Origin of the sequence: Streptomyces lothianensis, assembly GCF_047779955.1 — a bacterium.
GTDB lineage: Bacteria > Actinomycetota > Actinomycetes > Streptomycetales > Streptomycetaceae > Streptomyces.
Genome location: NZ_JBLMKT010000021.1, coordinates 1 through 111385, shown reverse-complemented (window position 1 = coordinate 111385; position 111385 = coordinate 1). Strand labels below are relative to the sequence as shown.

At 70.9% G+C, this 111385-nt stretch carries 105 protein-coding genes, 1 tRNA gene and 1 pseudogene (1 of these 107 cut by a window edge); 61 read left to right on the top strand and 46 right to left on the bottom strand.

The features are described from left to right. From ACLF6P_RS05130 to ACLF6P_RS05115, 4 genes are all read right to left on the bottom strand, one after another. A protein-coding gene (locus tag ACLF6P_RS05130) for an MDR family MFS transporter (RefSeq protein WP_415948401.1) crosses the window boundary here: on the bottom strand, positions 1 to 297 show its start. Its footprint begins 957 nt before the window's first position; the window shows 297 of its 1254 coding nt (coding positions 1-297); its start codon is at positions 295 to 297; its stop codon lies off the left edge, out of view. Further along, positions 294 to 1439: a PLP-dependent cysteine synthase family protein gene (locus ACLF6P_RS05125; RefSeq protein ID WP_415948399.1), complete on the bottom strand. Its 1146-nt coding sequence runs from the start codon at positions 1437 to 1439 to the stop codon at positions 294 to 296. The genes ACLF6P_RS05130 and ACLF6P_RS05125 overlap by 4 nt, the downstream gene beginning before the upstream one ends. Positions 1440 to 1640: 201 nt before the next feature. Further along, the gene (locus ACLF6P_RS05120; protein WP_415948397.1) at positions 1641 to 2189 is read right to left on the bottom strand and encodes a hypothetical protein; all 549 of its coding nucleotides are present in this window, start codon (positions 2187 to 2189) and stop codon (positions 1641 to 1643) included. An 86-nt stretch (positions 2190 to 2275) separates the two neighbouring features. Then, the gene (locus tag ACLF6P_RS05115) at positions 2276 to 3208 is read right to left on the bottom strand and encodes a LysR family transcriptional regulator (protein WP_415948396.1); all 933 of its coding nucleotides are present in this window, start codon (positions 3206 to 3208) and stop codon (positions 2276 to 2278) included. Positions 3209 to 3288: 80 nt separating this feature from the next. Between ACLF6P_RS05115 and ACLF6P_RS05110 the strand changes: the two genes are divergently transcribed. Continuing rightward, positions 3289 to 4329, top strand: coding sequence for a zinc-binding dehydrogenase (locus tag ACLF6P_RS05110; RefSeq protein WP_415948394.1), 1041 nt, complete (start codon positions 3289 to 3291; stop codon positions 4327 to 4329). A 23-nt stretch (positions 4330 to 4352) separates the two neighbouring features. On the opposite strand, the gene ACLF6P_RS05105 is transcribed toward ACLF6P_RS05110, so the two are convergent. Further along, complete coding sequence (locus tag ACLF6P_RS05105) at positions 4353 to 6356, bottom strand: protein kinase domain-containing protein (protein ID WP_415948393.1); 2004 nt, start codon at positions 6354 to 6356, stop codon at positions 4353 to 4355. Positions 6357 to 6505: 149 nt separating this feature from the next. Between ACLF6P_RS05105 and ACLF6P_RS05100 the strand changes: the two genes are divergently transcribed. The 4 genes from ACLF6P_RS05100 (at position 6506) to ACLF6P_RS05085 (ending at position 11055) form a co-directional block, all read left to right on the top strand. Further along, complete coding sequence (locus ACLF6P_RS05100) at positions 6506 to 6946, top strand: VOC family protein (protein ID WP_415948391.1); 441 nt, start codon at positions 6506 to 6508, stop codon at positions 6944 to 6946. A gap of 373 nt (positions 6947 to 7319) precedes the next feature. Further along, complete coding sequence (locus ACLF6P_RS05095) at positions 7320 to 8735, top strand: family 2B encapsulin nanocompartment shell protein (RefSeq protein ID WP_415948389.1); 1416 nt, start codon at positions 7320 to 7322, stop codon at positions 8733 to 8735. A gap of 115 nt (positions 8736 to 8850) precedes the next feature. Further along, positions 8851 to 10134, top strand: coding sequence for a family 2 encapsulin nanocompartment cargo protein terpene cyclase (locus ACLF6P_RS05090; protein ID WP_415948387.1), 1284 nt, complete (start codon positions 8851 to 8853; stop codon positions 10132 to 10134). Between the two features lie 15 nt (positions 10135 to 10149). Beyond that, a complete protein-coding gene (locus ACLF6P_RS05085) occupies positions 10150 to 11055 on the top strand; it encodes a geranyl diphosphate 2-C-methyltransferase (RefSeq protein WP_415948386.1) in 906 nt (301 codons plus the stop codon). 87 nt (positions 11056 to 11142) lie between these two features. Here the strand turns inward: ACLF6P_RS05085 and ACLF6P_RS05080 are convergent, their stop codons facing one another. Continuing rightward, positions 11143 to 11556, bottom strand: coding sequence for an arsenate reductase ArsC (locus ACLF6P_RS05080; protein WP_415948384.1), 414 nt, complete (start codon positions 11554 to 11556; stop codon positions 11143 to 11145). A 157-nt stretch (positions 11557 to 11713) separates the two neighbouring features. Here ACLF6P_RS05080 and ACLF6P_RS05075 point away from each other — a divergent pair, with 157 nt between their 5' ends. Genes ACLF6P_RS05075 through ACLF6P_RS05065 form a run of 3 tightly spaced genes read left to right on the top strand, consistent with a single transcriptional unit; the run spans position 11714 to position 14177 of the window. Beyond that, a complete protein-coding gene (locus tag ACLF6P_RS05075) occupies positions 11714 to 12022 on the top strand; it encodes an ArsR/SmtB family transcription factor (RefSeq protein WP_415948383.1) in 309 nt (102 codons plus the stop codon). Then, positions 12019 to 13122, top strand: a complete 1104-nt coding sequence (gene arsB / locus ACLF6P_RS05070) for an ACR3 family arsenite efflux transporter (protein WP_415948382.1) — start codon at positions 12019 to 12021, stop codon at positions 13120 to 13122. Before ACLF6P_RS05075 ends, arsB begins: the two co-directional genes overlap by 4 nt. Beyond that, positions 13119 to 14177, top strand: a complete 1059-nt coding sequence (locus ACLF6P_RS05065) for an ArsO family NAD(P)H-dependent flavin-containing monooxygenase (RefSeq protein WP_415948380.1) — start codon at positions 13119 to 13121, stop codon at positions 14175 to 14177. Before arsB ends, ACLF6P_RS05065 begins: the two co-directional genes overlap by 4 nt. On the opposite strand, the gene ACLF6P_RS05060 is transcribed toward ACLF6P_RS05065, so the two are convergent. After that, a complete protein-coding gene (locus tag ACLF6P_RS05060; RefSeq protein ID WP_415948378.1) occupies positions 14167 to 14544 on the bottom strand; it encodes an ArsR/SmtB family transcription factor in 378 nt (125 codons plus the stop codon). The two genes, ACLF6P_RS05065 and ACLF6P_RS05060, sit on opposite strands and share 11 nt — an antisense overlap. 108 nt (positions 14545 to 14652) lie before the next feature. On the opposite strand from ACLF6P_RS05060, the gene ACLF6P_RS05055 reads away from it, so the two are divergent. Further along, entirely contained in the window at positions 14653 to 14829 is a 177-nt protein-coding gene (locus tag ACLF6P_RS05055) for a hypothetical protein (protein ID WP_415948377.1), read from the top strand. Between the two features lie 95 nt (positions 14830 to 14924). Beyond that, positions 14925 to 16304, top strand: a complete 1380-nt coding sequence (locus ACLF6P_RS05050) for an NAD(P)-binding domain-containing protein (RefSeq protein WP_415948376.1) — start codon at positions 14925 to 14927, stop codon at positions 16302 to 16304. A 276-nt stretch (positions 16305 to 16580) separates the two neighbouring features. Here ACLF6P_RS05050 and ACLF6P_RS05045 read toward each other — a convergent pair whose 3' ends face one another. After that, positions 16581 to 17225 carry a LysE family translocator gene (locus ACLF6P_RS05045; protein WP_415948375.1) on the bottom strand — a complete coding sequence of 215 codons (645 nt, stop codon included), beginning with the start codon at positions 17223 to 17225 and terminating at the stop codon, positions 16581 to 16583. A gap of 117 nt (positions 17226 to 17342) precedes the next feature. Between ACLF6P_RS05045 and ACLF6P_RS05040 the strand changes: the two genes are divergently transcribed. Beyond that, on the top strand, positions 17343 to 17795 hold the full coding sequence (locus ACLF6P_RS05040) for an Lrp/AsnC family transcriptional regulator (RefSeq protein WP_415948373.1): 453 nt from the start codon (positions 17343 to 17345) through the stop codon (positions 17793 to 17795). Between the two features lie 192 nt (positions 17796 to 17987). Then, entirely contained in the window at positions 17988 to 18464 is a 477-nt protein-coding gene (locus tag ACLF6P_RS05035; RefSeq protein WP_415948372.1) for a YybH family protein, read from the top strand. Here ACLF6P_RS05035 and ACLF6P_RS05030 read toward each other — a convergent pair. After that, entirely contained in the window at positions 18446 to 21121 is a 2676-nt protein-coding gene (locus ACLF6P_RS05030) for an AfsR/SARP family transcriptional regulator (protein ID WP_415948370.1), read from the bottom strand. The two genes, ACLF6P_RS05035 and ACLF6P_RS05030, sit on opposite strands and share 19 nt — an antisense overlap. A 315-nt stretch (positions 21122 to 21436) precedes the next feature. Between ACLF6P_RS05030 and ACLF6P_RS05025 the strand changes: the two genes are divergently transcribed. The 3 genes from ACLF6P_RS05025 (at position 21437) to ACLF6P_RS05015 (ending at position 24431) form a co-directional block, all read left to right on the top strand. Beyond that, positions 21437 to 22810, top strand: a complete 1374-nt coding sequence (locus ACLF6P_RS05025) for a ferredoxin reductase family protein (RefSeq protein WP_415948369.1) — start codon at positions 21437 to 21439, stop codon at positions 22808 to 22810. A 120-nt stretch (positions 22811 to 22930) separates the two neighbouring features. Continuing rightward, a complete protein-coding gene (locus ACLF6P_RS05020; RefSeq protein ID WP_415948367.1) occupies positions 22931 to 23566 on the top strand; it encodes an FMN-binding protein in 636 nt (211 codons plus the stop codon). An 85-nt stretch (positions 23567 to 23651) separates the two neighbouring features. Beyond that, a complete protein-coding gene (locus ACLF6P_RS05015; protein WP_415948423.1) occupies positions 23652 to 24431 on the top strand; it encodes an FAD:protein FMN transferase in 780 nt (259 codons plus the stop codon). 310 nt (positions 24432 to 24741) lie between these two features. Here ACLF6P_RS05015 and ACLF6P_RS05010 read toward each other — a convergent pair whose 3' ends face one another. The 5 genes from ACLF6P_RS05010 to rpmG form a co-directional block, all read right to left on the bottom strand. Beyond that, positions 24742 to 27594 carry a type 2 lanthipeptide synthetase LanM family protein gene (locus tag ACLF6P_RS05010; protein WP_415948366.1) on the bottom strand — a complete coding sequence of 951 codons (2853 nt, stop codon included), beginning with the start codon at positions 27592 to 27594 and terminating at the stop codon, positions 24742 to 24744. A 91-nt stretch (positions 27595 to 27685) separates the two neighbouring features. Next, on the bottom strand, positions 27686 to 27889 hold the full coding sequence (locus ACLF6P_RS05005; RefSeq protein ID WP_415948364.1) for a DUF6229 family protein: 204 nt from the start codon (positions 27887 to 27889) through the stop codon (positions 27686 to 27688). 121 nt (positions 27890 to 28010) lie between these two features. Then, on the bottom strand, positions 28011 to 28247 hold the full coding sequence (gene rpsR / locus ACLF6P_RS05000; protein ID WP_415948421.1) for a 30S ribosomal protein S18: 237 nt from the start codon (positions 28245 to 28247) through the stop codon (positions 28011 to 28013). Positions 28248 to 28304: 57 nt separating this feature from the next. Further along, on the bottom strand, positions 28305 to 29426 hold the full coding sequence (locus ACLF6P_RS04995; RefSeq protein WP_415948362.1) for a CobW family GTP-binding protein: 1122 nt from the start codon (positions 29424 to 29426) through the stop codon (positions 28305 to 28307). Positions 29427 to 29429: 3 nt separating this feature from the next. Further along, the gene (rpmG, locus tag ACLF6P_RS04990; protein ID WP_415948361.1) at positions 29430 to 29594 is read right to left on the bottom strand and encodes a 50S ribosomal protein L33; all 165 of its coding nucleotides are present in this window, start codon (positions 29592 to 29594) and stop codon (positions 29430 to 29432) included. 75 nt (positions 29595 to 29669) lie between these two features. Between rpmG and rpmB the strand changes: the two genes are divergently transcribed. From rpmB to ACLF6P_RS04965, 5 genes are all read left to right on the top strand, one after another. Then, positions 29670 to 29906, top strand: coding sequence for a 50S ribosomal protein L28 (rpmB, locus tag ACLF6P_RS04985; protein ID WP_415948360.1), 237 nt, complete (start codon positions 29670 to 29672; stop codon positions 29904 to 29906). Then, a complete protein-coding gene (gene rpsN / locus ACLF6P_RS04980) occupies positions 29906 to 30211 on the top strand; it encodes a 30S ribosomal protein S14 (protein ID WP_415948358.1) in 306 nt (101 codons plus the stop codon). Before rpmB ends, rpsN begins: the two co-directional genes overlap by 1 nt. Before the next feature lie 36 nt (positions 30212 to 30247). Further along, the gene (rpmF, locus tag ACLF6P_RS04975; protein WP_415948356.1) at positions 30248 to 30415 is read left to right on the top strand and encodes a 50S ribosomal protein L32; all 168 of its coding nucleotides are present in this window, start codon (positions 30248 to 30250) and stop codon (positions 30413 to 30415) included. 213 nt (positions 30416 to 30628) lie between these two features. Beyond that, entirely contained in the window at positions 30629 to 31108 is a 480-nt protein-coding gene (locus tag ACLF6P_RS04970) for a cation:proton antiporter regulatory subunit (protein ID WP_415948355.1), read from the top strand. 5 nt (positions 31109 to 31113) lie between these two features. Beyond that, a complete protein-coding gene (locus ACLF6P_RS04965) occupies positions 31114 to 32298 on the top strand; it encodes a cation:proton antiporter (protein ID WP_415948354.1) in 1185 nt (394 codons plus the stop codon). 115 nt (positions 32299 to 32413) lie between these two features. Here ACLF6P_RS04965 and ACLF6P_RS04960 read toward each other — a convergent pair whose 3' ends face one another. From ACLF6P_RS04960 to ACLF6P_RS04945, 4 genes are all read right to left on the bottom strand, one after another. After that, on the bottom strand, positions 32414 to 33667 hold the full coding sequence (locus ACLF6P_RS04960; RefSeq protein WP_415948352.1) for a cation:proton antiporter: 1254 nt from the start codon (positions 33665 to 33667) through the stop codon (positions 32414 to 32416). 4 nt (positions 33668 to 33671) lie between these two features. Then, a complete protein-coding gene (locus ACLF6P_RS04955; protein WP_415948350.1) occupies positions 33672 to 34142 on the bottom strand; it encodes a cation:proton antiporter regulatory subunit in 471 nt (156 codons plus the stop codon). Positions 34143 to 34329: 187 nt separating this feature from the next. Beyond that, complete coding sequence (locus tag ACLF6P_RS04950) at positions 34330 to 35415, bottom strand: DNA alkylation repair protein (protein ID WP_415948349.1); 1086 nt, start codon at positions 35413 to 35415, stop codon at positions 34330 to 34332. Positions 35416 to 35441: 26 nt separating this feature from the next. Continuing rightward, positions 35442 to 35735, bottom strand: a complete 294-nt coding sequence (locus ACLF6P_RS04945) for a hypothetical protein (protein ID WP_415948347.1) — start codon at positions 35733 to 35735, stop codon at positions 35442 to 35444. Between the two features lie 104 nt (positions 35736 to 35839). Here ACLF6P_RS04945 and ACLF6P_RS04940 point away from each other — a divergent pair, with 104 nt between their 5' ends. Both ACLF6P_RS04940 and ACLF6P_RS04935 read left to right on the top strand, forming a co-directional pair. Then, the gene (locus ACLF6P_RS04940) at positions 35840 to 36394 is read left to right on the top strand and encodes an ABATE domain-containing protein (protein WP_415948346.1); all 555 of its coding nucleotides are present in this window, start codon (positions 35840 to 35842) and stop codon (positions 36392 to 36394) included. A 128-nt stretch (positions 36395 to 36522) separates the two neighbouring features. Beyond that, complete coding sequence (locus ACLF6P_RS04935) at positions 36523 to 37056, top strand: hypothetical protein (protein WP_415948344.1); 534 nt, start codon at positions 36523 to 36525, stop codon at positions 37054 to 37056. A 143-nt stretch (positions 37057 to 37199) separates the two neighbouring features. Here the strand turns inward: ACLF6P_RS04935 and ACLF6P_RS04930 are convergent, their stop codons facing one another. Beyond that, positions 37200 to 38063: an alpha/beta fold hydrolase gene (locus tag ACLF6P_RS04930; protein WP_415948343.1), complete on the bottom strand. Its 864-nt coding sequence runs from the start codon at positions 38061 to 38063 to the stop codon at positions 37200 to 37202. 71 nt (positions 38064 to 38134) lie between these two features. On the opposite strand from ACLF6P_RS04930, the gene ACLF6P_RS04925 reads away from it, so the two are divergent. After that, positions 38135 to 39100, top strand: a complete 966-nt coding sequence (locus ACLF6P_RS04925; protein WP_415948342.1) for a GlxA family transcriptional regulator — start codon at positions 38135 to 38137, stop codon at positions 39098 to 39100. A 1063-nt stretch (positions 39101 to 40163) separates the two neighbouring features. On the opposite strand, the gene ACLF6P_RS04920 is transcribed toward ACLF6P_RS04925, so the two are convergent. Next, positions 40164 to 40772, bottom strand: coding sequence for a DUF7683 domain-containing protein (locus tag ACLF6P_RS04920; RefSeq protein ID WP_415948341.1), 609 nt, complete (start codon positions 40770 to 40772; stop codon positions 40164 to 40166). A 407-nt stretch (positions 40773 to 41179) separates the two neighbouring features. On the opposite strand from ACLF6P_RS04920, the gene ACLF6P_RS04915 reads away from it, so the two are divergent. Next, on the top strand, positions 41180 to 41986 hold the full coding sequence (locus ACLF6P_RS04915; RefSeq protein WP_415948339.1) for an IS5 family transposase: 807 nt from the start codon (positions 41180 to 41182) through the stop codon (positions 41984 to 41986). Here the strand turns inward: ACLF6P_RS04915 and ACLF6P_RS04910 are convergent. Beyond that, complete coding sequence (locus tag ACLF6P_RS04910) at positions 41928 to 42434, bottom strand: hypothetical protein (RefSeq protein WP_415948420.1); 507 nt, start codon at positions 42432 to 42434, stop codon at positions 41928 to 41930. The genes ACLF6P_RS04915 and ACLF6P_RS04910 overlap by 59 nt on opposite strands. Positions 42435 to 42829: 395 nt before the next feature. Here ACLF6P_RS04910 and ACLF6P_RS04905 point away from each other — a divergent pair, with 395 nt between their 5' ends. Beyond that, entirely contained in the window at positions 42830 to 43390 is a 561-nt protein-coding gene (locus tag ACLF6P_RS04905) for an HD domain-containing protein (RefSeq protein WP_415948338.1), read from the top strand. On the opposite strand, the gene ACLF6P_RS04900 is transcribed toward ACLF6P_RS04905, so the two are convergent. Continuing rightward, entirely contained in the window at positions 43378 to 43848 is a 471-nt protein-coding gene (locus ACLF6P_RS04900; protein WP_415948336.1) for an NUDIX hydrolase, read from the bottom strand. The genes ACLF6P_RS04905 and ACLF6P_RS04900 overlap by 13 nt on opposite strands. Positions 43849 to 44096: 248 nt before the next feature. On the opposite strand from ACLF6P_RS04900, the pseudogene ACLF6P_RS04895 reads away from it, so the two are divergent. Continuing rightward, positions 44097 to 44912, top strand: a pseudogene (locus ACLF6P_RS04895) (site-specific integrase); the annotation flags it as partial. A 408-nt stretch (positions 44913 to 45320) separates the two neighbouring features. Here ACLF6P_RS04895 and ACLF6P_RS04890 read toward each other — a convergent pair. Beyond that, a complete protein-coding gene (locus ACLF6P_RS04890; RefSeq protein ID WP_415948335.1) occupies positions 45321 to 46484 on the bottom strand; it encodes an ATP-binding protein in 1164 nt (387 codons plus the stop codon). Between the two features lie 311 nt (positions 46485 to 46795). Here ACLF6P_RS04890 and ACLF6P_RS04885 point away from each other — a divergent pair, with 311 nt between their 5' ends. Beyond that, complete coding sequence (locus tag ACLF6P_RS04885) at positions 46796 to 47524, top strand: DUF6193 family natural product biosynthesis protein (protein WP_415948334.1); 729 nt, start codon at positions 46796 to 46798, stop codon at positions 47522 to 47524. A gap of 76 nt (positions 47525 to 47600) precedes the next feature. Here ACLF6P_RS04885 and ACLF6P_RS04880 read toward each other — a convergent pair whose 3' ends face one another. The 4 genes from ACLF6P_RS04880 to ACLF6P_RS04865 form a co-directional block, all read right to left on the bottom strand. Then, positions 47601 to 47879, bottom strand: coding sequence for a hypothetical protein (locus ACLF6P_RS04880; RefSeq protein WP_415948333.1), 279 nt, complete (start codon positions 47877 to 47879; stop codon positions 47601 to 47603). Further along, positions 47876 to 48154 carry a hypothetical protein gene (locus ACLF6P_RS04875; protein WP_415948332.1) on the bottom strand — a complete coding sequence of 93 codons (279 nt, stop codon included), beginning with the start codon at positions 48152 to 48154 and terminating at the stop codon, positions 47876 to 47878. Before ACLF6P_RS04875 ends, ACLF6P_RS04880 begins: the two co-directional genes overlap by 4 nt. Positions 48155 to 48265: 111 nt before the next feature. Then, entirely contained in the window at positions 48266 to 48577 is a 312-nt protein-coding gene (locus ACLF6P_RS04870) for a hypothetical protein (protein ID WP_415948331.1), read from the bottom strand. Between the two features lie 105 nt (positions 48578 to 48682). After that, positions 48683 to 49168: a DUF4265 domain-containing protein gene (locus ACLF6P_RS04865; RefSeq protein WP_415948418.1), complete on the bottom strand. Its 486-nt coding sequence runs from the start codon at positions 49166 to 49168 to the stop codon at positions 48683 to 48685. A gap of 201 nt (positions 49169 to 49369) precedes the next feature. On the opposite strand from ACLF6P_RS04865, the gene ACLF6P_RS04860 reads away from it, so the two are divergent. The 4 genes from ACLF6P_RS04860 to ACLF6P_RS04845 all read left to right on the top strand — a co-directional run bounded on the left by ACLF6P_RS04860 (position 49370) and on the right by ACLF6P_RS04845 (position 53433). Next, a complete protein-coding gene (locus ACLF6P_RS04860; RefSeq protein ID WP_415948330.1) occupies positions 49370 to 50503 on the top strand; it encodes a barstar family protein in 1134 nt (377 codons plus the stop codon). A 294-nt stretch (positions 50504 to 50797) separates the two neighbouring features. Continuing rightward, positions 50798 to 51301, top strand: coding sequence for a DUF4238 domain-containing protein (locus ACLF6P_RS04855; RefSeq protein ID WP_415948417.1), 504 nt, complete (start codon positions 50798 to 50800; stop codon positions 51299 to 51301). Between the two features lie 289 nt (positions 51302 to 51590). Then, entirely contained in the window at positions 51591 to 52244 is a 654-nt protein-coding gene (locus ACLF6P_RS04850) for a hypothetical protein (protein WP_415948329.1), read from the top strand. Positions 52245 to 52278: 34 nt separating this feature from the next. After that, positions 52279 to 53433, top strand: coding sequence for a helix-turn-helix domain-containing protein (locus tag ACLF6P_RS04845; RefSeq protein WP_387596784.1), 1155 nt, complete (start codon positions 52279 to 52281; stop codon positions 53431 to 53433). A gap of 55 nt (positions 53434 to 53488) precedes the next feature. Here the strand turns inward: ACLF6P_RS04845 and ACLF6P_RS04840 are convergent, their stop codons facing one another. The 4 genes from ACLF6P_RS04840 to ACLF6P_RS04825 form a co-directional block, all read right to left on the bottom strand. Beyond that, a complete protein-coding gene (locus tag ACLF6P_RS04840) occupies positions 53489 to 54781 on the bottom strand; it encodes an HNH endonuclease (protein ID WP_415948328.1) in 1293 nt (430 codons plus the stop codon). A gap of 210 nt (positions 54782 to 54991) precedes the next feature. Beyond that, a tRNA-Pro gene (locus ACLF6P_RS04835) sits at positions 54992 to 55065 on the bottom strand. Positions 55066 to 55112: 47 nt separating this feature from the next. After that, positions 55113 to 55913: a Pr6Pr family membrane protein gene (locus ACLF6P_RS04830; protein ID WP_415948327.1), complete on the bottom strand. Its 801-nt coding sequence runs from the start codon at positions 55911 to 55913 to the stop codon at positions 55113 to 55115. 40 nt (positions 55914 to 55953) lie between these two features. Continuing rightward, positions 55954 to 56883 (bottom strand): metallophosphoesterase, encoded by a 930-nt coding sequence (locus ACLF6P_RS04825; protein WP_415948326.1) that lies wholly within the window; start codon positions 56881 to 56883, stop codon positions 55954 to 55956. A 190-nt stretch (positions 56884 to 57073) separates the two neighbouring features. Between ACLF6P_RS04825 and ACLF6P_RS04820 the strand changes: the two genes are divergently transcribed. Further along, the gene (locus tag ACLF6P_RS04820) at positions 57074 to 57538 is read left to right on the top strand and encodes a GatB/YqeY domain-containing protein (RefSeq protein WP_415948325.1); all 465 of its coding nucleotides are present in this window, start codon (positions 57074 to 57076) and stop codon (positions 57536 to 57538) included. Between the two features lie 152 nt (positions 57539 to 57690). Here the strand turns inward: ACLF6P_RS04820 and ACLF6P_RS04815 are convergent, their stop codons facing one another. Next, positions 57691 to 59958, bottom strand: coding sequence for a transglycosylase domain-containing protein (locus tag ACLF6P_RS04815; RefSeq protein ID WP_415948324.1), 2268 nt, complete (start codon positions 59956 to 59958; stop codon positions 57691 to 57693). Positions 59959 to 60445: 487 nt separating this feature from the next. Here ACLF6P_RS04815 and ACLF6P_RS04810 point away from each other — a divergent pair, with 487 nt between their 5' ends. Then, positions 60446 to 60796, top strand: coding sequence for a WhiB family transcriptional regulator (locus ACLF6P_RS04810; protein WP_415948323.1), 351 nt, complete (start codon positions 60446 to 60448; stop codon positions 60794 to 60796). 23 nt (positions 60797 to 60819) lie between these two features. Here the strand turns inward: ACLF6P_RS04810 and ACLF6P_RS04805 are convergent, their stop codons facing one another. Both ACLF6P_RS04805 and ACLF6P_RS04800 read right to left on the bottom strand, forming a co-directional pair. Next, positions 60820 to 62271 carry an ArsA family ATPase gene (locus ACLF6P_RS04805; protein WP_415948321.1) on the bottom strand — a complete coding sequence of 484 codons (1452 nt, stop codon included), beginning with the start codon at positions 62269 to 62271 and terminating at the stop codon, positions 60820 to 60822. A 121-nt stretch (positions 62272 to 62392) separates the two neighbouring features. Then, positions 62393 to 63367, bottom strand: coding sequence for an ArsA family ATPase (locus tag ACLF6P_RS04800; RefSeq protein WP_415948320.1), 975 nt, complete (start codon positions 63365 to 63367; stop codon positions 62393 to 62395). Between the two features lie 150 nt (positions 63368 to 63517). Between ACLF6P_RS04800 and ACLF6P_RS04795 the strand changes: the two genes are divergently transcribed. The 4 genes from ACLF6P_RS04795 to ACLF6P_RS04780 all read left to right on the top strand — a co-directional run bounded on the left by ACLF6P_RS04795 (position 63518) and on the right by ACLF6P_RS04780 (position 66280). Beyond that, complete coding sequence (locus tag ACLF6P_RS04795) at positions 63518 to 63682, top strand: DUF4177 domain-containing protein (RefSeq protein ID WP_415948319.1); 165 nt, start codon at positions 63518 to 63520, stop codon at positions 63680 to 63682. Next, positions 63679 to 64149: a RidA family protein gene (locus ACLF6P_RS04790; protein ID WP_415948317.1), complete on the top strand. Its 471-nt coding sequence runs from the start codon at positions 63679 to 63681 to the stop codon at positions 64147 to 64149. Before ACLF6P_RS04795 ends, ACLF6P_RS04790 begins: the two co-directional genes overlap by 4 nt. Before the next feature lie 308 nt (positions 64150 to 64457). Then, on the top strand, positions 64458 to 65453 hold the full coding sequence (locus ACLF6P_RS04785) for an NUDIX hydrolase (RefSeq protein ID WP_415948316.1): 996 nt from the start codon (positions 64458 to 64460) through the stop codon (positions 65451 to 65453). Further along, complete coding sequence (locus tag ACLF6P_RS04780) at positions 65450 to 66280, top strand: MBL fold metallo-hydrolase (protein WP_415948314.1); 831 nt, start codon at positions 65450 to 65452, stop codon at positions 66278 to 66280. The genes ACLF6P_RS04785 and ACLF6P_RS04780 overlap by 4 nt, the downstream gene beginning before the upstream one ends. Before the next feature lie 150 nt (positions 66281 to 66430). Here the strand turns inward: ACLF6P_RS04780 and ACLF6P_RS04775 are convergent, their stop codons facing one another. After that, positions 66431 to 67105, bottom strand: coding sequence for a Crp/Fnr family transcriptional regulator (locus ACLF6P_RS04775; RefSeq protein WP_415948313.1), 675 nt, complete (start codon positions 67103 to 67105; stop codon positions 66431 to 66433). A gap of 412 nt (positions 67106 to 67517) precedes the next feature. On the opposite strand from ACLF6P_RS04775, the gene nth reads away from it, so the two are divergent. The 3 genes from nth (at position 67518) to ACLF6P_RS04760 (ending at position 70465) form a co-directional block, all read left to right on the top strand. Next, positions 67518 to 68345, top strand: coding sequence for an endonuclease III (gene nth, locus ACLF6P_RS04770; protein WP_415948312.1), 828 nt, complete (start codon positions 67518 to 67520; stop codon positions 68343 to 68345). A 115-nt stretch (positions 68346 to 68460) separates the two neighbouring features. Then, positions 68461 to 69138 (top strand): NUDIX hydrolase, encoded by a 678-nt coding sequence (locus tag ACLF6P_RS04765; RefSeq protein WP_415948415.1) that lies wholly within the window; start codon positions 68461 to 68463, stop codon positions 69136 to 69138. Positions 69139 to 69268: 130 nt separating this feature from the next. Next, on the top strand, positions 69269 to 70465 hold the full coding sequence (locus tag ACLF6P_RS04760) for a MarP family serine protease (protein ID WP_415948311.1): 1197 nt from the start codon (positions 69269 to 69271) through the stop codon (positions 70463 to 70465). A gap of 119 nt (positions 70466 to 70584) precedes the next feature. On the opposite strand, the gene ACLF6P_RS04755 is transcribed toward ACLF6P_RS04760, so the two are convergent. The 6 genes from ACLF6P_RS04755 to ACLF6P_RS04730 all read right to left on the bottom strand — a co-directional run bounded on the left by ACLF6P_RS04755 (position 70585) and on the right by ACLF6P_RS04730 (position 78668). After that, a complete protein-coding gene (locus ACLF6P_RS04755; protein ID WP_415948310.1) occupies positions 70585 to 70776 on the bottom strand; it encodes a hypothetical protein in 192 nt (63 codons plus the stop codon). 111 nt (positions 70777 to 70887) lie between these two features. Beyond that, positions 70888 to 71877, bottom strand: coding sequence for an alpha/beta fold hydrolase (locus ACLF6P_RS04750; RefSeq protein WP_415948309.1), 990 nt, complete (start codon positions 71875 to 71877; stop codon positions 70888 to 70890). After that, the gene (locus ACLF6P_RS04745; RefSeq protein ID WP_415948307.1) at positions 71874 to 72386 is read right to left on the bottom strand and encodes a phage holin family protein; all 513 of its coding nucleotides are present in this window, start codon (positions 72384 to 72386) and stop codon (positions 71874 to 71876) included. Before ACLF6P_RS04745 ends, ACLF6P_RS04750 begins: the two co-directional genes overlap by 4 nt. A gap of 109 nt (positions 72387 to 72495) precedes the next feature. Then, on the bottom strand, positions 72496 to 73917 hold the full coding sequence (gene nhaA / locus ACLF6P_RS04740; RefSeq protein ID WP_415948306.1) for a Na+/H+ antiporter NhaA: 1422 nt from the start codon (positions 73915 to 73917) through the stop codon (positions 72496 to 72498). A gap of 252 nt (positions 73918 to 74169) precedes the next feature. Next, the gene (gene acs, locus ACLF6P_RS04735) at positions 74170 to 76137 is read right to left on the bottom strand and encodes an acetate--CoA ligase (RefSeq protein WP_415948304.1); all 1968 of its coding nucleotides are present in this window, start codon (positions 76135 to 76137) and stop codon (positions 74170 to 74172) included. A gap of 161 nt (positions 76138 to 76298) precedes the next feature. After that, on the bottom strand, positions 76299 to 78668 hold the full coding sequence (locus ACLF6P_RS04730; RefSeq protein ID WP_415948303.1) for a SulP family inorganic anion transporter: 2370 nt from the start codon (positions 78666 to 78668) through the stop codon (positions 76299 to 76301). Between the two features lie 302 nt (positions 78669 to 78970). Between ACLF6P_RS04730 and ACLF6P_RS04725 the strand changes: the two genes are divergently transcribed. Further along, entirely contained in the window at positions 78971 to 80248 is a 1278-nt protein-coding gene (locus ACLF6P_RS04725) for a polysaccharide deacetylase family protein (RefSeq protein WP_415948302.1), read from the top strand. Between the two features lie 41 nt (positions 80249 to 80289). Here the strand turns inward: ACLF6P_RS04725 and ACLF6P_RS04720 are convergent, their stop codons facing one another. After that, the gene (locus ACLF6P_RS04720) at positions 80290 to 81273 is read right to left on the bottom strand and encodes an ATP-binding protein (protein WP_415948301.1); all 984 of its coding nucleotides are present in this window, start codon (positions 81271 to 81273) and stop codon (positions 80290 to 80292) included. 101 nt (positions 81274 to 81374) lie between these two features. Between ACLF6P_RS04720 and ACLF6P_RS04715 the strand changes: the two genes are divergently transcribed. Continuing rightward, positions 81375 to 82187 carry a Fic family protein gene (locus ACLF6P_RS04715; protein ID WP_415948300.1) on the top strand — a complete coding sequence of 271 codons (813 nt, stop codon included), beginning with the start codon at positions 81375 to 81377 and terminating at the stop codon, positions 82185 to 82187. Positions 82188 to 82764: 577 nt separating this feature from the next. Here ACLF6P_RS04715 and ACLF6P_RS04710 read toward each other — a convergent pair. Next, a complete protein-coding gene (locus ACLF6P_RS04710; protein ID WP_415948299.1) occupies positions 82765 to 83598 on the bottom strand; it encodes an HAD family hydrolase in 834 nt (277 codons plus the stop codon). Between the two features lie 565 nt (positions 83599 to 84163). Here ACLF6P_RS04710 and ssd point away from each other — a divergent pair. The 7 genes from ssd (at position 84164) to ACLF6P_RS04675 (ending at position 89568) form a co-directional block, all read left to right on the top strand. Then, the gene (ssd, locus tag ACLF6P_RS04705; protein WP_415948298.1) at positions 84164 to 85246 is read left to right on the top strand and encodes a septum site-determining protein Ssd; all 1083 of its coding nucleotides are present in this window, start codon (positions 84164 to 84166) and stop codon (positions 85244 to 85246) included. Further along, positions 85243 to 86388, top strand: a complete 1146-nt coding sequence (locus ACLF6P_RS04700; protein ID WP_415948297.1) for a TadA family conjugal transfer-associated ATPase — start codon at positions 85243 to 85245, stop codon at positions 86386 to 86388. The genes ssd and ACLF6P_RS04700 overlap by 4 nt, the downstream gene beginning before the upstream one ends. 11 nt (positions 86389 to 86399) lie before the next feature. After that, positions 86400 to 87293, top strand: a complete 894-nt coding sequence (locus ACLF6P_RS04695) for a type II secretion system F family protein (RefSeq protein WP_415948414.1) — start codon at positions 86400 to 86402, stop codon at positions 87291 to 87293. Further along, a complete protein-coding gene (locus ACLF6P_RS04690) occupies positions 87290 to 88075 on the top strand; it encodes a type II secretion system F family protein (protein WP_415948296.1) in 786 nt (261 codons plus the stop codon). Before ACLF6P_RS04695 ends, ACLF6P_RS04690 begins: the two co-directional genes overlap by 4 nt. Positions 88076 to 88356: 281 nt before the next feature. After that, positions 88357 to 88650: a DUF4244 domain-containing protein gene (locus ACLF6P_RS04685; protein ID WP_415948295.1), complete on the top strand. Its 294-nt coding sequence runs from the start codon at positions 88357 to 88359 to the stop codon at positions 88648 to 88650. After that, the gene (locus tag ACLF6P_RS04680; RefSeq protein WP_415948293.1) at positions 88637 to 89083 is read left to right on the top strand and encodes a TadE family type IV pilus minor pilin; all 447 of its coding nucleotides are present in this window, start codon (positions 88637 to 88639) and stop codon (positions 89081 to 89083) included. Before ACLF6P_RS04685 ends, ACLF6P_RS04680 begins: the two co-directional genes overlap by 14 nt. Positions 89084 to 89121: 38 nt before the next feature. Beyond that, entirely contained in the window at positions 89122 to 89568 is a 447-nt protein-coding gene (locus ACLF6P_RS04675) for an Rv3654c family TadE-like protein (RefSeq protein ID WP_415948292.1), read from the top strand. On the opposite strand, the gene ACLF6P_RS04670 is transcribed toward ACLF6P_RS04675, so the two are convergent. After that, positions 89534 to 92011 carry a DEAD/DEAH box helicase gene (locus ACLF6P_RS04670; RefSeq protein ID WP_415948291.1) on the bottom strand — a complete coding sequence of 826 codons (2478 nt, stop codon included), beginning with the start codon at positions 92009 to 92011 and terminating at the stop codon, positions 89534 to 89536. The two genes, ACLF6P_RS04675 and ACLF6P_RS04670, sit on opposite strands and share 35 nt — an antisense overlap. A 78-nt stretch (positions 92012 to 92089) precedes the next feature. On the opposite strand from ACLF6P_RS04670, the gene bldG reads away from it, so the two are divergent. The 5 genes from bldG to ACLF6P_RS04645 all read left to right on the top strand — a co-directional run bounded on the left by bldG (position 92090) and on the right by ACLF6P_RS04645 (position 98078). Further along, a complete protein-coding gene (gene bldG, locus ACLF6P_RS04665) occupies positions 92090 to 92431 on the top strand; it encodes an anti-sigma factor antagonist BldG (protein ID WP_003975386.1) in 342 nt (113 codons plus the stop codon). A gap of 106 nt (positions 92432 to 92537) precedes the next feature. Further along, positions 92538 to 92969 (top strand): ATP-binding protein, encoded by a 432-nt coding sequence (locus ACLF6P_RS04660; protein WP_415948290.1) that lies wholly within the window; start codon positions 92538 to 92540, stop codon positions 92967 to 92969. Positions 92970 to 93240: 271 nt separating this feature from the next. Beyond that, positions 93241 to 95643: a sodium-translocating pyrophosphatase gene (locus ACLF6P_RS04655; protein WP_415948289.1), complete on the top strand. Its 2403-nt coding sequence runs from the start codon at positions 93241 to 93243 to the stop codon at positions 95641 to 95643. A gap of 257 nt (positions 95644 to 95900) precedes the next feature. Next, positions 95901 to 96476: a small secreted protein gene (locus ACLF6P_RS04650; protein WP_415948288.1), complete on the top strand. Its 576-nt coding sequence runs from the start codon at positions 95901 to 95903 to the stop codon at positions 96474 to 96476. Between the two features lie 90 nt (positions 96477 to 96566). Then, positions 96567 to 98078: a DUF7059 domain-containing protein gene (locus ACLF6P_RS04645; protein ID WP_415948287.1), complete on the top strand. Its 1512-nt coding sequence runs from the start codon at positions 96567 to 96569 to the stop codon at positions 98076 to 98078. A 70-nt stretch (positions 98079 to 98148) separates the two neighbouring features. Here ACLF6P_RS04645 and ACLF6P_RS04640 read toward each other — a convergent pair whose 3' ends face one another. Continuing rightward, complete coding sequence (locus ACLF6P_RS04640) at positions 98149 to 98799, bottom strand: HAD family hydrolase (RefSeq protein ID WP_415948286.1); 651 nt, start codon at positions 98797 to 98799, stop codon at positions 98149 to 98151. A gap of 245 nt (positions 98800 to 99044) precedes the next feature. Here ACLF6P_RS04640 and ACLF6P_RS04635 point away from each other — a divergent pair, with 245 nt between their 5' ends. From ACLF6P_RS04635 to ACLF6P_RS04605, 7 genes are all read left to right on the top strand, one after another. Then, positions 99045 to 99242 carry a hypothetical protein gene (locus tag ACLF6P_RS04635; protein ID WP_415948285.1) on the top strand — a complete coding sequence of 66 codons (198 nt, stop codon included), beginning with the start codon at positions 99045 to 99047 and terminating at the stop codon, positions 99240 to 99242. Positions 99243 to 99636: 394 nt separating this feature from the next. Further along, entirely contained in the window at positions 99637 to 102564 is a 2928-nt protein-coding gene (gene topA / locus ACLF6P_RS04630) for a type I DNA topoisomerase (protein WP_415948284.1), read from the top strand. Positions 102565 to 102671: 107 nt separating this feature from the next. Continuing rightward, on the top strand, positions 102672 to 105719 hold the full coding sequence (tmk, locus tag ACLF6P_RS04625; protein WP_415948283.1) for a dTMP kinase: 3048 nt from the start codon (positions 102672 to 102674) through the stop codon (positions 105717 to 105719). A gap of 206 nt (positions 105720 to 105925) precedes the next feature. Further along, the gene (locus ACLF6P_RS04620; RefSeq protein ID WP_415948282.1) at positions 105926 to 107131 is read left to right on the top strand and encodes a DNA polymerase III subunit delta'; all 1206 of its coding nucleotides are present in this window, start codon (positions 105926 to 105928) and stop codon (positions 107129 to 107131) included. Positions 107132 to 107262: 131 nt separating this feature from the next. Further along, complete coding sequence (locus ACLF6P_RS04615) at positions 107263 to 108819, top strand: alpha/beta hydrolase (protein ID WP_415948280.1); 1557 nt, start codon at positions 107263 to 107265, stop codon at positions 108817 to 108819. 208 nt (positions 108820 to 109027) lie between these two features. Then, positions 109028 to 109768, top strand: coding sequence for a LysE family transporter (locus ACLF6P_RS04610; protein ID WP_415948278.1), 741 nt, complete (start codon positions 109028 to 109030; stop codon positions 109766 to 109768). Positions 109769 to 109870: 102 nt separating this feature from the next. Continuing rightward, positions 109871 to 110740 carry an AraC family transcriptional regulator gene (locus ACLF6P_RS04605; protein WP_415948277.1) on the top strand — a complete coding sequence of 290 codons (870 nt, stop codon included), beginning with the start codon at positions 109871 to 109873 and terminating at the stop codon, positions 110738 to 110740. 62 nt (positions 110741 to 110802) lie between these two features. On the opposite strand, the gene ACLF6P_RS04600 is transcribed toward ACLF6P_RS04605, so the two are convergent. Further along, entirely contained in the window at positions 110803 to 111246 is a 444-nt protein-coding gene (locus tag ACLF6P_RS04600; RefSeq protein WP_415948275.1) for a VOC family protein, read from the bottom strand. Between the last annotated feature and the right edge of the window lie 139 nt (positions 111247 to 111385).

The following is a 111385-nucleotide window of genomic DNA, read 5'->3' as shown; positions in this document are numbered from 1 at the left end:
GGCGAGGCCGAGCAGAGCGAAGGCGAGTGTGCGCAGCCCGCAGCCGGCCAGGATCATCGGCTTGCAGCCGTACCGGTCGGCGAGCGTACCGCCGACCAGGAACATGCCCTGCTGGGACAGGTTCCGTACGCCGAGGACCAGGCCCACCGCCCAGGCGGCGAGGCCGAGGCCGTGGCCGAGGTGGTCGGCGAGGTAGGGCATGAGCATGTAGAAGCCCAGGTTGATGGCGAACTGGTTCACCATCAGGAGCTGTACGGCCGGAGTGAAGGATGTGACCTGCGCACGCAGTCGCCTCATCGGACCGCACCCGCCTCGGGAGCGGCGGTCGCGGTTGCCGCCCGGCCCCCGCGGCACAGCGGATCGCGGACCCGGCCGCACCGCGTCCAGCCGCTCACCACGCACGCGTCCGGCGCCGCGATCTCATCCGGCTCGGGCGGCGGCACCACGCCCAGAATCCCCTGCTCCGTACACCAGTTGTCGTTGTACACCGTCTCCAGATAGCGGTACGGCCCGTCGGGGAACACCGCCGCGATCCGCGTCCCGGGGGCCGACGTGCGCGCCACCCAGCCCGCGACCAGCGCGACCGCCCCCACGCTCCAGCCGCCCGAGGCGTAGTGCCGCCGCGCCAACTGGCGGCAGGCCCACACCGCTTCGCCGGGCGCCACCCAGTGCACCTCCGCGAACTCCCCGTACGCCACGTTCGCCGGATGGATGCTGGAGCCGAGCCCGCGCATCAGGCGCGGAGCGGCAGGCTGGCCGAAGATCGCGGAGCCGGTCGCGTCCACGCCGATCACCCGGAGGCCGGGGGAGCGGCTCGTGCGCAGGCCCGCGGCGATCCCGGCGGAGTGCCCGCCCGTGCCGACCGCCACGACCAGGGTGTCGATCCGGCCGAGCTGCGCGGTGAGTTCGGCGGCGAGCGGGGCGTACGCGGCGACGTTGTCCGGATTGCTGTACTGATCCGGGCAGTACGAGCCGGGGGCGGCCGCGAGGAGTTCGGCGACCCGGGCCCTGCGGGCCTCCTGCCACCCGCCCGTGGGGTGCGGCTGGGGCACCTGGTCCACGTGGGCGCCGAGCGAGGTCAGCAGCCGGACCATCGCCGGCTCCATCCCCGGATCGCTCACGACGGTCACCGGATGCCCGTAGGTGAGCCCGGCCAGCGCGAGCCCGAGCCCGAGCGTGCCGCTGGACGACTCCACGACGGGCGCACCGGGCCTCAGCTCCCCGCGGCGGCGGGCTTCGCGGATCATGTGCAGGCCGGGGCGGTCCTTGATGCCGCCGGGATTGGCGCCCTCCAGTTTGGCGAAGAAGCCCCGTCCGGGCGGGGCGAAGGGCCGGTCGATCCAGAGGACCGGGGTGTTGCCGACCAGGTGGGCGGGGTGGCGGGCGACGGTGGGAGGCGGGGCGACGGTGGCGATCGGGGCGAGGGGTCGGTGCGTCATGGCGTACGGCTCCTGTGTACTGCTGCCATGGCGGAGAGCCGGACCGGACCGGACCGGAACGCGGGCCGGGGCGTCGGCACTTCGACGCGTCGGAGGTCTCGCGGGGAGGCAGCGGGGGAGAGTGGGGGCGCGCGGGCGCGCAGCCCCGCATGTCCCGCCGGGATACGGCGGCGGGCATACGGGGATGCGGGTGGGCGCGGCCTACAGCCGCCAGACGCCGAACAGCGACCGGCCGTCGGCCGGAACCGGGGGACCGTCACGCTCCTGGGCTGCAGCGGCCTCGCACCCACCCGCCGCCGAGGCCTCCGCGGGCGTCACCGCGCCGGGCAGTCCGGGCAGTCCGGGTGGTACGAGGGGGTGCTCGCCCGGATCGCGTGGCCGGTCGACCGAGTGGTCGAGATGCGCGCCGCAGTCGTGCCCGTGCAAGGGATGTACCGCCTGCCCGGCCCGCGCTGCCCGCACTGCCTGCGCCGTCTGCGCGGCCTTCACGTCCCGCGTGCCCTGTGCGCCCTGCGCTGCCTTCGCGTCCCGGGCTGCCTGCGCGGCCGGCTGCGAGCCGTCCGCCGCATGATGCTGCGGCGGGCAGAGGGCGACGATGCCGGCGCCGGGCCCGCCGAAGGAGGTGGCGGCGAACGGGGCACTGTGCGCGGCGCTCGCGAGATGCGCGGTGATCAGCACGGCGAGCAGCGGTACGAGGACCAGCCGCCCCCGCCGCACCGCCCGCACGAGGGCCCGCCGCAACGCGATCATGCACTGAAAGTAGCGGAATGCGCACGCAGGGTCGCGTCAGACCCGCCTCGCGCCGTCCCCGAACACCAGCCCGGCTTACCGCCGGTTCAGGCGCCCCAGTTGCCCAGGGCGCCCCGTACCCCTCGCAGCGCCCGGATCAGCTCCCGCACCCCGGCGGTCCGCGCCAGTTCCGGTGTCGTCGCGTAACCGATCGTGCGGACCGGGCGGTCCGGGCCGAGGTCGGTGACGGTCACGCTCGCGGGGGCGTCGCGCAGCGACAGCTCCGGCATGACGGCCATACCGCGGCCCTGCGCGACCAGCGCGAGCACCGTGCCGTCGTCCTCCGCGGTGATCGTGGCGCGCGGCAGCCACTCCTGCGCGGACCACCAGCCGGCCGTGTACGCGGAGCAGTTCTCCTGCCAGTCCACGAACGGCAGGCTGCGCGGGGCGCGGTGCCCGGCGGGGTGGACGAACGCGTAAGTCTCCTGGGCCAGCTCACCGGTGAGCAGGCCCTCCGGCAGCGGCGTCGTGCCGCCGAGCGTCGCAATGGCCAGGTCGGCGCGTCCGTCGGCGACCTCGCCCGCGGTGCCGCGCCCGACATCCCGTACGACCCGGACCTCGGGCCGCAGCCCGGGATGCCGCCGTGTCAGCCGTTCCAGCGCGGCGGGCAGCAGATGCAGGGCCGCGCTGCGGAACGCGGCGATCCGCAGGACGCCCGTGAGGGCGCGGTCCGCGCCGCCGACCTCGGCCGCCATCGTCTCGTACAGGCGCAGGATGCGGCGGGCGTGGGCGGCGGCCCGTTCGCCCGCCGGGGTGGGGGTGGCTCCCCTGCGGCCCCGGTCGAAGAGGACCGCGCCGAGCTTGCGTTCGATGCCGCGTACGGCGTGCGAGACGGCGGACTGGGTCAGGCCGAGCGTCGCGGCGGCCGCGGTGAACCCGCCCGCGTCGCCGACGGCGAGCAGGATCCGCAGCTCGGACGGCGTGAGCTCCGGGGCGCCCCGGGCCGGGACCTGCTGGGCTGCCGGGGTCTCCTGGACCATGAGCGCCTTTCATGGATCGTGCTGCTGCCATCGACGGACGGGTCTGCCCACGCCGCCGGACCCCTCGTAACTTCGTGGCCATGACGCACACAACTCCCACGACGATCACAGCACAGGCCGTCCACCAGGTGGCACGCCCCTCCGGTTTCCCCTCCGCCACGGACTTCACGTTCGCCGAACACGAGCTCGCCGCACCCGCACCGGGCGAAGCCCTGGTGGAGAACCTGCTGCTCTCCGTCGACCCGTACCACCGCGAACTCATGGACGAGGCGGGTCTGACGAGCGGCGCGGCCGACTGGAGCCTGAACGCCCCTCTCGAGGGACGCGCCGTCGGCCGCGTCCTGACCTCCGCCGACCCGGGCCTCGCCCCCGGCGACCTCGTCCAGCACCGCCAGGGCTGGCGGACGCACGCGCTCGTGCGGGCCGACGAGGTGCGGCTGGTTCCGCGGTACGAGGGTGTGCCGCTCACCGCGTTCCTGTCGACGCTCGGCGGCACCGGCCTGACCGCGTGGGTGGCGCTGACCCGTACGCTGCGGCTGCAGCCGGGCGATGACCTGTTCGTCTCGGCCGCGGCGGGCGGTGTCGGCACGGCGGCGGGCCAGTTCGCGCGGCTGCTCGGGGCGCGCCGCATCGTGGGCAGCGCGGGCTCGGCGGCGAAGGTGGAGCGGCTGGTCTCGGAACTCGGTTTCGACGCGGCCTTCGACTACCACGACGGACCGGTGCCATCCCTCCTCGCCCAGGCGGCCCCCGACGGGCTCGACGCGGCCGTGGAGAACGTCGGCGGCGAGCACCTGGAGGCGGCGATCGGCTCGCTGCGCGAGTTCGGCCGCATCGCATGGGTGGGCGCGGTCGCCCAGTACCACTCCCTCGCCGCACCTCCGCCCGCGCCGCGCAACCTCTTCGACGTCGTGGGCAAGTCCCTGCGCCTGGAAGGCGTCATGGTCCGCAACCACTACGACGCGGTCCGGGAACTCGAGGACTTCGCGGTCCCGCACATCCGCTCGGGCGCGCTGGTCCCGCAGGAGACCGTGGTGAACGGATTCGAGAACACGGTGGAGGCGTTCCTGGGGATGCTGCGCGGGGAGAACACCGGGAAGATGATCGTGCGCCTGGCGGAGTGAGCGGCCGGGGCGGCGTCTGCCCCTCAGGAGGGCGGCACATCGTCGCAGATCTTCTCCGCCCACGCGGACGGGCCGTACGCGTTCGCGGCCCGCACGGTCACGCAGAACCGGTCGCCCGAGAACGGGCCGTTGATGGTGTAGCTCGTGCCACTGGTCGAGTACGTCGTGTCGACGTTCTTCTCCGTGAAGTTGCTGCCCGTGTTCGTGTAGTGGATGTCGTAGCGTGTCGCCTGCGGGATCGCCGACCAGCTCACCTTGACGGGCATGTCGCAGGCGCCGAAGCAGCCGTGCACGTACTTCGCCTCGTAGCTCTTGAGGTCGGGCGGCGGGGACTTCGTGGCGGAGCCGCCGTCGCCGGAGCCGTTGCTGTCCGAGCCACCGCCGGAGCCGCTGCCCGAACCCGATCCGCCCGATCCACCCGATCCGTCGGACGAACCGCCGCCGCTCGCCGCGCCGCCGTCCGTACTGCCAGGTCCACCCGAACCGCCCGAGGCCTGCGAACCGTCCCCGTCCCCGTCGCCGCCGGTACCGCCGCCGCCCTTGCCGTCCTCGTCCTCGCCCTTGTCCTTCTCCCCGCCCCCGTCCTTCTCCTTGTCCTCGGACCCGTCCTTGCCTTCGTCGGAGGGCGAACTGCTGGGCGTACGAGGGGATTCGCTGTCGCCGGGTGTCGCACTGGCGCTGTTGCCGGGCCGCTCGGCCCGGTCACCGTCCTTGTCGCTGCCGAAGGGCTGCAGGATCGCGACCGTGCCGCCGCCCAGGGCGAGGACGGCGACGATGGGGAGTGCGATCAGGGTGCGCCTGCGCCGCGGCGACTCCTGGCGGGGCTTGGCGCCGGAGGTGGCGCCAAGCCCCGCGCCGACCGCCGAGGTGCCGGCACCGGCGGCCACCGGTGCCGCCCCGCGCAGCCCGACGGTCGCGCGGTCGACGGGCTCGTCACCCGCGCCGCTCGCAGCGCCCGTGGTGTCCGAGCCGTGCGAGGCCTCTTCGCCGTGCGAGGCCTCCGCGCCGTCCGCGGCCCCTGCCGCCCCCGCCTCCCGCAGCGGAGCCGCCTCGGCATCCAGCAGCTTCGCCGACTGCTGTGCCAGGCGAGCCACCACGGCCGCCGGCAGCCAGGCCCCACGTGCCACCGCGGGCCGTACCCGCTCCGGATCGGCGAGCAGCTCCGCGACACCGGGACGTCCGGCCACGTCCTTCGTCAGACAGCGCTCGATCAGGGCCCGCAGCGCCGTGTCCTCGACGCGCGTCAGATCGGGTTCGCCCTCCACGATCTGGTACATGACGGCGTGCTGGTTGCTCGCACCGTGCCCGAACGGCAGCTGCCCGGTCGCCGCGTACGTCAGGACGCAGCCGAGCGTGAAGACGTCGCTGCCTACGCCCGCCCGCTGCCCCTGCACCTGCTCCGGCGACATGAAACCGGGCGATCCGATGGCCATCCCGGTGCTGGTCAGGAGGGATTCCACGGAGGCGTCGAGGGCGCGGGCGATCCCGAAGTCGATCACCTTGGTGCCGTCCACGGTCAGCATCACGTTGGACGGCTTGAGGTCGCGGTGCACGATGCCGGCGCCGTGGATGTCCTCAAGCGCCTTCAACAGACCCTCGGCGAGGGCGTGCACGGACTCGTACGGCAGCGGTCCGTGCCGCCGTACGACCTGTTCCAGGGAGAGCCCGGGGACGTACCCGGTGGCGACCCACGGCGGTTCGTCCTCGGGGCCGGCGTCGAGCACGGGGGCGGTGTGCCGGGCGCCGACCCGCCGCGCCGCCTCGATCTCCTTGCGGAAGCGGGCCCGGAACTGCGCGTCGGAGACATGCTCCTCGTGCACGACCTTCACGGCGACGGTCCGCCCGCGCTCGTTCCGCGCGAGGAACACCCGTCCCATGCCGCCCGCGCCCAGCCGCCCGAGCAGCAGATACGGCCCGATCCGCGCCGGATCGCTCACGGCAAGCGGCTTGATGCCCCCGTCGGCGAAATCCTCCGCCGCGCCGTCGGCGGACTCGCCGTTCGCCCGCGCCTCATCCGCACCGCTCATGCCAGCCGCTCCCCCGGAACCGAATCGGTGCGCCTGGTCGTCGGCGCAACGCCGTTGAGGATAAACGGATTTGATGAAGGCGGTGAAGGCGAGTCCGGTGCCGGTGAATCCGCTTTCCACCGCCTCCGATACGGAACTATGGTGCAGCGATGACCGAGACCACCGCCCGCAAGTTCCAAGTCACCTTCGACTGCGCCGACCCGGAGCGTGTCGCCCGCTTCTGGTGCGAGGTCCTCGGGTACGTCGTACCCCCGCCGCCGAAGGGCTTTGACAGCTGGGACGCGTTCGACCGTTCACTGCCCGAGGACATGCAGGGCTCGGCCTTCGCCTGCGTGGACCCGCACGGCGAGGGCCCGCGCCTGTTCTTCCAGCGCGTCCCCGAGGGCAAGACGGCGAAGAACCGCGTCCACCTCGACGTGCGCGTGGGCACCGGCCTGGTCGGCGACAAGCGCTTCGCCGCTCTCTCCGCCGAATGCGAACGCCTCAAGGCCCTCGGCGCCACCGTGGTCCTCATCCAACGTGCCGACGCCTACAACGAATCCTGCATCACGATGCAGGACATCGAGGGCAACGAGTTCTGCCTGGACTGACGCCCCACGCCCCACGCCTGACGCCCCACGCCCCACGCCTGACGCCCCACGCCTGACGCCCCATCCCTGACGCGGGCAGGCGCGACGCCCCTTTGCCGGGGACGGTTCCCGAGGAGTCGGAGCCGGGCGGAGGGGCGTTCATTCATGTGGCGTCAACACGCCGTTGGAATAAAGGAGTTGCCGGGCTGGGGGCGGTCACCTCGGGACGAATGGGTCACCGGTGAAGGTGACGGGCAGAAGGGTGGTCAAACCTTCCGCGCGGGAAGATCACTGCATGTGGCGAACACCGGCGGATTTCCTGGGGTGGCCAGGGTCTCCCGGGCCTTTACTGGGGCTCGTGCGTTGATCTACTTCGCAAAGGAGAGCCTGTCTGATGACCGTCCAGACCAGCCCGGAAGCGCAGCCGGAGCAGACCCGGCAGCGGAGCAGCCTCAGCACCGAGGCCGCCCGCAACCTGGCCACGACGACCAAGTCCGCCCCGCAGATGCAGGGGATCACCTCCCGCTGGCTGCTGCGGATGCTCCCCTGGGTGGAGGCGAAGGGCGGCGCCTACCGGGTGAACCGTCGGCTGACCTACACGGTCGGCGACGGGACCATCGAATTCGTCCAGGACGGCGCCTCCGTCCGGGTCATCCCGCGCGAGCTCGGCGAACTCGCCGTGCTGCGTGGCTTCGAGGACGAGGAGGTGCTGCGCGCCATCGCCGACCGGTGCGTGCAGCGCGAATTCCGTGCGGGCGAAGTTCTCGTGGAGCGCGGCGCGCCCGCCGACCAGGCGCTTCTCGTCGCGCACGGCCGGATCAACCAGACCGCCGTGGGCAAGTACGGCGAGGAGGCCGCCGTCGATGTCGTGGGCGACGGCGGGCACTTCGGCGAGCAGGGACTGCTCGACGAGGAGGCGATGTGGGAGCGCACGGCCACCGCCGCCACCCCCGGCGTCCTGCTCACCCTGTCCCGGGCGGACTTCGCCGCCGTGCTGGCCACTTCGCCGTCACTGCAGGCCCATGTGGAGCGTTTCCGCTCGCTGCCCCAGCAGCGGCAGAACCGGCACGGCGAGGCGGAGATCGCGATGCTCGCCGGCCACTCGGGCGAACCCGAGCTGCCGGGCACGTTTGTCGACTACGAACCCTGCCCCCGTGAATACGAACTCTCCGCCGCGCAGACGGTCCTGCGTGTCCACACGAGGGTCGCCGACCTCTACAACGGTCCGATGAACCAGACCGAGGAGCAGCTCAGGCTCACGATCGAGGCGCTGCGCGAGCGGCAGGAGCACGAGCTGGTCAACAACCGGGAGTTCGGCCTGCTGCACAACGCCGACTTCAAGCAGCGGCTGCAGAGCCGCTCCGGCCTGCCGACCCCGGACGACCTCGACGAACTGCTCTGCCGCCGCCGCGGCACCAAGTTCCTCTTCGCTCACCCCCGGACGATCGCGGCGATCGGCCGCGAGTTCAACGCCCGCGGGCTCTACCCGGACCATGTCGACCTGGGTGGCCAGCAGGTTCCGGCCTGGCGCGGGGTGCCGATCCTGCCCTGCAGCAAGATCCCGATCAGCGAGACCAATACGAGTTCCATCCTGGCCATGCGTGTCGGCGAGGAGAACCAGGGCGTCGTCGGTCTGCGCCAGACCGGGCTGCCGGACGAGTACGAGCCGGGTCTTTCGGTGCGGTTCATGGGGATCAGCGAGCAGGCGATCATGTCGTATCTGGTGACGACGTACTACTCCGCGGCCGTTCTCGTGCCCGACGCGCTCGGTGTGCTGGAGAACGTGCAGATCGCCCACCGCCGCGACTAGGACCTGTCCGGCGCTGGTTCTGCCGCGCGTTCAGGGCACCTGTACGGCCGGGCGGGCCACCCGGCCCGTCCGCCCGTGGAACGGTCTGTCCATCCATCTCACCAAGGAGCCACGGATGCCCGATCCCGGGCTTTCCCGCCTGCGGCCCGGTCTGCCCGGCCCGCCCTCGGCCGCCTCCCTGCGCGGCGCGCGATCCGGTGTCGCGGATGCCTTCGTACGGAATCATCCTCCCGCCCTCGACCGGCTCCTGCACGGACCCGCCGGCCTGGGGACAACGGGCCTGCGGCTGAGCGGGCCCGCCGGGGTTGGTCCGTCCGCCGCGGACCAGCCCGCCGCGGAGGGCCAACTCACCAAGTACCACCCCACCAAGGACCACCCGACCAAGGACCACCCCGCCGACGCCGACACCCGACCCGCCGAGGGCACCCCGGTGCCCGGCCTCTACTTCCACCCGGTCCCGCCCCCCGACCCCACCCGCGTGGCCGAGGTCGGCCGGCGGATCAGGGCCTGGGCGGTGGACGAGGTGCAGGCCGTGCCGCCGGAGTGGGAGGACCAGTTCGACGGCTTCTCCGTGAGCCGTTACATGGTCGCCTGCCACCCGGACGCCCCGAGCATCGACCATCTGATGCTCGCCACCCGCCTGATGGTCGCCGAGAACGCGGTCGACGACTGCTACTGCGAGGACCACGGCGGCTCACCCGTCGGCCTCGGCAGCCGGCTGCTCCTCGCGCACACGGCACTCGACCCGCTGCACACGACGGCCGAGTACGCCCCGGCCTGGGGCGAGTCGCTGGGCTCGGACGCGCCCCGGCGCGCCTACCGCTCGGCGATGGAGTACTTCACAGGGCAGGCGAGCCCCTCGCAGACCGACCGGTACCGGCACGACATGGCCCGCCTGCACCTGGGCTATCTCGCCGAGGCCGCGTGGGCGCAGGAGGAGCATGTGCCCGAGGTGTGGGAGTACCTCGCGATGCGCCAGTTCAACAACTTCCGCCCCTGCCCCACCATCACCGACACCGTCGGCGGCTACGAGCTCCCGGCGGACCTGCACGCCCGGCCCGAGATGCAGCGGGTCATCGCGCTCGCGGGCAATGCCACCACGATCGTCAACGACCTCTACTCGTACACGAAGGAACTCGAAAGCCCCGGCCGCCACCTCAATCTGCCCGTGGTGATCGCCGAACGCGAGGGCCTGTCCGCGAAGGAGGCCTATCTGAAGGCGGTCGAGGTCCACAACGACCTCATGCACACCTTCGAGGCCGAGGCCGCCGCCCTCGCCGTGGCCTGCCCGCTCCCGAGCGTGCTGCGTTTCCTGCGAGGCGTCGCCGTCTGGGTCGACGGCAACCACTACTGGCACATGACCAATACGTACCGCTACAGCCTGCCCGACTTCTGGTAAGGAACGGACTTCTCAGTGACCAGCACCGAACTCAGCGCCGCCGCCACAGCAACCAACGGCTCCACCGGCGCCGCAGGACTGCTGCCCGGCCCCGCCTCCCCCTACCAGGGCGAGATCGCCCGCTACTGGGACCAGGAGGCCAGGCCCGTGAACCTGCGGCTCGGCGATGTCGACGGGCTCTACCACCACCACTACGGCATCGGCGAGATCGACCACGAGGCCCTCGGCAACGCGGGCGACGAGGCCTACGAGAAGCGGCTGATCGCCGAACTCCACCGTCTGGAGTCCGCGCAGACCGATGTCCTGCTCGACCACCTCGGCCCGGTCGGGCCCGATGACACCCTGGTCGACGCCGGCTGCGGCCGCGGCGGCTCGATGGTCATGGCCCAGCGGCGCTTCGGCTGTCGGGTCGAGGGCGTCACCCTGTCCTCGAAGCAGGCCGACTTCGCCAACCGGCGGGCCCGCGAGCTCGGTGTGCAGGACCGGGTGCACGCCCGGGTGTGCAACATGCTCGACATGCCCTTCCACAACGGACAGGCCAAGGCCTCGTGGAACAACGAGTCGTCCATGTACGTCGACCTGCACGACCTCTTCGCGGAGCACTCCCGCATCCTCGGCGTCGGCGGCCGCTATGTGACGATCACGGGCTGCTGGAACCCGCGGCATGGCCAGCCCTCGAAGTGGGTCTCCCAGATCAACGCGCACTTCGAGTGCAACATCCACTCGCGCCGGGACTATCTGCGGGCCATGGCCGACAACCGTCTCGTACCGCAGGCGGTCGTGGACCTGACCGCCCAGACGCTGCCGTACTGGAAGCTGCGGGCCACGTCCTCACTGGTCACCGGCATCGAGGAGGCCTTCATCAACTCCTACGAGGACGGGTCCTTCCAGTATCTGCTGATCGCGGCGGACCGGGTCTGACCGCGGGGGAGTGCTCCTGACTGCTTCCCGCCGCGCCCGATCCCGCGGCGCCTGATCCCGCGGCGTCCGATCGCCCCGGCCGTCGGCCTACTCGGCCGGCGCCGGGGCGATCTCCGTGATCAGGCCCTCGACGAGGGTCCTGATCTCGTCGCGGATGGGGCGCACCGCCTCGACGCCCTGTCCGGCCGGGTCCTCGAGCTTCCAGTCGAGGTAGCGCTTGCCGGGGAATACCGGGCAGGTGTCGCCGCAGCCCATCGTGATGCAGACGTCGGACTCGCGCACCGCGTCCACGGTGAGGATCTTCGGCACCTCGGCGGAGATGTCGATGCCGACCTCGGCCATCGCCTCGACCGCCGCCGGGTTCACGGAATCGCCGGGCGAGGAGCCCGCCGAGCGGACCTCGACGCGGTCGCCCGCCAGGTGGCTCAGCCAGGCCGCGGCCATCTGGGAGCGGCCTGCGTTGTGGACGCAGACGAACAGGACGGAGGGCTTCTCGGCCATCGGAAGGTCTCTCTTGTCTCGCGACGAATACGGGTGCGGGGCGAATGAGGAGCCAGGAACGGGTGGAGGTTCCCTCGCGGTTTCCCTCGTGGTTTCCCTCGCGGGTCACATCAGCACCCAGTGGTGTCAGTCACCGCTGATGTGAGAGTATCAGCCCATGATGACGTCAGTCGACAGTGACCTGATCAGGATCCTCGGCGACCCGCTGAGGCTGCAGATCGTGACCCTGCTGGCCCGTGAGACCCTCTGCACCACCCACCTCGTGGAGGAGACGGGCGCCCGGCAGACCAACCTCTCCAACCATCTGCGGGTGCTGCGCGAGGCCGGGGTGGTGGAGACCGAGCCCTGCGGCCGCTTCACCTACTACCGGCTCAGGCCCGACGTCATCGCCACGCTGGCCGGCCAGTTCGCCGAGCTGGCCGAGTCCGCCCGTAGCGCCGCCGACAACAAGAGGGCCTGTCCGTGACCCGCACCGAACCCATCGAACCCCCCGCCGCCACCGGGATCACGACCGAGGAGGCCTCGGTCGTCGCGAAGCTGTCGACGCTCGACCGCTTCCTCGCCGTGTGGATCCTGCTCGCCATGGGCCTCGGCCTGGGGCTCGGCCGGCTGATCCCGGGCCTGGACGACGCGCTCGCGAAGGTCGAGATCGGCGGGATCTCGCTGCCGATCGCGGTCGGCCTGCTGATCATGATGTACCCGGTCCTCGCGAAGGTCCGCTACGACCGGCTCGACGCGGTCACCGGCGACCGCCGCCTGATGATCTCCTCGCTCGTCATCAACTGGATCCTCGGCCCGGCGGTGATGTTCGCGCTCGCCTGGATCTTCCTGGCCGACCTGCCGGAGTACCGCACGGGTCTGATCATTGTCGGTCTCGCCCGCTGCATCGCGATGGTCATCATCTGGAACGACCTGGCCTGCGGCGACCGTGAGGCGGCCGCCGTCCTCGTCGCCCTCAACTCGGTCTTCCAGGTCCTTGCGTTCGGCGTGCTCGGCTGGTTCTACCTCGACCTCCTGCCGGGCTGGCTGGGCCTCGGCGAGGGCGAGACGCTCGACATCTCGATGGGGAAGATCGCGCTGAACGTCGCCATCTTCCTCGGCGTCCCACTCCTCGCAGGCTTCCTGACCCGCCGCTTGGGCGAACGGAAGCTGGGCAGGGCGGACTACGAGGCCACGTTCCTTCCCCGTATCGGCCCCTGGGCGCTCTACGGTCTGCTCTTCACGATCGTCATCCTCTTCGCGCTGCAGGGGAGGACGATCACCTCGCAGCCTCTGGACGTCGCCCGGATCGCGGTGCCGCTGCTCGTGTACTTCGCGGTGATGTGGTTCGGCACCTTCCTGCTCGGCAAGGCGATCGGCATGAACTACGAGCGCACCACGACGCTCGCGTTCACCGCGGCCGGCAACAACTTCGAGCTCGCCATCGCCGTCGCCATCGCTACCTTCGGCGTGACCTCCGGGCAGGCCTTGTCCGGTGTCGTCGGGCCGCTGATCGAGGTCCCGGTCCTGGTGGCCCTCGTCTACGTGTCGCTGGCCTGGCGCAGGAAGTTCACGGCTGTACGGTGACGCCATCGTCGTATGCGGATGTGGTGGTGATCGGCGCCGGCCAGGCCGGGCTCGCCGCCGGTTACCACCTGCGCCGGCTCGGCGTGGACTTCGTCGTCCTCGATGCGCAGGCCACGCCGGGCGGCGCCTGGCAGCACGCCTGGGACTCGCTCCGGCTGTTCTCCCCGGCGGCGTACTCCTCGCTGCCGGGCCGGCTCATGCCGGTGCAGCCGGGGCAGACGTATCCGGACGCGGGTCATGTGGTCACGTATCTGCGCGAGTACGAGAAGCGCTACGAGCTGCCGGTGCGGCGCCCCGTACGCGTACAGGGTGTGCACCGCGACGGGCCGCACCTCAGGGTCGAGACCGACTGCGGGGTGTGGCGGGCGCGCGCGGCCATCAGCGCCACGGGTACGTGGTGGCGGCCGTTCCGGCCGGCCGTGCCCGGGCGGTTCGACGGGCGGCAGCTGCATACGGCCGAGTACCGCAGTGCGGCGGGCTTTGCCGGTCAGCGCGTTGTCGTGGTGGGCGGCGGGAACTCCGGCGCCCAGATCGCCGCCGACCTCGCGTACGGCAGCGAGCTCACCTGGGTCACCCAGCGGCCGCCGCGCTTTCTCGCGGACGACATCGACGGCCGCGCGCTCTTCGACGCGGCCACCGCGCGGCGGCGGGCGCTGGAGGAGGGGCGCGCGGACACGGGCGGGGTCGCCTCCCTCGGCGACATCGTCGCCGTGCCGCCGGTGCGCGAGGCCCGCGACCGGGGGCTCCTGAAGGCCTCGCCCATGTTCAGCCGTCTCGTCCCGGGCGGGGTGGAGTGGTCCGACGGCACGCGCGCCGAGGCCGAGGCGATCATCTGGTGCACGGGCTTCCGCCCGGCGCTCTCCCACCTCGCGCCGCTCGGGCTGCGCGGGAAACGCGGCCACATCCCCACCGAGGGAACCCGCGCCCTCGGCGAACCCCGCCTGCACCTGCTCGGCTACGGAGACTGGACCGGACCGGCCTCCGCCACGCTCATCGGGACGGGGCGCCCGGCGCGCGAGGCGGCACGGGAGATCGCGGGGCTGCTCAGGAGCTGAGCCGCGGGGGTGCGAGCAGTCGGCCCATCGCGGCCACCACCGAGGGCTCGACGCGGTAGTAGACCCAGGTGCCGCGCCGCTCGGAGGTGAGCAGCCCGGCCTCCTTCAGCTTCTTCAGATGGTGCGAGACGGTCGGCTGCGAGACCCCGACATCGCCGATATCGCAGACGCAGACCTCGCCGCCCTCGTGCGAGGCGACGGCGGAGAACAGCCGCAGGCGCACCGGATCGCCGAGCGCCTTGAACATCTTCGCGGTCCGCTCGGCCTCCTCGGCGGTGAACGTCCGCTCCGTCAGTGGCGGGCAGCACGGCTCCACGGCCTCGGAGGCGGCGGGCTCGATCAGCGGCAGCGACTCGGTGAGGGACATGACCGAAGCCTAACTCTGAATTCGATGAACGTCTATGTTGACAAGCGTCGAATCAGAGGGCAGGCTGCTCCACAAGACATCGACGAGCATCGAAACAGGGAGGGCGGCATGGCCGTACGCATCACCGCACTGCTGGCCGGCATCAAGGCGCGCAGGGCGGCCCGGAGCCTGGACGGCGTCCGCTTCTGCGACAGCTGCGTCCAGGTCTGCGACACCACCTGCAGCCCGGAATCCCGGCACCGCGCCACCGAGTCCGCCCTGGCCGCCTTCGGCCCCGTCCGCTGACCGAGTCCACGAGCGCGTCCACGCCTACGTTCACGACCGTGTTCACGACCGCGTTCACCGGTCACGTTCACTGATCACGCAAGGAGACAGCAGACATGAGCGAGCAGCAGCAGCTTCCGGTGGTCGTCATCGGGGCCGGCCCGACCGGTCTTGCCGCCGCGGCCCACCTCGTCGAGCGCGGCATCGAGCCGCTCGTCCTGGAGGCGGGGCCCGCCGCCGCGAGCGCCGTACGGGAGTGGTCGCACGTACGGCTCTTCTCCACCTGGTCCGAGGTCATCGCCCCGGCCGCCGAGAAGCTCCTGTCCCCCACCGGCTGGGTGGCGCCCGACGGCACCGCCTACCCGACCGGCGGCGACTGGGCAGAGCGCTATCTGCAGCCGCTCGCGGACGTGTTCGGCGAGCGGGTCCGCTACGGCGCCCGCGTCACCGGCGTCTCGCGCTCCGGCCGTGACCGCGTCGTGGACGCCGAGCGCGAGCAGCAGCCCTTCACCGTCCACGTCGAGCACGCGGACGGCACCGAGGCCCGCCTCACCGCCCGCGCCGTCATCGACGCCTCCGGCACCTGGTCCACGCCCGGCCCGCTCGGCGGCGACGGACTGCCCGCGCTCGGCGAGAAGGCCGCCGCCGACCGCATCTCCTACCGCGTCCCCGACTTCGACGACCCGGCCGTACGGGCGCGTTACGCGGGCCGCCGCACCGCCGTCATCGGCTCCGGCGCCTCCGCCTTCACCACCCTGGCCGCCCTCGCGGCCCTGGCGAAGGAGGAACCCGGCACGCACGCGGTGTGGGTCCTGCGCCGCGGCATCTCCGGCTCCACCTTCGGCGGTGGCGAAGCCGACCAGCTGCCCGCACGCGGCGCGCTGGGCCTCGCGGCCAAGGCCGCCGTCGACGAGGGGTACGCCGACGCGGTGACCGGTTTCCGTACCGCCTCCGTGGCGCGCGACGAGCACGGCGGGCTGGTCCTCGAGGGCGAGGACGGGCGTCGCCTCGACCCGGTCGACGAGATCATCGGCCTCACCGGCTTCCGCCCCGACCTCGGCTTCGTCGACGAACTCCGCCTCGCCCTCGACGAACGCCTCCAGGCCCCCGTCGAACTTGCCCCGCTCATCGACCCCAACGTCCACTCCTGCGGCACCGTCTACCCGCACGGCGTGAACGAGCTCTCCCACCCGGAGCAGGGCATCTACCTGGCCGGCATGAAGTCCTACGGCCGCGCGCCGACCTTCCTCGCCATGACGGGATACGAGCAGGTCCGCTCCATCACCGCCGCCCTCGCCGGCGACCGGGCGGCTGCGGAACGGGTGGAGCTCGTGCTGCCCGAGTCGGGTGTGTGCGGGGGCGCCGGCCTGTTCGACGAGCCCGAGGCCGCCGGGACCACCGGGTCGGGTGAGACCGCGCAGGGCGACGGTGGCGGCTGCTGCGGTGCACCCGCCACGGTGCAGATCGGCGGCGCGGCGAGCGGCGGGGGCTGCTGAGGCCGAACACCCGCCTGCCCAAGGGGCCGCGACCGGAGCAGGGGGCCGGTCGCGGCCCTTTGCTGTGCCCGGGTGCGTACGCGTACGGCCGCACGACGGCAACGGGACCGGGAGCGCCGGAGGTTCGGCACCGGGCGGAGCGGGTCCGGGGCGATCCGGTCCGGGGCGGCCCGTGCTCAGCGCAGGAGGTGTGCGGCTTCCACCTCGTGGAGGTGGACGACGACGTCGTACGAGCGGGCCGGCGCGGTCCGCGGGGACTCCTTGGACGCGGCCGCCTCAGCGCGCCAGGCTTTCCACAAGGAGCAGTGCGGCGATGGCGATCATCAGAGCGCCGGAGATGCGGGTGACGATGCGGGCGGCCGAGGGGCGCGTGCTCAGCACGGTGCGGGCCAGGATCGCGACGCCGAGGTAGACGACGGCGCAGGCCGTCAGGTGCATGGTGCTGAGCAGCCCGGTCTGGGCGGCGACCGGCCAGCCCGTGGCCGGGTCGATGAACTGGGGGAACAGCGAGAAGTACAGCAGCAGCGCCTTCGGATTGAGCCCGCTGGTGCCGGCCCCCTTCAGCATGACCCGCAACCGCGAAGGGCCGGCCGGTCCGGCGGCCCCCGCCGTACCCGCCACTGCCTCGTCGGCCGTCACGCTGTCCGCCTGCCGCAGCACAGTCCAGCCGAGCCACAGCAGATAACCGGCCCCGGCGAGCGTCAGCCCGGTCAGCAACCCCGGTGAACCCGCCACGATCACCGCAAGACCCGCGACGGCCAGCAGCGCGTACCCCATGTGCCCGGCCAGCAGCCCCGCGACCGCCGGAACCACCGACCGCCCCCGCATCCCCGCCGACATCGCATAGGCCCAGTCCGCGCCGGGGGTGATCACCAGCAGCAGGTCCACCGCCAGGAATGCCGCCAGCGTGGTCGTGTCCATGGATCGTGCCTCGTGCCCTCTTACGTGCTTCTGTGCGCAAGGAAGGCTAGGTCGGATCGGCCCGAAAGTGTTCCCTCATCTACCCCGCTGCGAGAGCATCCGAGGGAAAATCTCCCTATGGATGCCATGGATCGAGCAATTCTTACCGAGCTGCAGCTGGACGGCCGTCTCACGGTCACCGAACTCGCCGCCCGCGTCGGGCTGAGCGTCTCCCCCTGCCACCGCCGCCTGCGCGACCTCGAACGGGCGGGCGCCATCCGCGGCTACCGCGCGGTGGTGGACCCGGCCGCCGTGGGCCTGCACTTCGAGGCCGTCGTCTTCGTCACGCTCCGCTGGGAGGACCCCGACACCGTGACCACGTTCGAGGAGGCGGTGGCCGCCGTCCCGCACGTACTCCAGGCCCAACGCCTCTTCGGCGAACCCGACTACCTCCTGCGCGTCGCCACCGCGGACCTGGCCGCCTTCCAGCGGCTCTACGACGAACAGCTCGCGCGCCTGCCGGGCGTACAGCGACTGACCTCCACGCTCGTCATGAAGCACATCGTCGACGAACGCCCGCTTCCCGAATAGCCGGGACCGCCCCCGATCAGCCGGGACCGCCCGCGATCAGCCGGGACCGCCCCGGGACACACGGGCCCGCTCCCCGATCCGCCGCTCGCACGTTCCCCCCGAACGGGCGAGGGGGTAGCGCGCGGGTGCCGGACGGGTAGCGGCCTCGGGCAGGGTGCCGGACAGGACACAGCACATCGAGGGAGGCACCTGATGCGGATGAACTTGCCGGCGGTGGGCGTACTGCTGGCCGGACTGGCCCTTTCGGGCCCGAGCGCCACGGCTGCTACGGCGGGCACAGGGGAGTCGCCGTCGAAGTCGTGGTGCGAGCGGGGTTTCGTGGCGGCGGTACACGAGGACAACAACGCCTACGACGCCCATGACATCGACCGCTACACACGGATCCTGCACCCGGACCTCGTCGTGATGGCGAACGGTGAGATCACCGTGGGCCGCGATGCCCATCTGGCGGAGGTCCGGCCGCGGATGGAGGTGGCGGGCTGGCGTTGGGAGCACGAGATCCTCTCCACGACCGTGCACGGCTGCAAGACAGGGATCGCGGTGATGGACTTCCGGTTCGTCTATCCGCCGAAGAACGTCGAGTACCACTACTCCGGCACGATGACGCTGGTGTTCGAACGCGGCCGGTGGCTGGTCGCCCAGGACACCCTCTACGAGCTGGAGTCGTGACCCCGGGCCGCGAGCCGACCGCGTGACCGCCCGGCCGGGACCACCGCGACCGCGCACATGTCGCAGCGGGCCCGGCCGGGGTGACTCAGATGGTCCCGGACGGACTCGGCCTGGGCGGCGCCCACGTCGGAGAAGATCTTCAGGGCCCGGCGCCAGTGCGCGGCGTCCCCGGTGGCGTGGGCCAGACCGTCCAGCGCCAGGGCCTGCTGGATGCGGAATCCGCTGCGCTGCGACAGGCGCAGGGCCCGCTGGAAGTACGCCAGGGCGGGAGCGCCCGTACGCAGCGCGCTCTCTCCGGCACCGAGCCAGGCGGCGCACTGAATCGGCCCGGAGCGGCACTCCCGGGCCAGCGCCACAGCCCTGCGGTGCAGATCCATCGCCTCGTCCGCCCGCCCGGTCCGCGCGGTGGCCAGGCCCAGATTGCAGGTCGCCATGGCGGTGACCCGCGGGTTGCCCGGGTTCAGGGCGAGCGCGGCGCGCAGCTCGGCCACCGCCTCCGTGTCCCGGTGGGCCTGGTGCAGCAGCATGCCGAGGCTTGTCATGATCCCGGCCCGGGTCGCCGGATCGCCGACCGTGCGCAGTGCGCTGCGCAGGTGGCCGATGCCGTGGTCGAACCGGTTCGTCCAGCCGGCCAGGACACCCAGGTTGATGTGCAGCACGGCTCGGGGCAATGGTTCCTCGGTGCGCTCCAGCGCCCACTCGTGGGTGGCGCGCCAGTCCGGGAAGTACCCCGCGTACTCGAAGTAGTCGCTCAGTACGGCGGGCAGCCGCCAGTCGCGGGCGACCGCGAGCAGATTCCGGTGCTCGGCCGTGAGCCAGGCCAGGGCCGCTTCGCGGTCGGGCAGTCGGGGCAGGTGGCGCGGTGTGTACCGGACGTCGGGCTCGGCCGGCCGCTCGCCCGGGTTCAGCGTGCCGGTGGCTCGCCGCGCGGCCGTCAGGTAGTAGTCGTGCAGCCGGGTCCCGGCGTCGTCGCCGCATCCGAGCTGCCGGGCGTAGGCGCGCAACAGGTCGTGCAGTGCGTAGCGGTCGGGGGAGGGCTGGTGCAGCAGATGGGCGTCGACCAGGCGCTCCAGGCTCTCCTCCGCGTGCTCCGGCGAACAGCGGGCCAGCGCGGCCACCGCATGACGGTCGAAACCGGCACCCGGATGCACCCCGAGCAGCCGGAAGACGCGCTGCTCCGCCGGCCCCAGGTGCTGGTGGGAGACGGCGAACGCGGCGGCGACCGCCCGGTGGTCGACGACCAGCTGGCCCAGTCGTCCGGTCTCGTCGCGCAGTCGGCGTGCGAGTGACTCGACCGTCCACGCCGGGCGGTGTGCCAGGCGGGTGCCCGCGATACGTATCGCCAGCGGGAGGCGGCCGCACAGCAGCGCCACTTCGCGTGCGGCGGCCGGATCGGCCGCCACCCGCTCGCCGCCGATCCGGCCGAGGAGTTCCACCGCCTGGGCCACGGGCAGGGAACCGACCGTCAGCGATCCGGCCCCGTCCAGGCCACCGAGCCGCCCGCGGCTGGTGATCAGCGTCAGACAACGCGGGCTGCCCGGCAGCAGGGGCCGCACCTGGTCACAGTCCGCGGCGTTGTCCAGAACCAGCAGGACCCTGCGGTCCGCCAGCTGATCACGCCAGGCCGCCGCGCGGTCGGCGAGGCTGTCCGGGATGGCCTGCGCGGGCACTCCGATGGTGCGCAGCAACGACTCCAGGGTGGCCGCGGGGTCGAGCGGCCGGGCGCCCGGGGTGTAGCCCTGCAGGTCGACGAAGAGCTGCCCGTCGGGATGGCCGGATGCCAGCCGGTGCGCCGCGTGTACCACCAGCGAGGTCTTGCCGCTCCCGGCCATGCCGTCCACCACCTGGATCGGCCTGGAGCGTGCGGCACTCAGCAGGCGTGCGACGTCGGTGGCCCGCCCGGTGAAGTCCGGCAGGTCGTACGGCAGTGTGCAGGGCGCCCGCGGTACGGAGGTGTCCTCGCCCGCCCCCAGCGCCCGCTGGTGGATGCGCCTCAGCTCCGGGCCCGGATCGAGGCCCAGTTCCTCGGCGAGCAGAGCGCGGACCTCCGCGTACACCGCGAGCGCCTCTGCCCGGCGACCGCAGTCGAGCAGCGCCTCCATGTGCAACGCCCGCAGGCCCTCGCGCAGCGGATGGGCGGCGATGAGGGCGGGCAGTTCCACGGCCACGTCCGCCGCCTGGCCGGCGTGCAGCCGCAGGCCGAGCAGCTTCTCGGTGACCGTCAGCCGCCGCTCGGCCAGGCCGCGTGAGCGGCTCTGTAACTCCCGGCTGTCGACACCGGCCAGCACCGGTCCCCGCCACAGGGCGAGTGCGGCCGTCAGGCCCTCGATCGATGGCTCGCCCGCCAGTTCGGCGAACTTCCGGGCATCGAGCTGTACTTCACCGATGCGATAGCCGGCGGCGTCCGTGTCGATCACGTCCGGGATCAACCGGCGCAGCCGGGCGACCGTCTTGTGGATCTGCTGCCGTGCCGTCGCCGGCGGCTCGCCGTCCCACAGCACCTCGGTCAGACTGCCGACCGACACGACGTGCCCGCGCTCCAGCAGCAGTGCCGCGAGCAGCTTCGCCGACTGGGCGGCACGGATCGCGACGGGCCGACCGTCGACCGTGACCTCCAGCGGCCCCAGGATGCCGAACCGAACACGTCGGGAGTCCACCTGGCGAATCTAACACCGGCCAGGACGTCGGCCGGAGGACGGGACCGGACGTCGGCCCGCGGACGGGACCGGACCACCTGTCTCGGGCCGGCCGGTCGGGGCGGTTACCCCCAGACCTCGATCCTCCGGAAGATCGCTTGCTGACATCACAGGCCCAACGCCCGAAGCGCCTTGGAGGCGCAAGGTGACCGTATCGACCGCTCCGATGCCTCGAAGGCGAGCCTGCGATGACCACCCCGACCCGGCCGGCGGAACGACGACCAGGCATAGTCCCGTACAGCCATCACCCGACCGGTCGACCGGAGGTTCACGTTCGTGGCCACGACCTCTTACGGGCGAGCGGGCCGACGCCAGGCCCGGCGCCGTGTCCGTCGGCGCCGCTCGCCCGCGATACCCCTGCTCGTCTCGGCGTGGGGCGGGGCAGCTGCGGTGGTGTGGCTGTGGTGGCAGAACACGCCCGCGGTGCTCCCCGAGCCGGGGGACCGGCTCATCCACGCGGGGCGGATCACGGGGCTGCTTGCCGGGTACGTGATGGCGCTGGTCGTGGTGCAGATGGCGCGCGTCCCGGCGCTCGAACGGCGGGTGGGCTCCGACCGGGTGTCGCGCTGGCACGCGACGAGCGGCCGGTACGCCCTGTCCCTCACGCTCGCGCACGTGGTCCTGACCGTGTGCGGGTACGCGCTCCAGGGGCGGATCGGTGTCGTGGCGCAGACGGTGTCCCTCGTGACCGAGTACCCGGAGACGGGCAAGGCGGCGGCCGGGACCGCGCTCCTGCTGCTTGTCGGTCTGGTGTCCGCCGGGGCCGCACGGCGCAGGATGCGCTACGAGGTCTGGTACTACCTGCATCTGCTGACCTACCTGGCGGTCTTCCTCGCCTTCTGGCACCAGCTCGCGACCGGCGCCGAGTTCATCGGCAGCCCTCTGGCACGCAGGGCCTGGTACGCGCTCTACGGCACGGTCGCCGTGCTGCTGCTCTGGTACCGCGTGCTGACGCCGATCCGCCTCAACCTCGTCCACCGCTTGCGGGTCGAGGAGGTGGTTCCCGAGGCTCCGGGAGTGGTCTCCGTGTACCTGCGCGGGCGGCGGCTGCACCGGCTGGGCGCCGAGGCCGGCCAGTTCTTCCGCTGGCGTTTCCTCACCGCGGGGATGTGGTGGACGGCGAACCCGTACTCGCTGTCCGCGCCACCGAGACCGGATCTGTTGCGGATCACGGTCAAGGCGGTCGGCGGGCACAGCTCGGCGCTCGTCGGGCTGCGGCCGGGGACCCGGGTGTGGGCGGAGGGCCCGTACGGGTCGATGACCGCGGCCCGCCGCAGCCGGGGCAAGGTGCTGCTGATCGCGGGTGGCGCGGGGATCACTCCGCTGCGGGCCCTGTTCGAGACCCTGCCGGGCGCGGGCCGTGACCTGACGCTGCTCTACCGGGCCCGGACCGCCGACGACCTTGCACTGCGCGAGGAACTCGAGGCGATCGCCGACGAGCGCGGGGCGCAGCTGCTGTACGCGGTCAACGGACCGGGCGGGAAGCGGCCGGCGATCAGCGCGAAGATGCTCCGCGGGATCCTCCCGGACATCGCCCGGCACGACGTGTACGTGTGCGGTCCGCAGGGGCTCGCGGAGGAGTCGTACGCCGCTCTGCGGGAGGCCGGGGTGCCGGACCGTCGTATCCACCACGAGTCCTTCGCCTTCTGACGAACCTGTCCGGCGGCGGGGCGGCCCGCACCCGCGTGGCGGCGGGGCGGCCCGCACCCGTGTGACGTCGGCTGCCCGCGCCCGTGTGACGTCGGGCGGCTTCCCGGCGCTGAACGTGGTGTGAGGAAGAACCATCCGTTGCGCCGGGCCGTGCTCGCCGGTGCGGGCACCGCCGCCGCCGTCGTGCTGCTGATCGCGCTCAAGCCGACCACGGACCCCGCGCTCGCCCGGGCCGCGGACCCTGGTGCCTCCGGCGTCCCCGTGGCCCCTGCCGACCCGGCCGCGACCCCCTCCGCCTCGCCGTCGTCGCCCGTGAGCGGACCGGCCTCGCCGTCCGCGAGCGCCCCGGCCACGGAGTCCGGCGGCGCGTCCGCGTCCCCCGGGGCCACCGCGGCACGCTCCGCCTCCGCCCCCACCAGCGCCCCCTCCGCACCGAAGACGTCCGCCACCACCCCGGGCGGCGGCTCCGCCGGTTCCACCACCCGCTCGGTCACCGGTGCCACGATCAGCACGCGGTACGGGCCGGTCCAGGTGCGGATCACCCTGGACGGCGACACCATCACGAAGGCGACCGCCGTCCAGTCGCCCTCCTCGACGCCGCGGAGCCGGGACATCTCCGCCAAGGCCGTACCCACCCTGAACCAGCGGACGCTCGCCGCGCAGAGTGCGGACATCGACGCGGTGTCCGGAGCCACCTACACCAGCGCCGGGTACCGCCAGTCCCTCCAGAGCGCCCTGGACAGGGCCGGTGTCTGACCCCGGCGAAGCCGACGGAGCGGCCGCCGGACGGGTGCGGCGCCTGGCGCACTCCGCCGGACGGGTGCGGCACGTGGAGCACTGCATGGGCACGGTGTTCTCCTTCGACGTACGCGGATCCGCGGATGCCCCCCGTACACGGGAGGCACTGGACCGGGCCGTCGCGTTCCTCCACCGCATGGACGCGGTCTTCTCCCCGTACCGCGAGGACAGTGACGTGAGCCGCCTGGCCCGCGGAGAGTGGGCCGAAGGGAACGCCTCCGCGGACGACTGCGACCCCGCGGTGCGCGAGGTCCGGCGGCTGTGCGAGGAGGCGGAACGGCGCACAGAGGGCTGGTTCACGCCCGGTTACGCGCGGCGCGACGCATCCGTGGCGGCGATCTGGGACCCGACCGGGCTGGTGAAGGGCTGGGCCACGGAACACGCGGCCCACCTGCTGGCCGAGGCGGCGCCCGAAGCCGCCGTGTGCGTGAACGGCGGCGGCGACATCCAGCTCCTGGGCGGCCCGTGGCGTATCGGCATCGCCGATCCGCTGGTCCCCGGCGCGCTCGCCACGGTCGTCGAGGTCGGCGCGGACGCGTCACGGACGGCCGTCGCCACCTCGGGTCCCGCCGAACGGGGCTGCCACATCCTCGACCCGCACACCGGCGAACCACCGGCCCTCGCACTCGCGGCCCTGACCGTCGTATGCCCCTCGCTCACCGACGCCGACGTCGGCGCCACCGCCGCGTACGCCCGGGGCGCCGGGGCGCGGGCCTGGCTGGAGCGGCAGCCGGGCACCGAGGCCTTCGCGACGGAGCCCGACGGCACCACCTGGCAGACCGGCGGCTTCGGCCGGTGGCGGTCCCGGCGCCCGACGGAATGAACCGGCACCTGCTCGACCAGCCTGTCCGGTCCCTGCGACCAGGGGCCAGTGCCGCGCAAGGTTCCCTGATGCGGTACTAGTGCCGCATCAGGGAACCTTTGCCCCGTCGCGACGCCCGGCACGCTCCCCCAAGCTCTCAACTTCGTTCGAGCAGGGAGGTACCCCCTTCGCCGCACGGGCCGAAAGCCCGAGTACGTCCAGTACGAGGACTTCCGGCCCGCACTCCCCCAAGCTCTTCGAGCAGGGGGTACCCCCGGAGAGTACGCACCGGACGCCGCTCCTTGACGGGCAAAGGTTCCCTGACGCGGCACTAGGCCGACGCCGGTTCCGGGGGGAGGCCCAACAGGAGCGGAGAGCTCAGCCGGGCGTCCGGGTGCATGCGCAGCAGGTGGTGGACCACGCCGGACAGCCCCGGCAGCAGCCCCGGCGCGAACGCCTCCTTGGCGAGCCCGCCGACCGGACCGCGCTCTTCGATGCCGGAGAGCAGTTCGGCATCGGCCTGCGCGGCGGGCGGGCCCTCGTACCCCTGCAAGGCGCGTACATGGTGGAGGAGTTCCCACAGCCCGAGGTCGCCGTGGCACAGGGTGTGGCTCCAGCCGAAGCCCTCCCGCATCCCGGCCGGTCCGGAGCGGAGCGCGGTCTCCAGGTGGCGGGGGTCGCCGGTGCGGCGGTGGAGGTCGACGGCGGCGAGGCCGATGCCGGTACTGCCGTGGCACCACGCGGTGGGATGGTCGACGTCCCCGCCGATCCGCGCGTCGGCCCAGGCGCCTGCCGCGGGAGAGTACAGCGAGGCTTCGAAGTCGTGGGCCAGGGAGGCCAGTTCGTGCCACCGGCGCCGGTCGGCCGTGCTCCCCGCGGCGGACAGGGCGAGCCGGGTGAGTGCCCACCCGGCGCCGCTGGCGCCATGGGCGAAGCCGCCGATGCCCTCCGGGAACATCACGGTGGACCACCGCGCCCCGCGGTCGTCGATGACGGCGGTCCGCTCCAGGCGCCGGCCCGCTTCCGCCGCGAGGTCCGGCCATCGTTCCTCGCCGGTGAGTTCACCGAGGTCGAGCAGCGGAACGATCACCCCGGCGACGCCGTTGAGCACATCGAGCGCCTCGTCGGCGGCGATGGCCTCCGGGGTCAGCAGCGCGGCCCTGGCGCGGGCGCGGTCGAGCGCCTCGGGTGTGCCGAGGAGCCGGTGCAGCGCGGCCCACGTCCACACCTGGGAGGCGACGCCGGTGAACCCGCCGAGTTGGCGGGTCGGCGCGCTGTCCTCGGTGGCGGCCAGCACCTCCAGGGTTCCGTGCAGCAGGGACTCGACGCCCGGCACCGGGTCGGCCCGGCCCGCCCGCTGCTCCTGCAGGTATTCGGCGAGGGTGAGGGCGACACCGCCCTGCCCGGTGTAGAGGTCCGCGCCGAGCGGTCGTATCGCCCACCCGTAGTCGGTGAGCACCGGACTGATCCAGGTCGCGGTGCCGTCCGTGCCGCGCACACTCGCCGCGCTGATCGTCTCCATGGCCTCGGCCGCCAGCTTGCGCCGCCGCCGCCGGTCCCGGTCCTCGGAGCTCGGCGCGCGAGTGGGCGTCCGTACCCGGTCCGGGAGTTGACGTTCATTCAGATACGCACCGACCAGCGCGCTGCGGATGGTGTCCCGCTCACGGGTGAGGTCCGCCTGCCGCCACCCGCTCAGGAAGTCGGCGAGCCGCTGCCCGTCGACCTGTTCGTCGAAGACGGGGACGTCGCCGACCAGCAGGTCCGCGATCTCCCCGTCGATCACCGCGGGTTCGAGGGGCGCGCCCGGCGCGGCGAGCGCGTTGCGGTGCAGGACGTCGCGGGCCCGCGCGAGGGCGGCCTCGGGGTCGTGCAGCGAGGCGGGGTGCCAGAGCATCCGGCCGATGTCCGTGTACGACTGGGTGGGCCTTCGGATCCTGCGGATGCGGCAGCCGTCGAACACCTCGGTCAGCGGCCCCAGTTCGCCCCGCGCATCGAGCTCGGCCAGGCTCGCGGTGAGCGCGTCGAAACCGACGAGCACCTGGTCCCAGTGGCGGATCAGTACGGGTTCGGGGCTTGGGTGGTTGTGCGCCGGGGGCAGCTCCACCACGCCGATCTCCATCCGGGCGGTGTCCAACCCCCCGTCCGCGATGACCGGGACGCGGATCTGCGGCTGCTGGCCGGGCAGACCGCCCGCGGCCGAGAGGTCCACACCGGCGAGGGCATAGCCGTCGGTACGGAGCGGGAGGATGCCGGTGCGCAGCACGGTGTTGCGGATGGTGCGGGCCGCCTGGTCCACGGCATCGCCGCGTCCGCTCGGCGGAACCTCGACATCGGGGGTGAACAGGGCCTCGGCATCGACCACGGCGGGCGTCGGGCCGTGCGCCACCAGGTTCTCGGCGTGCAGATCGGTCCCTCCGAGCAGCCGCATCACCGCCAGCCAGCCACCCAAGGCGCGGTAGAAGCGGGCGAGTTCCGCCTCGTCGCGGCAGTAGCGGTGGTCGAGGTACCGGGCCCAGCCGTAGCCGTCCCGTACCACCACCTGCGGTACGGCCAGATCCTCGGCGCCCGGGACGGCGGCGACGAAGGAGCGCAGGGCGGCGTCCACCTGGGCCGGACGCGGCTTGTACATGACGCTGTCCGCCGCGAAGACGAACCGGGCGACGGCCCGGCCGCCTTGATGGGTGTCCCCGCGCGCGAGCTCCAGGCCGCGCAGCGGACCCGGATCGCCGCCGAGCAGACCGGCGACGGCCGACCGGTCCGCGGCGAACCGCGCACCCGCCTCCACGACGCCCTCGACCAGCAGGCGCCCCGAGGCGAAGAACCGTTCGCGCAGCGCCGGATACCGTCGGCACAGGACCTCGGCGAACCCGGGCGTGGACGCGTGCTCCAGGAAGGCGTCCCAACGGGCGGCCGAGTCCGCGCCGGGCAGTTCGCCGGCCAGGGCGGCGGCCCGCAGCTCCAGCAGCAGTACCCGGTTGAGCCGGAGCTGCAGAGTGCGGCTGAGCGCCTCGCGCGCCGACTCGCGCAGTACGCCCCGCTCGTCGGAGGCCAGCCCGGCGATCTGCGGAATCCGGTCGTCCAGTTCCGCGAACAGCGGGCCCGCGAAGGCGTCCACCGGCCCCGCGAACCACCCCCCGGGCGGGGGCTCGTCCGCCGTGCGCGCCGCTGCCACCGGTTCCACCATGCTGGGTCCTCTCCTCTGACGGCTGGCGCGCGAGGCCGGGAACCCGTGCGGGCCCCCGGCCTCGCGCGCGACGCGGTACGACGACGATGTGTCAGCAGCAGTAGCTGTGCATGGAACCGCTGCAGCTGCTGCACGCCGTGAACATCGCCTCGGTGGCGTCGGTCAGCGCGGCCTCACCGGCCGCGCCGCCCACGTACAGCGGCCCGGCGGGGTTGTCGGAGCCGAAGGCCGACTCGGCGCCCTGGAGCCAGGCGGTGACGATCGCGTCGGTGCGGGTGCCGGACATGACAGGCATGCGGTTCCTCCTACGAATCGACGGAATTGCGCGGAGCTAAAGAATCCCCCGGAGGATCCCACTCCGGGCGAACGAAACCGGCCATTCGGCAAACAGGGGAACGACGCCCCGGCCGCACCGTCTACTTGCCGCGCGAGTACGGGATGAGCGCCATCTCGCGGGCGTTCTTGACCGCACGGGCGAGCTGCCGCTGCTGCCGCGCGGTCACCCGGGTCACCCGGCGGCTGCGGATCTTGCCGCGGTCGGAGACGAAGCTCCTCAGAAGGTCGGTGTCCTTGTAGTCGATGGAGGTGATGCCTGCCTGATCCAGCGGATTGGGGCGGGACTTGGCAGACTTGACGGACTTGGCGGACTTCATGGACTTGGCCGGATCGAAGGACTTGCGGGCTGCGCTGTCGCGGCGCGGGGACATGGGTCAGACCTCCAGGAGGGTGTCGAACGCGGAGCGCAGGTGCTGCCAGGACGCGCGCCCCGCGGAGTACTCGCGATCGGTCAACAGGCAGGATTCGAGGACCTGTCGGAGCCCGTCGCGGTCCAGGCCGGGCGAGGTGAAGACCAGGTGCTGGCAGCGGTCGCCGTGTTCGGGGTGCCAGTCGAGCGCGGCGGCGGCCCGGCGCACCGGAGGCACGAGCTCCCACGCCGCGTCGGGCAGCGACGCGAGCCAGGGCCCGGCGCTCTCCACGCACAGGGCACCGCCCGCACAGTCCCAGGCGAGCAGTGTGTCCGGCCGGTCGGCGAGCCAGAACCTGCCGCGGCTGCGGGCCGCCGCGCAGGTCAGGTCCTCCAGGGCGGCATACAGTCGCTCGGGATGAAAGGGCCGGTGCGCATGCCAGACGTACGTGGCCACCCCGGCCTGATCGGCTTCCTGCGGCAGCAGTGCGCAGGCCGGGTGCTGGGCGGCGGCCGCCGCCTCGACGTCGAACCCGGCGAGCGCTGCACCCGCAAGCCCGCCGCCGGCGAGGGACACGCGCAGCGCCGTGGGGTGCAGCTGACGCAGCAGCGCCAGGTCCTCGTCGTCCGCCTCGGGACCGTCGGCGACCGCGAGGACGGGCGCGTACTCGATCTGTCGCGCGAAGGTGTCGGCGACGGTCCGTTGGTCGGTCGCGGCGGCCGCGAGCCCGGCCTCCATCAGGTCGTCGCCGTTGCTCAGGCAGGGCAGGACCAGTGCCGGGTCGACCGCTGTGATCACGGCACTCACGGTGAGCCCGCCGGCCGTCATCACTTCGGCCATCGCCTTCGGTTCCACCGAGTCCCACAACTCGACGACGGCGAGCGGGGTCGGTCCGGCGTCGGCCAGGCGTTCCAGTTCGGGGACGAGGTCCTCGCGCAGCGCGCAGCACGCGCAGTCGTTGACGAGCTCGGCCTCACCGCTGTCCAGCAGGCCGTTCGCGTCCCGCAGGGTCCGGGTCACCGTCCCTCGGGTGGCCGTGGACAGATCGTGGTGCAGGGCGACGCTGCCCGGCACGGTGGCCAGCAGCCGGTCGACGGCGGCGCGGCGTGCGTCGGTGTGCAGGCCACCGACGAGGGCGACGTGCATGTCTCAGCGCTCCTCTCGGAAGTCGACGTGCCGACCGGCCACCGGGTCGTACTTGCGCAGGACGAGGCGGTCGGGGGTGTTGCGGCGGTTCTTGCGGGTGACGTAGGTGAAGCCCGTTTCGGCGGTGGAGCGGAGCTTGATGACGGGGCGTAGGTCGGTGCGAGCCATGTGGGGTACAGTAAATGAAAATGATTTCCATTGCCAAGCTCGTGTTCAGGCGAGCGAACAGAGAGGTCCGACACCTTGTCCGCGCACTGCATGCTGACCGGGCGTGAGCCCGGATTCGGCAGGAACGTCTCCCACTCGCACCGGCGCACCCCGCGCCGCTTCGACCCGAACGTCCAGCGCAAGCGCTACTGGCTGGCGAGCGAGGGCCGCCATGTCCGGCTCACACTGAGCGCCAAGGGGATCAGGACGGTCGACTCGATCGGGATCGAGGCCGCCGTGGCCCGGATCCGCGCACGCGGGGGGAAGGTCTGATGGCCAAGAAGAGCAAGATCGCGGCGAATGAGCGCAGGCGACAGATCGTCGCGCGGTACGCGGCCCGGCGCGCGGAGCTCAAGGAGATCATCCGCCGGCCGTCCTCCACGGACGAGGAACGTCTCGCCGCCCGGCAGGAGTTGGCCCGCCAGCCGCGCGACGCCTCCGCCACCCGCGTACGCAACCGGGACGGTGTCGACGGCCGCCCGCGCGGCTACATCGGCGCGTTCGGACTGTCGCGCGTGAATCTGCGGAAGCAGGCGCACGCCGGATTCCTGCCGGGCGTACGCAAGTCGTCCTGGTAGCCGCCCCACCACCCGAAGCCCTCAGGAGGCACTGTCATGGCAGTCCCCAAACGCAAGACGTCCCGCAGCAACACCCGGCACCGCCGCGCCCGGTGGAAGGCCGCGGCACCCGGACTGGTCCCGGTCACGGTCGACGGCGAGCGCCACCTCGTACCGCAGCGTCTCGTCCGCGCATACGAGCGCGGGCTGCTGCGCCCCGAATGAGCCTCGGGCCGGGGAACCACACCAGGACTGCCCCGGCATCCGCGATGGCGCCGCCGGGGCGTGCGGCGAGTGAGCGGAGGCGGCCCACAGGGATGTGAGTACCGGCCACCGGTTCCGGGCGTGGCCCACCTCGCGCGCGCGGGCGGATTCCGGGTGTACCCGCACGGCCCCTGCGCGCGTGCCGTACCCCGGCGGTCACCGGACGATGGGTGGATGGATGTCACCGAGGTGCTGCTGCCCGGCGTGGGCCTGCGCTACGAGTTCACCAATCACCGCGGCGACCGGATCGGTGTCGTGGCCCGGCGCACGGGCGACTTCGAGGTGGTCGTCTACGGGGAGGACGACCCGGACGAGGGCCGGTCGGTGTTCGAGCTCAACGACGAGGAGGCCGACGCGGTCGCGGAGATCCTCGGTGCCCCGCGGATCGCGGAGCGGTTCGCGGACCTCACGAAGGAGGTGCCGGGCCTGGCGTCGGGCCAGGTCGAGGTGCGGGCGGGCAGCGCGTACGACGGCAGGCCGCTGGGGGACACCCGGGCGCGGACCCGGACCGGGGCGTCGATCGTCGCGGTGGTGCGGGGCGAGGAGGTGATCGCCTCACCCACCCCGAGGACCGGCCTGCTCGGAGGCGATGTCCTGGTGGTGATCGGTACGCACGAGGGCATCGCGGGCGTGGCACAGATCATCCGGGGCTGAAGGCCGTGGAGACGTCGGTCGCCCTGCTGCTGGAGCTCGGCGTCATCCTGGCCGCGCTGAGCGTGCTGGGGGCGCTGGCGCGGCGTCTCACCCTCTCGCCGATCCCTCTCTACCTGCTCACGGGCCTGGCCGTGGGGGAAGGCGGTATCGCCCCGGTTCCGGCAGCGGGTGAGTTCGTGGAGGCCGGTGCCGCCATCGGGGTCATCCTGCTGCTCCTGGTGCTGGGGCTGGAGTTCTCGCTCCAGGAGTTCGCGGTGGGGATGCGGCGGCATGTGCCCTCGGCCGCGCTGGACGCGGTGCTGAACGCCGCCCCGGGGGCGGTGGCCGGATGGCTCCTCGGCCTGAACGGTGTCGGGATCCTCGCCCTGGCGGGCGCCACGTACATCTCCTCTTCGGGCATCGTCGCCCGCCTGCTGTCCGACCTGCACCGGCTGGGCAACCGGGAGACCCCGGCGGTTCTGTCGGTGCTGGTCCTGGAAGACCTCGCCATGGCCTTCTACCTGCCCGTGCTCGCCGTCCTGGCTTCCGGGGGCGCGTGGTGGCAGGCGGCCCTGGGCGTTCTCGTCGCGGTCAGCGCCGTCCTGGCCGCCTTCACCGTCTCGTACCGGTGGGGGCATCACCTCGGGCGGCTGGTCGCGCACCCCGATGCCGAGCAGCTGCTGCTGCGTGTCCTCGGCCTCGCCCTGATCGTCGCCGCGCTGGCCGAGTTCGTCCACGCCTCGGCGGCCGTCGGCGCCTTTCTGGTCGGGCTGGCTCTGACCGGGGAGACCGCGACCCGGACCCGGGCTGTCCTCAGCCCACTCCGGGACTTGTTCGCCGCCGTGTTCTTCCTGGCGATCGGGCTGTCCGTCGACCCCGGGGACCTGCTGCCCGTGCTGCCCGCCGCGCTCGCGCTCGCCGCCGTCACGCTCGTCACGAAGGTGGCCGTCGGCCGGTACGCGGCCTCCCGTGACGGGGTGGGCCGACGCGGGCAGTGGCGCGCCGGGACCGCGCTCATCGCCCGCGGCGAGTTCTCCCTCGTCATCGTCGGCCTCGTCGGGACCACGCACAGCACGCTGGGCCCGCTGGTGACGGCGTACGTCTTCCTCCTCGCCGTCGCCGGCCCCCTGCTCACCCGCTTCGCCGGAGTCCTGCCCTTCCGGTCCGGGCCGGTGACCGAGGAGCGGGAGGGCGCGCCTCCTCCGCCATGACCGGCGTGCGTCTCGGCTTCAACGGCCGCCACGGCGGTGCTGGGGCCCGTCCGGCTTCAACGGCCGCCACGGCGTGCTGGGGCCCGTCCGGCCTCTCGCCGCCGTCCGGCGGCGGTCACTCCCTGCCGACCGGGCTGTCGTCGACCGTCTGCGGGCTCTCCGGCAGCGTCGCCGCCGGGGCGGGGGCCGGGGCGGGGGCCTCGTTCCGGCGGCGGCGTGCGGTCAGCCGCCTGGCGATCGGTTCGGTGTAGCGGGCGGTGAGCGGGCCCACGATCACCAGGACGAGCACGTACGCCGTGGCGAGCGGCCCGAGAGCCGGTTCGACGCCGGCGGTCACGGCGAGGCCCGCGATCACGATGGAGAACTCGCCGCGGGCGACGAGCGTGCCCCCGGCGCGCCACCGGCCCTTGACCGAGATCCCGGCACGCCGCGCGGCCCAGTAGCCGGTGGCGATCTTCGTGCCGGCGGTGATCACGGCCAGCGCGAGGGCGGGCAGGAGCACGGGCGGGATGCTGGCGGGGTCGGTGTGCAGGCCGAAGAAGACGAAGAAGACGGCGGCGAACAGGTCCCGCAGCGGGCTCAGCAGGTTGTGCGCCCCCTCGGCGACCTCGCCGGACAGGGCGATGCCGACGAGGAACGCGCCGACAGCGGCGGAGACCTGGAGCTGCTGGGCGATACCGGCGACCAGCAGAGTCAGGCCGAGGACGACGAGGAGGAGCTTCTCGGGGTCGTCGCTGGAGACGAACCGGGAGATGACCCGCCCGAAGCGGACCGCGAGGAAGAGGACCAGGCCCGCGACGCCGAGGGCGACGGCGAGGGTGATGCTTCCGGCGGCCAGGCTCACCCCGGCGAGCAGGGCCGTGATGATCGGCAGGTACATGGCCATGGCGAGGTCTTCGAGGACCAGGACGCTCAGGATGACCGGGGTCTCGCGGTTGCCGAGGCGGCCGAGGTCGGCCATCACCTTGGCGATGACACCGGACGAGGAGATCCAGGTGACACCGGCCAGGACCACGGCGGCGACCGGACCCCAGCCGAGGAGCAGGGCCATCGCGGCGCCGGGCAGTGCGTTGAGGGTGAAGTCGACCAGGCCCGCCGGATACTGGGTCTTGAGGTTGGTGACCAGATCGCTGGCCGTGTACTCCAGGCCCAGCATCAGCAGCAGGAGGATGACGCCGATCTCGGCGCCGATCGCGACGAAATCCTCGCTCGCGCCCAGGGGCAGGAGGCCGCCCTCGCCGAAGGCGAGCCCGGCCAGCAGGTAGAGGGGTATCGGGGAGAACTGGAAGCGTCCGGCGAAACGGCCGAGGAGCCCCAGGCCGAGGATGATCGCGCCGAACTCGATCAGGAAGAGGGCGGAGGAGTGCACGCGATCACTCCCGGCCCAGTATCGAGGCGGCCGCCTCCGCGCCTTCACGGGTGCCGATCACGATGAGGACGTCGCCGCCGGCCAGCCGGAAATCGGGCCCCGGAGAGGGAACCGCGCCGGACCGGCGCAGCACGGCGACGATCGACACCCCGGTCTCCGTCCGCATCCGGGTCTCGCCGAGCAGCCGCCCGTTCCAGTACGAGGTCGAGGACAGCTCGACGCGCTCCGCCACCAGGCCGAGATCCGTGGTGGACAGCAGGTTCGGGCTGTGGTGCGAGGGCATCAGCGCATCGATCAGCGCCTCCGTCTCGCCCGAGGTGAGTTTCACCGAAAGTGCGCATTCGTCCGGATCATCCCGGTGGTACGCGTTGAGCACCCGCCCGCCGTCCCGGCGCGCGACCACCGAGAGGTGCCGCTGTTCGCGTGTGGTGAGGTCGTAGCGGACCCCGATCCCGGGCAGCGGCGTACTGCTCATCCTCCGAGTGGGCACGACGGGTCTCCCTGTGATGTCGACGAGGGGCCCGCGCGAGGCCCACGTACGAGTGACGTTTTGACGATTACTTTACTCGGGAGACGCATCCGGGCGGCGGGCCATGGAGGTGCCACCGAGGCGCCACCGAGGCGCCACCGAAGCGGCTGCGAGTGGGGCGAGGCGTCTGCTCTCAACAACGCAGCGTGAACGCGGCCTCCCCGTGGGGTCGGCCGTTCACCTGGAGCTGCACCAGATGGACGCCCGGGTGGTAGCGCCGGGTACTGATCGGCTTGAAGGAGTGCCTGCGTGTCGCGCGCCATGTCTCGCCGGGAGCCAGGGAACGCGTGGTGAGTTTGAAGACCTTGGGGGTGCGGCTGCCGTTGGCCTTCACGTGGTGGACGACGTAGTCGATGACGAGGTTCGCGGTCCGATCGTGGGCGTTGGTCACCGAGCAGTCGAACACCAGGAAGTCGCCGACCCGGATCTCCGGGGTGTGAACGTGCGGGCCCTCCACGGCGACAGGGCTGTCCGGGGAGTGGCCGAGCAGCGTCAGCGCTCCGGCGTGGCCGGACTTGACCAGGGTCCGCAGGCCGTGCCGTACCAGCCTGGCGGTGGTCGGTGCCGGGGCGCTCAGCCAGCGCGCCGCGACATCGGTGGCGATGTCGGGGTGGTCACGGCTGATGTCGTTGAGGTGGTTGGCCACTGATCTGCGGACGTATTCCGAGTCGTCCCGGTACAGCGCGTCGAGCAGGGGCAGACTGGGGCCCGGATCCGCGATCAGCTCCGGAAGCCGGGGCGCCCAGGGCAGCCTGGGCCGCGTGCCCTCACTGGCCAGCCGGCGGACGTGGAGGTCGGGATGCCCGGTCCACGACGCCACGACCCGCAGCGCGCGTTCCAGGTCGGCACGGAGGAAGGGGCGGACGGCGGTCTCCGCGGTCAGGCGCGGGGTGAGTTCCGCGAGCAGGGCGAGCGCCGGTTCGAAGGCGTCCTGGCCTCGTACGGCGACGGCCTCGGTGACCGGGAAGATCATCCATCCGGTGAAATCACCGTCCCGCAGCGCACCGCGCAACACCTTCGCGAAGGCCGGGTAGTCCGCCGGAAGGTCGGCCAGGACGGCGTTTTTGACCACGGCGACGCGCTCGGTGAAGCTCAGCCCGTCCAGGGCGGCGCCGCACCCCCGGGTCTCGCGCATCGCGATCCCGCCGCCGGCTCGCGTGAGACATCGGGCGAGGGCGGCGACGGTGTCCGCGTCGAGCAGTTCGTCCGCCGAGGGCACGGCGTCACTCTCCTTGATCCTGGGGGTTACGCGGTGTGCAGTACCTGGGCGTGCCGCATCTCGTGCACGGTGCCGATTCGGCTGAAGAAGCCCTGCGCCCGCGGATCGGTCGGCATTTCCCTGGCCGCGCGCTCGGCGACGGCGGCGGACGACCAGACGATGAAGTCCAGGACGGTCCCGTCGTCGAACCGGGCGAGGTGGGCGCCCCGGAAGCCGTCGCCGTAGCGCTCCCTGAGGAGTTCGACGAGCTGTTCGCGGTGGGCGGTGAGGGCGGCGGGGTCCTCGGTGTCGAACCTGACGTACTCGATGGTTGTGCTCACGGCATCACCCTTCGTCGACCATACGACTCACGGATTCGATGGATCAAATCCGTGATCTGAAGCTATCACGGGTTCGCTGTCCTGAATCCAGTAGATTGGGAGGCATGACCATCCGGGACCTGCACGAAATGCCGTGGATCGGCGGGGACCCGGTCCTCGACCTGGCCAACACCGTCGTCGTCGGCGCGGGCCCGGGGCGAAGCGACGTCGACTTCCTCGCGGATCGGGAGCTCACCGGGCGATGGCGCGCCCGCACCGCCGACCGCGGACTGGCCGCCCTCCCCTTGGAGGAGCTGACGCGGTTGCGCGGGCTGGTCCGAGACGCGCTGGACGCGACAGCCGGACAGCGGCCGCTCGCCGACAGCCTGCGGATCCGCCTGAACGAACTCGCCTCGTCCGCCCCCGTCGTCTTCCGGATGACCGGCGAGGGCCTGCTCGCACAGCAGGAACAGGGCGGCGGCGCCGACGCAGTCGTCGCCCGCGAGACCCTCGTCCTGGCCGCCGGGTCGGACCGTCAGCGGGTGCGGCGCTGCCCCGCCCCCAGCTGTGGCATGTTCTTCCTGGCCAGGCGCCGTGACCAGGCATGGTGCTCCCTCGGCTGCGGCAACCGGGCGCGATCCACCCGGCGTCAGCCACGAGAAGCGGGAACCCGCAGCTGATGTGACGGCGGAACGCGAACCCCGAGCCATGTCCCGAGCCGTATCCCGAGCCATGTTCGAAGCCATGGCCGAAGCCATTCCCGAAGCCATTCCCGAAGCAAGGCGTCCCGGCCGGGCAAGGAGGCCACATGCGTGAGGCGTACTCGCCAATCCCGGAGCTGAACCTGCTCAAGGCGTTCGAGGACCGGATCGGTCCGGTCTACTACTCGGAGGGTTTCGAACTGCGTGAGTACGGCGCGGACGCCGGCCTCCACACGTGGTCGGAGCATCCGGAGTTCCTGAGCCGGTTCATCCCCTTCGCACAGGCCAACGGCTCCGGATCCGGCTACGCGCTGTGGCGGTGCGACGATCGGACCGACCTTGCCACGCTGCCCGTCGTCCTGGTCGGTGATGAAGGGCATCTCTATGTGATCGCGCGAAGCCTGGTGGAGCTGTTCCAGCTTCTGGCCGTCGACAGCGAGCCCGTCGCGGACTTCGGGTTTCTCGCCTCAGGGGATGTCGAGGAACACAGCGATGGCCACCAGGAGTTTCTCACCTGGTTGAACCAGAGTTTCGGCCTTGAGCCACCGGAGGACCTGCATGTGCTCTGGGCCGGGCGAAAGGAGTATGACGATCGGTTCAGGGCATGGGCGAGCCAGTTCGTCGAGTTGCACGATCACTGACACCCGCTTGGGGTCGCGTGCTGTCGGGCAGGTCGCGGGGAGCAAGTCGGCTCCCTGAACGGTTCCCGCCCATCCGCCGCTTGGGCGTCCTGGAGAGCGCAGCCCCCCGCCCCCGCCCCCAGCCCCTACGCCGCCTACGCCGCCTACGCCGCGAAGAAGTCGCTGAGCGCGCGTGCGACCCGTCCGGGCGCGTTCTCCGTGGGGATGTGGTGCGCATCCGGGACGCGTACGAGCCTGGTGTGCGGGATCTCCGAGGCGAACTTCTCGGCGTACTCCACCTTCTGGAAGCTGTCGTCCTCGCCCCAGATCAGCAACTTGGGCGTCGTGGACCGCTGCAGGACGGGGACGAGATCGAGGGTGTAGCGGTTGTCGGCTGCGCCCGCCATGGCCATCCAGGAACGGCGGACCCGCAGGTCGGTCCACGGATCCACGTACTCCGCGACGAGCGGCTCGGTGGCGGCGCCGGCCAGGGCCGTTGTCACGGCCTGGCGGCGGGCAGCGAGCATCTCGTCGGCGGTGGTGGCCGCGACGACCTGCGGGTCGCGGAACCGGGCCACGCCGGGCACGGGCCAGGAGTCGTAGGTGACCGAGTTGAGCAGGGCGAGGCGCGGCACCTCCAGTCGGTTGTGGGCGAGGAGGTGCTGGGCGACGGCGCCGCCGATGTCGTGGCCCGCCACGGCGATCGGTCCGGTGAGCTGCAGCGCGGACGCGAACCGTGTCACCCAGTCTGCAAGGGACGGGACCGTGGCCGTTTCCAGGGTGAGCTCGCCACCCGAACGTCCAAGGCCGGGAAGGTCGACTGCGATCGGCCGTAGCCCCGCGTCGGCGAGGTGGCCGAGTACCGGGAGCCACACCCTGCTCCAGTACGTTCCGTGCAGCAGCAGAACGGGTCGGCCGTCCTGCCGCCCGGCGGTCAGGTAGCTGGCCGTTTCGCCGTCGACCTGGACCGTGTTCCTGACCTCTGTCGTTTCGGTGGTGTTTTTCATCATGGGGCTCATGGGGCTCATGGGGCCACTCTGACGGGGAGTCGATCTCCGTGCCGAGAGTCTTGAAAGACACCTGAAGGTACATTCCTGCCATGAGCCTTCACCGGGTGGTGGCCCTGCTCAATCCACCGCAGTCCCCCTTTGAACTGGGCTGTGCTGCCGAGGTCTTCGGCACCGTCCTGTCGGATGCGCCTGCCCGCTACAGCTTCCGCATCTGTGCCGAGCGCCCCGGACCGCTGCGGACCACCATCGGGTACCCGATGCTCGTCGATGCGGGGCTGGAGGCCCTGAAGGAGGCGGACACCGTGGTCGTTCCCGGCTGGCAGCCGCCCAGCGCGCCGGTGCCGCCGACCGTCGTCGCGGCACTGCGGGCCGCCCACCGGCGCGGGGCGAGGATCGTCGCCATCTGCACGGGAGCCTTCGTCCTCGCCCGGGCCGGACTGCTCGACGGCCGCCGTGCCGCCACCCACTGGCGGCACGCGGAGCGGCTCGCAGCCGCCTTCCCCCAGGTGGAGGTGGATCCGGACGTGCTCTACGTGGACCACGGCGACGTGGCCACCAGCGCCGGAACCGGCGCCGGCATCGACCTGAGCCTGCACCTGGTGCGTTCCGACCACGGCGCGGCCTACGCCGCGCAGATCGCCCGGAACATGGTCCTGCCCCCACACCGCGAGGGCAGCCAACTCCAGTACGCCGCACAGGCCGCCCCGGCCAGGACGGCGGACGAGTCACTGGCACCCCTCCTCGAGTGGGCCACCTCCCACCTCGACTCTCCACTGCCTCTGCACCGGCTCGCCGAACGAGCGGGCGTTTCCACCCGGACCCTCGCCCGGCGCTTCGCCGAACAGCTCGGCGTCAGCCCGGGGCAGTGGCTCCTGCGCCAACGCCTCGATGCCGCACGGGTGTTGCTGGAGCAGACCGACCTGCCGGTAGAAGCCATCGCCACCCGCGTCGGACTCACTTCGGCAGTCAACCTGCGCCGTCGCTTCCGGACGCATCTGGGCACCACACCCGGCGCATACCGACGCACCTTCAGTCGAACGCGGGCGGCTGCTTGACGAACGGCGCCCGTTCTCGTGCCGTATCCGCCACCCGACTCCGCATGGGCGGGGGTCGGACGCTCGATGACCCCCGAACTACCCGAAAGACCCGACCCCCAGAAACCCGGAAGGGGCCCGACCCGCTAAGCGGATCAGGCCCCTGACCTGGTACTTCACTGTCGGGGTGGCGGGATTTGAACCCACGACCTCTTCGTCCCGAAGCAACTTGGGCGGGCGCTCGGCCTGCGGCCGGAGTGGTTCTGACCTGCTGAGATGGTCCGCGACTGTGCGCGCTTGTGCGCCGTTGTGCGTCGGCGTTGTCACGCAGTTAGACACTCAGGTCGCGAGTGCCCTCGACGCCCTCTGTCCGCCCAGTAGGCCACGGCAGCCGAGGCACGCAGAGAGCAGGGCCGCGATGTTCGCGTAGGTACTGGTGGCTTCCGCGGCGGGCTTTAAAAAGATCACGGCGATCACGATTACGACTACTGTCCACCGGTCGCGTCGGCTGTTTGACAGATGCCACTGGTTGAGGGGCACACTCATGACGATGTCCTTCCGGATGTCTTGAGCCCGTCCGGGCGCCTGAGCCTCCAAGCGTGGTCGCCTCGGGCGGGTTCTGAATCGCACGCTCATCTTGTAGAGCGATGCGGTTGACGCTAGCAATGTGAGCGTTGCGGCGGCTGAGATGGCTTCGCTGACCGGACATCCGCTTTGCGGGTGTTTCATCCGATCTAGGGGCTTCGTTCGTGTAACTAATACCCTCAAGTTTCCGCCACCCAAGATGCCTCGAATGAAGGCTCACCAGGGCGTGAACTTGCAGGTGACACACCATTATTTGATTTGGGTCCCTATTTGAGGGTACGGCACAGGTTGGCTGATTCTTTTCCCTCTGGAGTCGGTTAGCCGGAGCTTTGCGAACGCACGCGGCGGAGTCTCAACGGGCGCCGTAAACCCTTCGCCCCGAACTACCGGCGGTGCGGTCGCTTAGGTCTCCTGACCTGCTCAGGCGGCCGGTGAGGGGCTACTGCGGTCGGTGGTGGTTGGCACAGTTGCGGTACTTCTCTGCTGTACCGCAGCCCCTCTACTCGGCGGCCTCCGCGCCAGTGAAGTAGTCGAGCGCAGGGTCGGGCGGCCCGCAAGCCAAGATTGCTTCGATCGCATCCCAGGAGCCGACGGGCACCCGGTAGCAGTTGATCATCCAGGGGTCGTCGCGATCTGGGGTGATCACCTTGCGCAGCTTGACGATCTGTTCGCTGGTGATCGGATGCGACGTACGCAGCGTCTCATCGTGCTTGCTGTACCCCTCCAAGGACCAAACGACGTTGGCCGGACCGACGTCAACTATGTGGAAGGTCATCCACTCGACTCCAGGGATCGTGAACTCGGCGCCGGTCGTCATAGCAGCGATGCCCTCGAATTCATGGCGGAGGCCGTCCGGGTTGCTCACGCTCCAGCCTCGCGCGAGCGCCCAGGCAGCCTCCAGCGCAGCGAGGAACGCCTCCGCGGCGGTCTCCTGGTGGAGCGGGGATGTCACGCAGACCTCGGCCAGTTCTGGGATCTTCCAGTACCGCTCGTAGCTCTCGATCTCCATGGGGCTGCCCAGCAGGTCCTGCATGCGGCGCACCAGGTGCTCGGCCTTCTGTTGGGTGCTGACCCGCATGAAGCAGCGCCACCGGATCGACGTGAACACGGGAGACCTCCGAGGTCGGTGGAGCGGCTTTGGGCTGGAGCTGCTTTGGGGCGAGTGATCATGGCCCCTTGCGCTGACCCGCGAATCGGGCAGGCCTGTGGACCTGCCCGTTAGTGCCCGATGTGGGGCCATGATCTTACTGGCTGTTCTCTATCCGTTCGCGTGCCCGGTCGGCTTCGAACAGGGCCCCGGATCGGGTGAGATTGCTGGTGCCGAGGCATGAGAGAAGGGCCTCTTGGTAGCTCGCGGATGTCGAGTCCAGCGAGGAGCAAGAGGCCCTGTTGTCGAAGTGTCGCGTGGTCGCGGTCACCGGGTCCAGTCCGGCCACTCCTGGGTGTGACTGTCTCGCCCACAGGTTCGGGAACGCAGCCGACCGGCCGGAGCGCCGGCCCCGGTACGGCTCGGACATGAGCGATGCCGAGTGGGCTGTGGTGCGGGATCTGCTGCCGGTTCCGGGATGGCTGGCGGGCCGGGGCGGGCGGCCGGAGGGCTACTGCCACCGGCAGATGATCGACGCGGTGCGCTACCTCGTCGACAACGGCATCAAGTGGCGGGCGATGCCGTCGGACTTCCCGCCCTGGCCGCGCGTCTATGCCTTCTTCATCCGCTGGCGGGACACGGGATTGATCGCCGAGCTGCACGATCGGCTGCGCGGGTCCGTCCGCAGGGCTGAGGGCCGTGACCCGGAGCCGAGTGCGGCGGTCATCGACTCGCAGTCTGTGAAGGCGGACGCCACCGTCGCTCTCACCTCGCGGGGCTTCGACGCCGGGAAGAAGATCAACGGACGCAAGCGGCACCTGCTCACCGACACCCTCGGACTGCTGCTCTGCGTGCGGGTCACACCGGCGTCCACTACCGACCGGGACGCCGCCCGGACCCTGCTTCCGGCGGCGACGGGCTGCTTCCGGCAGCTGTCACGGGTCTGGGCCGACGGCGGCTACACCGGCCACCTCGTCGACTGGGCCGCCGCGCACCTCGGACTCGTCCTGGACATCGTCCGCCGCAGTGACGACGTCCAGGGCTTTGAGGTGCTGCCCCGCCGCTGGGTGGTGGAGAGATCTTTCGCCTGGTTCCTTCGCAGCCGGCGCCTGGTCCGTGACTACGAACGGCGCACCGACACCAGTGAAGCCGTCATCCTGTGGTCGATGACCACCCTCATGAGCCGCCGCCTGGCCGCCCGGCAGCAGAGCCCTGCTCCGCTGCGGGCAGCGTGAACCTGCCTGGTTTTCCCTCGACCAGCCAGCCCCGTTCCACCAGCCTCTTCAGCCGTGCCCTCGCACCCTCGACGCGGGAGGCGGACGCGCTGTCCCAGCCCAGCACCACCGCCGCCCTCCGGGCGCCGAGCCCGTCGCCTCCCGCCTCCACCACGGCGGCCATCAACGCCTGGTAGTCCACCGACAACAACCCGGTCCCGGGGGCGTTGTCCCGGTGGGTCACCGCCCGGCGCGGCCCCACCGGCTTCTTCTGCGGTGCTTGGCCGACCGCCTCGGAGGGCGCCTCTTCCTCGGCCAGCGCCTCCAGATACTGCTCCAGGCCGATCACCCGGCGCCTGAGCACCTCTCCGACCTCCGCCAGGGCCGCCCGCACCCGTTCCAGCTCGGCTTCGAGTTCCTCCACCCGCACCGCCGCGGCCTTCTGCCGCGTTTCCAGCACCGCCCGCATCGACGGCATCCGCCACCCCTCACGACGTCTCGATCAGCAACGGACCGAGACTCCCTCGCCAGCCGCCATGTCATGCCGGACCAGCGGAAACCGCACACGAGGTTCGGAAGGAGAACGACCTCTTAGAGGCTCGCCCCGCAGTGGCTGCGTAAAGCCGCGGAGCCGACCGCCCCACCCAGAGCGGGTGTCCCCACCTGATGCCCGCACACGCGAGCGCGCCGCCGGGCGCGGCCGGCCGGTGGCGAAGACAAGGAGGCCGTCCGCGCCGCAAAGGCGGCGCGCGCCCGCGCTGTGCGCGGGCCTTGATGAGGTAGAGAAAATTCCACCGCACCATGATCCGGAATGACCGGCGCCGGGCTGTCGGCCGACCGCTCGTCTCGGCTACGGTGCGATTCATGCCTCACGCACTGGACACACCGCAAGGTGCGGCCGCCCTGGCTGAATCTTTCTTGCCCCCGCTGGGGAATCGCTGGCTGCATACTCAGGCCGTGGCGGCACGGGCTCGCGAGGCATCGGCGGCCGTCCCGGAGAGCGAACGAGATCTCCTCGTGTCCGCGGCCTGGCTGCATGATCTCGGCTACGCGCCGGAACTACGTCAGACCGGCTTTCATCCCCTCGACGGCGCACGTCATCTGGAGACTCTGGGCGCCCCGGATCGTCTGGTCCGGCTCGTGGCGCATCGCTCAGGGGCCACGTACGAAGCGGAGCAGCGCGGCCTCTCCGAAGAGTTGGCTGCGTACGAGCGGGAGGACTCCCCGCTCCTGGACGCGCTGATCTACGCCGACATGACCACCGGCCCGGCCGGACAGTCCTTCGACTTCGAGCGCCGCCTGGATGAGATCCTCGACCGCTACGAGCCGGGCAGTGAGGTCCATAACGCGATCATGAAGGCTCGGCCGTATCTGGCCGCGGCCGTAGAGCGGACCCGGGAACGGCTCGGCCGTCAGCCGATGTAGGGCTGTTGCCGACCGCTGAGCCCGTGTTCGATCCGCTTGCGCATGGAGGGATGGATGTTCAGCTCGGACAGTCGGTCCGGTGCGATGAACCCAACTTCCTTGCTCTCGCTGCTCGTACGGAGCTCGCCGCCGACGATCCGGGCCGTGAAGCAGATCGAGAACTGTTGGCGCACTTCGCCGTCGTCGTAGGCCATGACGTGGCCGGGATTCGTGTAGAGGCCGACCAGCCCGGTCACCTCAACGTCGATACCGGTCTCTTCCTTCGTCTCGCGTACGGCCGCATCGGCGACCGACTCTCCTACCTCGACTCCACCCCCGGGCAGCGCCCACAGGTCGTTGTCGGTCTTGTGGATCATCAGCACTTCCCCGGCGTCGTTGAGCGCGACGGCGACCACGGAGGGGACGATGCTGTTCGCCTTCGGGGCGTTCGGATCATTCACGTAGTCGATGCGGGCCATGCCTCAAGCGTCGCACGAACAGCGTCAAGGGAGTTGTGCTGCCGGTCCGAGGGCTCTCCCGTCCAGAACCTCGATGCCTACGACGGTGGTCGCGGTCGGGTCGAGACTGAGCCAGATCGCAGGCTCGCCATCCTGGTCCAGTTCGTGCAGGTACGGAGTGGGTGAGCCCTGACGCGCGGTCAGAAGGCCGCGGCAGTTGGCGGCACAAGTGCACGGGCCGTGATATCGCAGTGAGGGGAACTGCTCGCGCAGGCCTGTCGAAAGTGCTCAGCACGCGTTCGCTGGAAGCCATCCGCTCCTGCTTGAACCGCGCGGTAAAGCGGGCCATGGCGCGGGACAAGGTGAAGCGGAACGTCGTAGAGCTGTGCTCGGTCCCCACGGGGCGCCCAGGCCGTGAGTCCAAGTCCCTCACGCTCAGGCAGGCAGAGGCAGTGCTCGTGGCTGCTGAGGACTCGCCGCTCTACGCGTACATCGTCGTCTCGCTGCTCACCGGCGGACGTACGGAGGAGATGCGCCCGCTCCGCTGGGATCACGTGGACCTCGACGGCGACCCGACTGCCGACCCCGCGGTTCCTCCGCACATCGCGGTCTGGCGCTCGGTTCGCGCGACCGGGGACACGAAGACCAGGAAGTCCCGCCGCACGCTCGCCCTGCCCGGCCGCGCCATCGATGCTCTGAAGATCCAGTGGGAACGCCAGGGCTGGCAGCGCGTAGCGGCCGGTGACCAGTGGCAGGAGAACGGCCTCGTCTTCACCTCGGCCGTGGGCACCGAGCTGGATGCCGCCAACGTCCGACGGGAGTTCCGCAAGGTCCTCGCGCAGGCCGCGAAGGTGCCTGGCATCGAGCTCAAGCCGCATGAATGGACGACTCGGGAGACCCGTACGTCCTTCGTCTCGATCCTGTCCGACCGCGGCATCCCGCTCGAAGAGATCTCCCGTCTGGTCGGCCACTCCAGTACGGCCGTCACGGAGGAGGTCTACCGGAAGCAGATCCGCCCGGTGATCCAGACGGGAGCCGTTGCCATGGACGGGACCTTCGGCAAGCCGCCGCCTCCGAGGCGATAGTCACGCAGTTAGTCACGCACAACGCCAGAGGGCCGGTACCTGACTCGGTACCGGCCCTCTGACCTGCTACTCAGCTGTCGGGGTGGCGGGATTTGAACCCACGACCTCTTCGTCCCGAATGAGGTTCGATCAAGATCGCCACCTGGGGATCTTGGTAAACGTGCAGGTCAATGACTTGGTGTGGGTTGGTGGGGCGAGGTTTTACGGGGGCTCACGAGGAAGGTCATCTCCCAGGATTCTCCCAACGCCTGGTGCTTGGCGCGGCGCTCGGCTCGCGGGTGCGGTGGGAGTTGCGTTGCGCGAGCAAGTTCGCCCGTGCTTGGCGCTGATGTCCCATGGCGCCGAGCCTCGAGCACGTACGGCACTTGCTTGGCCGCGGGCTGCGCTCCGCGTGGACCGCGCTGTCGCTCAGTTCCTATCGGCGTCCGCGATGATCCGGCTGACGACGGCCGCGGCTTGCTCCGGGTGTTCCTCCAGCCATCTGCCGAGGTGCTCCCGGAGGGCCTCGTTGCAGCAGGTGCGTACTGCGGTGTTGCCGAGTACATCGCGGGTGGCGCCCTCGAACGAGGGATGGTCCAGCTTCACTGACACGACAGCCGTCAGTCCCTCGCAGACCCGGTCGGCGCTGAGATCGAGGTCCGTTGCCGTTAGTAGTTGCCGCTCCCGTGCGTAGGCGTTTACCGCGCCCGCAACTCCGTCGCGGAAGCCCACCATGTGTGTTCCGCCGCCGGGGGTGGGCTGGCTGTTGGCAAAGCTGCGGATCCGCTCCTCGTGAGAGGTGCACCACCGCAGGGCCGCCTCCGCGGTCCCTGCCATCCGTAGGTCCTCCCACTGGAAGGCAATGACGTCCGGGTGCGCGGGCGTCCTTGCTGAGGCGTCAAGGAAGGCAACGAAGTCTTGTGTCTCGCCCAGGAACCGTACCGACTGGGGCTCGCCCGGAGGGCGTGCGTCGGTCAGCGAGATGCCCAGGCCCCGGTTCAGGAAGGCCAGTTCCCTGAAGCGTTCCGCCAGCACTGCGAACGAGCACTCCACGGTCTCGAAGATGTCAGAGTCGGGCCAGAAGGTGATGGTCGTCCCACTACCGGACGCCGGCCCTACGGCGGTGGGCGGGGCGGCGGTGACGCCGCGCACGTACTCCTGAACCCAGCGGGCACCATCGCGCCGCACCTCGGCAGTCAAGCGGCTCGACAGAGCGTTGGTGATGCTGGGCCCGATGCCGACCAGACCCACGGTCGCGGTGTTGCGGTCGGCGGGCTCCGCCCCGGTGTACATGCGGGTCAGTAGAGCTTCGAGGTCACTGGCGCCATCCGCCTCCTCGGTGACCTCGACGGGAACACCCGGCCCGTCGTCGGCGACCCTCACGCCGCCATCGGGCGTGAGGGTGACGTCGACGGAACTGGCGCGGCCGGCCAGGACCTCGTTCACGGCCCGGCCCACGACCTCGAACACGGCCTGGTGCAGGCCGCGTTCACCGGTCGAGCCGACATACATCCCGGGCCGCCTCCGAATGGCCTCCCACCCCTCCAGCACCGTGATGCGCGTGGCGTCGTACGGGTTGGCGTTCTCACTCACGAAGTCCCCCTTCGACCGTATCCAGCAGTGTTGCCCAGCCTAGGGAAATATCCGTAAAACACCAGTTCAGAGACGGTGCAGTGAGGGCATCGGTGGGCGGGTAGTCGTCTGCCCGGATGCAACTGGTCCAGGGGTCGAGGTGGCCTCGGAGATCGCGGTCAGACCCCGACCGCGGCCGCGTACGGCCCTTTTCCCAGCAGCCCCAAGGCCCCTGATTCCAGGACGACATACGGAGAGGTGTCACGCCGCCGTCTCTTGCCCTGTGCCTGATCGCCATTCTCTTGGTGGTGTTGCGACGGCAGACTGTGGAGGTGGACTCTGACCTCTACCCTGACTTGGCTGCTGCGGGCAGCCTGGCCGCAGCGCTGCAACAGCTTGCGGCCGAACTTGGTGTCGACCTCACGGTGGTTCCCATCGATGGAGGCTCCCCTGTCACGGCAGGCATTGCTACGCCGGTCGCAGGGCGCAAACCGCTGTCCGTCTACATCGGGGCAACCAGCCGCTGGTTCAGCGTCTCGGGTTGGGGTCAGGGGATTGAGCTCATCACCGGAGCCACGCCGGACCTGGCGGATGTCGTCAGAGCTGGTGCGGCGTGGGCACAGGACACGGGTCTGGTGGAGCTGCGAGCCAGGCTGCCGTTTCTGCACTCCAGTGCACGCGCCGAGGCTCACGAACGCGGGCCGGCGGCAGTGGTGGAGCTGCAGTGGCGAACGATGCGGGAGCAGGCGACCGAGGCCTCGGATTTCCCCGGGTTCGGCGCACTTGTGGATGCGGCCCATGCCGAACCGATGCTGCGGCAGTTATACGTGTTCTCCAGCCACTGGACGCTCGGCTTCAGCTCCTGTACCGGATTTCCGTTCCGCGACGTGGTGGGCATCGCCCCAGGGCACAAGGGCAGTGCGTACCTCGTGATGAAGCGTCCTCACGGCGAGATCCTCGGCGAGACGGCCACGGCTGAAGAGGCGGTCGCCCTGGCGGTTTCCCACCTCCCCACCGGTCTCGGCCCGGCTGTGGAGGGAACCGCCGACCGAAATGCGTGACGCACGCGATCGCCGCCGCACTCTGCTGGAACGAAGAGCTGCGACTCAGCCGACCTGAACGCCGTGAGCTGACAGGTCAGGCTTCGGGTGCTGTGAGGTGTCGCCGGGCTGCAGCCCATACGTCTTCGAACGCCTCGAAGGTCAGCGGCTCCTCGACGTGCCCCTCCCAGTCGGAGACGAGCAACTCGGCAGTGAACCCGTACCGGGCATCGTCATCCTCGGCGGACGCGGCCGCGATGGGTCGCTGCGCAGGTCCTTCGAGTTCGACCTGCCGGCTCACCCATCCGTCGTCGCCGACCTCGAAGTAGAACCAGGTGTCTTCTTCGTCCCAGTAGCTGCGGAACCATCGCGTCATCGGCTCATCCTGGCCCACCGCTCGGGTCCGCCGTATGCGGTGAAGGCAGCGCGCACCCCGTCGGAGGTGTCCTCCGGCAAGCCGCGATCTTCGGCCAGCGGCTGGAACCCGAAGGCGTTGCGCACCCCGAAGAGGCAGGCGAGTGCGTCGTAGGTGTTGCCGGTGTTGAGGAGGAACAGGTCGATGGCGGCCGTCCAGACCGCGTCCTCGTCGTCCTCGCCCCAGACCTGGGCCCATGGCCTGCACTCGATCATTCCGCTCACGTCGGTGGACATGATCGGATTCTGGCGGGCAGAGGTGGGGCCTGTCGCCCGGGTTGCATGACGGCCTCTCCCCGCAGGCGAGATCGGTCGGGCCGGGGGAACGTGGACCACGCTGCGGACCGATCAATGGGCCGGGGATCGCACCCATTGCGCGAGTCCTGACAGTGCATTGAGAAGCTCCTCCTCTGTCTGGAGGAGGCGGTACTCAGGGCAGACCTGACCGCTCTCGACGTCTGCGTGGTCGAGTTCCGCTTCGCCGGTGTCCCAGACGGTGATCGTGGCGAGTCGGGCATTGGTACTCAGGGTTACCCATGCGCTCGCCTTGGGGCGGCCGTCGGCCGGAGAGGTGCCGAGCTCACAGCCGATCGCCGCTTCTTGGAGGCCGGCTGCCTGGCCGATGCACCAGGCGGCAAGTACACGAGGGAAGTCGGTCATGGTCACTCCGTAGGAAGGGTCAGCACCAGGGCGGTGGTCAGCGCGAAGGGCTCGAGGCGGCTCGGGGGACGAATGTCTTCTCCGGCTGAGGACGTCCCGCAAAGATCAGGCATTCCGCCACTCCTCGGTGCCACAGCCAACTTCGTAGTGCCACCACCCTTCCTCTTGCCCTTGATGCAGGAGCGCCTTGATCCCGGCGAAGTCCGCGTCGGCCGGTGCGGTGAAGGCCACCATGGGGAAGTCCTCGCTGAAGACCTCGCCTCCGAGCCCGAACGCCCCCAGGCGCTGATGCACCGCCTGGGGGCTGCGGCCTAAGGGGCCGGCAGGGACAGGCACGACGCGAATCGTGCAGTTGCCGGCGGTGCTGACCCGCCCAACGGCCCAGTGGAGGCCGTCGCCATCGGTCTGATACCGAACCACGTCACCCTCAGCGACCCCATCCTGAAGGAAGAGAATGTTCTGCACGATGGCCGTGTCATCGCCGACCTTCGTTGCCCACAGGCCCTCTGTGTCCTGCGGGAACCACCCCTCGCGAGGAACGAACCGGAACCAGATCTTGATCTTCTCGACCGTGCTCTCCATGACGGGCATCATGCGTCGCCCGGGAACAGCACTTCCCACCGGGGCAGAGCTGGTCGATCGACGTTCGTCTGTCATCGGCCAAGCTTTACGGGACAAAACCAGTTGAAGTCGCCCTCAACCGGCGCCGTATCGTGGGCGAGAAGGGTCGTATGGGTGTTCGGGGGTTGGGTGCGGATCGAAGATCATGTCGCTTGGGAACGGGGCTTCCCGGTGAAGTACCTGCTGGTCCACCAGGACGACGAGGACCAGGAAGAGTTCTGGGGGCGGTGCGCGGGTGTCGAGGGCATGTTCGTGGACAAGGCGCCGCCACCGCGCGAGGTCCTGACACTGCGAGGATGCGCCCCCGAGGGACTGCTGCGCGATGCACTGATGCCGAACGGGGAGTCGACCGCCTTGTTGGGCGGCGTATGCATCGAGGTCTGGGACGAAGAGCAGCCGTTGCAGTGGTGGTCATTGATCGACTGCGCCGTCATCGCTCATCAGTCGAACCGGGACGATCCGGCCTTGGTAGACATTGTGGTCGGGGCGTGCGTAGAGGAAGAGCGCGCCTGGACGCACACCCTGCCGACGCTCCCGCGATTCAAGCTGTTCGCAGGGTCCACGTGGACGCCTGGTTCGGTCGGCCATTGCCTGGCGGTGGACGGGCTGTTTGTGACGCGAGGTGCCCCGGCGCCCGTGCCGATGAGACTCGTTGGCTGCGAGCCCGCGGAACCCCTACTTGCTGTCCTGCGCCGGCCGCGTAAGTGGGACCGGGACTGGGTCGGGCTGTGGGCTTTGGACCGCACCGGCCGGGTGATGTACCGCCACAACGTCTATCTGCGCATCGAGACCGCCCGGCCGTCCGTACTGGGCGGCAGCCTGCTCGACGTCGAGCTCACCAACGGCGGCGAGGGCAGGCCGCCGCTACTGGCCCGCCCGATCTGGGAGACCTGGTACCGGGGCGCCCCGGACATCTGTAATCAATGGGCTCCGCTCTCCGCCGAGGGCAGGTTCGAGTGGCTCGACCTGACCGCCACCGGTATGAACGAACAGGGCCCGGACCGCTTGGGTGGTGTCCACTATCTCGACGGTGCGTACATCACTGACGTGCCTGGCCTGCACTGCGCCATGGCTGAGGCGCTGGCGGGTCCCGGCGGCTATTACGGACGGGAGTGGAACGCCTTCAAGGACTGCCTGCACGGCGGCTTCGGCGTGACGGCACCCTTTACTTTGATCTGGCACGACGCAGATGTCGCTCGCCAGGCGCTGGCGGACGACATCTGGGACGCCGAGAAGGGACTCAGCTACTTCGAGGAGATCGTGCGACTCCTCGAATCCTTCGGCGTTACGGTCGAGCTCCAGTGACAAGGGCGCGACGCCCTGCGCCTGCTCGCACCCCCACCTGCGGATCTTACAAACGCGCAGTAAGGGGCTGACCGACCGCAGCCACGTTGGGCGGCTGCGATCACGGCGGCCCGGTCACCTCCGTGGGGTCCTCCGGGAGATGGCCGTGCAGGCGATACCCCATCTCGTCGGGGTGCCGAGTGACGCGGGCCAGTCTCCAGGCCGCCTCGTACGACATACGTTCGCGGTTCCGGGCACGAAGCCGTACCGCCAGCAAGCTGGTGACCGGATCGAGGAGCCAGCGTAGGAGCATCAATTTCACTTGAGATCCGCAGGCGTCTCGAAGAGACCTCCACGGAGCCTGTCTCGGACGAGCAGGTCGATGCACTGTGGGACGAGCTGACGGACTTCGACGCCTACTACGCCGAGATGTCGGTCAACGACCACATGGCGTCGATGGGCCAGTCCATGATGACGGCCTACGAGGTGTTCATGGCACGCTCATGGGGCCTGATCAAGTTCGAGCGTCGCACGCTACTTATCCCAGATCACCCGGTGACGCTGGTGCGTGCGGACGATCGGCGGGCAGCCATCATCATGGCATCGCCGGGACATGATGACTTCTTCGTGCGAACCCACACCAAGCTGGCCAAGGAGCTGAATCAGCGCCTCGCGGACAATGCGCGCAGGGAACTGTTCCACCACCCTCATGACAACCCTCTGGACGGAGTTGACCTACCTCCGATGAGGGACCGCGAGATGATGATCAGCCAGTCGCCAAAGGGCTTCCTAATGCCTCATGACGGTCGCGTCACCTGAACTGTCAGACCTCGGGAGACGGCCGGTTTGGTGGGGCGGGTTGAGATGGGCTCGCGGGGGTTTCGGGGAGCGGGATGACTCCCGAGGGGCCGGGTCAGACAGGCGCCAGGTTGTTGCGTGCACGGGCAACCTGCTGGGTGACTCGTTCACGGCCGGGGCCGGCCGAGGACTTGCTTGTTCGCACGGCGACGGCCTGCGGTCGGAAGGTTGACCAGCCTTGTTTCTTGATTTCCTCCCTCATATGAGGGAGGATTTCCGGAAGTCGAGCTGGTGAGTCGAGAGGCTGGGCATGTCTGTCGTGCACGTGGAAAACCCTCGGGTTCGTGATCGGCTCGCTGAGCTGGGGCTGTCCGCCGAGGAGATCGAGAACGCTCTGCGCCGAGCTGAAGCGGAGCGCAGCTTCTGCACACCACTGGACCCGGTCTCGCTGCCCGGCAACATTTTCTGGGGCCGCACGGTCCGCTTCCTGCGGGAGACCTACGTCCCGAAGGGATGGGCCAGCGCGAGCCCCAGCAATGTTCCGCTCGTCGTTGCACCGTCCGGTGACTTCGCGATCACAGCCTCCAGCGGCAGTGCGGAGACCGGGTACGCAGCTCTGACGCCCTCCACGCGTTACGCGAAGGGAAACGCGGTGATGAAGAGGGTGGAGACCAACCGGCAACTGCTGCTCTTCGGCGAGCGCGATCCGGAGGCCGAGCGACAGGACGTCGGTGACGGGATCCCCACCTGGTTCTTGCTCTATCACCACGTAAGGACCGACCACGGGACACGGCTTCACGCCGAGCTCTCGTTTCCGAACGAGCCGGGCAGCCGTGGCAAGATCAGCAGCTGGTACGAGCGGATCATCCTTCCCTGGATCGACTTCGAAGGCTTTACTCCGTTCGTCGACGATGTCGACGACGGCCAGGGTGGTATCGACATCCCGATCGAGCGCCTGTCCTGACCATCCAGCACGACCACAACACTTGGTTCCTCCCATGACCACCGCATCTCGGTTGATCCTGGCGCGCAAGCGTCGGGGGCTGACCGTTACCCGCCTTGCCCAAATGGCCGGTCTGACCCCACGCAGGCTGTCCGATTTCGAGAACGGACGGGCAACCCCCAGTCCGCAGTCCTTGGCATCCATCGCAGCGTCCTTGGAGTTCCCGCACTCCTTCTTCAGCGCCGAGGAGGTCGCCGAGCTGACGGTGGACTCGGTGAGCTTCCGCGCCTTGAGCAAGATGACTGCCTCTCAGCGGGACATCGCCCTCAGTTCGGGGCGGCTGGCGCGGGTGCTGCAAGACTGGATCGGTGGACACTTTCGTCTGCCCGCCGCCGATATCCCCTCGCTCACGTCCTTCAGCCGCCTCGGACCCGGCGAGGAGCAGATTCCTCATCCAGGCGAAGCGGCGGGCGCAAACGTTGCTGCAGAGGAAGCCGCCATGCTGGTGCGGGCCCGCTGGGGCCTCGGTAACGCGCCGATCCTCAACTCCGTGCACCTCCTGGAGGCGCACGGAGTGCGCGTCTTCTCGCTTTCCCGCGACTGTCCCGAGGTTGATGCGTTCTCCTTCTGGGACCGTGGGATTCCGTTCGTGCTGCTAAGCACTGAGAAGACCGCCGAACGGGGGCGTTTCGACGCGGCCCACGAACTGGGGCACCTCGTCCTCCACGGCGAAGAGCAAATGCCACACGGTCCGCAGGCTGAGGCCGAGGCTCACCGGTTCGCAGCTGCGCTTCTCATGCCGCGAGCAGATGTGCTCGCGCATGCCCCGCACGGTGCGAGCACCACCTGGATCCTCCAGGCCAAGCACCGCTGGAAGGTCGCCGCCATGGCCCTCGCTCACCGGCTGCACGAACTGGGTCTGACCACCGAGTGGCAGTACCGAACTCACTGCGTGGAACTCAGCCGCCTCGGCTATCGCAAGTCAGAGCCCCGCAGCGGCGTAGTCCGTGAAACATCGCAGGTCTTGGGCAAGGTGTTCACGGCCCTGCGGAGCGAAGGAACGCGACTTACGGATATTGCCCGTGAGCTGCACCTCCAGCCTGCCGACCTTAATGATCTCGTTTTCGGGCTGGTCGTCACTTCGCAGGAGGGTGACGGCCGAGGTCACGCTGGCAAGGCCAACCGATCGCATCTGTCCGTCGTGCGATGAACTGCTGAGGGCGGGACGCAGTGCGGCGACAGCGTCACGCCGAGCGAAGCCCCCTCTAAGAGCGTTGGGTTTCGCCAGGCCCCCAGGTGTCTCCCTTGCGGATGTTGCAGATCCAATGGGCTGCCTGCAGATTCTCGGCCGTGTGCGCCCCACCCTCAGCAACAGGCTTGACGTGGTCAAGGGTGGAGGACCACAGGTCGGGCCACTCGACGGCAGGGTTCATCGGGCGCTGACACAACTGACAGACCCATTGGTCGCGTTCGTAGATGTCGAACGGGTCCACTTGATCAGCACCTGCGTTGAGAGTGCCATAGCCGCGCATGCGGGCCTGGTAGCTGTTGCGCGCCCGAGTGGAGCGCCGCTGCTTTTCGGAGCGTGCGATGTGTGCCGGGGTCCAGAGAGTGGGCGTCGGCTCGGCGACGCAGACCCAGGCTTCCCAGTCGTAGGTCTTCCCGTCCTCGTCCACGTCGCGGAAGATTTCGTTCTGCCAGTGCCACCACTGCCCGTCGTCCCCCTCGAACGACGTCTGCTGGACCATGGGGTGCTCCTGGCCGGGCACCTTGGTCCACCAGAGGACCCGGTCCGTGTACGCGAGGAGTGCGCCGGTCTGCTGGTGGATCGCGACCATGGGTTCGGCGTCGGGTTCGGAGTTGGCGCGCACCAGGGCGACGAGATCGACGGCACCCAGGGAGGTGGCGGTGGCGTACGTCGTGATGGAGCAGTGCCGCTCGATGACATCGCCCTCGATGGGGCTCAACCCGTAGAACTCATAGGGGAAGTCGTCGCCGGCCGTCCTGGTACCGAAGACCTGCGGTTTCCGTGCCGCCCCGAACCGAGCGCGCTGGTCGGCATCGGCGGAGGACCGGTCACCCCGATCCGGGATGGCGGCCAGGTCGATTTCACCCTTCTCGATCCGCGCCTTCGTGCGCCGTTTGAGAGTGGTATTGCACCGACCCGAGCAGACGTGCCGATCACGGTGCTCCCAGTGCGCGCTCTTTGGCACGGCCTCGCCGCAGATCCGGCAAGGTTCGCCGCCCGTGGCGCGTTCCGCAGCCGCCAGGATCGGGTTCCAGTAAGGATCACCAGGAACCTTGCGGGTCCTGGCGAGGTCGGGCACCGGAGGTGTCCCCGGCGTGAGCGTCTGCTTCGGGCGTCGCACCTTCGGCGCGTCCTTTGGGCGTTCGACCCGCTGCCTCTTGGCGGCCGAGGTGCGACAAGGATCGGAGCAGTACTTCTGGCTGCGCGGGCGCCAATACTCCATCACCGTGCCGCAGACTGCGCACGGGCGCCCCGCTTGCTCGGAGGCGCTGTTGTCGGCGTCGTTGGCGCTGCCGAAGCCGTAGTCCACAGGCTGTCCTCGGGTCGAGTAGGCGACTGGAGTTCGCGAACGTGCAGGTACGAGCGGACGCGTAGGAGGCGTGCCTCCCGCGCCGGGCGATCGTCCGCTGGGAGAAGCAGACCAAGATCTTCTCCCAGATTTCTCCCAAACGATCTCCAGGAACGAGTCAGGGGCCCGACCCGCGATGCGGATCAGGCCCCTGACCTGGTGTTTCAGCTGTCGGGGTGGCGGGATTTGAACCCACGACCTCTTCGTCCCGAACGAAGCGCGCTGCCAAGCTGCGCTACACCCCGATGTCGTGCTCCGTGCTCTGCACTGCTGCAGGTCGCGGCGACATCGATTACTTTAGCGGACCCGCGCCCGTAGACGAAATCCGGTTTCGGTGGGGGTGTGGGGCGGGGCGGATGCGGTCCAGGGTGAGGAAGGTCAGGGCAAGGGCGTAGAAGCTGAGGCCGAGGATGACGGCGTTGCGCAGGGCGGCCGGGTAGCCGTGCTGGTCGACGTCCACGAAGGGGTACGGGTAGCGGGCCTCGGAGCCCGGGGGCATGAGCGCGCCGCGGAGCAGGCAGAAGGCCAGGTAGGCCAGCGGGTAGAGGAGCCAGAGGGCGGCGTGGCGGGGGCGGAGGCCGCCCGGGCGGGTCAGGAGGAGCCAGTCGGCGACGGCGGCCAGTGGGGTGGCCGTGTGGAGGAGCTGGTTGGCTGCCTCGCGCCAGCCGGTCAGGCCGGCGGCGGTCTCGTCCGTCATGGAGAAGCCGGAGGAGGCGTTCGCCAGGATCGCGTGGTAGACGAGTCCGGTGATGGAGATGTAGAGGACCGTGCCGGTGGTCGCCCAGGCGGGGAGTGGGGGGTCGCCCTTCCAGGCGCGCCGGGCGGCGAGGGCGAAGACGACGGCGACGAGGATGTTGGTCTGGATCGTGAAGTAGCTGAGGACGCGCAGGGTGCTGTCGCTCAGGAGGAGATTGATGGCGATGCCCGTGAGGGCGGCCAGGGAGATCAGGGCGCGGAAGGCTGCGGCGAGGGGGCGCCGCGCGGATGGCCCGGGGTGGGGTCCGGGCTGTGGCGCGGGCTGGGGTGCCCGCCGTCCGGGTGCGGGTTCGTCCGGCCGGGGCGGGGTGGGAGCCGAGTGCGGCTCCGTCGTCATGGGGTCACCGTAGACAGTGCCGCGCGCGTCCGCAGCGTGCTCAGCGCTCCCGTTCCACCAGCGTCAGCAGCGTCGCCTCCGGTGGACAGGCGAAGCGGACCGGGGTGTAGCGGTTGGCGCCGCAGCCTGCTGATACGTGGAGGTACGAGGTGTGCTCGCCCGCGGTGTGCGTGGAGAGGCCCTTGACGCGGTCCGTGTCCAGGTCGCAGTTGGTGACGAGCGCTCCGTAGAAGGGGATGCAGAGCTGGCCGCCGTGGGTGTGTCCGGCGAGGATCAGCGGATAGCCGTCCGCCGTGAACGCATCGAGCGAGCGGAGGTACGGGGCGTGGACGAGGCCGATGGAGAAGTCGGCCCCCGTGTCCCGGCCGCCCGCCACGCGTGCGTAGCGGTCGCGGAGGATGTGCGGGTCGTCGAGGCCGGTGAAGGCGATCTCGTAGCCGTCGATCTTGAGGGTGCCGCGGGAGTTGCTCAGGCCGAGCCAGCCCGCCGCGTCGAAGCCGTCGCGCAGCTCCTCCCAGGGGTTGTGCGGGACGCCGACGGCGGGGCCCTGGCCGTTGAGGCCGTGCTTGCCCTGGACCTTTTCGATGAGGTAGCGGCCGGGGTTGCGGAACTTCGGGCCGTAGTAGTCGTTCGAGCCGAAGACGTACGCGCCGGGGAAGTCCATCAACGGGCCGAGCGCGTCGAGGACTTCGGGGACGGCCTCCGTGTCGGAGAGGTTGTCGCCGCTGTTGATGACGAAGTCGGGGCGCAGGCCCGCGAGCGACTGCAGCCAGCGGCGCTTCTTGTGCTGGCCGCTGACCATGTGGATGTCGGAGACCTGCAGGACGCGCAGCGGCCGCATGCCGGCGGGCAGGACGGGCACGGTCACTCGCCGCAGCCGGAAAGAGCGCACCTCGATTCCGGCCGCGTAGACGAGACCCGCGGCGGCTGCCGCGGTGATGCCCAGGGGTACTCCGTATCGCGCGCGCATGGTGCCCATCGTCGCAGACGGATGCGGAGGGTCACAGTCCGGTTGTTTGCGCCGCGTTGCCCTCCGGATTCCCTCCGGCTCGCCCCCTGCCCCCGTTCCCGCCTCGCCTCCGTCTGGCCCCGCGACCCCCGCTTCGTGCGGGAGGGAAATGCGCGGGCGGCGCACCCGCCGCACCTGCGACACTGATGCCATGACCACGCTCAAGACCAAGCTGCAGGACGACCTCAACGCCGCCATCAAGGCGCGCGACGAGCTGCGCTCCGCCACCCTCCGGATGACGCTCGCCGCGATCACCAAGGAAGAGGTCGCGGGCAAGGAGAAGCGCGAGCTCTCCGACGACGAGGTGCAGAAGGTGATCACCCGCGAGGCGAAGAAGCGCCGCGAGGCCGCGGAGGCCTTCGCGCAGGGCGGGCGCGCCGAGTCGGCCGAGCGCGAGAAGGCGGAGGGCGAGGTGCTAGCCGCGTATCTGCCGAAGCAGCTGAGCGATGACGAGCTCGGGCAGATCGTCGCCCAGGCTGTCGAGGAGGCGAAGGCTGCGGGTGCCGAGGGGCCGCGGGCCATGGGGCAGGTCATGAAGATCGTCAACCCGAAGGTGGCCGGCCAGGCCGAGGGCGGCCGTGTGGCCGCCGCGGTCAAGCAGGCGTTGGCCGGCTAGCAGGCGCTGGTCGGCTAGCCGGCGTCGGCCGGCCTGGCCACGCCGTACAGCCGACCCGTACGGTCCGGCCGGGCCGACCCGTACAGCGAGGGCGCCCCCTGGAAACCGAGGTTCCAGGGGGCGCCCTCATCTACGTACCGGGGGCGCGCGGGTCAGCGCGGGTCGGGCCAGCCGCCGTTGCCACCGCCTCCGCCGAGGACGTCCGGCGGGAGCGTGAAGTCGGGGTAGGGGTTGTCTCCGCCGTCACCGCCGCCGTCACCGCCGCCGTCCGTGCCGCCGTTGTGCCCGCCGCCGGGACGGCCGGGCTTGTCGTCGTCCCAGTCTCCGTCCTCGTCCTTGTCCTTGTCCTTCTTGGGAGGGTCCGGGATGTGGATCAGGTTGAAGCGCGCGGCTTCCTTCTCGGCCAGGGCGCCGTTCATGGCGTCGCGCCAGATGGGACCGGGAACCTGGCCACCGAACACCTTCTGGCGGTAGACGCCGCCGATCCAGATGTTCTCCATCTTGACGCTCTGCGTCGGGGAGCCGACCCAGACCGCTCCGGACAGGTTCGGCGTGTAGCCGACGAACCAGGCGTTGCGGCGTCCGTCCGTCGTACCGGTCTTGCCCGCGTTGTGGCGGCCGGTCAGGCCCGCCGACTGTCCCGTACCGGAGTCGATCACGTCGCTCAGGAGTGTGTTGATCGCATCGGCCGTCTCCACCGACATCGCCTGCTCGCAGGTCGACTTGGGCACCTCCAGCGCCTTGCCTTCGGCGTCGGTGATCGACTCGATGGCGATGGGCGAGCAGTAGGTGCCGCGGTTGGCGAAGGTCGCGTACGCGCTCGCCATGGTCAGCGGGGAGACGGAGTCGGTGCCGAGGGTCAGCGGTGACGGCTGCTCGGAGATCGGCTCTCCGCTGCCCTGGGTGACATGCAGCTTCTTGGTCATGTCTACGACGGGACACATGCCGATCTCGGCGAGCATCTCGATGAAGTAGGTGTTGACCGAGAGCTTCATCGCCTCCTTCAGCGAGTACGGACCCACCTCGGAGCTGTTCTCGTTCGGGATCTTCTCGTCGTTGATATTCTTGTAGGTGGTCTCGCAGCCCTGGATCGGGCTCGGATACGGCATCTCGTACGGTGCCGCGTAGGTCTGGTTCAGCGGAAGGCCCTGCTCGATGGCGGCGGCCGCCACGAACGGCTTGAAGGTCGAACCGGACGGGAAGCCCTGGCTGTCGCCCATCCGCTTGTCGACCGAGTAGTTGATGACCGTCTCGTTCTTCTTGGCGTTGCCGCCGTACGGACGTGACTGTCCCATCGCGAGGATCCTGCCGGTGCCCGGCTCCACGAGTGTGATGGCCGAGGCCACGTCGTCCTTCTGGTAGACGTGGTTCTTCAGCGAGGCCTGCACCGACTTCTGGGCCTTCGGATCGAGTGTCGTCCTGATCCGCATGCCGCCGCGCTTCCACTTCTCGACCCGCTCCTCGCGGGTGTCGCCGAAGGCCGGGCTGTCGAGGAAGACCTGTTCGACGTAGTCGCAGAAGAAGGCCGCGCCCATCGTCGAGGTGATGCAGCCGTTCTTCGGCTGGGAGACCTTGAGGCCGAGCTCGCTCGCCTGGGCCTCGTCCGCCTCCTCCTGCGAGATGTCGCCGGTGGCGACCATCCGCTGCAGTACGACGTTGCGGCGCTTCTTGGCCTCCTGCTCGTCGTTGATGGGGTCGTAGCGGCTCGGCGACTGCACGATGCCCGCGAGCATCGCGGCCTGCGGCAGGTTCAGGTCCTTGGCGGACTTGGAGAAGTAGCGGTGCGAGGCGGCCTCGATGCCGTAGGCCTGCTGTCCGAAGAACGTGATGTTGAGGTAGTTCTCCAGGATCTTCTTCTTGCCGAGTTCCTTCTCGAGCTGGATCGCGAACTTCAGCTCGCGGATCTTGCGGCCGATGGTCTGCTCGGTGGCCTCGCGGAACTTCTCCGCGTCGTTCATCGCCTGTTCGACGAAGACGTTCTTCACGTACTGCTGGGTGAGGGTCGAGGCGCCCTGCGAGACGCCGCCCGAGCGGGCGTTCTCGTTCACCGCGCGCAGGATGCCCTTGAGGTCGACCGCGCCGTGTTCGTAGAAGCGAGAGTCCTCGATCGCGACGATCGCCTTCTGCATGTACGGCGAGATGTCCTTGAGCGGCACCAGGGTGCGGTCGCGGGCGAAGACCGTGGCGATCGGCTTGTCGTTCGCGTCGGTGATCGTGGTGCGCTGCATCAGCGGCGGCTGTTTGAGATTGGCCGGGATCTCGTCGAACTCCTCGACCGAGCCCTTGGCGGCCAGGCCGAGGACCCCCGCCGCCGGCATGGCGATTCCCGCCATGACCGCGCCCGCGAGCACGCTGACTCCGAGGAACTTCGCGACCTGCTGCGTCGGCGACAGTCCACCGCCGGAGAGCTTCTTACCCATGAGGGGCAGCCTAATCCGTACACCTATGCGTGCCGAGGGAGCGCACCCCCGTGGGAACGTCGATACGCACCCGTGTCGCCTGTGAGGTGTGTCACGGCAGGGTGCGGGGGGCCAAGCTTCCCATTCGCCGGACAGGCGCGCAGGCGTTGGCCTAAGCTGCTCACAACTGTCACGACGAGGCGGTTCCACTTCAAGGTTCCGTCACCCCCGAAAGCAGCCGGAGAGCTGTCCGTTTCCGCCCCATGCGTCATTCGGCGCCCGTTGTGACTCAGCTGAACTGCCCCGTTCTGTCGGGTTGCTCACGCATGTCCGCAGCTCACTCCGTCGGGTGATCTGCCGCTTACGCATAGTCCGTTCGGGCCATTCAGGATTGGGCCCGAAGGGGGTGTTGCGCTGTGCCCACCTTCCGTAACGTCCTCAACTGGCGGCGGTGAATATGCCGCTGCCGCCGTGGGGGAGCCTCGATTCGGGAGAGGACGGCGCCGGTATGGGCTGGGTAGTTGACTGGAGTGCGCAGGCAGCCTGCCGCACTACTGATCCGGATGAACTGTTCGTACAAGGTGCGGCACAGAACAGGGCCAAGGCGGTGTGCACCGGATGTCCGGTGCGCACGGAGTGCCTTGCGGACGCCCTGGACAACCGCGTCGAGTTCGGCGTGTGGGGCGGAATGACCGAGCGGGAGCGGCGCGCGCTGTTGCGCCGACGGCCCACGGTCACGTCCTGGCGCCGACTGCTCGAGACGGCCCGCAGCGAATACGAGCGTGGCACGGGCCTGTTGCCCGTGGGTGTGGACGCGGAGGACAGCGAGGCGTACGAGAGCTTCGCGGCGGTGGGTTAGCGGGCGTCCGGCACGGGCCCCGCTCAGGCGGAAGCTCCGTCCCGCTCAGGCGAAGCTCCGTCCGGCCGGTCATCGGACGCGAGCCGCCGGCCGATGTCCCGCAGCCCCGCGAGGTCGTGGACATCGCCCGGCAGCGCGGTCACCTCGGCCACCGGGACCTCCGGGTGCAGCGCGGTGAAGCGGTCGCGCATGCGCTGCTCGCGCGCGAGCAGCCGCATCCGTTCGGCGTGCAACCGCAGGAGTCCCGCGGTGAGTTGGGCGGGCAGGCTGGTGTCTCCGGGGTCCGGGGAGGATGCCGGGGGGCCGGGAGAGGTACGAACCGTTTCCTTCCCGCCCTCCTGATCCACAATGCGGTCCGCTTCATGATTTTCTATGGGCCGTTCGTCATCCGGGCGCTCCGCCGGCTCCTGATCCTGTACGCCACCATCCTGATCCTGTACGCCACCGTCCGGCGCCGTGAGCGTCTCCGGGGCCGAGAGTGTTTCCGGCGCCGTGAGCGTCTCCGCCGCGGCGAGTGCCCGCTCGGCCGAGAGCCGTGCGGCGCCGCTGCCGTGCACCCGGTTGAGTACGAGCCCGGCGAGCGGCATCCGGTCCGCGGCGAGCCGCTCCACGAAGTACGCGGCCTCGCGCAGCGCGTCCCGCTCGGGCGCGGCCACCACCAGGAAGGCCGTCCCCGGCGCCTGCAGCAGCTTGTAGGTGGCATCCGCCCGCGTACGGAACCCGCCGAACATCGTGTCCATGGCGGCCACGAAGGTCTGTACGTCCTTGAGGAACGCGCCGCCGAGCAGCTTGCCGAGTGTGCCCGTCATCATCGACATGCCGACGTTCAGGAACTTCATCCCGGCCCGCCCGCCGACCTTCGCGGGCGCCATCAGCACCCGGATGAACTTGCCGTCCAGGAAGGAGCCGAGCCGGCTCGGGGCGTCCAGGAAGTCGAGCGCCGAACGCGAAGGCGGCGTGTCGACGACGATCAGATCCCACTCGTCACGCGCCCGCAGCTGCCCCAGCTTCTCCATCGCCATGTACTCCTGCGTGCCGGCGAAACCGGCAGAGAGCGACTGGTAGAAGGGGTTCTCCAGAATCGCGCGGGCCCGCTCGGCATCGGCGTGCGCCTCGACGATCTCGTCGAAGGTGCGCTTCATGTCCAGCATCATGGCGTGCAGTTCGCCCGCCCGTCGCCCGCCACCGCCCTGATCCGGATCGCCGGGCGATGCCCCTCCTCGATCGCCTTCGACGCCCTTGACCCGCCGCGGCGTGTTGTCGAGCGAGTCGATGCCCATCGACTGGGCCAGGCGCCGCGCCGGGTCGATGGTCAGGACGACCACCTTGCGGCCGCGCTCCGCCGCGCGCAGCCCGAGCGCCGCCGCGGTCGTGGTCTTGCCCACGCCGCCCGCGCCGCAGCACACGATGATCCGGGTCCCCGGATCGTCGAGCAGCGGATCCACGGCGAGCGCGGGGGGAACATCCAGCGTCATACGGCTCCGTCCAGAGTCATGCTGCTCCGTCCCGGCGTCATGCCGCTCTGCTGCGGCGTCATGCCGCTCCGTTCCGGCGTCATGCCGCTCCGTTCCGGCGTCATGCCGCTCCGTTCCGGCATCATGCGCCTCCGACTCCCTGCTCGCGGAGCGCGGCGGCGAGGCGGTACAGACCGGCCAGGTCGACGCCCTCGCTCAGGAACTCCAGCTCCTGTACGGGAAGCGCGGCGCCGGCGAGTTCGGCGCGCTGCTCCTCCTCGAGCGCGATCCGCTCCGCGTACTCGGCGGCCTGTTCGAGCAGCGGATCGACCAGCTGCTCGGCGAGCCCGCCCTTGCGCGCCCCGCCGAGCCCGGCCCGCGAGAGCTCGCGCGCGATCTGCGTACGCCGTACGTCCCCGGGCACCGGGCCGTCGAGCAGTACCGGCCGCACCATGTTCACCAGGATCCGGCCCACCGGAAGCCCGGCCGCGCGCAGCTCGGCGATCCCGTCGAGGGTCTCCTGGACGGGCATCTCCTCCAGGAGCGTCACCAGGTGCACCGAGGTCTCGGCGGACTTGAGGACCCGCATGACCGCCTGCGCCTGATTGTGTATCGGCCCGATCTTCGCGAGCCCGGCCACCTCGTCGTTCACGTTGAGGAAGCGGGTGATCCGGCCGGTGGGCGGCGCGTCCATCACCACGTAGTCGTACGTGAACCGTCCCCGCTTGTCCTTGCGTCGCACCGCCTCGCAGGCCTTGCCGGTCAGCAGGACATCCCGTACGCCCGGCGCGATCGTCGTCGCGAAGTCGACGGCGCCGAGCTTGCGCAGCGCGCGGCCCGCGCCGCCGAGCCGGTAGAACATCTGCAGATAGTCGAGCAGCGCGAGCTCGGCGTCGATCGCGAGGGCATGGACCTCGCCGCCGCCCGGAGCGACCGCGATCTTGCGCTCCTCGTAGGGCAGCGCCTCGGTCTCGAAGAGCTGGGCGATGCCCTGGCGGCCCTCGACCTCGACGAGAAGGGTGCGCTTGCCCTCGGTGGCGAGGGCGAGTGCGAGGGCGGCGGCGACCGTGGTCTTACCGGTCCCGCCCTTGCCGCTGACGACCTGAAGCCTGCTCACGCCTTCGAGCGTAACCAGTCGGCGGCGGTTGATTCCTCGGGGCCCGTGCCGGAAGCGGCCTCCGCTGATTCCTCTGGGCCGTGTCGGAAGTGGCGTCCGCCCCAGGACGCCGCTTCCGACACAGGCCCCGGGGTCCATTACGCTCGGCCCATGACCACCAAGTTCGAATACGCGACGGTGCCGCTTCTCGTGCACGCGACCAAGCAGATCCTTGACACCTGGGGCGAGGACGGCTGGGAGCTCGTCCAGGTCGTGCCCGGGCCCAACAACCCCGAGCAGCTCGTGGCGTACATGAAGCGGGAGAAGCAGGCATGAGCGGGGCCGTCGAGGCCCGGATCGCCGAGCTCGGCCTGAAGCTGCCCGGCGTCGTGGCGCCGCTCGCGGCCTACCAGCCGGCCGTGCGTACCGGCGCGTACGTGTACACCGCGGGCCAGCTCCCGATGGTGGAGGGCGAGCTGCCCACGACCGGCAAGGTCGGCGCCGAGGTGACGCCCGAGGAGGCCAAGGACCTGGCCCGCACCTGCGCGCTGAACGCGCTCGCCGCGGTTAAGTCGGCCGCCGGGGACCTCGACCGTGTGGCGCGGATCGTCAAGGTCACCGGTTTCGTCGCCTCCGCGACGGACTTCACGGGCCAGCCCGCGGTGCTCAACGGCGCCAGCGAGTTCCTCGGCGAGGTCTTCGGCGAGAAGGGCGTTCACGCGCGCAGCGCGGTGGGGGTGGCGGTGCTGCCGCTCGACGCGCCCGTCGAGGTCGAGGTCGTGGTGGAGCTCGAGGAAGGCTGAGGGCCTCCTGCCTGGTGCTGAGGGCCTCCTGCCTGGCACTGAGGGCTTCCTGTCTGGCGTTGTCAGTGGGTTGCCCGGCGTTGTCAGTGGGCGGCGGTAGCCTGGACAAGGGCTTCGGCCCCCAGGGAGGGCGGGGACTGTCCAGCGAAACACTGCACCCCCACCGCATCCCCCACCCCCGCACTCCGACACTCACCTTCAGGTCCCGGCCATCAGTGGCCGGGACCTCGCCGTATCCGGTGAGCTGTCCGCCGTACCGGATTCGGTCGCCTCTCGAACATCCCGGCGGGAGCAGATAGCCTCCGCGCATGTCCAATGGCCAGTGGTACCCGCCCGAATGGCCCGAGCGGATCCGGGCGCTCGCGAACGGTGAGCTGACGCCCGCGGTCCCGCGCCGGGCCGCGACCGTGCTGCTGCTGCGCGACGGCGCGCAGGGCACGGATGTGTACATGCTGCGCCGCCGTACCTCGATGGCGTTCGCCGGTGGCGCGTACGCCTACCCCGGCGGTTCCGTCGACCCGCGCGACGACGACCGGCACGTCGACTGGGCGGGCCCCTCGCTCGCCGTCTGGGCGAAGCGCCTCGGGGTCGGCGAGAGCGAGGCGCAGGCGATCGTCTGCGCGGCCGTGCGTGAGACGTACGAGGAGGCGGGCGTGCTGCTCGCCGGGCCGACCGCGGACTCCGTCGTCGGCGACACGACGGGCGACGACTGGGAGGCGGACCGGGTCGCCCTGGTGGAGCGGGAGCTGTCCTTCGCGGAGTTCCTGGCCCGTCGCGGGCTCGTCCTGCGCTCCGATCTGCTCGGCGTGTGGGCGCGCTGGATCACCCCGGAGTTCGAGAAGCGGCGCTACGACACGTGGTTCTTCGTGGCCGCGCTGCCGGCGGGGCAGCGTACGCGCAACGCCTCCACGGAGGCGGACCGTACGGTGTGGATCCGGCCCTCACAGGCCGCGGGCGGCTACGACCGCGGCGAGCTGACGATGATGCCGCCCACGATCACCACGCTGCGCCAGCTGGAGCCGTACGCGAGCGCGGCCGGGGCGCTCGCCTCCTCGGCGGAACGTGACCTGACCCCGGTGCTTGCCCAGGCGCGCCTGGAGAACGGCGAGTTGGTCCTCTCCTGGCCGGGACACGACGAATTCACCAAGCACATCACGCTGGAGACACCTGAGCCGGACGAGACACCCGCGCCGGACTCGGCGTCCCGGAACGGCTCGACACCCGAGCCGGAGCCCGAACAGCCGCACCCGCCGCACCCGCCGCACCCGCAGCACCGGACCCACCAGAACGGCCCCACCGCATGACCAACGCATCCGCCCTGCCCGGCCAGCCCCGCGGCGGGGTGCTCTCCGGCCCGGCGACCGCCCGCGCCGTGAACGTCCTCGCGCCGAACGCGAACGCGATGACGCTGGACGGCACGAACACCTGGATCCTCGCCGAGCCGGACTCCCCGCTCGCGGTCGTGGTGGACCCGGGGCCGCTGGACGAGGCGCATCTGCGGCAGGTCGTCGACACGGCCGAGCAGGCGGGCAAGCGCATCGCGCTGACGCTGCTCACCCACGGGCACCCGGACCACGCGGAGGGCGCGGCCCGCTTCGCCGAACTGACCGGCACGCAGGTACGGGCCCTGGACCCGGCGCTGCGTCTTGGCGACGAGGGCCTGGCGGCCGGGCAGGTCGTCGACGTGGGCGGCCTGGAGCTCAGGGTGGTCCCCACCCCAGGCCACACGGCCGACTCCCTCTGCTTCCACCTCCCCGCCGACCAGGCGGTCCTGACCGGCGACACGATCCTCGGCCGCGGCACCACGGTCGTAGCCCACCCCGACGGGCGGCTCGGCGACTATCTGGACTCCCTGCGCCGCCTGCGCTCCCTCACGGTCGATGACGGCGTGCACACGGTCCTCCCGGGCCATGGCCCGGTCCTGGAGGACGCCCAGGGCGCGGTCGAGTTCTACCTCGCCCACCGCGCCCACCGTCTGGCCCAGGTCGAGACCGCGGTGGAATCCGGCCAGGCGACGCCCTCGGAGGTCGTCGCCTCGGTCTACGCGGACGTGGACCGCTCCCTGTGGCCCGCCGCGGAACTCTCGGTCCGGGCCCAGCTCGAGTATTTGCGCGAGCACGGCCTGATCTGAGCTTCGGCATCTGGGCTTCGGCTGGCCGACCAACGCCAAACGGGGCCCGCCCAGCAAGGGCCGACCCCGTCCACGTAGAACCAGGGAACCTCAGGGAGGACCAGGAAACCTCAAGGAGGACCAGGAAACCTCAGGGAGGACCAGGAAACCTCAGCGCGAGCGCTTCGCCAGCCGCTCCACGTCGAGCAGAATCACCGCGCGCGCCTCGAGCCGCAGCCACCCACGCCCGGCGAAATCGGCCAGCGCCTTGTTGACCGTCTCACGCGAGGCACCGACCAGCTGGGCCAGCTCCTCCTGCGTGAGGTCGTGCACGACGTGGATGCCTTCCTCGGACTGGACGCCGAAACGGCGCGACAGGTCGAGGAGCGCACGGGCCACACGCCCGGGCACATCGGAGAAGACCAGGTCGGACATCTGGTCGTTGGTCTTGCGCAGCCGCCGCGCCACCGCGCGCAGCAGCGCGGAGGCCACCTCGGGCCGCACGTTCAGCCAGGGCTGCAGGTCGCCGTGGCCGAGCCCGAGCAGCTTGACCTCGGTCAGCGCGGAGGCGGTCGCCGTACGGGGGCCCGGGTCGAACAGCGAGAGCTCACCGATGAGCTCCCCGGGGCCGAGGACGGCGAGCATGTTCTCGCGGCCGTCGGGGGAGGTGCGGTGCAGCTTCACCTTGCCCTCGGTGACCACGTACAGGCGGTCACCCGGGTCGCCCTCGTGGAACAGGGCGTCCCCGCGTGCGAGCGTCACCTCACTCATGGAGGCGCGCAGCTCCGCCGCCTGCTCGTCATCCAGCGCCGCGAAGAGCGGGGCGCGCCGCAGAACGTCGTCCACGAGTTCTCTCCTATGTCGACCGGCTCGATGAGCTGTGATGCCCATGAGCTGTGGTGCCCATCCTGGGTGCCCATCTTGCCGGACGTAGCAAACAGTGTGATCAGTCACAACAAGTTTGCCGTACTGAAGGGGTGTCCAGTGCGACCGGGGGTCCAATCGGGCGTGGACGGGTGGGATTCGGCCATCGCCCGCGCGGAGCGGATGACCCGGGCCGGAGGTCCAACAGGCCGGTGAGAGCGGTGGGCACGAGTGTACGGACCGGAGCCGCTCCCGCCGATTCAGCTGTGGGCGAACGTAGCGCGAACGGGAGGCTCGGGCATCCACGAAAGCCGCAAATGGGGCAAATGGCGGATCTCGGGTCAACGCCCTCAACCACCCGCCCGCTGTCACCCCCTCCCCGTACTCTCGTGGCATGGCGAACAGTGACAAGGAGCCGGGTGCCGCGGGCCCTCCGGTGATCAGGAAGGCCAAGCCGCCGCAGACCCGGACCGGCCTGGTCCGCCAGGCGCGGCGGATCAACCGGGCGCTCGCCGAGGTCTACCCGTACGCCCACCCCGAACTCGACTTCACCAACCCCTACGAGCTCCTGGTCGCCACCGTCCTGTCCGCGCAGACCACGGACCTGAGGGTCAACCAGACGACGCCCGCGCTCTTCGCCAAGTACCCGACCCCCGAGGACCTGGCCGCGGCCGACCCGGAGGAGGTCGAGGAGCTGATCCGCCCCACCGGCTTCTTCCGCGCGAAGACCAAGTCGATCATGGGCCTGGCCCGCGCCCTGCGCGACGAGCACGGCGGCGAGGTCCCCGGCCGCCTCGAAGACCTCGTCAAGCTGCCGGGAGTCGGCCGCAAGACGGCCAATGTGGTGCTCGGCAATGCCTTCGGCGTCCCCGGCATCACCGTCGACACCCACTTCGGCCGGCTCGTGCGCCGCTGGAAGTGGACCGACGAGGAGGACCCGGAGAAGATCGAGGCGCTGATCTGCGAGATCTTCCCGAAGAAGGACTGGACGATGCTCTCGCACCGGATCATCTTCCACGGCCGCCGCATCTGCCACGCCCGCAAGCCCGCCTGCGGCGCCTGCCCGATCGCGTCGCTCTGCCCCTCGTACGGGGCGGGGGAGACCGATCCGGTCAAGGCGGAGAAGCTCCTCAAGTACGAGAAGGGCGGCCTGCCGGGCCAGCGCCTCAAGCCCCCGCCGGACTACCCGGGCACGCCCGCGCCGCCGCTGGGGGCCGCGTGACCAGGGGGTGCCGGACACCCCCTGGGGAACGATCGGGTGCGGGTGGTGCGTTGAGGCCTTCGTACGGGGGTGAGGCATGACGCACGCAAGCAGCGGGGCGCATACGGGCAGCGGGATGTACGGCGCCGATGTGTCCGTCACCGGCGCAGGGCTGCCCGGGTGGCTTGAGCCGGTGGCCGAGGCGGTCCGGACGATCGAGCCGAAGCAGCTCAGCCGGTTCCTGCCGCCCGAGAGCGGCGCGGGCCGGCAGTCGGCGGTCCTGATCCTGTTCGGCGAGGGCGAGCGGGGGCCCGAGCTGCTGCTCATGGAGCGGGCCGGTTCGCTGCGCTCGCACGCCGGACAGCCCTCGTTCCCGGGCGGCGCGCTCGACCCGGAGGACGGCGATCCGGCGGGCGAGGGCCCGCTCAGGGCCGCGCTCAGGGAGGCCGAGGAGGAGACCGGGCTCGACCCCGCGGGCGTCCAGATCTTCGGGGTGCTGCCGAAGCTGTACATCCCGGTGAGCGGTTTCGTCGTCACGCCCGTCCTCGCCTGGTGGCGCGAGCCGACCCCGGTCGGTGTGGTGGATCCGGCGGAGACGGCGCGGGTGTTCACGGTGCCGGTGGCACATCTCACGGACGCCGAACACCGCGTGACGGCGGTGCACCCGCGTGGCCACGAAGGGCCCGCGTTCCTCGTCGGCGAGGCCCTGGTCTGGGGTTTCACGGCCGGCCTGATCGACCGGATCCTGCACTACGCGGGTTGGGAGAGACCGTGGGACCGCGACCGGCGGGTCCCTCTCGACTGGCGCGCATGACAGGCTTGGCACCCGAAGTTCCACGGCTGATCCGGATCCGACAGGGACCCGGCCGGGATTCCGGCCGCAGGGATCAGCCCTCCCGACCACCGAGGAGTGGCGACTGTGACGCGAGGCGAGGCGTGATCAGGTGAACGTGCTCGACATCCTGCTGATTCTCGCCGCGGTCTGGTTCGCGATCGTGGGCTACCGGCAGGGCTTCGTCGTCGGCATCCTCTCGGTGCTCGGCTTCCTGGGCGGCGGGCTCGCCGCGATCTATCTGCTGCCCGTGATCTGGAAGCTCTTCACCGAGGAGCAGGCCGGCACCACCGCCGTGTTCGTCTGGATCGCGGTGGTCATCGTCTGCGCCTCCGTCGGCCAGGCCCTCACCACCCACCTGGGCAACAAGCTGCGCCGCCACATCACCTGGTCACCGGCGAGATTCCTGGACGCCACGGGCGGCGCCCTGGTCAACGTGCTCGCGCTGCTCCTGGTCTCCTGGCTGATCGGCTCGCTCCTCGCGGGCACCCCGATGGCGGCGCTCGGCAAGGAGGTACGCAACTCCAAGCTGCTCAACGGGATCGACCGCGCCCTGCCGGGCCAGGCCGACACCTGGTTCACCAACTTCCGCTCCGTACTCGCGAACAACGGCTTCCCACAGGTCTTCAGCCCCTTCGCCAACGAGCCGATCACCGAGGTCCGCCCGCCCGACCCCGGACTGGCCCACAGCGCCGTCCCCGGGCGCGCCAAGGGCTCCATCGTGAAGGTGCTCGGCACGGCGACCGGGTGCAGCAAGGTCCTCGAAGGCAGCGGCTTCGTCTTCGCCGACCGCCGCGTGATGACCAACGCCCATGTGGTCGGCGGCGTCGACGAGCCCACCGTCCAGATAGGCGGGGAGGGCAAGAAGTACGAGGCCACGGTCGTGCTCTACGACTGGAAGCGCGACATCGCCGTACTCGACGTGCCGAACCTGAACGCCCGGCCGCTGAAGTTCAGCGACCGCGAGGCGCGCACGGGCGACGGCGCGATCGTGGCCGGCTTCCCGGAGAACGGCCCCTACGACGTCCGCTCGGCCCGCGTCCGCGCCCGGATCAACGCCAGCGGACCCGACATCTACGGCAGCGCCACGGTGCGCCGCGATGTCTACTCGCTGTACGCCAACGTCCGCCAGGGGAACTCCGGCGGACCGCTGCTCACCCCGGACGGCAAGGTGTACGGCGTGATCTTCGCGAAGTCCCTGGACAGCCCCGACACCGGCTACGCACTCACGGTGGACGAGATCCGCGAGGACATCAGCCGCGGCCGCACGGCGAACCAGGAGGTCGACACGCGGGAGTGCGCGCTGTAGCGGTGTCCGCCGTGCCGGTGTGCGCGCCGTGCCGGTGTGTGCGCCGGTGGCGGGTGCGGTCCGGGGGCGTGCGCGGTCCGGTGGTGTGCGCCGTGCCGGGGTGGTGGTGAGCTGCGGAGTCAGGCTCTGCTCGTATGCCTGAGCCGGGCCGATACCCAGCGGGCGCGGCGGCGCAGGATACGGGGGATCCCGATCGCCGCACCGGAAGGCCTGTGTCCCTGGCCCCGGAGGCCGCCGCGCTGATGCGGACCCGGCCCCGAGGCTGAGCGTCGGTTGCGTGCTGCGTCACTGTAGTCGTGCGTCCAGCCCATACCCCGACGTCTGCCCGTGCCGCATGGTCGGTAACCACCCGGGCGGCACTCAATCGGCCTATGCGCGGGGCAAAGGCCGTTCGAGGCACAGCTGTTCGCGCGGCGAGGCCGTCAGCGGTCCGGCTCGGGGTCCTTCAGCCAGTCGACGAGTTCCTTCGAGAACGCCGCAGGGTCCTCCTCGTGCGGAAAGTGCCCGAGCCCGTCGAACAGCCGCCACCGGTAGGGCGCCTCGACGTACTCGCCCGAGCCCGCCGCACTGCGCGTGCGCATCACCGGGTCGAGCGAGCCGTGCAGATGCAGCGTGGGCACCCGCACCGGCCGCTTCATCCGCCGGTTGAACTGGAAGCCGTCGGGCCGCACCAGCGAGCGCACCATCCAGCGGTACGGCTCGATCGAGCAGTGTGCCGTCGACGGGATGCACATCGCAGCGCGGTACGTGTCCACCGCCTCGTCATCGGGCAGCCGCGGCCCCGACCAGTCCCGGATCAGCTCGCCGACCAGCGCACCGTCATCGGCGACCAGCTGCCGCTCGGGGATCCACGGCCGCTGGAAGCCCCAGACGTACGAACCGGCCCTGGTCTGCCGCAGGTCACCGAGCATCGCCGAACGCCAGCGCCGCGGATGCGGCATCGAGGAGACCGCGAGCCGGCGCACCAGCTTGGGCCGCATCACGGCCGCGGTCCACGCGAGATAGCCGCCGAGCCCGTGCCCGACGAGCGCGGCATCCGGCTCACCGAGGGACCGTACGACGCCCGTGATGTCGAGCGCGAGGTTGGCCGGGTCGTAACCGCGGGGGGTGCGGTCGCTGCCGCCCACGCCGCGCAGGTCCATCGCGACCGCGCGGAAACCCGCCTCGGCGAGCGCGGGCAGCTGGTGGCGCCAGGCCCACCAGTACTGCGGAAAGCCGTGCAGGAGCAGCACCAGTGGGCCCTCGCCCATCTCGGCGATGTGGAAACGAGCCCCGTTCGCGGCGACGTCCCGGTGTGTCCAGGGCCCGTCGAGGCGTACCACCGAGGAGCCTGGAGTGGCCGCGGAGGCCTGCGCCGCCGGGTGGGCCGGGCCGGGCGCGGCGGCCGGGGAGTCAGTCGCGGGGTCCGTCATGAAGCCGAGCGTGCCACAGGCCGGGCGTCCTCGACGGCCTGGGTCAGTTCGCCCTTGCTCAGCGAGGTGACGGGGCGCGGATGCGGCTTGACGTTGCCCACGACGGCGGCGGTCTCCTTGGCGGAGGCGGCGACCTTCTGCGGGCCCTGGCTCTTCTTGGCCTTCTTGAAGAAGAGCACGCCGAGGAAGCAGAGCACCCCCGCGAGCAGCACGTTCGCCGTGAAGGAGAGCAGGAAGCACCAGGCCAGGTTCCAGCCGCCGTTCCCGTTGAACCCGCCGGTCCAGCTGTTGATCGCGTAGGCGAGCATGAAGCTCAGCATCGGCAGTGAGAAGACCAGCACGGCGGCGGCCACGATGAACAGGCCGCTGCCGGTCAAGCCCCGCGTCACGTCCTTGCGCAGTTGCGCCTTCGCCAGCGCGATCTCGTCATGGACCAGTGCGGACATCTCCGCGGTCGCCGAGGCGACCAGCTGTCCCAGGCTGCGGTCGCCGTCGTCGGCTGCGCTCATCGCGGTCTCCCTCGTCAGAAGCTTCTCGGATCTGGCATGGCGTCGGTGCACTGTCCAGTCGTGCTCTGCTCGACTGCGGCATGCTCTGTTCAGTTGCGGCAATGTCAGATCATGCCGGACTGACGCCGTCACCGCTTCCCGCGGGGGCCCGGTGTTCGCTTTCCAGGGCGCTGAGCGAGGCGAGACGGCGGTGTTCGGCGGCCTTCTCCTCGTGGATCGCGGCCATCCGAAGGTGGTAGTCGGGGTTGTCCTGTTCGTAGATGTCCGGGATGCCGTCGGAGTCCTCGTCGCGGTCCTCCTCCTCGCACATCCGCCGGTACTTGGCGTTGCGGATCTTCAGGAGCACCGTCGCGAGCAGCGCGGCGATCAGGGAGCCGGTCAGGACGGCGGCCTTGATCTCGTCGGTCATCAGGGTGTCGCCCTTGAAGGCGAGTTCGCCGATGAGCAGCGAGACGGTGAATCCGATGCCGGCGAGGGCGGAGACCGCGAAGACATCGGGCCAGGACAGGTCCTCGCTCAGTTCGGCCTTGGTGAAGCGGACCGTGAGCCATGTGCCGCCGAAGATGCCGAAGGCCTTGCCGAGCACCAGGCCGAGCACCACTCCGAGCGTCTCGGGCCGGGTGAACACGTCCCCGAGCGCGCCGCCGGAGACCGAGACACCGGCGGAGAACAGGGCGAACAGCGGAACGGCGAGTCCCGCGGACAGGGGCCGCACGGTGTGCTCGATGTGCTCGCCGGGGGAGACCTCTTCGCCGTCCTTGCGGCTGCAGCGCAGCATCAGGCCGATGGCGACACCGGCGATGGTGGCGTGCACGCCGCTGTTGTACATCAGGCCCCAGATCACCAGGGCGAGCGGGATGTAGATGTACCAGCCGCGTACGCCCTTGCGGAGCAGCAGCCAGAAGACGACCAGGCCCGCCACGGCACCGCCGAGGGCCGCGAAGTTCAGCTTGTCGGTGAAGAAGACCGCGATGATCAGGATCGCGAAGAGGTCGTCGACCACGGCGAGCGTCAGCAGGAAGGCGCGCAGCGCGGACGGCAGCGAGGTGCCGATCACGGCGAGTACGGCGAGCGCGAAGGCGATGTCGGTGGCGGTCGGCACCGCCCAGCCCTTCAGCGAGCCGTCGCCGGTGACGTTGGTCAGGACGTAGACGAGCGCGGGCGCCACCATGCCCGACAGGGCGGCGACCACGGGCAGGGCCGCGGCCTTGGGATCCCGCAGATCGCCGGCGACCAGCTCGCGCTTGAGCTCGATTCCGGCCACGAAGAAGAAGATGGCGAGCAGGCCGTCGGCCGCCCAGTGCTGGATGGACAGGTCGAGGCCGAGCGCCGAGGGGCCGATGTGGAAGTCGCGTACGGAGTCGTAGGTCTCGCTGAGCGGAGTGTTCGCCCAGACCAGGGCGGTGACTGCGGCGATGAGGAGCAGGACGCCGCCGACCGTCTCGGTCCGCAGGGCGTTCGCCACGAAGGTCCGCTCGGGCAGGGACAGACGGCCGAGGGCCTTCGGGTGGTTCTTCCTGGGCTCGGCCACGGTTCCTCCGGGGTCGGTACGGCAACGACGGATCGCTGAAGCAGTCGCCGACCAGACTTCCCGGCACACCTTGTGTTCTTGTCGCACTTCTTGCGCGATCACATACGTTACAGGGCGACCGCAGGGACAAATCTGGTGATCGGTACTTTACGCATGAAAGGGGCACCCGGCGCGTTGCCGAGTGCCCCGTTCGCGTAGGTATGGGCGGGTGACCGGAATCCGTTGTTCCGGGGTGGGCCCAGGTCCTGAGCCTCAGTCCTCCGAGCCCGCCGAGGGCAGCTTGGACTGGATGAGCGACATGACCGAGGAATCGGCCAGCGTGGTCACGTCGCCGACGGCGCGGTTCTCGGCGACGTCCCGCAGCAGGCGGCGCATGATCTTGCCCGAGCGGGTCTTCGGCAGCTCCGCCACCGGCAGGATCCGCTTGGGCTTGGCGATCGGGCCGAGCGTCGAGCCGACGTGGCCGCGCAGCTCATCGACCAGACCATCGGACTCGGCGGCGCTGCCGCGCAGGATCACGAAGGCCACGATCGCCTGGCCGGTGGTCTCGTCGGTGGCGCCCACGACCGCGGCCTCGGCGACCGAGGGGTGCGAGACGAGTGCGGATTCGACCTCGGTGGTGGAGATGTTGTGCCCGGAGACCAGCATCACGTCGTCGACGCGGCCGAGCAGCCAGATGTCGCCGTCCTCGTCCTTCTTGGCGCCGTCACCGGCGAAGTACTTGCCCTCGAAGCGCGACCAGTAGGTGTCGATGAAGCGCTGGTCGTCGCCCCAGATGGTGCGCAGCATCGACGGCCACGGCTCGGTGAGCACGAGGTAGCCGCCACCGCCGTTCGGCACCTCGTTCGCCTCGTCGTCCACGACGGTCGCCGAGATGCCCGGCAGCGGGGTCTGCGCCGAGCCCGGCTTGGTGGCGGTGACGCCCGGCAGCGGGGAGATCATCATGGCGCCGGTCTCGGTCTGCCACCAGGTGTCCACGATGGGGCAGGTGTCGCCGCCGATGTGCTTGCGGTACCAGACCCAGGCCTCCGGGTTGATCGGCTCGCCGACCGAACCGAGGACACGCAGGCTCGACAGGTCGAACTTCGCGGGGATGTCGTCGCCCCACTTCATGAACGTACGGATCGCGGTGGGCGCCGTGTAGAGGAGCGTGACGCCGTACTTCTGCACGATCTCCCAGAAGCGGCCCTGGTGCGGGGTGTCCGGGGTGCCCTCGTACATGACCTGTGTGGCGCCGTTCGCGAGCGGCCCGTAGACGATGTACGAGTGGCCGGTGACCCAGCCGACATCGGCGGTGCACCAGTAGACGTCGGTCGAAGGCTTGAGGTCGAAGACGGCGTGGTGGGTGTACGCGGCCTGGGTGAGGTAGCCGCCTGAGGTGTGCAGGATGCCCTTCGGCTTACCCGTCGTCCCCGAGGTGTAGAGGATGAACAACGGGTGCTCGGCGTCGAAGGCCTCGGGGGTGTGCTCGGCGGACTGACCCTCGACCGCCTCGTGCCACCACACGTCGCGGCCCTCGGTCCAGGCGATGTCCTCCTGGCCGGTGCGGCGGACGACGAGGACGTGTTCGACGGCGGACGACTCGGGCAGCTTGCCGATCGCCTCGTCCACGGCGGGTTTGAGCGCGGAGGGCTTGCCGCGGCGGTAGCCGCCGTCGGAGGTGATGACGAGCTTCGCGTCGGCGTCCTGGATGCGGGCGGCGAGCGCGTCGGCGGAGAAGCCGCCGAAGACCACGGAGTGGGCGGCGCCGATCCGCGCGCAGGCCAGCATCGCGACCGCGGTCTCCGGGATCATCGGCATGTAGACGGCGACGCGGTCGCCGGCCCGGACGCCCAGCTCGGTGAGCGCGTTGGCCGCCCTGGAGACCTCGTCCTTGAGCTCGGCGTAGGTGATCGCGCGGCTGTCGCCCGGCTCGCCCTCGAAGTGGATGGCGACCCGGTCGCCGTGGCCGGCCTCGACGTGGCGGTCGACGCAGTTGTACGCGACGTTGAGCCGGCCGTCGGCGAACCACTTCGCGAACGGCGGGTTCGACCAGTCGAGCGTCTCGGCGGGCTCGGTCTCCCAGGTCAGCCTGCGGGCCTGCTCGGCCCAGAAACCGAGCCGGTCGGCCTTGGCCCGTTCGTACGCCTCCGCCGTGACGTTGGCGTGCGCGGCCAGGTCGGTGGGGGGCGTGAACCTGCGGTCTTCTTTGAGCAGGTTGGCCAAGGATTCGTTGCTCACGACAGCTCCCTTTCCCAGGGTGAGTGTCCGTTGTGTCCCAGGCCACAGCTCATCAGACGGACCCTGCTGGTGACAAGGGTCTACGGCCAATTGGTTTAGACCTGTGTGAGGGTGTGGTTGTGGGCAGCCACACCCTCACACGGACGAGGCGGCGATCCGGTTCAGACCGCCGTGGTGGGCACCGCCTGCGCCGGGGCCGGATCGGCGTCCTGCATTCGGTGCTCCACACCCGTCACCGGGCCGAAGAGCCGCTCCGGCTCGGCGAGCAGATAGGCCCGCGCCTCGCCGACATGGAAGTACATGCCGTGCAGTTCGAGCCGACCCTCGGCGATCCCGCGCGCCACGGCGGGATGAAAGCGCAGGTGCTGAAGCTGCTGCACCACATTGGTGAGGCACAGCTGCTCGGCCGCATCGGCGACCTCACGCCCCGCGAGCCGGGCCCGGGCTTGCTCGCTGCCCGCAAGCCGCTCCAGGCTCGGCCGCCCGTGCCGCAGCCAGCGCCGCAGCGGGGAATCCTCAGCTCCCGGCGGGGCGCTGAGCAGCGCCTGCATGGCCCCGCAGCCCGAGTGCCCGCAGATGGTGATGGACTGCACGCGCAGCACGTCCACGGCGTACTCGATCGCCGCGGCCACCGAATCGTCCCCGCTCTCGGCGCCCGGCAGCGGCACGAGATTGCCCACATTGCGCACGACGAAGAGGTCACCGGGGCCGCTCGACGTGATCATCGACGTCACGACCCTGGAGTCCGCGCAGGTCAGGAAGAGCTGCTGGGGCCGCTGACCCTCACGGGCGAGCCGGGCGAGCTCCTCGCGCACGAGCGGGGCGGTGTTGCGCTGGAAGGCGTCGATCCCGCTGGCCAATTGACGCGTCCCGCGCAGCTCGGTCCGCCCGGGCGCGCAGCTGTGGTTGCGCCAGGGCGTCCAGGGGCCGCAGCAGGCGTGGCCGCAGGCGGCGTCACGGTGGGAACTGCCGCCGTGGGTGGGTGCGGTCAGCGGGCCGGAACGGCCGGTCAGCTCGGTCTTCCCGCCGCGCGCCGCGTGCGAGTCCTGCCAGTCGTGCAGCGTCTCGTACGCGGCGTGGTCCATGAACGAGCCGTCCAGCTCGACCACGGCGGTCGTCCCGTGCGGCACCTGGTGCAGGGCGCGGCTGAGCCGCGGCACGGCGAGGAACGTCAACTGCCCGCGCACCCGCACATGGTGGATGCCGCCCCGGTCCTCGTACGTGATCCTCGTACGGGCCAGCCGGTTCAGCGCGACCGCGACGGCGACCGCGATCCCGATGGCCACACCCTCGAGGACTCCGAGGAGGGCGACACCGGCCGTCGTCACCGCGTATACGAGCACCTCGCGGTGCCGGGTGACGGTACGGAGGTGGTTGACCGAGACCATCCGCACGCCGATCGCCATGACGAGCGCGGCGAGCGCGCCGAGCGGGATCAGGTCGAGCACCGGCACAAGGAACAGGGCCGCGATGATCACCCAGAGTCCGTGCAGCATCGCCGAGTTCCGGCTGACCGCCCCGGCGTGCACGTTCGCCGTGCTGCGCACGGCGACACCGGAAACCGGCAGCCCGCCCAGCGAACCGGAGACGATGTTGGCCAGGCCCTGTCCGCGCAGCTCCTTGTCGAGGTCGGCGCGCGGCACGGGGGGCGCGTCAGGGCGCGCTGCGGCCAGCTTGTCGGTGGCGATCGCGGAGAGCAGCGATACGACGCTGCCGACCAGGGTGATGGTCAACACCGCGGCGATCAGGCCGAGTACGGGGCCTTCGGGTAGCCCGACGAGCGCGTGGCTGCGCCACGACGGCAGGTCGACCCGGGGCAGCTGCAGCCCGGCGAACGCGGCCACGGCGGTACTGACCGCGACCGCGGCCAGCGCGGCGGGGATCTTCCGCAGCAGTCGCCCGGCGGCCGAGGGGATGCGCGGCCAGGCGAACAGGACGACGAGGGTGAGCACGCTCACCGAGAGCGCGGCCGGATGCGGATCGGTCAACTGCTGAGGCAGCTCACGGACGTTGTCGATGACCGAGCTGTGCGGTGAACCGCCGAGCACGATGTGCAGCTGGGCCATGGCGATGGTGATGCCGATGCCGGCCAGCATGCCGTGCACGATCGCGGGACTGACGGCCAGCGCGGAACGGGCCACCCGCAGATACGCCAGGCACAGCTGGGCGGCTCCGGCCAGGACGGTGATGGCGCAGGTGGTGCGCCAGCCGTACTGCTGGATCAGGTCGGCGGTGACGACGGTGAGCCCGGCCGCAGGGCCGGCCACCTGCAGCGGCGAACCGCCGAAGCGACCGGCCACGAGCCCGCCGACGGCGGCGGCCACCAGGCCCGCCTGCAGCGGGGCGCCGGTGGCGAGTGCGATGCCGAGGGACAGCGGCAGCGCGATCAGGAAGACGCAGATCGAGGCGGACAGATCGGCGCCGGCGATACGGAAGCGGCGAGGGTGGCGAGGGTGGCTGGAGTCGCTGGTGTCGCTGGTCTCGCTGGTGTGGCTGAAGTTGCTGGTGGGGCTGGGGACATCGGCAGACATGGGTTCCCGTCTCCTCCGGGGCTACGCGGTCGCTGGTAACCCCCGGGTGTGTGGCTCGGGGGTGGGCGCGGCCGTGGGTCACGGCGTAATGCGGCGGGACTTCTCTCAACTCTCGGTAAACGGATCGTAATGGAGAGTAAAGGCTTCGACCGGATATTCGGAGCAAATGGGCTAATCGTTAACCCTCTCTGGTGAATGGTCTGATTCATCGGCTTGTCTGAACAAAACTGTTCATTCTGCATGCGACCTTGGCGGCGCTCGAACTCCGAAGTACTCAGAGATCCGAAGGAAGAGGTGGGCGCATGGCCGCCACCAAGAGGCTTGCCGCGGGCCTGGCCGCGACCACGGCACTCGCCGTGGCCCTGGCCGGCTGTGCGAGTGGAGAGTCCGGCGAAGGTGCCGGGAAGAAAGGCGCGGCAGGCGCGCAGAACGCCCCCAAGATCCCGGCCCCGGGCAGCGTCAACCGACTCATCGGCGACGGCTCCACCGCATACACCGGCAGCCAGCCGAACCTCGCCAAGCCCGAGCGCCTCAAGCCCGGTCAGAAGCCCCCGCAGTTCGTGGTCTTCTCCTGGGACGGCGCGGGCGAGGACAGCCAGAAGCTCTTCTCGCACTTCCGCAAGGTCGCCAAGGCCAACAACGTCACCATGACGTACTTCCTCAGTGGCGTGTACATGCTGCCGGAGGACAAGAAGGAGCTCTACGATCCGCCGCAGCACTCACCCGGCCGCTCGGACATCGGCTTCAACGATGTCCAGGGGATCAAGGACACCGTGGAGCAGCTGCGCCTTGCCTGGCTCGAGGGCAACGAGATCGGCACCCACTTCAACGGACACTTCTGCGGTAAGGGCGGCGGCGTCGGCGAGTGGTCGGTCGAGGAGTGGAAGCACGAGATCGCGGAGGCCAAGTCCTTCGTGAAGGCCTGGAAGACCAACACCGGTGACACCAAGGCCGCTCCGCTCCCCTTCGACTACGACAAGGAGCTGATCGGCGCCCGCACGCCCTGCCTGGAAGGGCAGAAGAACTTCATGCAGGCCGCCCGTGAGCTCGGCTTCCGCTATGACACCAGCGGCGTCAACAACCAGGTCTGGCCCGAGAAGAAGCAAGGCCTGTGGGACCTGTCGATGCAGCTGGTGCCGGTGCCGGGCCGCGCCTTCGAGACGCTGACCATGGACTACAACTTCATGGTCAACCAGTCGGGCAAGACCAGCCAGGGCGACCCGGCCATGCACGAGTACTGGGGCAACCAGATGCGTGACGGCCTGATCGAGGGCTTCGAGCGCGCGTACAACGGCAACCGGGCACCGCTGATCATCGGCAACCACTTCGAGTCCTGGAACGGCGGCACGTACATGCGCGCCATCGAGGAGACGATCGAGCGCGTTTGCACGAAGAGCGAGGTCCGCTGTGTCTCCTTCCGTCAGTTGGCGGACTGGCTGGACGCACAGGACCCGAAGGTCCTGGAGAAGCTGCGCACACTGAAGGTGGGCAAGGCCCCCGAGGAGGGCTGGTCGGCCTTCCTCTCCGACAAGCCGGCTCCCGCCCCGAAGGGTGTCCCGGGCGCTCCGGCGGGCGAGTAGGCCCGCGAGCCGGACACATGGCCGAGGCGGGGTGGCGCCGCTCAGCCCGCCGAGAGCACCGCGCCTTCGTCGAGTACGAAGTCGGGGTCGATCTGGTCCGCCAGGTCGGCCCCGGCCTTCGCATTGCCCCAACTCGCCGCGTTCTTGCGGTGGAAGTGCACCATCTGGCGGGTGTAGCGCTGCCAGTCGCGATGCTCGTACGCAGCATCCGCGACCGTGCGCATTGTTTCGAGCGCGGTCCGGTTGGGCGCTTCGAGGAGCGCGAACCGGGGCGGCCGACCCTTCTCCAGCGCGCGCACCCAGTCCGAGTGCCCGACGGTCACCAACAGGTCGTCGCCGACCTCCTCCCGTAGAAAATCGATGTCCTCCTGCCCCTGCACCTTGTTGCCCACGACCTTGAGGGCGACGTCGAAGTCGCGGGCGTACTCCTTGTACTGCCGGTAGACCGAGATGCCCTTGCGGGTGGGCTCCGCGATCAGGAACGTCATGTCGAAGCGGGTGAACATGCCGGAGGCGAAGGAGTCGGACCCGGCCGTCATGTCGACGACCAGGAACTCGTCGCGGGCGTCGACGAGATGGTTCAGACAGAGCTCCACCGCCCCGACCTTCGAGTGGTAGCAGGCGACGCCGAGATCGGATTCGGTGAAAGGCCCTGTGACCATCAAACGGACTGCGGATCCGTCGAGTTCCAGCTCGTGCGCACATTTTTCGTAGACCGGGTTGTCCTCCCGGATCCGTAGCAGGCGCGAGCCCTCACCGGGCGGAGTTGTCTTGATCATCGTCTCGGCCGAGGTGATCCGCGGGTTGCTGCCGCGCAGATAGTCCTTGATGAGGGACAGCTGTCCGCCCATCGCGGGCAGCGCGGCGGCCACGTCCTCGTCGAGACCGAGTGCGGCACCCAGGTGCTGGTTGATGTCCGCGTCCACGGCGATGACAGGGGTGCCGGTGGCGGCGAGGTGACGGATGAAGAGGGAGGACAGGGTGGTCTTGCCGCTGCCGCCCTTTCCGACGAAAGCAATTTTCATGTTCACCAAGCGTAGTCGGATGAATGCACTGTGCAGTGGCTTCGCGTGAAGAAGACCACTCCTTCGTGGAGTGCGGGGCATCGCTGCGTACTGTCTTACTCATGAGTACTGCCGATCCGCTCGTCACCCTCGGCGCGCTGCCCACCGTGGCCGACTCCGTGGACTCCGTACGCAAGGCCGTGGACCGCGTCTACGGGCACCGGGTCATGCGCCGGCGCAGCAACGAGATCACCTCCGAGGCGGCGCTGCGCGGCGCGCGCGGTTCGGCCGCGCTCGCCGGTGCGGACTGGGCCCTGGAGGAGGTGCGGCGGCGCAGTGACTTCAGCGGCGACGACGATGCGCGCACGGTCGGCGCGGCGCTGCGGCTGACCGCCGAGGCGGGGCAGCTACTGTCCATCTGGCGCCAGTCGCCGCTGCGCGTCCTGGCCCGGCTGCACCTGGTGTCCGCGGGAGTGCAGGACGATACGGTCGGGCGGCCGCGCCGGAACGGAGAGCCGGTCGTCGAGCCGCTCGTCGAGCTGCCGCTGCCCGATGCGGACGAGGTGGCGGGCCGCCTCGACGGGCTCGCGCAACTGATCATCAAGGGAAGTTCCGCGCCGGCGATCGTGACGGCGGCCGTGGTGCACGGCGAGCTGCTCGCGCTGCGCCCCTTCGGTGCGTACAACGGTCTCGTGGCGCGGGCCGCCGAGCGGATCGTACTGATCGGCAGCGGCCTCGACCCGAAGTCGGTCTGCCCGGCCGAGGTGGGGTATGCGGAGCTGGGGCGGGCCGCATATGTGGCCGCGCTGGACGGGTACGCCTCCGGGACGCCCGAGGGGATGGCGGCGTGGATCGGCCACTGTGCCAAGGCGGTCGAGCTGGGCGCGCGCGAGTCGACTGCCGTGTGTGAGGCGCTTCAGCGGGGGGCGGCCTGAGGGCGGTCAGCTGTTTGCCTGGCCGGTTGGCCGATGTCCGACGGTTGGCCGGTCGGTGTCGGTCGGCCGGAAAAGGTCCCTCGGTCGGAAAGGTCCCTGAACAGGGTTGCGGCGGTACCGGAATCGGTACCGCCGCTGGCATGTCCGCCCAGTTACCAAGCGTCCTCGATATATGCCCATCAGGTCGGGGTCTTTGCCCGTTGCCTGGTGCGGCTGGCCCGTAATCGACGGGTCGACGTCGCGTGGGTGCTCGGCTTCCATGCTTCGGTCCGTGGGGCCTTGGTTGCGTTAAAGGTGATCCTCTCGGATGTCCTTGGTCTCGCGGGCCGTTGAATCCTTTGTACTGCAGACCCGGGGGAAGCGAAACCCCTGCGCGAAGTTCTTTACTTTTAGGTTCAAACAGGATCGAAACGGGCGCCCGTATTTCCGGCGAGGGAGGGGCGGGTCAGTCTGGTGCGGGCGCGCCGGGTGCGGTGCTCAGGTCACCCCGGCTCGACGCTCCGGCCCGTCTGCCCGTCTGCCCGTCTGCCCGTCTGCCCGTCCGCCCGTCCGCCCGTCCGCCCGTCTGCCCGGAGGCTCAGCTCGCGAACGCGCGGCGCCTGCTCGCGTACCAGACGAGTCCCGCCGTGGCCGCGGCCGCTCCCACCGCAGCGGCCGCGACGAGCGCGGGCCGCGGCGGCACGGGCAGCCCGCCCACGCGCTGCTTCAGGCGGACCGGCCGGTGGAAGTCGAGAATCGGCCAGTCCCGGCTGAGTGCTTCACGGCGCAGCGCCCGGTCGGCGTTGACCGCGCAGGGGTGGCCCACCGATTCGAGCATCGGCAGGTCGGTGGCCGAATCGCTGTACGCATAGCAGCGCTCCAGGTCGTAGCCCTCGGAGGCGGCCAGTGCGCGCACGGCCTCCGCCTTCGTCGGCCCGTACGCGTAGTACTCGATCTCGCCGGTGAAGCAGCCGTCGTCGCCGACCACCATGCGGGTCGCCACCACGCGGTCCGCACCGAGCATCTCGCCGATCGGCTCGACGACCTCCGCGCCCGATGTCGACACGATCACCACATCGCGCCCGGCGAGGTGGTGCTCCTCGATCAGTGAGGCGGCCTCGTCGTAGATGATCGGGTCGATCAGATCGTGCAGCGTCTCGGCGACGATCTCCTTGACCTGCTGCTGGTTCCAGCCCTTGCACAGCGCCGAGAGGTACTCGCGCATGCGCTCCATCTGATCGTGGTCGGCACCGCCCGCGAGAAAGATGAACTGGGTATACGCGGTCCTCAGCACCGCCCTGCGGTTGATCAGGCCGCCCTGGTAGAACGACTTGCTGAACGTGAGTGTGCTCGACTTGGCAATGACCGTCTTGTCCAGGTCGAAGAAGGCGGCTGTGCGGGGCAACGAGTGGTTTTCCACGAGGTGCAGCATAGGCGCCCACCATTCGGCGTAAGCTGGGGCGCGTGGGTTTGCCTGAGAAGGCTCTCGGGTACACCATGGAAGTCACGGATCGTTCGCGACCGTGCTAACCCGGTCCGGCTCCTCCCCCCCCGAGTCGGCCGTGGGGACGACCCCCGCTCTCCCCCCCGGCGGGGGTCGTCGCATGTCCGGGCCCGGTTAGGGCCCCTTTTTCTTGGTCGTCTCGTGCCGAGCCACCCCTTCCCGCGCCCAGCCGGCGCCTTCCTCCACCCGCTGAGACTCATCACGGTGCGTAGCGGTTGCGCTCCGCTGTGGAAGTCGTGGAGAACTCACCCGCCCGGGTGACGGAGTTATTCACATCGCTTCGGTTGTCCACAGATTTCGACCAAGATCCACAAGATTTCCCGGCTCCGTCCATCGTGATTCCTGCTCGCGGACTTCGCGGCCGGCGCCTGGGCGTTCATGGCCGCATTGGGATGCGGCATTCACATCGTTCGCAGCGTTCACGAGCGTCCGGCACCCCGGATGTTCCTCGGCGCTCAAGACGATCGAAACGTTCAGGAGAGAGGCGAGAATCATGGCGGAGACCATCGCGGAGGACGGCCGCGCCGGGGAAAAGCGGCGCGGACCGTTGATCGTGACCGAGGATGTGCAACTGCTCGACGATCTGCTGCGGCTGTGCGCCGCGGCGGGCGCGCGTGCCGAAGTGCATCACGGGGTGCCCGAGCGAAGAGACAGCTGGGACAGCGCACCCCTTGTATTAGTGGGTGACGATGCCGCGGGCAGAGTGCGCGGGGCCGCCCGCAGACGGGGCGTGTGCCTGGTCGGCAGAGAACAGGACGATCCCGGGGTGTGGCAGCGCGCCGTGGAGATCGGCGCCGACCATGTGCTGCGGCTGCCCGATGCCGAGCAGTGGATCGTCGACCGGATCGCCGACGCGGTCGAAGGCGTGGGGCGCCCGGCGCTGACCATCGGCGTCATGGGCGGCCGTGGCGGCGCCGGTGCCTCGACCCTGGCCTGCGCGCTCGCCGTGACCGCGGCACGGGCCGGGCAGCGCACCATGCTCGTCGACGGCGATCCGCTCGGCGGCGGCCTCGATGTGCTGCTCGGCGGCGAATCGGTGCAGGGGCTGCGCTGGCCCGCATTCGCACAGTCGAAGGGGCGGCTGGGCAGCGCGGCGCTGGAGGAATCGCTGCCGGAGCTCAGTTCGCTGCGCGTCCTCAGCTGGGACCGCGGGGACATGCTGACGATCTCACCCGATGCCATGCGGGCCGTCCTCGCGGCAGGGCGCAGACGAGGCGGCGTGGTCGTGGTGGATCTGCCACGGCGGGTCGACGAGGGCGTGGCCGAGGCGCTGCGGCAGCTGGACCTCGGGCTCATGGTGGTGCCCGCGGAGCTGCGGGCACTGGCCGCAGCGGAGCGGGTGGCCTCGGCCGCCAGGATGGTGCTGCGGGATCTGCGGACCGTGGTCAGAGGGCCGTTCACCGCGGGGCTCGACGCCCAGGACATGGCGCGGATGCTCGATCTGCCGCTGGTCGGTGAACTGCCGGTGGACGTCGGAGTGCTGAACGGCGGGACGCCGGCCGCGGACGCCAAGGAGCCGCTGTCGCGGTTCTGCAGCTCCTTCTGGGAGCGCGTGCCCGCGGGAGGTCCGTCATGAGCGGCGCGCTCCTCGAAGGCGTACGACAGTGGCTCGCCGAATCGGGAGCGGAACCGACCCCGGCGCGGGTCGCACAGGCACTGCGCGCACAGGGGAAGGTGCTGGGCGACAGCGAACTGCTGGGTGTCGTGGGTGAACTGCGCTCCCAGCTGGTGGGCGCCGGGCCACTGGAGCCGCTGCTCGCGGACCCACGGGTGACGGATGTGCTGGTGTCGGCGCCCGACCGGGTGTGGGTGGACCGCGGCAGCGGACTCGAACTCACCCCCGTGGCCTTCGCCGATGCGGCAGCGGTACGGCAGCTCGCGCAGCGGCTCGCGGCGGTGGCCGGGAGGCGGCTGGACGATGCGCGGCCCTGGGTGGACGCGCGGCTCCCGGACGGCACCCGGCTCCATGCCGTACTGCCGCCCGTGGCCGTCGGATCGGCCTGCCTGTCGCTGCGGGTGGTGCGGGCCAGAGCGTTCTCGCTGGGCGAGCTGGCCGCCGCAGGCACCGTGCCGCCGGGCGGTGACCGCATCCTTCGGGCCCTCGTCGAGGCGCGGGCCTCGTTCCTGGTCAGCGGCGGTACGGGCTCGGGGAAGACGACCCTGCTCGCCGCGCTGCTCGGCCTGCCCGGGCCGGGCGAGCGGATCGTACTGGCGGAGGACTCCGCCGAGCTGCGGCCCGACCATCCCCATGTCGTACGCCTCGAATGCCGCGTCGCGAACCAGGAGGGCGCGGGCCGGGTCACCCTGGAGGACTTGGTGCGCCAGGCGCTGCGGATGCGGCCGGACCGGCTCGTGGTGGGTGAGGTGCGTGGAGCGGAGGTCGTGCACCTGCTCGCCGCCCTCAACACGGGGCATGCCGGCTGCGGGACGGTTCATGCCAACGCGGCGGCGGATGTCCCCGCCCGCCTCGAAGCGCTCGGTACGGCCGCGGGGCTCGACCGCGCGGCCCTGCACAGCCAGCTCGCCGCGGCGCTCTCGGTGGTGCTGCATCTCGTACGGGACCGGGGCGGGCGTCGCCGGATCGCCGAGGTGCATGTGCTCGAACGGGACGTGGCCGGACTGGTGCGGACCGTTCCGGCGCTGCGGTGGGGCGAGCGGGCCTTCGCCTACGACGAGGGCTGGGAGCGGCTGCAGGAGATCGTCGGAGGTGCACGGTGAGCGCTTCGGCGATGTGGGGGACGCCCGCGTATGCTGCGGCGTTCTGCGCGGGGGCGGCGGTGTGGCTGGTGGCGGCCCAGGAGCGGGGCCTGCGGCGGGCGCGCGGTCTCGTCGCGGGCGGTGCCGGTGAAGCCGAGGTGAGTCCGCCGTGGGTGCGGTGGACGGCCTGGGTACGGGTGCGGGCGCGGCCCGAGTGCTGGTGCCTTGCCGCGGGGGCGCTGGTGGCTCTGGCCGGGAGGTCCGTACTGCCGCTGATCCTCGCCGGGGCGGCGGTGCCGCTCGTCGGGCGGCTGCTGCGCTCCCGCCGGGCCCGGCGGGAACAGGAGGCCCGGGCCGAGCAGGTGATCGCGCTGTGCGCAGGGCTGGCCTCCGAGGTGCGCGGCGGGAGGCAGCCCGCCTCGGCACTGTTCCTCGCGGCGCGTGAGGCGGGCGGGCTCGGAGCCGCGGGAGCCGACTCGGCGGTGCTGGCGGCCGCGCGGTTCGGTGGCGATGTGCCGGGTGCGCTGCGGGAGGCGGCGCGTGCGGGCGGGGCGGAAGGGCTCGCGGGGCTGGCGGCGTGCTGGCAGGTCGCCGTGGGCAGCGGAGCGGGTCTTGCCGAGGGGCTCGACCGTCTGGAGGCGGCGCTGCGCGCCCAGCGCGACCAGCAGGCCGAACTGCGGACCAAGCTGGCACCGGCGCGGGCGACCGCCGTGATGCTGGCGGTCCTTCCGGTCCTGGGCCTGCTGATGGGCACGGCCCTCGGCGCCGATCCCCTGGGCATCCTGCTCCACACACCCGCCGGGCTGGGGTGCCTGCTCGTGGGCGGGGTGCTGGAAGCAGCCGGGCTGTGGTGGACGGGACGCATCGTGCGCAAGGCCGAGGGCGTGGTGCCCGATGCGGGGCGAATGAAGGAGAAGGAGCGATGAGCGGGGAGGTTGTCCACAGGCTGGGGGCGGGGTTGGTGCTGGGCGTCGGGCTGCTCGCCGTGGTGGTGAGCGTGCTGCTCGGCGAGCGGCGGGAACGGGCCTTGCGGCGGCGCCTGGAGCGGTTGTCGAAGGCCGGGCCGCGGGCGCCGGCGCGTTCCGCGCGGACTCCCGCGCTGCAGGTGGCGCTCCGGCGCTGGGCTCCGGTGGTGAGCGCCGTGTGCCTGGCGTATGCGGTGGTCGGTGGCGCGGCGGGGCTGGTCCTGGCCCTGCTGGCGGGAGCGGGGGTGTGGCGATGGTGGCCGTACCCACCGGCTGAGGAGGACGCCGCAGCCGGGGCGGAGGTGAGGCGACAACTGCCGCTCGCAGCGGATCTGTTGGCGGCATGCATCGCGGCGGGTGCCGGCCCCGCGGACGCGGCGGCGGCCGTGGGCGAGTCGATGGGCGGGCCCGTGGGGGAGCGGCTGACCGGGGTGGCCACCGAGCTGCGGCTCGGCGGCGAGCCAGGGCGCTGCTGGGGGCGGTTGGCCTCGATACCCGAGGCCGCCGCGCTGGCCCGCTGCCTGCAGCGGGCCTGGAGCTCCGGCGCACCGGCCGCGGAACAGGTGGCCCGGGTGGCATCCGACTGCCGTGACCACGCGGCACGGGAGGCTCTGACCCGGGCCCACCGGGCCTCGGTCGCGGTGACGGCGCCGGTGGGGCTGTGCTTTCTGCCGGCGTTCCTGGTGATCGGGGTGGTGCCCGTGGTGGTCGGGCTCGCCGGGGAGATCCTTCGCGTGGTGTGAGCTCCGGCCGTGCCGACCGGGCCGTCGTGGGAACTCCGGCCGTGCGTACCGGGCCGTCGTGTGAGCTCCGCCCGTGACGGGCGGGCCGGCCGGACACATGAAGCCTGGCTGTGAGACCGGCCTGTTCGCGTCGGCCGGTCACGTGAGCCCGGTCCGTGCGCATCGGCCGCACGCCGGTGCGGGTGGCCGGCGGTGGCCCGAGGGGCCTGTTCGTACTCGTTTCCATCTATTCGAATTTCTGCTCAGTGGCCCGGAAGGGCCTGTTCATACGGGGAGTTGGTATGCGGTTTTTCAGGTCCGAAGAGGACGGCCGGAGCTTCGGCGGTGTGGTCGCGAGTCTGCTGCGGCGGGCCGTCGGAGCCGGCAGGCGGATGAGCGGAGTGGTCCGCCGGGCGTGGTGTGCCCGGCTGGCTCGGATGCGGGGTGCCGATGCCGGTATGACGACATCGGAGTACGCGCTGGGCACGGTGGCGGCCTGTGCGTTCGCCGCCGTCCTGTACAAGGTCGTGAGCTCCGGCGCGGTGAAGAAGCTGCTCGAAGGCGTCATCGAGAAGGCCCTCGGTGGACAGTTCTGAGGGGTGCACGGGCGATGCGCTCCGGGACGAGGCGCGCCGTGGCGAGCAGCGCCGTGGCGAGCAGCGCCAGGACGAGGGGTGCGTGACGGCCGACGGCGGGTTCGTGACCGCGGAGGCGGCCTGCGTCATACCGGTGCTGATGCTGGTCGGCCTGGGGCTGGTCTGGGCGCTGGTGAGCGCGATCGTGCAGATCCAGTGTGTGGACGCCGCCCGGGCAGGGGCCAGGGCGGCGGCCCGCCAGGAGGCGGCGGCCGATGTGGCGCAGGCAGCCCGGCGGTCCGCGCCGGGCGGGGCGGAGGTCACCGTCGCCCGGGAGGACGACCTGGTGCGGGTCACCGTCTCGGCCACCTCACCCGGCCCCGACGCGCTGTCGCTGTCCCTGCGGGCCTCCGCGGTGGCGCTCGCCGAGGAGACGGTGGGGGTGACGGGGTGAGAGCGGGTGCCTCGCGAGGGCTGAGGCTGCGGGCCCGGGTGCGTGACGACCGGGGCTCCGCGAGCGTGTGGGTGGTCGCGCTGATCGGGGCGCTGTGTCTGATCGCCGTCGGGTTGCTGCTCGCCGTGCAGGCCGTGCTCGCCCGGCATCGGGCGGGCGGTGCCGCGGATCTGGCGGCCCTCGCGGCAGCGGATCACGCGCTGCGCGGCGCCGAGCCCGCCTGCGCGCAGGCCTCACGGGTCGCGCGGGCGCAGGAGGCGGAAGTGGTGCGCTGCGCTGTGAGCGGGGAGATCGCGGATGTGACCGTACGGGTGGAGGCGGGCCCGATGTCGTCATCGGTCCGCTCACGGGCGGGCCCGCCGGAGGCCGGCTCCTCGCGGGCGGCCTCGCCGGGGCCGGTGGGGCGCGCCGGATCGCAGGGGATACCGGGACCGGTGGATCCGTCCGGCTCTAGCCCTCGGGCGCTCCCTTCAGGAGTTCCGTGAGGAGGCGTACGGCGCCGCGCTTGTGCAGGGGGTCGTTGCCGTTGCCGCACTTGGGGGACTGGACGCAGGACGGGCAGCCGGCGTCGCATTCACAGGAGGCGATGGCGGTTCGCGTGGCCGTCAGCCACTCCCGCGCGGTGTGGAAGGCGCGCTCGGCGAAACCCGCGCCGCCCGGGTGTCCGTCGTGGACGAACACCGTGGGCAGCAGTGTGTCCGGGTGGAGCGGGACGGAGACGCCGCCGATGTCCCAGCGGTCGCAGGTGGCGAAGAGGGGCAGCATGCCGATCGAGGCGTGTTCGGCGGCGTGCAGGGCGCCACCGAGGATCTCGGGGTTGATGCGGGCGGCATCGAGCTGGTCCTCGGTGACCGTCCACCACACGGCACGGGTGCGCAGGGTGCGCGGCGGAAGGTCCAGCTTCTGCTCGCCGAGGACCTCGCCGGTGATGAGCCGGCGGCGGAGAAAGGAGACCACCTGGTTGGTGACTTCGACGGAGCCGTGGCAGAGACGGCCCTCCCCCCAGGGCACCGAGACATCGGTGTCCAGGACGGAGATGGCGGTGGTGTCGCGGGCGGTCGTCGAGTAGGGCGGGTTGGCCTCCTCGACGAAGGCGACCGAGTCCTCCAGGTCGAGTTCCTTCACCAGGTACGTGCGGCCCTGGTGGAGGTGGACCGCGCCCTGGTGGACGGCGGTGTGGGCGGACGAGGCGTCGACCGTGCCGAGGAGCCGCCCGGTGCCGGCCTCGACGACTTGGACGGGCGAACCGCCCTCGCCGCGGATATCGGTCAGGTCGGCGGCCCGCTCGCGGCGCGTCCAGTGCCACGCCTTCGCGCGGCGGCGCAGCAGACCGGCCGACTCCAGCTGCGGCAGCAGCTCGGGGACCGTCGGCCCGAACAAGGGGAAATCGGTATCGGCGAGCGGCAGTTCGGCGGCCGCGGCGCACAGGTGAGGAGCGAGTACATATGGATTCCCGGGATCCAGGACCGTCGATTCGACCGGCTGCTCGAACAGGGCTTCGGGATGGTGCACGAGAAACGTGTCGAGGGGGTCGTCCCGGGCGACCAGGACGGCGAGCGCGCCCTGCCCGGAGCGCCCGGCCCGACCCGCCTGCTGCCACAGGGAGGCGCGCGTGCCCGGGTAGCCGGCGATGACGACGGCGTCCAGGCCGGAGATGTCGACGCCCAGTTCCAGGGCGGTGGTGGCGGCGAGTCCGAGGAGTTCGCCCGAATGGAGGGAGCGTTCCAGGGCGCGGCGTTCGTGCGGCAGATAGCCGCCGCGGTAGGCCGCGACCCGGCCCGCGAGGGAGCGGTCGATCTCGGCGAGGCGTTCCTGGGCGATGACGGAGACCAGTTCGGCGCCACGCCGGGAGCGTACGAAGGCGATGGAACGCTGCCCCTGCAGGGTCAGGTCGGTCAGCAGGTCCGCGGTCTCGGCGGTTGCCGTGCGGCGGACCGGCGCGCCCTTCTCGCCGTGCAGCTCGGTGAGCGGTGGCTCCCACAGGGCGAAGACCAGTTCGCCGCGCGGGGAGGCGTCGTCGGCCACCTCCTTGACCGGGAGGCCGGTGAGGCGTTCGGCGGCCACCGAGGGTTCGGCCGCGGTGGCGGATGCGAGCAGGAAGACGGGATCGGAGCCGTAGCGGGCGCACAGGCGGCGCAGGCGGCGGAGAACCTGGGCGACGTGGGAGCCGAAGACACCGCGGTAGGTGTGGCACTCGTCGATGACGACATAGCGAAGCGCGCGCAGGAAGGAGGACCAGCGGGGGTGGGAAGGGAGTATCCCGCGGTGCAGCATGTCCGGGTTGGTCAGGGCGTAGTTGGCGTACTGGCGTACCCATTCGCGTTCCTCGACCGGGGTGTCCCCGTCGTAGACCGCGGGGCGGATCGCGTGGCCGAGCGGAGCCGCGAGGTCCTTGACCGCCCGGCACTGGTCGGCCGCGAGTGCCTTTGTCGGGGCGAGGTACAGCGCGGTCGCGCCCCGCCCGTTGGGTGCCTCCGAACCGTCGAGCAGCGCGGACAGGGTCGGCATCAGATACGCCAGGGACTTGCCCGAGGCCGTACCGGTGGCGACAACCACGGACTCGCCGTCCAGGGCGTGCTCGGCCGCGAGCGCCTGGTGGGCCCAGGGGTGCTCGATTCCGGCCTTGTTCAGCGCGGCGATCACCTCGGGACGGATGCGGTCCGGCCAGAGGGCATGGCGGCCCGCACGCGGGGGCACATGCTCCGTATGAGTGAGGCGCGCGGACCGGCTCTCCCCCGAGGCGAGCCGGTCGAGAACCGTGCGCGGAGAGGTCCGCCCGGAGGGGCCCGCACCGGGCGGCTCCTGGCGGTCGTCGAGGCGCCGGTCGGGGCGGGAATTCGTGGCCATCAACGCCGAGTGTGTCACTGGCGCGACGGACAATGCTCCCAAGGCGTCGTGCTCGCCTGCCCGTAAGTGATTGAATGCCATGGCGGCTGGCGTTACGCCCCAGTCCTGAAGCCAGGAGTCCGGGGGGCGACCGCCCGATAGCAAGGTGCTGGAGGATCCGTGGACCTGTCCCTGTCGACCCGTACCGTCGGCGATCGTACGGTTGTCGAGGTCGGTGGCGAAATCGATGTGTATACCGCGCCCAAGCTGCGCGAGCAGTTGGTCGAGCTGGTGAACGACGGCAGTTTCCACCTTGTCGTCGACATGGAGGGCGTCGACTTCCTCGACTCCACCGGGCTCGGCGTGCTGGTGGGTGGTCTGAAGCGAGTGCGGGCCCATGAGGGTTCGCTGCGCCTGGTGTGCAACCAGGAGCGCATCCTGAAGATCTTCCGTATCACCGGTCTGACCAAGGTGTTCCCGATTCACACCTCGGTCGAGGAGGCGGTTGCGGCCACCGACTGATGCCCCCGTCCGGGCCCGTCCGGGCCCGGTGCGCAGGGAGACGGGGGCACCGGGCCCGCCCCGGCCCGGCCCCCGACAGCACGTAGAGAAGTACGGAGGGGGATTGATGGCCACCGTTGAACTCCGTTTCAGTGCGCTGCCCGAGCATGTCCGGACCGCCCGTCTGGTGGCGGCCGCGGTCGCGCGCAGGGCCGGGGTGGACGAGGCCGTGCTCGACGAGGTGCGGCTCGCGGTCGGCGAGGCCTGCACCCGTGCCGTGGGCCTGCATCAGAGCCACGAGATCGTGGCACCGGTGCGGGTGGCGCTCATCGAGGAGGAGAAGAAGTTCTCCATCGAGGTGGGCGACGAGGCGCCGCATGCGTCCGCCGGCACGCCCGAGTCCGGGGCCCCCGGTTCCGATCCGGATCCTGAGGGCGAGGACGAGATGGGGCTCGCCGTGATCAGCGGCCTCGTCGATGAGGTCGAGGTGACCACCGGGGATCTTGGTGGTCGGATCAGGATGAGCTGGCCGGTCAGCACCGCGCCGGTGCTCGGCTGAACCTCCCGTAGTGCGCGAAGGGCCCTGCTGAGCAGGGCCCTTCGGTATTTCCGCGCGAACCGGCGCGATCATCATTGATCGCATTTCCGGCCCGATGATCAAGAGTCAATGCTTTTGAGGCATTACCTCTTTCGAGCCCAATCCTGTGACGCGATCATTTGTTGAGAAGCAAGTGAAGGCCAATTCCGTTTGCCGCCCACTGTTTTGATCAGGGCCCGCTCCCTACAATCCGTCCACATCTTGAGCTCAGCACAGGCGTCAAGGAGGACGAATGGCGGGGCTTTCTACCCCTCATCAGTTTGACCACCCCACAACCCTCGCGGCCGCGGTACTGACCGACGGCAACCGGATGATCGTCATGGTCATCGGGCTCGTCGCACTGGCCGCCCTGGTCGTGGCAGGCGTACTCGTACGCCAGGTCCTCGCCGCCGGCGAGGGCACCGACAGCATGAAGAAGATCGCGGCCGCGGTACAGGAAGGCGCCAACGCCTATCTGGCACGGCAGCTGCGGACGCTCGGCATTTTCGCCGTGATCGTTTTCTTTCTGCTCATGCTGCTGCCCGCGGACGACTGGAACCAGCGCGCCGGACGGTCCGTATTCTTCCTGATCGGAGCGCTCTTCTCCGCCGCCACCGGCTATATCGGCATGTGGCTCGCGGTACGCAGCAATGTGCGGGTGGCCGCGGCCGCCCGCGAGGCGACCCCCGCCGAAGGAGAGCCGGAGAAGGATCTGACGGCTGTCGCGCACAAGGCCATGAAGATCGCTTTTCGTACGGGCGGCGTCGTCGGCATGTTCACGGTGGGACTCGGTCTCCTCGGCGCGGCATGTGTGGTCCTCGTCTACGCGGCCGACGCACCGAAGGTGCTCGAAGGCTTCGGTCTGGGCGCCGCGCTGATCGCGATGTTCATGCGGGTCGGCGGCGGCATCTTCACCAAGGCCGCCGACGTCGGCGCCGACCTGGTCGGCAAGGTCGAACAGGGCATCCCCGAGGACGACCCGCGCAACGCCGCGACCATCGCGGACAACGTGGGCGACAACGTCGGCGACTGCGCCGGCATGGCCGCCGACCTCTTCGAGTCGTACGCGGTGACGCTGGTGGCCGCGCTGATCCTCGGCATGGCGGCCTTCGGCGACTCGGGCCTCGCCTTCCCGCTGATCGTTCCGGCGATCGGTGTCGTGACGGCGATGATCGGCATCTTCGCGGTGGCGCCCCGGCGCTCCGACCGCAGCGGGATGACCGCCATCAACCGCGGCTTCTTCGTCTCCGCGGTGATCTCCCTCGTGCTCGTGGCCGTGGCGGCCTTCAGCTATCTGCCCGCCACGTACGCGGAGCTCGAGGGCGTCACGGACGCGGCGATCGCCGCCAAGAGCGGCGACCCGCGGATCCTCGCGATCGTCGCGGTCGGCATCGGCATCCTGCTGGCCGCCGTGATCCAGCAGCTCACGGGCTACTTCACCGAGACCAACCGGCGTCCCGTCCGGGACATCGGAAAGACCTCGCTGACCGGCCCGGCCACCGTCGTACTCGCTGGCATCTCCCTCGGTCTGGAATCTGCCGTCTACACCGCGCTGCTGATCGGGCTCGGCGTCTACGGGGCGTTCCTGCTCGGCGGCACGTCGATCATGCTCGCGCTGTTCGCGGTGGCGCTGGCCGGTACCGGTCTGCTCACCACGGTCGGCGTGATCGTGGCCATGGACACCTTCGGTCCGGTTTCCGACAACGCGCAGGGCATCGCCGAGATGTCCGGCGATGTCGAGGGCGCGGGCGCCCAGGTCCTCACCGACCTGGACGCGGTGGGCAACACCACCAAGGCCATCACCAAGGGCATCGCCATCGCCACCGCCGTACTCGCGGCGGCCGCGCTCTTCGGCTCGTACCGCGACGCGATCGCGACCGCGGCCGCGGACGTCGGCGAGAAGCTCGGCGACGGCGCCCCGATGAACCTGGTCATGGACATCTCGCAGCCCAACAACCTGGTGGGCCTGGTGCTCGGCGCCGCGGTCGTCTTCCTCTTCTCCGGTCTCGCGATCAACGCGGTCTCGCGCAGCGCGGGCTCGGTGGTCTACGAGGTGCGGCGGCAGTTCCGCGAGCACCCCGGGATCATGGACTACACGGAGAAGCCCGAGTACGGACGCGTCGTCGACATCTGCACCAAGGACGCGCTGCGCGAGCTGAGCACGCCCGGTCTGCTGGCGGTGCTGACCCCGATCGCGGTCGGGTTCACGCTCGGGGTCGGCGCGCTCGGCTCGTTCCTCGCGGGTGCGATCGGCACCGGCACCCTGATGGCGGTCTTCCTCGCCAACTCCGGTGGCGCGTGGGACAACGCCAAGAAGCTCGTCGAGGACGGCCATCACGGCGGCAAGGGCTCCGAGGCCCATGAGGCGACGGTCATCGGCGACACCGTGGGCGACCCGTTCAAGGACACCGCGGGTCCCGCGATCAACCCCCTGCTGAAGGTGATGAACCTCGTGGCGCTCCTGATCGCGCCCGCGGTCGTCCAGTTCAGCTACGGGGACGACGCCAGCGCGGGCCTGCGCGCGGGCATCGCGGTGGCCGCGATCCTGGTGATCGTCGGCGCGGTGTACATCTCCAAGCGCCGCGGAATCACCATGGGCGACGAGGACGACCCCGGGCGGGTGGCGAATTCGGCGGATCCGGCGGTGGTGTCCTAGGGCATTGCGCGGCCGGCGGGTCCGTTCCGATCGAGCCGGGCCCCGCCCGGCGTGATCGAGCCGGCGGATCCGGACTGTTCAACAGGCGGGCGGGCAGCGCATTCTGATGCGCCGTCCGCCCGCCCGTTTGGTTCCGTGACGCTCATCTCCCTTGGTGCAAATGGCTGCAATAGGGATATACGGGACCTCGGGCGCGGCTATGCCACCCGGATGGCGTGTAAGTTCCGGGGCCGAGAGCCATGGAAGGGACCAATCCGGTGAACAAGAAGCTCGCAGCCGCGCTGTCCGGCGGTGCGGTACTGGTAATGGCGCTGTCGGCCTGCAGCAGTGACGACGGCAACAAGGAGCTCGACGACTGGGCCAAGTCGCTCTGCGGCCAGATCAAGCCCGAGCTCGAGAAGAGCGCCAAGGCGCAGCAGGCCATCATCTCCACGGCCGCGGACGGCAAGCGGGAAGAGATCAAGAAGGTCGACTCGGCCTCCTTCCAGGCCAGCGCGGATGCGTACACCGCGATCGCCAAGGCTCTCGAGAAGGCGGGCCCGCCGCCGGTCGACGACGGCGAGAAGATCCAGACGGACACCGTCAAGGACCTGCAGAAGGCCTCGAAGTCCTACCAGGACCTGAAGAAGCAGAGCGATGCGATGGACGCCGAGGACGATTCGCCCGACGGCGTGAAGAAGTTCTCCGAGGACCTCAAGAAGATCGCCGACGAGCTCGGCAAGATCCAGACCGAGGGCGCGGACGCCCTCGAATCCCTCACGGAGGGCGAGGTCGGCGAGGCCGTCGCCAAGCAGCCCGACTGCAAGGTGGACACGCCCTCCCCGTCCAACTGACGCCCCCGGCACCGAACGGCCCGTCGCGCACCACGTGTACCGGGCCGTTTCGCGTGCGCCCCCACGGCGTACTGCGGTGACAATGGACGGGTGAGTACGACGAAGCCCCTGCCCTCGACCGACCGCGCGGGCGCAGCCCAGCTGCGCGCAGCGCTCCTCGCCGCCGACTTCACGGCCGATGGACTGCTCGATCTGCTCGGCGCCCCCGCGTACGCGGCGCTCGCCCGCAGCGAGACGGTGCCCGCGGTGCGCGCGACCCGCGGGGACGGCGCGCTGGAGACGCTCGTACGCCTCTTCCTCCTCCAGGACGCCCTGCCGCACGCCCGGGTGGCGCAGGCGCTGCCGCTCGAAGGGGCCGTGGCGCAGGGCTGGTTGACCGAAGACGGCGGCCGGGTGCGTGCCACGGTCGACGTACGGCCGTACGGCGGCCCCGACGGCGAGGACTGGTTCATCGTTTCCGACCTGGGATGCGCGGTCGGCGGCGCGAGCGGCATCGGGAGCAAGGACGAAGGCGTGGTGCTCGGCGTCGGCGGCGCCTCCACGACGCTCGCCGGGATCACCGTGCGCAGGCCTGTGGCGAGCGCCCTCGACCTCGGCACGGGCTCCGGCGTCCAGGCGCTGCACCTCGCCCAGCACGCCACCCGCGTGACCGCCACCGACCTCAACCCCCGGGCGCTGCGCATCGCCGCGCTCACCCTCGCCCTCTCGGACGCCCCCGAGGCCGAGCTGCGCGAGGGTTCGCTCTTCGAGCCCGTCAAGGACGAGACGTACGACCTGATCGTCTCGAACCCGCCGTTCGTCATCTCGCCGGGCGCGCGGCTGACCTACCGGGACGGCGGGATGGGCGGGGACGATCTGTGCCGCTCGCTCGTTCAGGAGGCGGGGGAACGACTGAACGAAGGGGGATACGCACAGTTCCTGGCCAACTGGCAGCACGTCGAGGGGGAGGACTGGCAGGAGCGACTGCGCTCATGGGTGCCACGCGGATGTGACGCGTGGATCGTGCAGCGCGAGGTTCAGGACATCACGCAGTACGCGGAGTTGTGGCTGCGCGATGCCGGGGATCACCGCACGGATCCCGGGCAGTACGCGGCGCGCTATGACGCGTGGCTGGACGAGTTCGAGGCGCGGAAGGTCCGGGCCGTCGGCTTCGGGTGGATCACCCTGCGCAAGTCCGAGGCCGCCGTCCAGGGCGATCCGTCGATCACCGTCGAGGAGTGGCCGCACCCCGTCGAGCAGCCGCTCGGCGAGGTGGTCGACGCGCACTTCGCGCGGGTCGACCACCTGCGGGCGCACGATGACGCGGCGCTGCTGGCCGGGCACTTCGTGCTGGCCGAGGGCGTGGTGCAGGAACAGGTCGGCCTGCCGGGCGCCGAGGACCCCGAGCATGTCGTGCTGCGCCAGCACCGCGGGATGCGCCGGGCCACGAAGGTGGACACGATCGGCGCGGGCTTCGCCGGGGTGTGCGACGGCTCCATGAGCGCGGGCCGGATCCTGGACGCCATCGCCCAACTGGTGGGCGAGGACCCGGTGCAGCTGCGCGACCGGACCCCGGCGCAGATTCGGCTCCTGGTGGAACAGGGGTTCCTGGAACCGCGCTGAGACGTCATGCCCGTACGGCGTGAACGTCGGCGGCGGGTGCGCCCGCCGCCGGGTGGGCCTGGACCGGTGGCTACCGCTCGGCGATGAGGGCGGGCAGCTTGCGCATGTCGTGGAAGACGGTGGTGTCGGGGCCTTCGAGAAGTTCGGCCGGGGTGAGTCCGCCGGCGTAGCCGAAGGCCCGCATGCCGGCGGCGCGGGCGGCGCGGACGCCGGGTCCGCTGTCCTCGACGACTACGCAGGCCGCGGGGTCGACGCCCATCTGCCGGGCGGCGTGCAGGAACAGGTCGGGGGCGGGCTTGCCCCGGGGGACTTCGGTGGCGCTGTAGATGCGGCCTGCGAAGCGTTCGTAGAGCCCGGTGCTGCCCAGGGTGTGCCGCATCTTGTCGTGGGAGCCGCTGGAGGCCACGCAGGTCGGCAGGGTGAGCGCGTCGAGCGCTTCCGGCAGGCCGTCCACCGGGGCAAGCCCCTTGTCCACGGCCTCGCGGTGGAGCCGCTCGAACCTCTCCGACCAGAGGGCGGCCGTGTCCGCACCGAGCCGAGCGGCGACCTGCTCGTGGATGGCGGCGTGCGAGCGCCCGATGAACCGGCCCACGACCTCGCTCTCGGTCAGCGGCCACCCGAGCTCGGCTCCGAGGGCGACCTGGACGCGTACGGCGATGCGCTCGCTGTCGACCAGCACGCCGTCGCAGTCGAATATGACGAGTTCGATGGGCTTGATCATCCCCGCAGCGTAGGCCTTGCTGGTCAGACGGCCGGTCCATGGGCCCACCGAGCCGGAGGCGGCGGTGTTGCCGCGGGGCGCGGAGCTGGAAGCGGCGGTGTTGCCGCGGGGCGCGGAGCCGGAAGCGGCGCTGTTGCCGCTCAGCCGTGTTCACCCCGGCTTCGCCCAGCCGCCCCTCACTCGTTCCCTCTGCCTGTCAGTCTGCCGTCGAGGCCGATGTGGCGGCACGGGGAGGAAGCGCGGGCATGGAGAGCGGACCGGCGGTTTTCGCAGGCACGGTGTTCGCCCTGTTCGGGGCCGCCCTGCTGACCTGGACCGCGGTCCGTGTCGCCCACCGCAGGCCCGTCGTCCAGGGCGCGAGCCCGGTGACTTCGGCCACGCTCACCACGCTCGTCTCGGCCGCCGCCCTTCTGCTCGGCGCCTGGTGCTTCCTGCGCGGCTGAGCTGCCGCTTCCCGTAGCGCCACGCCCTCCTCGTACGCCAGGTAACCGGCCGATCCGGGAGAGATCCCTCCGCTTCCTGTGAGGCCCCGGCTCGGCAGTCCGGGCGGCAGGAAGGGCGGGAGTCGGGTTACCGTTCGAGTGGCCGCTGCGGCCTTTTCCCGTTTGACACGGGGGCGGGCTGTACCGTCACACTCCGCAGCGTCACCGTATGAACGCATAGGGCGGCGCTGTGGAAAAGTGCGCGGGACCGCCGTATGAAGGCATACGGAACGCATAGGGAACGCGTACGGACCGCCGTATGAACGCAAGGCACGGGAGCGAACGCCGTGTGCCGGGCATACGGACCGCAGAGCACAGCCAGCGAGAGCAGCCCCGACCGGAGAGAAGAGCGAAGTTGTCCCCGACCAGCGAGACCGCACAGGGCGGCCGCCGACTCGTCATCGTCGAGTCCCCTGCCAAGGCGAAGACGATCAAGGGCTACCTCGGCCCCGGATATGTCGTCGAGGCGAGCGTCGGGCACATCCGCGACCTGCCGAACGGCGCCGCCGAGGTGCCGGAGAAGTACACCGGCGAGGTGCGCCGGCTCGGCGTGGACGTGAACAACGACTTCCAGCCGATCTACGTCGTCAACGCCGACAAGAAGTCCCAGGTCAAGAAGCTCAAGGACCTCCTCAAGGAGTCCGACGAACTCCTCCTCGCCACTGATGAGGACCGCGAGGGCGAAGCCATCGCATGGCACCTCCTCGAGGTCCTGAAGCCCAAGGTCCCGGTCAAGCGCATGGTGTTCCACGAGATCACCAAGGCCGCGATCCAGGAGGCCGTCGCCAGCCCGCGCGATCTCAACAAGCGGATGGTCGACGCGCAGGAGACCCGCCGTATCCTCGACCGCCTCTACGGCTACGAGGTCTCGCCGGTCCTGTGGAAGAAGGTCATGCCGAAGCTGTCGGCGGGCCGTGTGCAGTCGGTCGCCACCCGGCTGATCGTGGAGCGCGAGCGGGACCGTATGGCCTTCCGCTCCGCCGAGTACTGGGATCTGACCGGCACCTTCGGCACCGGCCGCGGCGGAATGCAGGGGAGCGAAGCGACTTCGTTTGAGGGTGGTGGCGGGCGACGGGCGGGCGCCTCCGATCCCGCGCAGCTGACCGCCCGGCTGACCACGGTCGACGGCAAGCGCGTCGCGCAGGGCCGTGACTTCGACTCCGTCGGTCAGCTCAAGAGCGCGAACACGCTCCACTTGGACGAGGCGAACGCCCGCGCGCTCGCCGCCGCGCTGGAGGACACGCGGTTCGCGGTCCGCTCGGTCGAGTCCAAGCCGTACCGCCGCTCGCCTTACGCCCCGTTCCGTACGACAACCCTGCAGCAGGAGGCCTCGCGCAAGCTGGGCTTCGGTGCGAAGGCCACGATGCAGGTGGCACAGAAGCTGTACGAGAACGGCTTCATCACCTACATGCGTACGGACTCCACGACGCTGTCCGACACCGCCGTGGCGGCCGCCCGCGCCCAGGTCACCCAGCTGTACGGCGCCGACTACCTGCCGGACAAGCCCCGCACGTACGCCGGGAAGGTCAAGAACGCGCAGGAGGCGCACGAGGCGATCCGCCCCTCCGGCGACCGCTTCCGCACGCCAGCCGAGACGGGTCTGACCGGCGAGCAGTTCCGGCTCTACGAGCTGATCTGGAAGCGCACCGTTGCCTCCCAGATGAAGGACGCGACCGGCAACTCGGTCACGGTCAAGATCGGCGGCACCGCCGCCGACGGCCGCGACGCCGAATTCAGCGCCTCCGGCAAGACGATCACCTTCCACGGCTTCCTGAAGGCGTACGTGGAGGGCGCGGACGATCCGAACGCCGAGCTGGACGACCGCGAGCGCCGCCTCCCGCAGGTCGCCGAGGGCGACCCGCTGACCGGCGACGCGATGTCCGTCGACGGCCACGCCACCAAGCCGCCCGCCCGCTACACCGAGGCCTCCCTGGTCAAGGAGCTGGAAGAGCGCGAGATCGGCCGCCCGTCCACGTATGCCTCGATCATCGGCACGATCCTCGACCGCGGCTATGTCTTCAAGAAGGGCACGGCCCTCGTGCCGTCTTTCCTGAGCTTCGCCGTGGTCAACCTCCTGGAGAAGCACTTCGGGCGGCTCGTCGACTACGACTTCACCGCCAGGATGGAGGACGACCTCGACCGGATCGCCCGCGGCGAGGCGCAGGCCGTGCCGTGGCTGCGGCGCTTCTACTTCGGCGAGGGCGATGCCACCGGCGCCGCCTCGGACGCCGGCAACGGCGACGGCGACCACCTCGGCGGCCTCAAGGAACTGGTGACCGATCTGGGCGCGATCGACGCCCGGGAGATCTCCTCGTTCCCCGTCGGCAACGACATCATGCTGCGCGTCGGCCGCTACGGCCCGTACATCGAGCGGGGCGAGAAGGGCGCCGAGGGCCACCAGCGCGCGGACGTCCCCGAGGATCTCGCGCCCGACGAGCTGACCGTCGAGTTCGCCGAGGAGCTGCTCGCCAAGCCGAGCGGTGACTTCGCGCTCGGCACCGACCCGGCGACCGGCCGCGAGATCGTCGCCAAGGACGGTCGCTACGGGCCGTATGTGACCGAGATCCTGCCGGAAGGCACGCCGAAGACCGGCAAGAACGCGGTGAAGCCGCGGACCGCCTCGCTCTTCAAGACGATGTCCCTGGATACGGTGACGCTCGACGACGCGCTCGCGCTGATGTCGCTGCCGCGGGTGGTCGGCACGGATGCCGAAGGCGTCGAGATCACCGCGCAGAACGGGCGCTACGGTCCGTATCTGAAGAAGGGCACCGACTCGCGCTCGCTGGAGGCCGAGGAGCAGATCTTCTCGATCACCCTCGACGAGGCGCTCGAGATCTACTCCAAGCCGAAGGTACGCGGCCGGGCCGCCGCGAAGCCGCCGCTCAAGGAGCTGGGCGAGGACCCGGTCTCCGGCAAGCCGGTGGTCGTCAAGGACGGGCGCTTCGGGCCGTACGTGACGGACGGCGAGACGAACGCGACGCTGCGGGCGGCCGACTCCGTGGAGTCGATCACCGCCGAGCGCGGCTACGAGCTGCTCGCCGAGAAGCGGGCCAAGGGGCCGGCGAAGAAGACCGCGAAGAAGGCGGCCAAGAAGGCCCCGGCCAAGAAGACCGCCGCGAAGAAGACCGCCGCGAAGAAGACGGCCGCGAAGAAGACGGCCGCGAAGAAGACGGCCGCCAAGAAGACGACGGCTTCGGCGGCGAAGAAGACCGCTGCCAAGAAGACGACGGCTGCGAAGAAGGCTCCGGCCAAGAAGGCGGCCGGGGCTTCGGCCGAGGAGTGAGCTCGTACACGCGCCTTCGGTCCGCCCCCTCCCGTACGACGGCGAGGGGGCGGACCTTTGTTCGGGAGGGCCCGCGGGGTGTCCGTGGGTCCGGATAGGCTGGGCGGATGACCCGAGACGACTCCGATGCCGCCCTGGTCGCCGACTCCCGTGAGCGCGCGGTGCGTGCGCTGCTTCGCCACCCTCCGCTGAAGCGCCTGTGGAGCGCGCAGCTCGTGGGCGGGATCGGGGATGCGCTCGCGCTGCTCGTTCTCGTGCTGCTCACGGTGCAGGCCGCGGGGGCGGAGCAGGCCTTCGGCGGCGGTTACCGCGGGCTCGCCTTCGCCGTCACCGCCGTCTTCGCGGTACGGATCCTCGCCACGCTGCTGTTCGGCGCGGTCCTGCTCGGCCCGCTGACCGCGCTCACCGCCGCGGGCCCGAAGCCGGCCGCGGACAAGGGCGGCGGCGGGAAGCGGGAGGGCGGACCGCTCGACCGCCGCTGGACCATGGTCGTGGCGGACGCCCTGCGCGCCGCGCTGCTGATCATCGCCCCGCTGTGGATCGACTGGACCCCGGACAACGCACTGGCCGTGCTGCTCGTGACTGCGTTCGTGGTCGGTGTGGCCGAGCGGTTCTGGTCCGTCGCCCGGGAGAGTGCCGCGCCCGCGCTGCTGCCCGCGCCCCCGCTGGAGGGCGCGACGGTGCGCCCGCTGCCGGACCACACCGACGCACTGCGCCGCCTCTCCCTGCGTACGGGCTTCATCGCGCTGCCCGTCGGCGCGCTCGCCCTGATCGCCACCACCCTGGTCGGGAACCTGATCGGCGCCGGTGTGCTGTGGTTCGAGCAGCACCAGGCCGCGCTCGCCTCGTATGTCGCGGCCGGGCTTTTCGCCGCCTCGCTGTCCGTCGTCTACTTCCTGGAGCTCCCGGACACGCGGACCCCGCGCGCCCGTTCCCCGCTCGAAGGGCTGCGGCGGCCGCGCACCGGCTCCGGCGTCGACAAGGGCCGCACCGGCGCGATCCCGCTGCTCGTCTTCGCCTGCGCCTCGGTGGCGGCGGTCATCGCGGCCGCCGTTGCCGTCTCGGTGCTGCACGCCGGGGACCTGGGCGGCGGACCCGTCCTCTTCGGGATCTTCGTGACCGCGCTGACCGCGGGCACCGCCCTCGGTATCCGGATCGCACCCTCCGTGCTGCCCGTCCTCTCGCGCCGCCGGCTGCTCGCCCTGGCCCTCGCGTCGACCGGCATCGCGCTGCTCGCGGCCGGACTCGTACCCGACCAGACCACTGTCCTGCTCCTGCTCGGCCTCGCGGGCACGGCCGCCGGAATCGCCGCGAACACCGGGCACGCCCTGCTCGACCTGGAGGTCGAGGACTACCGCCGCACCCGCACGACCGAGCATCTGCAGGCCGTCGTACGACTCGTGATCGCCCTCTCCGCGATCATCGCGCCGGTGCTGGCCGGTCTGATCGGGGAGCACCGCCTCGAAAGCGGCAAGTTCGTCTTCGCGCACGGCGGCGCCGCCTTCCTGCTGATGCTGGCCGGCGCGCTGCTCCTGCCGGTCGCCGCCCTGGTGCTCGCCAAGACCGACGACCGCTCCGGCGTCCCGCTGCGCCGCGACCTGACCGACGCGCTGCGCGGCGCCGAACCCGCCCAGGCGCCCTCCGCCACGGGCTTCTTCATCGCCCTCGAAGGCGGCGACGGCGCGGGCAAGTCCACCCAGGCCGAGGCGCTCGCCGAATGGATCCGCGCTAAGGGCCACGAGGTCGTGCTCACCCGCGAACCCGGTGCGACCCCGGTCGGCAAGCGGCTGCGCTCGATCCTGCTCGACGTATCGAGCGCCGGTCTCTCGCACCGCGCGGAAGCACTCCTGTACGCGGCCGACCGCGCCGAACACGTCGACACGGTGGTCCGCCCCGCCCTCGAACGAGGCGCCGTCGTCATCAGCGACCGCTACATCGACTCCTCCGTCGCCTACCAGGGCGCCGGACGCGACCTCTCGCCGACCGAGATCGCCCGCATCTCGCGCTGGGCGACCGACGGGCTCGTACCGCAGCTGACCGTGCTGCTCGACGTCTCGCCCGAAGCCGCACGCGAGCGCTTCACCGAGGCGCCGGACCGCCTCGAATCCGAGCCCGCCGAATTCCACGCCCGCGTACGGGCCGGATTCCTCACCCTCGCCTCCGCCGACCCCGGGCGCTATCTCGTCGTCGACGCGGCGCAGGAACCCGAGGCCGTCACCACCGTCGTACGCCACCGGCTCGACCAGATGCTGCCGCTGTCCGAAGCCGAGAAGCAGGCCCAGGAAGCAGCCCGCAAGGCGGCCGAGGAGGAGGCGCGCCGACGCGCCGAGGAAGAGGCCGCGCGCAAGGCCGAGGAGGAACGCAAGGAGCGGGAGCGTCAGGAACAGCTCGCCCGGCTGCGCGCCGAGGAGGAGGAGCGCAAGCGCCGCGAACTGGAGGAGGCACGGCGCCAGGAGGAGGAACGCCAGGCGGAGGAGGCGCGCCTGCGCGCCGAGGAAGCCCGCCGCGCCGCCGAGGAGGAGCGCCGCCGGCGCGAGGCCGAGGAACAGCTGCGCGCCGCGGAGGAGGAGCGCCGCCGCAGGGAGGCCGCGGAGGAGGCCCGGCTGCGCGCGGAGGCGGAGGAGCGACGCCTCGACAAGCAGCGGAAGGCGGAGGAGGCGCTGGTCAGGGCGGAGGCGGCCCGGAAGGCGGCGGCTGCCGAGGCGGCGGCCGCGGAGGCGGCCTCGTCGGCCTCGGCTGCGTCGGCCACCCCGGAGTCCGACTCCGAGACAACCGTTCCGACGCCGATCGTGAAGGGCTCGGAGGAGACCACCGTGACGACACCGCTCGTCACGCCCCCGCCGTCGGCCGTGGACGAGACCGCGGTCCTTCCGCCCGTACGGGACGAGCCCGCGCCCGCAGGTGAGGACGCCCCCGCTCCCGCACCGGGCGACAGCCCGGCCGACCGCGTACCGCCGGGCCTGTTCCGCGAGGAGCAGGCGGCGGGTGCCGAGGACCGCACGAGGGAGATCCCCCAGGTCGACGAGTCGGGCAGGCCGCGCAGGCGCCCGCGCTCGGACTGGGCGGAGGAGACCCCGCTCGACGACCTCCCGTCCCTGGCCGACGAACTCCTGGGTGACCGCGAGGAGGACGGTCCGGACGATCGGCGCCGCTGAGCCGCTGAGCCGCGGGGTCGCGGGGTCGCTGAGCCGCGGGGTCGCTGTGTCGCGGGGCTGCGGCTGGGGTTCGAGGCCGGGCCCGGTCCTGCTCCCCGGCCGGCCCGTCCCCGACCAGTTGTCAGTCCCCTCGGACACAATGGACCCGCAGGGCGCAAACCGGTCGGCCTTCCGAGGGGCCGGCCGAAAGAGAAAGGGCGCACCCCATGCCCGTATGGGACGACCTCGTGGGCCAGGAGCGCGTCACCGAGCAGCTCGCCGCCGCCGCACGCGACGCCGACACGTACGTGACCCGCGCAGCCGACGGCACCGAGCTCCCGTCGAGCTCGAAGATGACGCACGCCTGGCTGTTCACCGGCCCCCCGGGATCCGGCCGTTCCACCGCCGCCCGCGCCTTTGCCGCCGCCCTGCAGTGCGTGAGCCCGGACCGGGCCCTGGGCGGCATCCCGGGCTGCGGGTTCTGCGACGGCTGCCACACCGCCCTCGTGGGCACCCACGCCGATGTGGAGGTCATCCGCACCGACCTCCTCAGCATCGGCGTGAAGGAGACCCGCGACCTGGTCCGCCGCGCGCAGATGTCCCCGGCCGGCGGCCGCTGGCAGGTGATCGTCCTGGAGGACGCCGACCGCCTCACCGAGGGCGCGGGCAACGTGTTGCTCAAGGCCGTGGAGGAGCCCGCCCCGCGCACGGTCTGGCTGCTCTGCGCCCCCTCCCAGGAGGACGTGCTGCCCACGATCCGTTCCCGCTGCCGCCACCTCACGCTGCGCACCCCGCCGGTGGCCGCGGTGGCCGATGTCCTCGTACGGCGCGACGGCATCGAACCGTCGGCCGCCGCCGCTGCCGCCCAGGCCACGCAGGGGCACATCGGCCGGGCGCGCAGGCTCGCGACCGACGAGCGGGCGCGGGAGCGGCGGGCCGCCGTGCTCCGGCTGCCGCTGCGGGTCGAGGAGATCGGCGGCGCCCTCAGGGCGGCGCAGGAGCTGATCGACTCCGCGGCGGAGGACGCGAAGCAGCTGGCCGAGGAGGTCGACACCAAGGAGACCGAGGAGCTGCGGGCGGCGCTCGGCGCGGCGCAGGGCGGGCGGATGCCGCGCGGTACGGCGGGCGTGATGAAGGACCTGGAGGACAAGCAGAAGCGCCGCCGTACCCGTACTCAGCGCGACACCCTCGATCTCGCGCTCACCGATCTCACGGCCTTCTACCGGGATGTCCTCGCCCTGCAGCTCGGCTCCCAGGTGGCCCTCGCCAATCTCGACCGGCGCGACAGCCTCGAGCGTCTGGCCCGCGGCTCCTCGCCGGAGTCGACTCTGCGTCGTATCGAGGCGATCGCCGCCTGCCGCGAGGCCCTGGAGAGCAATGTGGCCCCGCTGCTCGCGGTGGAGGCGATGACCATGGCCCTACGGGCGGGCTGAGCGGACCATGGCCTTACGGGCGGTCCGAGCGGCCCCCCGCCCTGCGAACGGGCCGAGCGGGCCCCGCCCTGCGCGCAGGCCGAGCGAGCCGAAGTGACTCCGTAGCGCAATCACCCCGCTACCCTCGGTGGATGCGCACCATCGCCCCCCTCGCCCGTACCGCCGCCACACTGCTCGTGGCGGGGCTGATCGTCTCCGGCTGTTCCGGGGGGAGTTCGCCCGGCCCGGCCCCCCGTCCTTCCCTCGATGCCGAGGCCGAGGAGGCCCTCGAGCCGTACTACGCACAGAAGTTGACGTGGCGCGAGTGCGGCGTCCCCGGTTTCGAGTGCGGCACGCTCCGCGCCCCGCTCGACTACGCGAAGCCGGACGAGGGCGAGATCAAGCTGGCGGTCTCCCGCAAGAAGGCCACGGGCCCCGGCAGGCGCATCGGCTCCCTCCTCGTCAACCCGGGCGGGCCCGGCGGCTCGGCGATCCAGTACCTGCAGGCGTACGCGGGCATCGGCTATCCCGAGCCGGTCCGGGCCCGCTACGACATGGTCGGCCTCGACCCGCGGGGCGTGGCCCGCAGCGAACCCGTCGAATGCCTCGACGGCGAGGAGATGGACGCGTACACGCAGACGGACGTCACCCCGGACGACGCCGCCGAGCAGGAGCAACTGGCCGCCGCCTACGAGAAGTTCGCGCAGGGCTGCGAGGAGCACTCGGCCGAGGTCCTCCCGTATGTCTCCACGGTCGAGGCGGCCCGCGACATGGACCTGCTGCGCGGGGTGCTCGGCGACGAGAAGCTGCACTACGTCGGCGCCTCCTACGGCACTTTCCTCGGCGCCACGTACGCCGAACTCTTCCCCGAGCGCACCGGCCGGCTCGTGCTCGACGGCGCGATGGACCCCTCGCTGACCGCGCGGCAGCTGAACCTCGGCCAGACCGCCGGTTTCGAGACCGCCTTCCGGTCCTTCGCGAAGGACTGCGTCGCCCAGCCGGACTGCCCGCTGGGCACGGCCGACGAGGCGGAGGCGGGGCGCCGGCTCTCGGCGTTCTTCCGGCAGCTGGACGAGAAGCCGATCCCCGCCGCGGAAGGGCTTCCCGCCGGGGAGGGCGGCCGCGAGCTCGGCGAGTCCCTCGCGACGACCGGCGTGATCGCCGCGATGTACGACGAGGGCGCCTGGCCGCAGCTGCGCGACGCGCTCGCCTCGGCGATCGAGGACGGCGACGGCACCGGGCTGCTGATGCTCTCGGACAGCTACTACGAGCGGGAACCGGACGGGACGTACGGCAACATCATGTTCGCCAACGCCGCCGTCAACTGCCTCGACCTGCCCGCAGCGTTCACCACCCCGCAGGAGGTGGAGGAGGCGCTGCCCGACTTCGAGAAGGCCTCGCCGGTATTCGGCGCGGGCCTCGCCTGGGCGGGCCTGACCTGCGGTTCCTGGCCGGAGAAGGCCACGGGCTCGGCCCACCGCATCGCGGCGGAGGGCGCCGCGCCGCTCCTGGTCGTCGGTACGACCCGCGATCCCGCCACCCCGTACAAGTGGGCCGAATCCCTGGCCGACCAGCTCGCCACCGGCACGCTGCTCACGTACGACGGCGACGGGCACACGGCGTACGGACGCGGCAGCACATGCATCGACACGGCGATCAACCGGTACCTCCTGGAGGGGAAGGTCCCGGAGGACGGGAAGCGCTGCTGAGCCCGGCGGGCGGCGGGGAGGGGCCCGGAAGCGCTGCCGAGCCCTTCGGGTGGCGCGGAATCCGCTTGCCCGTCCCGCCGCCCGCCCGGCACGATCCCCGCATGACACCCCTCCGCACCCACGTCGCCGTCCCGCCCCTGCCCGCCACCCTCCCGGTGCGCGCGCAGCAGCAGCCCGGCCGCCCCTGGAGGCTCCGACCGCCGCTCGTATGACGGCGGCCCTGGTCGCGGGGCTGTTCGCCGGGTACGGCATCGCCGTCCCGGTCGGCGCGGTCGCCACGTATCTCGTGGCGCTCACCGCCCGCACCTCCCTGCGCACCGGCGCCGCGGGCGCTCTCGGCGTGGCGAGCGCGGACGGCCTCTACGCCCTGACCGCCGTGGTCGGCGGCACCGCACTCGCCCCGCTGCTCGCCTCGGCGGCAAGCCTGCTGCGCTGGGTCTCGGTGGTCGTCCTGCTGGCTCTGGCGGTACGAGGATCGGTCACCGCGATCCGCCACCACCGCACCACGGCCCCGGCCTGCGGAGCCGCACGCGAGCCCACGTCCCCCACGGCACTCGGACCAGCCACCGACCTCACCGACCTCACCGACCCCACCATTCCCACCAACCCCACCATCCCCACCGCGCCTACCGGCCCCACCGCTCCCACCGACCACACCGCCCTCCGCACCTACGCGACCCTTCTCGGCATAACCCTGCTCAACCCGGTGACGGTCGTCTACTTCACCGCCCTGGTCCTCGGCCCGGGGCCGGGCTCCCCGGCGGGCGCGGTGCAGCGGACCGTCTTCGTCCTCGCCGCCTTCACCGCGTCCGCGAGCTGGCAGCTGCTGCTCGCCGGCGGGGGAGCGCTGCTCGGCCGGGCCCTGACGGGCCGACGGGGGCGGTTGCTGACGGCGCTGGGATCGAGCGCGCTGATGGCGGGACTGGCCGTGGCGACCGTGGCCGCGTGACGCGCACCGGACGCGCCGTCGCAGCGCATGATCGGAGCGGACCGCGAAGATCGGGTGCGGGCGCGGTCGCGCCCGGCAGGGTGGAGAGCGTAAGGAGGCTTCGTGATCTCGGCACTCAACCGGCTGGTCGAGCTCGTCGAACAGCACCTCACGGAGGAACTCGACGTCCCCGGCCTGGCCGGCGAGCTCGGCACGACCGACTACCACCTGCGCCGCATGTTCTCCTCACTGGCCGGCATGCCGCTCTCGGAGTACGTGCGCCGGCGCCGTATGACGGTCGCCGCCGCGGAGGTGGTCCGCGGCGGGAGCGATCTGCTCGGCATCGCGGTCCGGTACGGATACGGATCGGCCGAGGCGTTCGGGCGCGCGTTCCGCGCCGTGCACGGCGCCGGGCCCGGCGAGGTACGCCGCGACGGAGGCCCCCTTCGCAGCCAACCGCAGCTCAGGTTCCACCTGACCGTTCAAGGGAGCGTCCCCATGGACACCCGCCTCACCGACCGCCCCGCATTCCGCCTGACCGGCCACGCGGCCCGCGTCCCGCTGATCCACGAGGGCGTCAACCCACACATCCAGGAGCACATCGCCGCCCTGCCGCCCGAGGAGCACGCCCGCCTGAAGGCGCTCAGCGACACCGAACCAGCGGGCCTGCTGCAGGTCACCGACGAGGTGGAACCCGATGCGGAGGAAGGCACCGAACTCACCTACCTCCACGGTGTCGCGCTCTCCTCGGACAGCGATGTCCCCGCGGGCCTCGACACGATCGAGGTCCCGGCCGGCAGGTGGGCGGTCTTCCGCACGTCGGGCCCTCACCCGCAGGCCTTGCAGACCACCTGGGCGGCCACCGCCACGGAATGGTTCCCGTCCAACCCCTGGCGCCTGCGCCCGGGCCCGTCGATCGTCGCGATCCTCGAACGCGCGGCCGACTTCACCACGGCGACCTGCGAACTGTGGCTCCCGGTCGAACCGGCGTAGCACCCGCTCCCCCGCCCCGCACCTGCGCGCCCGCGCACCGGACCCGGAGGCCTGCCCGACCGCTACGAACCCAGCTCCTGGGCCAATCCGACGATGATCCCCTCCGGCCCCCGGACGTAACAGAGTAGATAACTGTCCTCGAACCGGGCGATCTCACCAAGGAGTTCGGCCCCGTGCGGACGCAGCCGGGCGACCGTGGCCTCCAAGTCGTCGACGGCGAACATCACCCGGTGCATGCCCAGGATGTTGTGCGGCCGGTCCCGCGGCTCATCCCGGCCGGCCGCGGGGCTGCGGTACTTCGCCAGTTCGAGCCGGCTGTTCGCGTCCGGGGTCCGGAGCATCGCGATCTCACAGCGCACCCCGTCCAGCCCGGTGCACTTGTCGGCGACCTCCCCCGAGACCTCCGCCCTTCCCTCCAGCTCCAGCCCGAGTTCGAGGAAGTACGCGACGGCGGCATCCATGTCCTCGACGACGATGCCGACATTGTCCATCCGCTGCACTGCCATGCTGCTTTCTCCTTCATCTCCCTGGGGCTGAGTCCGGGCCAGGAATACCACCGCCCACTGACATCCGCCGCCGACACAGGAACCCCGACACAGGAACCCCGACACAGGAACCCCGACACAGGAACCCCGACACAGGAAC

Coding starts and splice junctions, on each gene's coding strand:
- ACLF6P_RS05105 (WP_415948393.1), bottom strand. CDS start 6,356: ATGAGCGGTGCGGATGAGGCGCGGGCGAACGGCGAGTCCGCCGACGGC.
- ACLF6P_RS05055 (WP_415948377.1), top strand. CDS start 14,653: ATGGCCGTACGCATCACCGCACTGCTGGCCGGCATCAAGGCGCGCAGG.
- ACLF6P_RS04825 (WP_415948326.1), bottom strand. CDS start 56,883: ATGCGCGCGCGATACGGAGTACCCCTGGGCATCACCGCGGCAGCCGCC.
- ACLF6P_RS04815 (WP_415948324.1), bottom strand. CDS start 59,958: ATGGGTAAGAAGCTCTCCGGCGGTGGACTGTCGCCGACGCAGCAGGTC.
- ACLF6P_RS05010 (WP_415948366.1), bottom strand. CDS start 27,594: ATGGTGGAACCGGTGGCAGCGGCGCGCACGGCGGACGAGCCCCCGCCC.
- ACLF6P_RS04865 (WP_415948418.1), bottom strand. CDS start 49,168: ATGCCCGTCATGGAGAGCACGGTCGAGAAGATCAAGATCTGGTTCCGG.
- ACLF6P_RS05035 (WP_415948372.1), top strand. CDS start 17,988: ATGCGGATGAACTTGCCGGCGGTGGGCGTACTGCTGGCCGGACTGGCC.
- ACLF6P_RS04790 (WP_415948317.1), top strand. CDS start 63,679: ATGAGCGGGGCCGTCGAGGCCCGGATCGCCGAGCTCGGCCTGAAGCTG.
- rpsR (WP_415948421.1), bottom strand. CDS start 28,247: ATGAAGTCCGCCAAGTCCGTCAAGTCTGCCAAGTCCCGCCCCAATCCG.
- ACLF6P_RS04690 (WP_415948296.1), top strand. CDS start 87,290: ATGAGCGGGGAGGTTGTCCACAGGCTGGGGGCGGGGTTGGTGCTGGGC.
- ACLF6P_RS04615 (WP_415948280.1), top strand. CDS start 107,263: ATGCGCACCATCGCCCCCCTCGCCCGTACCGCCGCCACACTGCTCGTG.
- ACLF6P_RS04905 (WP_415948338.1), top strand. CDS start 42,830: ATGCCTCACGCACTGGACACACCGCAAGGTGCGGCCGCCCTGGCTGAA.
- ACLF6P_RS04750 (WP_415948309.1), bottom strand. CDS start 71,877: ATGACGGACCCCGCGACTGACTCCCCGGCCGCCGCGCCCGGCCCGGCC.
- ACLF6P_RS05120 (WP_415948397.1), bottom strand. CDS start 2,189: ATGATCGCGTTGCGGCGGGCCCTCGTGCGGGCGGTGCGGCGGGGGCGG.
- tmk (WP_415948283.1), top strand. CDS start 102,672: ATGACCCGAGACGACTCCGATGCCGCCCTGGTCGCCGACTCCCGTGAG.
- ACLF6P_RS04695 (WP_415948414.1), top strand. CDS start 86,400: ATGTGGGGGACGCCCGCGTATGCTGCGGCGTTCTGCGCGGGGGCGGCG.
- ACLF6P_RS04730 (WP_415948303.1), bottom strand. CDS start 78,668: ATGTCTGCCGATGTCCCCAGCCCCACCAGCAACTTCAGCCACACCAGC.
- ACLF6P_RS04600 (WP_415948275.1), bottom strand. CDS start 111,246: ATGGCAGTGCAGCGGATGGACAATGTCGGCATCGTCGTCGAGGACATG.
- ACLF6P_RS04995 (WP_415948362.1), bottom strand. CDS start 29,426: ATGCACGTCGCCCTCGTCGGTGGCCTGCACACCGACGCACGCCGCGCC.
- ACLF6P_RS04660 (WP_415948290.1), top strand. CDS start 92,538: ATGGCCACCGTTGAACTCCGTTTCAGTGCGCTGCCCGAGCATGTCCGG.
- ACLF6P_RS04610 (WP_415948278.1), top strand. CDS start 109,028: ATGACGGCGGCCCTGGTCGCGGGGCTGTTCGCCGGGTACGGCATCGCC.
- ACLF6P_RS04620 (WP_415948282.1), top strand. CDS start 105,926: ATGCCCGTATGGGACGACCTCGTGGGCCAGGAGCGCGTCACCGAGCAG.
- ACLF6P_RS04910 (WP_415948420.1), bottom strand. CDS start 42,434: ATGCGGGCGGTGCTGGAAACGCGGCAGAAGGCCGCGGCGGTGCGGGTG.
- ACLF6P_RS05040 (WP_415948373.1), top strand. CDS start 17,343: ATGGATGCCATGGATCGAGCAATTCTTACCGAGCTGCAGCTGGACGGC.
- ACLF6P_RS04820 (WP_415948325.1), top strand. CDS start 57,074: ATGACCACGCTCAAGACCAAGCTGCAGGACGACCTCAACGCCGCCATC.
- ACLF6P_RS04670 (WP_415948291.1), bottom strand. CDS start 92,011: ATGGCATTCAATCACTTACGGGCAGGCGAGCACGACGCCTTGGGAGCA.
- rpmG (WP_415948361.1), bottom strand. CDS start 29,594: ATGGCTCGCACCGACCTACGCCCCGTCATCAAGCTCCGCTCCACCGCC.
- ACLF6P_RS04900 (WP_415948336.1), bottom strand. CDS start 43,848: ATGGCCCGCATCGACTACGTGAATGATCCGAACGCCCCGAAGGCGAAC.
- rpsN (WP_415948358.1), top strand. CDS start 29,906: ATGGCCAAGAAGAGCAAGATCGCGGCGAATGAGCGCAGGCGACAGATC.
- ACLF6P_RS05045 (WP_415948375.1), bottom strand. CDS start 17,225: ATGGACACGACCACGCTGGCGGCATTCCTGGCGGTGGACCTGCTGCTG.
- ACLF6P_RS05015 (WP_415948423.1), top strand. CDS start 23,652: ATGGGCACGGTGTTCTCCTTCGACGTACGCGGATCCGCGGATGCCCCC.
- ACLF6P_RS04925 (WP_415948342.1), top strand. CDS start 38,135: ATGAGCCTTCACCGGGTGGTGGCCCTGCTCAATCCACCGCAGTCCCCC.
- ACLF6P_RS05080 (WP_415948384.1), bottom strand. CDS start 11,556: ATGGCCGAGAAGCCCTCCGTCCTGTTCGTCTGCGTCCACAACGCAGGC.
- ACLF6P_RS04810 (WP_415948323.1), top strand. CDS start 60,446: ATGGGCTGGGTAGTTGACTGGAGTGCGCAGGCAGCCTGCCGCACTACT.
- rpmF (WP_415948356.1), top strand. CDS start 30,248: ATGGCAGTCCCCAAACGCAAGACGTCCCGCAGCAACACCCGGCACCGC.
- ACLF6P_RS04940 (WP_415948346.1), top strand. CDS start 35,840: ATGACCATCCGGGACCTGCACGAAATGCCGTGGATCGGCGGGGACCCG.
- ACLF6P_RS04700 (WP_415948297.1), top strand. CDS start 85,243: ATGAGCGGCGCGCTCCTCGAAGGCGTACGACAGTGGCTCGCCGAATCG.
- ACLF6P_RS04765 (WP_415948415.1), top strand. CDS start 68,461: ATGTACGGCGCCGATGTGTCCGTCACCGGCGCAGGGCTGCCCGGGTGG.
- ACLF6P_RS04845 (WP_387596784.1), top strand. CDS start 52,279: ATGACCACCGCATCTCGGTTGATCCTGGCGCGCAAGCGTCGGGGGCTG.
- ACLF6P_RS04725 (WP_415948302.1), top strand. CDS start 78,971: ATGGCCGCCACCAAGAGGCTTGCCGCGGGCCTGGCCGCGACCACGGCA.
- ACLF6P_RS05115 (WP_415948396.1), bottom strand. CDS start 3,208: ATGGTCCAGGAGACCCCGGCAGCCCAGCAGGTCCCGGCCCGGGGCGCC.
- ACLF6P_RS04880 (WP_415948333.1), bottom strand. CDS start 47,879: ATGACGCGATGGTTCCGCAGCTACTGGGACGAAGAAGACACCTGGTTC.
- ACLF6P_RS04805 (WP_415948321.1), bottom strand. CDS start 62,271: ATGACGCTGGATGTTCCCCCCGCGCTCGCCGTGGATCCGCTGCTCGAC.
- ACLF6P_RS05100 (WP_415948391.1), top strand. CDS start 6,506: ATGACCGAGACCACCGCCCGCAAGTTCCAAGTCACCTTCGACTGCGCC.
- ACLF6P_RS05125 (WP_415948399.1), bottom strand. CDS start 1,439: ATGACGCACCGACCCCTCGCCCCGATCGCCACCGTCGCCCCGCCTCCC.
- ACLF6P_RS05110 (WP_415948394.1), top strand. CDS start 3,289: ATGACGCACACAACTCCCACGACGATCACAGCACAGGCCGTCCACCAG.
- ACLF6P_RS04745 (WP_415948307.1), bottom strand. CDS start 72,386: ATGAGCGCAGCCGACGACGGCGACCGCAGCCTGGGACAGCTGGTCGCC.
- ACLF6P_RS04795 (WP_415948319.1), top strand. CDS start 63,518: ATGACCACCAAGTTCGAATACGCGACGGTGCCGCTTCTCGTGCACGCG.
- ACLF6P_RS04830 (WP_415948327.1), bottom strand. CDS start 55,913: ATGACGACGGAGCCGCACTCGGCTCCCACCCCGCCCCGGCCGGACGAA.
- ssd (WP_415948298.1), top strand. CDS start 84,164: ATGGCGGAGACCATCGCGGAGGACGGCCGCGCCGGGGAAAAGCGGCGC.
- ACLF6P_RS04875 (WP_415948332.1), bottom strand. CDS start 48,154: ATGTCCACCGACGTGAGCGGAATGATCGAGTGCAGGCCATGGGCCCAG.
- nth (WP_415948312.1), top strand. CDS start 67,518: ATGGCGAACAGTGACAAGGAGCCGGGTGCCGCGGGCCCTCCGGTGATC.
- ACLF6P_RS04915 (WP_415948339.1), top strand. CDS start 41,180: ATGAGCGATGCCGAGTGGGCTGTGGTGCGGGATCTGCTGCCGGTTCCG.
- ACLF6P_RS05095 (WP_415948389.1), top strand. CDS start 7,320: ATGACCGTCCAGACCAGCCCGGAAGCGCAGCCGGAGCAGACCCGGCAG.
- ACLF6P_RS05060 (WP_415948378.1), bottom strand. CDS start 14,544: ATGTCCCTCACCGAGTCGCTGCCGCTGATCGAGCCCGCCGCCTCCGAG.
- ACLF6P_RS04955 (WP_415948350.1), bottom strand. CDS start 34,142: ATGAGCAGTACGCCGCTGCCCGGGATCGGGGTCCGCTACGACCTCACC.
- ACLF6P_RS05075 (WP_415948383.1), top strand. CDS start 11,714: ATGATGACGTCAGTCGACAGTGACCTGATCAGGATCCTCGGCGACCCG.
- ACLF6P_RS04755 (WP_415948310.1), bottom strand. CDS start 70,776: ATGGGCTGGACGCACGACTACAGTGACGCAGCACGCAACCGACGCTCA.
- ACLF6P_RS04970 (WP_415948355.1), top strand. CDS start 30,629: ATGGATGTCACCGAGGTGCTGCTGCCCGGCGTGGGCCTGCGCTACGAG.
- ACLF6P_RS04710 (WP_415948299.1), bottom strand. CDS start 83,598: ATGCTGCACCTCGTGGAAAACCACTCGTTGCCCCGCACAGCCGCCTTC.
- ACLF6P_RS04640 (WP_415948286.1), bottom strand. CDS start 98,799: ATGATCAAGCCCATCGAACTCGTCATATTCGACTGCGACGGCGTGCTG.
- ACLF6P_RS04635 (WP_415948285.1), top strand. CDS start 99,045: ATGGAGAGCGGACCGGCGGTTTTCGCAGGCACGGTGTTCGCCCTGTTC.
- ACLF6P_RS05050 (WP_415948376.1), top strand. CDS start 14,925: ATGAGCGAGCAGCAGCAGCTTCCGGTGGTCGTCATCGGGGCCGGCCCG.
- ACLF6P_RS04715 (WP_415948300.1), top strand. CDS start 81,375: ATGAGTACTGCCGATCCGCTCGTCACCCTCGGCGCGCTGCCCACCGTG.
- ACLF6P_RS04720 (WP_415948301.1), bottom strand. CDS start 81,273: ATGAAAATTGCTTTCGTCGGAAAGGGCGGCAGCGGCAAGACCACCCTG.
- ACLF6P_RS04930 (WP_415948343.1), bottom strand. CDS start 38,063: ATGAGCCCCATGAGCCCCATGATGAAAAACACCACCGAAACGACAGAG.
- ACLF6P_RS04850 (WP_415948329.1), top strand. CDS start 51,591: ATGTCTGTCGTGCACGTGGAAAACCCTCGGGTTCGTGATCGGCTCGCT.
- ACLF6P_RS05005 (WP_415948364.1), bottom strand. CDS start 27,889: ATGCCTGTCATGTCCGGCACCCGCACCGACGCGATCGTCACCGCCTGG.
- ACLF6P_RS04655 (WP_415948289.1), top strand. CDS start 93,241: ATGGCGGGGCTTTCTACCCCTCATCAGTTTGACCACCCCACAACCCTC.
- ACLF6P_RS05090 (WP_415948387.1), top strand. CDS start 8,851: ATGCCCGATCCCGGGCTTTCCCGCCTGCGGCCCGGTCTGCCCGGCCCG.
- ACLF6P_RS04870 (WP_415948331.1), bottom strand. CDS start 48,577: ATGACCGACTTCCCTCGTGTACTTGCCGCCTGGTGCATCGGCCAGGCA.
- ACLF6P_RS04785 (WP_415948316.1), top strand. CDS start 64,458: ATGTCCAATGGCCAGTGGTACCCGCCCGAATGGCCCGAGCGGATCCGG.
- ACLF6P_RS04685 (WP_415948295.1), top strand. CDS start 88,357: ATGCGGTTTTTCAGGTCCGAAGAGGACGGCCGGAGCTTCGGCGGTGTG.
- ACLF6P_RS04780 (WP_415948314.1), top strand. CDS start 65,450: ATGACCAACGCATCCGCCCTGCCCGGCCAGCCCCGCGGCGGGGTGCTC.
- ACLF6P_RS04935 (WP_415948344.1), top strand. CDS start 36,523: ATGCGTGAGGCGTACTCGCCAATCCCGGAGCTGAACCTGCTCAAGGCG.